This is a genomic window from Candidatus Saccharimonadales bacterium (assembly GCA_040903985.1).
Taxonomy (GTDB): Bacteria; Patescibacteriota; Saccharimonadia; order QS-5-54-17; family QS-5-54-17; genus JBBDUI01.
In genome coordinates this window covers 519,045-634,387 of sequence record JBBDUI010000002.1, presented here as the reverse complement: position 1 = coordinate 634,387, position 115,343 = coordinate 519,045, and the positions used below count along the sequence as shown (strand labels likewise).

Sequence of the window (115,343 nt, the reverse complement as noted above, 5' to 3'; positions counted from 1 at the left end):
TACGACTGCTTGTTTCCTAATTTCACCTTTACCGGTGACCGCTTATTAACCCGCTCGGCGAGCTGTCGCACCAAATGTGAACGGTGCAGGCCTTGCTTGCGTGGGCTGCGGCGCTTCTTGGGCATTCCCATTGCCGACTCCTGTCATGCTTTAATTTATACTTTACATAAAAGTATAACGAAGACCACCCGCCATAACAAGCGAAGTTGCAAGCCTAGGTAGTTGAAGTCCCATCATCTATGACCGGTTCTAGTCCACAGATATCTCGCATAGCTCGTTCTATATCACTCTCAGCTACGATATGAGTCTCGATAATTGGCACCTCATCGCTTGTATAAGCCCAGGCTGGAGTGAACATCTCTTGTTTGTCGCCCTGCCCCAAGCTTAAGATCTCGCTATATTCAAGAGTAAACATGATAGCATCATCGGCCGATCCGATATCGTCGACCACTACCTTAAAGCCATGGTCCTCATCAGTCAGGCCATAACGATAGGGTCCATTCATGACTGTTAGTATCTCTGTATTCGGGGTTGGGGGTATAAAGGGAAAGAACTCCAATATCTCACCGTCTTCCTGGTAACGATAGATGATCGGATTGTAGACAACCAGATAAAAACCTTCAATATCGGGCCAAAAAACACACTGATCCAGGGCTAACTCGAAATCAACCTCTACACCACCTCTAATCTTATCTCTAAGCTCAGTGACGGCTTTCTGTCCTAGAGCTTCAGCACGCTCAGACTGCTGCACTAGCTGTTCAGACTGCTCGAGCGACTGCGAGGATACTTCAGCTGTCTCGCTCGTACAGGCGAGGGTGAGCAGCAAACTGCCAGCTGCCAAGCGGTGAGACATACTACGTCGCTCCTTGGAAGGTAATGTTAACTGATCCTTCTCTGTAGTCTTGGGCATCCTAGCCGATCACGAAGTTTATCAGTCGATCGGACACAACGATAACTTTACTCACCGTCACATCTTCGAGCTGCTTTGAAATCTTCGCATCCTGACGAGCGAGCTCCTCTGTCTCTGTTTGATCGAGCCCGGCGGGCGCACTAATTTGCGCCCGGACTTTACCGTCAATCTGCACTACGATAGTTACCATCTCCTCGGTAAGGTACTCCTCATTCCAGACCGGCCACCCTGCAATATGAATACTCTCCGCACCCCCCAGCTCAGACCACAGCTCCTCGCATACATGAGGAGCAAAAGGTGCCAGTAAGAGTAGTAATGCCTCTATCGCATCCTTCCAGACGGTATTATCAGTCGTTGGTTGAAAAACTTCTTTCTGTTTATAAAGGTAGTTAGTAAACTCCATGAGCGCAGCAATGGCTGTGTTAAAACTCATGTTCTCGATATCATTACTAACTTTAGCTATGGTGCGGTGGGTATGAGTTATGAGAGCTGTCTCAAGCTCGCTCTGGTTGTCAACCTTATCGGTAGCTTCACCATCTTGGTATTCTCCTACTAGTCGCCAGATGCGATTGATGAAACGGTAGGTACCGGCGAGCCCTTCCGTTGTAAATGGCCCACCATCAGTCCAGGGACCGATGAAGAGCATATGAGTTCGAAAAGCATCGGCCCCGTAGCCAGAATCGATTACCTCGTCCGGACTGATGACGTTACCGCGCGACTTACTCATCTTCTGACCGTCAGGACCGAGGATCATTCCCTGATTGCTTAGCTTCTTAAACGGTTCGCTGAACTCTAAACCGGCATGGTCGTATAAAACTTTTGTGATAAAGCGCGAATAGAGCAGGTGCAAAATAGCGTGCTCGATACCGCCCATGTAGTGGTCTACCGGTAGCCACTCACTAACCTCTTCTGGGTCAAACATACCCTCGGTATAATGGGGATTAGGATAACGCAAATAGTACCAGGACGAATCGACAAAAGTATCTATAGTATCGACCTCACGCCGAGCCGGGGCATCACACTTTGGGCAGTTAGTGCTAACGAAGTCCTCCCGGGCAACTAGCGGCGATTTACCGGTCGGCTCAAACTCTACATCCTCAGGTAGTAACACCGGCAGCTGATCTTCTGGAACCGGCACTGTACCACACTTATCGCAATAGATAATCGGAATCGGTGCACCCCAGTAGCGCTGACGGGATATCAGCCAGTCGCGCAGCTTATATTGAGTCGTGGCTTTGCCGGTACCGTCCCGCTGCAGAGCTTTCGTGATGGCTATTCGTGCCTCATTACTTACCATACCGTCATACACACTGGAGTTAATTAGCTGTCCTTCACCGCTAAAAGGCAGGGCGGTGGCCTCGCCTGTAGGTTCTACCACCTGCACGATCGGTAACTCAAACTTAGTGGCGAACTGATAGTCTCGCTCATCATGAGCCGGAACGGCCATGATCGCTCCCGTCCCGTAATCCATTAATACGTAGTCGGCAATCCAGATCGGAATCCTCGCCTCATTCACCGGATTGATGGCGTAAGCTCCAGTAAAGACACCTGTCTTCTCCCCTTCACTCATCCGGTCAACATTACTCAGGCGAGCAGCCTGTGTTTGATACTGCACTACTGCCTTAGCCTGCTCCTGACTCATCAGCGTATCAACTAGCGGGTGTTCTGGAGCTAACACCATATAAGTAGCCCCGAACAGGGTATCAGGACGGGTAGTATATACTTCAACTACTTCTGATGAGTCTGCCACTGCAAAACTAATCTTAGCCCCTTCACTACGGCCGATCCAATTAACCTGCATCGTCTTTACTTTCTCTGGCCAGTCGATTTCATTTAGATCTTCCAGCAAACGATCAGCATAGTCAGTGATTTTGAAAAACCACTGCTCTAACTCTTTCTTAATAACCGGCGTACCGCAGCGTTCACAGTGATGATCATCCCCGACTACCTGTTCATTAGCCAGTACCGTCTGGCAGGAAGGACACCAGTTCTGTAAACCTTCTTTTCGGTAAGCCAGACCTTTTTCATGCAAGAGCAAAAATAGCCTCTGAGTCCACCGATAATACTCTGGACTGGCCGTTGAAAGTTCCTTGTCCCAATCAAAGCTAGCCCCCATCCGGGCCAGCTGTACCTTCATACTGGCGATGTTACTCCGTGTCCACTCGGCGGGAGGGATATTACGTTTAAGGGCGGCATTTTCCGCCGGCAGACCGAAAGCATCCCAACCCATCGGAAACAGTACATTCTTTCCCTGACGACGCTGATAACGAGCCAGCACATCCGGTGCAGTTAGGGCGTACCAGTGACCGGTATGTAGATCCCCGGAAGGGTAGGGAAACATAGTTAAGTTGTAGTAGTAAGGCTTCTTAGGGTTCGAATCGGTCCTATATATCCCAGTATCCGTCCAGACGGCCTGCCATTTGGTTTCAATCGACTTTGGATCATAAAGTTTCATAACAAAGCTGATTATATCAGATAGAACCCGGTCTGTTAGGGGGAATTAGCGAATCTATAAGGCTCTCTACGACGGCTCAGACGTTGTCTAACAGGCGCCCCACCCTTAAAGGCGTCGAATGCACAGACTATACTATGGAGTCTCGGGATTGGTACATATATGGTAGGAGCTGTTGTTGCTGTCAGGATATTCTAGTATGAAATGAATCAAACCTTCGGAAGCCAGACTGTCCAGTACCTGATCCAATAACAGGTGAACCTGTCGATCGTACTGCTCGTAACTACCAAAAGGTACCACTCTCGAGCCAGCGGAAGCAAAGGCCTGAGTGTAAGCCGACTGCTTATCAGGGCGCGGATTGATGGGCGTGTCGCCGAGATAATACCCGCAACCGTCTATGTCAAAGGCGAATCCGCAGCTATGCGGTCCTTTGTCTACTGCCAGCTTGCCCCCCTGAATTAACTTCTGCTGGTACTCCTTGGTGCACGTTAGCATCGAGACCGCCAGTTTTATATCCTCCGAGAGACCCCTCTCTCGCATCAAATCACGCCAGCGTTGGCCGATGATCTGTAGTAATTGGTAAGGCTTTTGCCTTAAGTAGGGAGGATAGTCTCGGATCAACTCCGGATTCCGGTAGCGCATGACGGGACGCAAATTATCATCCTCTGTCACTGGCACCAACTCACCGTCGGCTACCGCCCGATCGATATCTTCATTATTATTGTAAGGTTCAAATCCACTCATCCACTCTAGCTCCTGACGGATGGCATTCTGCACCCGTTCTAACTCCGCCGCGGGTGCTTTCCGTCCCAGCTGTATTACCGAAGTGGTAAGCCCGTTCTGCTGGATTGTTCTGAGTTTTTTTATTATAGGGGCAAACATGTAGCTATTATACTCTAAACTGCTCTCGCTTTTTATCTAACCAGCCCTGGCTTTGTCGCACGAGCTGATCTGCGTCCTTCGGATCAGCTAGTAGTAGTTTAACTGCCTCTTCGGCGAAGACGCCATTCTGTGAGCCTTTAACCAAGACGACATCTCCTGACTGCAATTCGCTAACCATAGCCTCTCCAGCAGCTTGTGGACTAGCGAAGGTCTGTATCTTGTCGCTCTCCACTCCAGCTTTCTCAGCTGCCTCTACCAGATGTTCATTAGCTGGCTGCCCGATAGTCATCAGCCTATCCAAAAAACCACAGTGTCGGCCAACCAATCTATGCCCAGCGGCCTCATACTCACCCAGTTCATTCATCGTGCCCAGTATTGCCAGCTTGCGTCCCGTAAACTGACTCAGTGCATCGAGAGCAGCCACTCCGGAATATGGGCTAGCATTATATGAGTCATCTAGGATGATGCTGCCATTCTTACCCTGCAGCACACGCATCCGGCCTTTCGGCTGCTGGAATTGTGCTAACTGCTCGATGATATCGCGTTTACCGACACCCAGCTTATGAGCTACAGCTGCTGCTGCGACCAAACTATAGACCGCCTGGCGCGCTATGACAGGAACTCTCAATGGCAGCCCCTCGTCACCAAAGAAGAGATCGCCGCCCCAGCCTTTCTCCCCGTCAAACTGCTGCAGATCCATCCAGTAAGTAGCTGGGCTCAACCCATAACCGTACATATGCGACTGTGCCTCGCCATGGTCTCGCAGTCGTTCGTCATCATGATTGTAAAAAACCTGCTTACTCGTCTCGGCTAGCAGCCATTTCTCACGCAGTATCGCCTCAATCGACTTAAACTCCTCAAGATGGACCTTAGCTACGGCTGTTACTACTCCGATGTCGGGGCGGATATAGCTCATAAAGCGTTTGATATCACCCGGACGATCGGCGCCCATTTCTAGCACTACCACATCGTAAGGATAGTCGTCATTCGCTATAGTCTGGCGCATAGTTTTAAACACTCTCAGCCAGCCAATGACGTCGGTAGTTCGCTCGGGTGGCTCCAGCTCGAACAAACTCAAAGGTAGACCAAACTCGGTATTGTAGTTACCCTCATGAGCTAGCACACTGAATTTATAGCTAAGCACCTGAGCGATGGCCTGTTTCGTCGAGGTCTTGCCCACACTACCCGTAATAGCGATTACTTTAGGCTGGTGCTTACCTAGTAGTTTTTCTACGTACGCTTCGAGGCGCTGTAAAACGAGATTCCGTAAAATTTTTCGCATAGGTATAGTGTACCATTCGTATAGCCTTTGGATGATAGGTTCGTAATAGAATTGATTCCTTCTCTATCGCACCGGCCCGCCACGGCGGCGGTCTGGTCGGTTCTCATCATATTTATTCCAAGAAAAAAGCCCCGGCTGACGCCGAGACTCTTTTCTTGGTGGAGCATGTCGGATTCGAACCGACGACCTCTTCACTGCCAGCGAAGCGCTCTAGCCAACTGAGCTAATGCCCCTTGAAAAGTAATGCTTTTAGCCATATCGCTATGGAGACAATGTATAGTATACGAACTATCTAATCTTTGAGCAATTCTAGTAATCCCTGCTCATCTATCTGTTCCGTACCATGATCTTCGGCCTGCTTGACCTTACTAGACCCTGGCTTCTCTCCTGCCACCAAATAACTGGTCTGTGCCGATACACTAGCGGTAACCTTACCTCCAAGTGCACGAATCCGCTCTGCCGCCTCTTCCCGGCTCATCTCCCCTAAGCTACCAGTGATAACAAAAGTCTTACCCTCTAAGGAGCCTCCGGCAGTTAATGCCTGCACTGGCTCCACATTCAACTGTTTAAACTTCTCCAACATGCTCAAATTATCCGCATCACCAAACCATCCCACGATCGACTCAGCTACCACCTGACCCACTCCATCAACTGCACTTAGATCGTCCAGCGTAGCTTGAGACAAGCGCTCTAATGAGCCGAAGTGATTAGCCAGATCGATCGCCGTCTGCGCACCGACATGACGAATGCCTAGAGCATAGATAAAACGGTGCAACGCTGGCCGTTTAGCTCGGTTAACCGCCTGGACTAATTTCTCGGCTGAGATTTCAGCAAATCGCTCCAGCTCCAGTAACTTCTCCTTATCCAACGTGTACACATCGGCTAAGTCTTGTATTAAACCGGCATCTACCAGGGCTATGGCATTCTTCTCGCCCAGACCATCGATATCCAGTGCCCCTTTACTCGCGAAATGACGAAGCGCTCGTTTAAGTAGTAGCGGACCGGTAGCTCCTTTGACTCGCGTCACCACCTCACCGCTTGGTCGCTCAAACTCTAAATCGGGGTGTTGACGAGCTAGTGCAGCGGAAAAATCAAAGGCCTTAGTCCCATTTGGTCGCAGCTCAGGCAGCACACGCTCGACCTGAGGAATGATATCACCGGCCTTATAGATGATTACCGTATCTCCTATACGAACATCTTTGCGGGCGATCTCATCAGCATTATGCAAACTAGCATGTTGCACCGTGGTACCGGCCACTACGACGGGATCAAAAACAGCCACCGGCGTCGCCGCACCGGTCCGACCTATACTGATGACGATATCTTTCACTACCGTAGTAGCCTGCTCAGCCGGATACTTATAAGCTACGGCACCCCGTGGCGCCTTGCCCACCACACCTAATCGATCGAACTGTTCGCGGTCATTCACTTTAATCACTAACCCATCAGTATGGAAAGGTAGATCGAGACGCTTCTCCTGCCACTGTTCAGCAAACTCGAGCAACGCAGCTATATTACTGGCTGGCTGAGCCTGAGTATTAACGTTGAAGCCCAATTCACGTAAATACTCATAACTAGCTGCGCTAGTCGGAACATCGTCCATATCCTCTCGCAGTAAATCGTAAGCATGAAACTGTAACGGTCGCGCTGCTACAAGCGTGGCATCCAGCTGGCGCATAGTTCCAGCCGCTAGATTGCGCGGATTAGCAAACAACGCCTGGCCTTCTACTGCACGCACCCGATTTAACTGCTCGAAGTCGGCTTTATACATAACGATCTCACCCCGTACCTCAGTGTAGCCCTGCAGCAGGTGTCTACTAGCATCCTCTCGCAGACGCAATGGTACTGAATTAATCGTCCGTGCATTCTGAGTGACATCTTCACCGTTCTTGCCATCACCTCGTGTCACCGCTCGCACTAACAGTCCATACTCATAAACTAGTGAACAGGCCAGACCGTCCATTTTGAGATCGATGAAATAGGTTGTCTTCTCTCCCGGTAGTAGCTTTTCTACCCGCTGCTGCCATGACTCTAGCTCACTAGCATCGAAGACATCATTTAAGCTCAGCATGGGCCAGCGGTGTGCTACAGAACTAAACTGTGGCAGTGGCGTGCCGGCCACGCGCTGCGTCGGTGAATCCATGGTGACCAGGTCTGGATAACGCTCTTCCAACTCGGTGAGTTCGTGTTTGAGACTATCGGCCGCCGCCTCGCTCATGATCGAACGATCATTCACGTGGTATTCGTGGCGGTACTCATCGATCAACTGCCGGAGTTTGACTATGCGGGCTTTAGCCTTATCTTTTTCGTTTTGGTTGGACTGGAGGGCCATGTCGTTTGATCTCATAAGTTACAGCTATCAAGTAGGCTAGCGAGAAGGCGATTAGTATAAACCGCGTCAGCAGATTGATGACAAGTACCATCCAATCATTATTTAAAGCCGGCACATAGAGTAGTACTACAGCGAGGATTAATGGAACTGTAGCAATCAGTACGGCCAATCCCACACTGCGAGCCAGCCACCACAAACGTTTGCGGCTGAAGCCCCAGGCGGCCTTGATTGCTGCAACCGGACTCTTATCTGCCACGTAAAGCGGTGCTAACCAAGAACGCAGTAGCCAGTATAGGCTTAGACTGGCTAGTAAGAACCAGACTACGCTAGCTACTACCTGCTCCGGTGTTGAGGCGCCAAACTGATAGCGCATCACCTGCTCCACAAACAACCCACCGACTGCGAACGGTATAAGGTAGAGTATCCAAACTAGTAGCACTAAGAGTTGTTTGATGAAATCGCGTGAACCACTATAGAATGTCTGGCGTAAATTTGGTTGCTGCTTATCTGTAGTTTTAGCAATACGCCAGATAAGTACACTCATGATAATGGCGAACCAGATCTCGCCGGCAAACGTAGCTGTATCGGACGAAGTAACGATAAAGAAATCGACAGCTACCGCCACCAAAGCGACTAAGGTAAGTGAAGTTATAAGCGAGCGCCAGCGCGCAAAACCGACTCTTGCCAGTCGGCGGGCCGTTGGTAAAGGGCGAGTCGCTGCCTGCGCTGTCAAAGCTCAGTTCCCATTTGATTCAGCTGAGCCACACGATCGGCCGTCGGTGGGTGAGTACTGAATAACTTACGTACGAACTGGCCGCGCTTTTCCCGGCCGAAAGGATTGGCCAGAAAGAGGTGAGCCGTAGCGTTGTTGGCCTTACGCATAGGTCGAGCCGAACTTTCAATCTTCTGCAAAGCGCTAGCTAGTCCTTCCGGATAGCGGGTCATTAACGCTCCTGACGCGTCTGCGAGAAATTCTCGCTTCCGGGAGACGGCCAGCTGCAGCATCATCGCGATTAAGGGTGCGATGATGGCCGCTACGATACTGACCAGCAGCATTACTCCCCCCGCCCGCGAGTCTCGATCGCCAAGACCGCCGAACATTCCGATTCTCAGTAACCAATCACTAACGAAAGCGATAATCGTCACGAGAGCGATAACGATACTAGTGACCCGAATGTCATAGTTCTGGACATGACTGAGCTCATGGGCCATCACTCCTTCAAGCTCGCTATCGTCTAATATATCGAGGATGCCAGTCGTAGCAGCTACCACGCCGTGCTCCGGATCTCGCCCGGTGGCAAAGGCATTGGGGGCCGGGTCGTTAACGATATAAATCTTAGGCATCGGCATACCGGCACTAATGCTTAAGTTCTCTACTATCTTATACAGGCGGGGAGCCTCCTGAGCTGTTACCGGTTTGGCCCCAGTCATAGCGATCGCCATCTTCGCACTAGCGAAGTAACTAATCCCAGCGTAAGTAATGGCGAAAATCAACATCGGGATAAAGAAACCCGGGGTATCAAGAGTAACGGAGATTACCCATCCCAGCGCACTCATCAGTAGCACAAAGGCGAAGATGATAAGTACGGTCTTCAGTTTGTTTTTTCGGACTGCGGAATACACCTAGTCACACCTCTTTAGTATTAATTAACTACTCTAATTAGAACTGGACGTCGACCGGCTCACGGACGGTGGCCATGTCTTCAACTTCGAAGAATTCCTTCTCCGTAAAGCCCAACATACCAGCGATTAAATTGGTCGGGAACACCTGAGTCTTAATATTGAGATCACGTACTGCACCGTTGTAGAAACGACGGGCGGCCTGAATCTTATTCTCAGTGTCGACCAGCTCAGTCTGTAACTCACGGAAGTTATCACTAGCCTTAAGGTCCGGATAGGCTTCAGCGACGGCAAATAGACTCTTCAGGGCTCCCTCGAACTGATTCTCAGCTTCAGCGGTCTCTTTTACGCCACTAGCGTTAAGCGCTTGCGCCCGAGCTTGAGTCACCTTCTCAAAGACCTCTTTCTCATGCGAGGCATAGCCTTTAACGGTGTTAACCAGGTTAGGGATGAGGTCTAGACGGCGTTTGAGCTGCACAGTGATATCGCTCCACGCCTCTTCAGTCCGCACATTAGCCCGTACCAGACTGTTATAAATAAATACTATAGCGACCAGTACAACGGCGATAATCGTGATAGCGATCCACATGATTTTATACCTCTTAGTTTGGCCATATTATAGCATCTGTAAGTCCCCATATCCAGCTCTGGTTGGCGCTCGTGTATAGATTGATATACCATTAAGTAGCCGTCAGCTACGGCGCGTTGGCCGAGGAGTTAGGCAAGGGTCTGCAAAACCCTGTACACCGGTGCAAATCCGGTACGCGCCTCCACGTTAGGATAAGCTATCAGTTTACGCGATGCTAAGTACACTTTTCATTGCTCCAACTTTTCGCTATCCTTCCTTAATCAGGCAGAACAGTAACGTTTTGCCTGAGTGTAATTTCATATGCCCGGGTGGTGGAATTGGTTTACACGCGAAACTTAAAATTTCGTGCCTAACCGGCATGTGGGTTCGAGTCCCACCCCGGGCACCATTAGCTAGTTTTCTACAAACGCTATTCTCTGAATCGGCGGTGAAGCAGCCTCTTCTACTTTCAAAAAGTCCTGTGTCACGGAATCTATAAGCATAGGCTTGAGATACCAAGCTCGCATCCCCACTCTCAACCAGCCTGACTCTACGCCCTCAGCCGCTCCCCATCCTGGATCGATGCGTTCACACCCACCCATCACTAACGCTATATCCAAAGTATCCTGGGGTAGAATTGCACATAGGCCTGAAGGTGAACGATTATCTCGCACTTCTCTTAGCACCACTCTGGGATTACCGCCTTCACTAATAGACAAAACACGCATGTAGTACAGGTGGTTTCCATCAGAAAGCTCACTACTAAAGAGCAACTCATAATCCGGCTGTAGGTAAGATAAGTTTAGTTCAGCAACTTCAAGTACTGTTTCTTCGGCGCTTAAGTGCGGATGAAATGATTCTGCGCTTACAGCTGTTACCGACTCGATTGACCTAGAAGTATCTGGATGTGTCATAACTGAGATTAAGAACCTAGGCGCGCTATTCGTCAAGCACAAGCGTAGTATAAAACTGGCTCTCAGCCTAGTTTATCTAACTACTACACTATAAATAAGCATGCCTGAGACTATCTCCTTGAAGTGTCGAACTAGACTATACGAGCAGTAGCCTAAGACAGACGGAAGGGTGGATATTCATCCGTAACTAGGAGAAAGGCGTAAGCATCAACTCGCCACGCCCAGCGAATTACTCCAACCACATAGTCAAACAGCGCTCGCGGATAACGACCTGTAAAGAGAATGGCAAACCAAGCCACGATGGTGGCTAATACCACGCCCACTGCCAGCACGATCAATACTATGTAGTGCGGTAGGGCTAATAGCCACTTCACTAATGGCAACCACCGGTTCAGCTTCTTCTTGACGTTAGGATAGTCAAGATCGAGCTGGACAGATTGTTTATCGACGGTAGACGGGTAGCTATCGGTAAGCAAAAGTAGGTACGCACCTACTCGCGTGCTGAAACGGTTGAGCTCTAGAGCGAAGTTAAACCACCAGCGGGGATAACGCTGCCTAAACAAAATCATGAGCGCAGTCGCTACGAACAAGCCGCTTACGATGCCGCCGCTACTAGTCGCTACCTCTTTACCGGCCTCATTAACTATAGTTTCGTCACCGGTCGCAGTGAGCAATAAAAGAATTACTACAATCGGAATTGCCCACAAGATACGGACGAAAGTAGTAAAACGGTCCAGTTCTTTAGGGTAGTCGATATCTAGTCGAGCCGGGTATGATTTAGTCAGTAGTGCCATGGTGAATCTCCTTGATTATTGAATTGTTACTTTATGAAAAGCTTTATGGCCAGTTAGAGACCTTATAGCTATAGTTATAGGCCGATGAGTAGATGATGTCTACCCATTTAGCTTAGGCGAGATGCTAAACTGTGCAGAATTATAGACCAAACATCTCTGTCAGCTCCCCACAGCTAAAGTCCCCCAGAGAACCATCAGTCCGATTATAATTTTGACTCTTAGTGGAATACGATTATTGAATTTTATTCCTGCAAAAATACTTTTCGCCGGAAAATATATGAGGGATAAAAAGAGATAAAAGACTCCCGGCACAACATGCACCAATATCAAATTCAGTACCCCGATTACCGCGAATACCACGCCAAATATCCAGCTAATCACTTCATTAGACGTTAAAGATCCATTCACTAACGAGATTTTCCTACTTCTACGACCCCGCAAATGGTGAGCCAAAGATACCGACAGCCAGCTCTGCCCAGATTAGAAAGAGCAGTGTTACGAGCACAAGCGCGAGCATCGCTCGCTGAGCCGGAGCTTTCATCTTGCTCGCTAGCAATTCATAGGTGAATCCAGTACCAAGCAGCAGTATGCCGATAATAACGAAATCAAATAGCTTCCAGTCTACTTCATCAGTGAATTGCATCGCGATAAGCGGAATGAGCAGGATGAGTGCAGTTCCCAGCACGATACGGATTATGTTTCTCTTTCCTATAACTTGGGTATTATTCTCCATTATTAAGCCTCTTCTTTCGTTTCATTATTGCGATACTCTAGTATATCTCCCGGTTGGCATCCAAGCGCTTCACAAATTGCCTCCAAGGTCGACAGCCGCACCGCTTTTGCCTTGCCATTCTTTAAAATAGAGATATTCGCCAGAGTGATGCCTACCTTCTCCGCTAGTTCCGTCACGCTCATCTTACGCTTTGCGAGCATGACATCGATGTTAATGATTATCGCCATCATCTACTCCTAGACCGTCAGGTCGTTTTCAGACTTTATATCGATAGCATTCTGAAGTAAGCGCTGGAATAGGCCAGCTGCGGCGGCAATGACGAGGGAAGCACCAATAATGATAAGCCCGATTAGTACTACTCCCGGAGCGTCATCTCGCTCAGCGACGATGAGAACATACGGCATGCCCAGTACATATAGCCCGCTAATTACAATCCCGCAGTACTTTATATTCCCTAGGACTTTAGTCGATGAGTTCGAGAAAGTTTGATTTTTATCGATATAATCTAGCAGCTTAAACCCTTGGTATAAAGCGATAAAAAACGGAATAGCCGGTACATACATACCGAGTAGGATTAATCTATACCCGCCAACGTCCGACATAAGTGCTTGTGGAATCCCGTAGACACAAAGTGCCAGGACTACTAGTCCGATTGTAAGAATAACTAGTCTTAAGAATATGGTTGATCCTCGATTCATCTATTGCACCTTTTCTATAATTATCTTATGACTAGTCTTGCATACTATTTATCGTTTTGCAATAAATTAATATCGTTATTTATACCAGATTCGATTTCGAGGACAGGCGAACGACTGGTGACATTGTCGATCATTACTGCGCATACCACATATGCTAACCCGATCAGAAGTAGGTTGTAATACGAACCTCGCCACGGGCACCTGCTCCGCCCGTTCCAGTCAGCGACCCGCCGCCGCCGCCGCCGGGAATGCCGCCCGCACCGCCCGTTCCGCTGCCAGTCGACCCAACACCACCTGCACCAGCGAACGTCGAAGGCCCACCGGCTGCTCCATTTGTACTACCGCCGCCGCCGCCGTAGACCGAACCAGCCCCAGGGATTGCCGAGCCCGAACTCCGGCCCCCCCCACCACCACCAAAAGCTGCACCGACGGGGGCTCCACCAGAGCTGCCGGCACCTCCGTCGTGCCCGCCACCTTTGCTGTTTCCTGTAGGGTTACGCGATCCTCCCCCGCCGGTGACACTGTAGCCTGCGAAAGCGCTGCTGCCACCATTACCCGCCGATGCACCGGCCGTTGCACCAGCCCCTCCTGAGCCGACCGTGACTATCTCGGTCGCATCAAGTTCATCAGCGGATACAACAATGAGTAGCGACCCGCCCCCACCTCCGCCACCGTCGCCGAACCCATCCTGTTCTGATCCTCCCCCACCGGCAGCAACGACATGAGCAACGACAAGCTTCGCTCCGGTCGGCTTGACCCATGTCCCCGACGCTGTGAACGTGTCTACCTGCGGCGGCCCCGACGTACCATCACCAATCGCCTGATCATGCTCGGTGATGGCTTGTTGGACATCTATCGCTGTAGTGTATGAAAGGCCGGTCGGATCGAACTCAATGCTGGTAGCTGAATGTGCATCTGCTGCTGCCTCATGATCAGTAACAGCTGTGGTAGCGGTACCGGAGGGATCAGCTCCTACATCACTGGCATCGAGTGAAACAATACCGGTGTTACCGTTGACGGACTGAACAGGGGCTTCGGCAGCCGTGATGAAGGTAGCGGAATGGGCTTCATTACCGTGCTCAGTTGGGGTACGAGTAGCACTGGCATCATCAAGGGTGGCGTCACTGAGCTTGGCGTTGAGGGCAGCCAGGGTGGTAGCACTGTGTTCTATACCACCCAGTGAGTGGCCTTTCGGTATTTGAGGGTCGGCTAATTCACCGGAGAGGCCATCGACGTTCAGTTCGTCAGTTCCGCCGGATTGGTGGGTGGTGGTGTGGGATGCTATATCAGCTGTATCTACATAGTTCTTAGTAGCCGCATCAGTAGCGTTGGTGGGGTCGGCTAACCCGATGATACGGTTTCCACCAAGACTGAGATTGCCGCCCATGGTGTCGCCACTACGGTTGAGCTTCTGGGTTAGCTCGGTACCGCGTTTGAGAGAGCCATCACTAGCTAGTTCGACGCTGAGGAACTCGTTGAGGATATCACCCCATGTTCCTTCGTCTGATCCGGGGATTGGTAGGCGGGGCATAGAATGTTTTACTACCGTTTGTTATATCCATACTCTACAGCGGTTATGGTTGATGGCGCAACTGTGCAGTCTAGGGTTATTGTCCATACTCAGCTTCAATAAAGTAGTCAGGGTTTGTTCATAGTTTGATAATTAAGCATTTGGTGCCGGATAGCTGGTGTATTTCTAACCGCTAACCAAGGCAATGTAGACAATTATAAGTTACAGGATTTAGTAAGGCAATTTAATCTGTCGGCAGATTTGATTACTTAGTTAATTGCTCCTCATCTTACTTGGGCTTAATTGTTCAAGACCATTAATAATTACTAATCTTGGGCATTGTTCTTTTTTGCGTAATTTAGAAGCATACATTTTTTTAAGTTCGTTCAACTGTGAATCTTTGTTATCCACACTTGCTTGAGTTACTAATACAACTACATAGAATGCGATAGCCGCTTTCTCTCGTTCCACATACTCTTGTAATTGTAAATTATATCCGTCAATCAGGTTCTTATTGTTTGATTTTTTAATTTCAACGACCGCCTTATTGCTAGAACCTTGACCAATTGTGAAATCCACAGCACCATTACCAACCGCTGGCTCCCTACTTACCAAAATGTCGTTATTTTGACAGATGTGGTCAGCAGCTGTATGGAAAATAATCTGTGCAGCGTCTTCTCTGACTGGCTTCAAATAATCAGGAGATTCACCTTTTCGGTGGTACAGCAAGGTGTTAGCTCCTAGTTTTTCAATATTACGACGAAACTGGTCTATTACTTGTCCGTCAATAAACTCAACCATTTCGTTTGTATTTTTAATAACCGTGTTTGGTGATTGCAGCTTGTCGTTAAGTTGTGCCGCGAATTTGCTTAGACGAACGTATCCAGCGGGGTCTTTTTGTCTATCATATGGTCTTACAACAGCTTCGTCATAGATGGCTATAAGGGTTTTCATTGCTTCAATTGAACCAGTAACAAGTGCTGGGTTCTTCTTAATCTTTTTTGCGTAATTTGCAATATCGGCTCCGACTAAGTCGTTAAAGGCTTGTCTGCATTTTTCGTTTAACTGGGCGGCAACTGCAATTTCTTCCCAACTAGTCGCCAATGGAAGTTCGCTCAATATCACTAATGGAACAAAAATAAGCGGAGTATCTTTTTTGGGGTGTGCAGGTAGGTTATACTTTGCTTCGTTTATTTCAAATACCTTAACCTTTATACCAAGTTCTTTTGAGACTCTTTGGGTATACGCACAAAGTCGGGGATAAATGATGTGTGATATTAAATCACTAATGCTGTCAGCTCCGAATCTGCTTATAAACAGTCCTAGCATTTCCATAACTTCAAGGTCTTCTACACCGATTGAAATCATTTCAGATAATGATTGCAGTGATTTCCTTGCCACACTTTCTGAAATGGAAGTACCACTATCCCTGCTGTTTCCGTAACCGATTGATAGACCTTTTGGTTCTTCAATGGCAATCATCTTTATTGCAATCTGTCTAATACGTTCGGATTTTGCTGCCTGATTATTTACAGATATCAGTTTACGAACATAGGCACGAATGTCCTCTACAACATTATCAAGTTCAGGTATATCAGTAACATTTATCAACTTAGGGTCAATGAATAATTTAGTATCTATGCCGATTATTGCGTTTAGGATACCCAGTTCTTCAAGTTTTTCTACAGGTACACCAATATGCTCATTGAGAGTTATTAGTTGTTTTCCTTTTTGTTGATTTGCAACCATAAGATTATTGTATCGTTGTTTGGTTGATAACTATATTGCTTACGTTTAACTTATAGTTTCTTTAAGTATTCGTAAATCTTAACCATTGCCAAAGTATCTAAACAGCAGTACTTCAAGAGTGCTTCGTAAGTCTTTTGGGCTTGTTCTTCGTCTACTGCACCCATAACGGCGTCATACCACCGTATTGAAGCGACTAATCCGTTCTGTATATCCATTTCCTTGTATGAGAACTCAGGCACAAGGACTGGTAACACATATTTGATTGAGCTACTGCCTTTGAAATCGTGGTGTACATAATGCTGTTTACTGAATATGTCCATTAGATCAAACACTCTATTATTTATGCCCTCAAGGAACTCCGCGTATTCAGGGAATGCTTTACCCATTTCTGTGTTGCGTCCTGTTTCAAAGACTTTATACCAAACAATAACGCTACCTGTATCTCCGATATTGTTCTGTAGGCTTGCGAGTAGCTCTGGCATTGGTGGATTGGTGCTATCACGCCCAAGATACTCATAATGCTCAAGTTCGCCGTCAGGCTCTCTCAGAACGTGTAAAGAATACTGGAACGGTATTTGTTGGAATGGTGTACAGCCATTAAACATTGGTAAGGCCGATGAAACGGTTTCGTAGTCTAGGAAATAAAGAGGAAATTCAAGTTCGCTTAACAATTCTTGAATAGCTGGCCTGTTTATAATCGGCTCTTTACTCCTAGCCACCAGTACTTGATTTTTCTGACCAATAGAAAGTTTTATGTCCTCTGGTACATCATGTACGTTATGAATGTCTCCATCTACAAGTACTGCCAGATTCTTAGCACCTATTCTTGAAATATTAAAAACAGAATACTCAGGAATATCGGGATTAAGATAATTAAATGTCGAGCAGTGTCCTGAACGAGTTTTAAGTCTACAACTACACTTTTTTGGCTCATCGTTTTGTTTTAATACTTCAATAGCGTCATAGGCTTGTTGCCGTATTGTTGGTAGTATTTTTTCAACCTTTTCTGTAACATCGGTTTGCGTTAAAAGTTCAGATGGCTCTACTGCTGTTTTGCGAACGTAAGTTTTATCTAAATGAATGACAATTACCTTACCAATTTTATAGCCAGCGTCTTCAAATGCCACTCGCTGAAAAGCAAGGTCATATATATGTTCTTTTTTAACAGAGTTGGTAGATTTTACTTCGTACAAATCCCAAGATTGCGTGGCTTCATCAAATTCAATAATATCTGCCATTGCCAATAATTCTTTGTCTGTATAAACAGTAGCTTGGAATATTGCTTGCACATCATTACTTACAAGCCTCTCGGTTTCGTTACGAGCCTTCTTACCGTAAGAACCAACCAGAACAGCGTTAGGAAATAAGCCACGAGCAAAACGCTCAACTTCATTACCTTGTTCTAGTCGCTGATTAATTGCTTCCTCATCATCTACGGGTACGACTTCTTTTTTGTATTTCCATAGCCATAGATAACTTGGACAACATTGATATTTTAGGAAGTCAGATTTAGACAGGTACATAATTTACAAATCTACAGTCTTGAAAGTTGATTAATTATTGACTCCGATAAGTCGGTTTTGTGTATGAGATACTGGTCCCATTTATTACTGTCCGATTTTTTCCTACCTGCTACAAATCCATACAAACTACCGCCTTGAAGATTGTTCGCTAGCCGTTTGAAGTCTGGTGCAGGGACAAGCCATACATAGTCCCACATATCGCCAGTTGAAGTATCAAAGTAGCAAAACAAGTAGACCATTGAATAATTTTCTACTACCCCTGAGGCTTTGACAGTAGCGGTGAATATTTCACTTGGGTTACTGCCAAATCGTGACTTGATTTGAATATACAGTGATTTCAATTGCCCCTTAGGCTTTACAATTAAGTCAATTCCTTCGTCATCGGAAATTGGCTTGAAACAAGACACCTCATTATCACCGTAGAGGGTGATAAGTTCGGCAACTCTAGCCTCAGCAATATCGCCTTTCTGCTTTGATGATACGTTTGAGATGACAGCTTCTTTTTTAGCTTCTTCTGCTATTTCTTCTTTTGTTTCAATGGGTTCAGAATTATCGTTCAAATAAAATGTTGAAGGGGCTGTTTTGATAAACTTTGATTTGATACCTTTTTTATTAATATCAACCACTAGCTGAGCGTTCATGGTTGCCTCTGGTGTTTTGCCGTCTGTTACTAGCAATCCTCGTTGGAGTGCTAATTTAGTAATCTCCTTACTGTGGAGTGGGTTACCGGCTTCTTTTAGAATGTCGTATGCGACTTGTTTGAAACTATTTTGCTGCATTATTTATTAAACCAATCTTCTCTAAGAGCATGTTACCCAATGTTGTGGTCTGAGTATATGACACCTTTGGCTTATTAGTGAATGTATCATATTCTGGCACACCAAGGTCTTTGTTCATTTTGATATTATTTTCAATTAAGCCAAGTCGTTCCAGATGTTCTTTGTAGCTTTCCTGAACTGCCCCTCGTTGGCGTTCCTCTTTACTAGACCCTAGTACAACTTGTACGGGTGAAAGAATATTTTTGTGCAATGCTTGAAAATGAGCCTTATCGTTTAGTGTCCGCTCGTGAAAATAACGAAGCCAGATTACTTCATTGTCGTTTATCTCTGATAACAGTCTCAAAAGATATTTTGCGTTATTAACAGTTGAGTCATCATCTGAAATACCATTTTGAACGATATTCAAAATGTATTTGCGTCTTTCTTCTGATATTGAGCGGGCGACCCGAATAATACTCTCCTCAACTAAATCAATAAATTCTTCGTTATTCCTTAATCTCTTTACTACATGTTCAGGGATAGTCTCTAGCTTATTATTAAGTTCTGTAACGTACTCAGCGATTCTTTCGATTCGTTGATTAGGGATTAACGTTCCTACAATCTCCGCTAAAAAACTACCTGCAATAGGGACAGCGCCTAAGCTCGCTTTTGTTACTATAGCCGTCCAGTCTAGCTTATTGTTTTTTAAGTTATCGTTGGCCTTATTCATTTGTTTGCTTATCAATAATTTCAATTTCTTCATTTGTTAAACCGTACAGTGAATAGACAGACTGGTTGATTTCATAATCAGTGTTTTTGATTTCTTGCTCAAGCGCCAGTAACTCTTTGCGATATTTTTCGTAAAGTATCATCAATTCATCTTTTTGTGAAAGCGTGAGGGTTATCTTGAGTGTTTTTACGAAAGTAGCAAAGTCGATTAACCACCATTTATTGAGTTTAGTCGGCCATTTTTCTATTTGATATTCTGACAAAATGACTTTCTCTATACGAGTCAAAACCTGGTCTTGCTTACTGTATAAGCTAAGTATTTTCTTGGTCAATTTCTCTAAAGAGTCCTGCTCACCTTTTAACCCTATTGCTATCGGTAGCTTTTCAAGAAAAGTCTTGGATATATTTACCGTAAGAGTTGATTTGTTAGAGAAGTTAGTTGAATAGTACCAGTTGAGCAGCCTTGAGTTCAGTAGCGCCAGTACATAATGAGCTGAAACGCCACTGTCATCTTTAAGTATGACGTTATTGACTGAGTTGAACGTATAGAACTGTTCTACATCAAGCGTACATCTTAAAGGATTAAGTCCGCCGCTTATTCTTTGTATAATGATTTTGTCTGATGTGAAGATTTCTTCTTTTCTCGCCCTATTCAATTTTGACCTGTCATAGAGAATGTAGTTATTATCAAAATTGATCGTATACCTACCGAATGATTTACCAAATAATAATGGCTTATAATCATCACTCAGCCGTTCTTTACTAACATATTTAGACTTATCACCGTCAATACCTGGCGAAATAAATTTTGCTATATTCCCTAGAACGATATGATTTGATAGTATTTTTGTTGTTAACGTTACTTCTTCCTTTTTTGCGAGTATGTTAAAAACGTAACTGGCGTTGTTCGAGAAGTTATTTTGCTCTAGCCTAGATTTTTCATTTGGATTTTGTATGTCTATAATGATTTCTGTTTCGTAGTTACTAGATATGCCTTCTTTTCTTCCAATGGACAATATGACTGATGAAGCAGTAACTCCACTGAATATACCTGCTCCAAGATTAACTATCTGTTTAATGGCAAAGTTATCGAGTAAATACTTTCGAAACGCCTCATAAGGCGTAGCTCGAAGTATGCTATTCGGGACAATGTATGAAAGTACACCGCCTTTCGTAAGAAGGTCTAAGCCCTTAGCGATAAACACTGCATATAGATTAATTTTGCCTTTTTGGATATTAAGACCGCGGGACTCAGTAGTAATGCTTTTATTTTCTATGTACGCACTTATAAAATCTTTTGAGCCTTGCGTAAAACCACCTTCACGAGTGAACACCCATGGGGGGTTTCCGACAACTATATCAAAGCCACCTTTGGCAAAGATTTCAGGAAATTCTTTTTCCCACACAAACGCCTTATCGCCAGCAACTTCCGAGTCATCAATTAAACTGTTGCCACATTTGATGTTGTTGTCCAGTGTTGTGAGTTTTTTGCCTTTTTGAGCAGATTTAAGCCAAAGCGATAGTTTAGTAATCTCAACCGATTCATCATTGAGGTCAACACCATAAATATTGTTCTGTAGGATTGATTTTATGTAATCCTCACTACTAAACAAGTTATTGCCGAGAATACTTGCTACACGTTTATTTTCTGCAAGTAGATAATCAAAAACATAAACCAAAAATGCACCTGAGCCACAAGCAGGGTCAACGACTTTTACATTCTGTAAAAATTCTTGATACTTACTGTATGCTTGGCGTTCTCTCTTTTCATAATTTTTGTCTGTAATGTCGCCCTTGAGCTTAAACTCAGACTTTAGACGTTCTTCTTCACCTCGCAAGTAAGCACCGAGTGAATTATCAACGATATAACGCACTATGTAGTCAGGAGTATAGAAAATGCCGTCTTTTTTTCTTCGTGACTGCTGAAAAGAATCTAGGCTTTTAGTTTCTTCGACTTTGCTTTTGATTTCTTCTAGGTCACTAATAGACTGTTCAAAGATATGGCCAAGAATCGTAACGCTTAAATCTTCCTCAAAGTTGTAGTTACTGATGTTTGCTACTTTTCGTAGTGGCTCATCACTTACTTTGAGGGCGTTAAGAGTCGGATCATGTGCAAATAAGCCACCGTTGTAGCCGTCTGGTATTTCTAGTTTTTCGCTACCAACATCAATTGCTTCAAAGAACGCTTTGAAGGTTGACCAGAGCGAACCACCAAACGCTGACTTATCGGCAGCTTGAATAACTCGTTGCAAGGTATTGTCTGGAAGCAAGCCTCGGTCCTCTGCGAAACAGGCAAATACTATGCGGTCAATAATCTTTTGGGCTTTTTCTATACCCATATCAATATCTGAACGTACAGTTTGATTGTGCCTGTAAATGTCTCTTAGCAGATCGAGACGAGCTTCTCGGTACATCTTGTAGAATTTCTTTCCGATTTCTTCCTGCTCATAACGTATATCACTGAGCCAGCCCTCTGTCTTGCTTGCTCCCTTTGGTGTTGTGAGGTTATCACTGTGGAGAAGTGTGTAGAAAGTCTTGAACTTGAGATAGTCGTCATCAGGGTCAACTAAGTCATCGAGTGTCCATAGCTCATAATCAAGTTGATTGTCGTGGTATAGCCTGAACTCCCAAAAGTTACTGACAACCACAAATGGACAGTTTCTATACTGAGTCTTGTACTTGAACCCCTGTTGCACAGGACTCATGTTGCCCTCACGCCGTTGTGGTCTGTCTAACTCAATACTTGCACCCTTTAATTCCACTACAGCTGCAATATTCTTGATGTCTTGTGTTACGTCAGTGTGGCTAAGAACAGCGTCAGGGAGTTGACCTTTATCAGTAGTAGCTTTTGGCTCAAAGCTATACGGCACTGTAGGTTTTTCTTTATAACCTAAAATCTTTATGAAAAAGTCATGATTGTAGGCTTGCTCGCGGGAAGTTTCTTTATCTGCTTTTAAGCTACCTTTGTGATAATCATTGTGCCAAGTTTTAACGATTGCAATTTTATCTTCTAAGTCAGAAGTTTGTAGTTTTGTCGCTATATCACGAAGTTTGTTTTTACCAAATAGACTAGCCATATTATGCAACATTGTACGCTATAAACACCTCTGTTTATAGTCCATAGTTATTAATCTGCACTAAACACAGCGTAGAGAGGCTGAGAATAGCTCAGAAAGGCTACTTTACGGCTCGCATTCCTCTAATTTTCTATACAGAATGCGAAGTATGGAAAAGAACATTGAGCAAGCAGTCAAAAACAGAGCTGATATCGCTACTATTCAACACAAATATAGGACGGGCGAAATAGATAGAGAAACTGCCAAACAGCTCGCTCAACCAGTAATATATCGTATTAACGAAGCAACTATCGCCAAAACTAAAGAACTCAACAAAAAATATGGCATGAACCGTAAACCAGCATTACTAGATTTTATTAATGCCATGAGGAACGAATACTAGAATGCGTACATTAAGACTAGAAGAAATGAATTGGGATATAACAAAACTCCATGCAGATATTATCGTGAATGCAGCCAACACTCAGCTCATTCCTGGCGGTGGTGTAGACAGTAAAATCCATTCAATCGCAGGACCCGAACTAGCAAATGCCTGTAAAGAACTTGGTGGCTGTGATTATGGCGAAGCAAAGATTACCGAAGCCTACGACTTACCAGCTCAATACGTCATACACACAGTTGCGCCTATATACGGCTACCATAAAGGTAAAGAGCCAAAGATACTCTATAAGTGCTTTTATACTTCGTTAGAACTTGCAGATGACTATGGTGTAGAGTCCATGGCTTTTCCTGCGTTAGGCTCAGGCTTACACGGCAATCCATACGAAGACGTGATTATGATAGCTCAAAAAGCTGTTGAAGACTTTGCAGACAGACACCCAAACTCATCACTCAAACGAGTGGTTTTCGTACATTACACGACTAGTTTTCATTAGTAATAAAAATTCAAAAACTAAGAGCGGAACAGTGAGGAATGGGATTATAGAGTATAATTTACACTAATGACTGGTCGTGAAAAAATATTAATCGCAATCAACCTGATTGATAGGTTCCTGCAAGAATCATTATCGGGTAACAAGGTATCTTTCAGCTCAGAGGACTTGGACGTTGCGGGTGTACGACTTGAAGACCAGAAATATATTCTAGACGCATTACAAGATGATTATGAATGTATTAAGTACTCCTACACCAAGCCAAATAAAAAGTTAGAAGATGATGGATCTATATCATTGAACAACCCAACGTTTAAGGCAGATATTCTTGACGTAGACTATCACTATCTTTTTGGAAAAATGAAGTCTTTGAGAAATTATAAAGTTAATATTCTGGACAATTTTGAGTCAGTGAGAAACAAAGCTAGAAAGAAAGATTTGGAAAAATACCAGTACCACGACAGCGTCCTTACTGATAAAAAACATAAATCTACCCAAACCAAGAAAAACAGGTCAGAAATTATTTTTATTGATTTACGAAATAACTTAATAACTGTCGGACTTAGGTATGCAAGTATTGATTTAATCGAAGGGGCAAATGTAATACTTGGCAAGCCACTCAGATACGACAGCCCACCGTATAACTTCATGCGTTATATTCTTAAAAATCATGATAGACCGATAAGCATTCACGAGATACAAGAAAAAGTTGAAGGCTGTAAAACGAAAACCGATTTGAGTGAACTTGTTAGAAACTGCCACTTCAATAGAGAGTTAAAGAAGATATTTTTTGAAAGAACTACACAGAAAACAATAAGGTTCACCCCTTGGAAAGAGATAAGCGGAGAACAACTTGAGTGGTTCGAAAAATGGCTAAAATCTAACCGTGACGAAACCGTAACAAACCGAGAAATATTACCAACCTAAGAAGTTAAAACCGACTAAAATCGAGTAATTTAGGAGCTTTATTACAGCTCCTTTTTTAATGTCTAAAGTGGTGTTTGGAACGGCAACGAAGCCACCCAACACCAATAACAACCGTTCCGTTGGGCTGGCTTCATCGCAAAGGAAAATACGATGAAAACCAATAACAAGGAATACGGTTTTTCAGAGAAATGGTCACCTGAAATAGAGGAGTTTAACTTCACTCAGGTACCAAACTTACTGTTAGCTTGCCAGGGTCATCTTGGGCTAACAGACGGTGAGACATTAACACTGATACACTTGCTAACATTTTGGTTCAGCCACAATAGTCGGGTATACCCGTCAATTACTCGGCTATGCAAGTTCTCTCACAAAGGTTATTCAACCGTTCAAAGACGATTGAGAAAACTGGAAGAAAAACAGTTCGTTAAACGCAGACATAAGCGAGGAACTTCTAACACATACGACCTAATACCTTGTGTCATAAAACTGTACGAACACCAAAAAGTTTGTACACAGCTACCTCGAAAACAAGGAGATTACCAGAACAAATTGAGGAGTGTACCTGCTTCAATAGTGACCAGTAAAGAATATGAAGTTCTAAAAAGACCAAAATTAAAAAATACTGAGAATAATATTGCGGATATTTTCTCGACACATTACGGGGGTTTCAAATGGTAACCCCCAAACAACCCAACAATCCATCTACAGAAACTCCTAAAGACTTAAAGAACCTTGCAGGATTTCTAGATGTACTCATTCAAATAGACCTAGCTCAAAAGGCTAAAGCTAAAACGATAGAAAATACTACTAAATAACAATATAATATATTTGTAAAGGATATAATCATGAATGCTACTACCAATAAAAAACCAATTCTATTAATCGCTAGGGTATCGGACGTGCAGCAACGTAAAGCGTTACCCGCACAGAAGCAACGGCTTGAAAACTATGCTAGAACTTTGAACTATAAAGACAAAGAATGGCGATACCATGAGTTCGATGAAAGTGCCTACAAGGACGCCAGGCAAAAATTCGCTTCTTTGATTGAAGATGAAATCCAGTCTTTGAATGAACAGGCGATAATTGTCTTTGATAAAATAGACCGTTTTACTCGTGACGCCTCACAGAGAGAAGTGAGAATAATGGGACAGCTCGTGGAAAAAGATAAAATAGAACTACATTTTCCATCAGACAATTTATTCATATCATCTAGTTCGCCAGCCACAGACTTATTCAGGCTTGGTATAGGAATGCTGCTTGCTAAGTACTATTCCGATTCAAGCCGAGACAATGTAAAGCGTCGTTTTGAACAGATGTTAAATGATGGTATATGGGTTCACAGGGCGCCAATAGGATATCAAAACATATCTATACCTACTAGTAATCCCAACAAGCCATTAAAAGATATTGTGGTCGATGAGCAAAGAGCGCATTACATTGTAAAAGCGTTTGAGCTAAGGGCAATAGGAATGCCGTACAGCCTTATCGCTAAAGAATTAGCAAAAGCTGGTTTTACGAGCAGTAAAACTGGTAAAACTACCCTATCCAAAGGGGCTGTCGAAGCTATAATTAATAATAAGTTTTATTACGGAATGATGACTCAGAAAGGAAAAGATTACCCTCATAATTACGCACCATTAATAGACCGAGCCTTGTTTAATAGGTGTCAGCTCATTAAAGACAAGCGCAAATCAATGAAAACCAAATGGGATAGTCTAAACTTCAATTTTAGCGATATTCTAAGCTGCGGTAAGTGTGGTCGTACTATTTCCCCGTTCCAGTGTAAACGTTGGGTGTACCTCAAGTGTGCAAATTCTAAGTGTAGCAACCCCAACACCGCAGAATCGCTCGTACTAGGCTCTATGGAAGCTCTTGTAAAAAGGATAAATATTCCGGAAAAGCTATTAAACAAAGTTATTAAAGAACTAAAAGATAACCACGACGACCAACAAAAATATTACTCACAGTCGTTACTATCAGTTCGAGAGGAATATGATTCAATCGACAAAAAAATTGAAATGTGGTTTGAAAAACTAGTAGATGAAAAAATATCACCAGAACAACACGATAAAATTGTAGAGACATTAACAAATAGACAGCAACAGCTCAATGATAGGCTAAATGTTCTAACCAGAGGGAATAAGGACTTCTTAGTAACCGCTTCATATCTGTTAGATTTAGTAAGTCGAGTTTCAGAGCTGTTTCAGCTTGCAGATGAGGGGCAGCGTTCCAAGCTCTTAGGATTCCTAGTTTCTAACCTTAAACTGAACGATAAAAACTTGTCATATACCGTGAATTACCCTTTTAACTTGGTAATTGAGGAAAAAGAAAAAGCGCCTGACGGCGCTAAAACTCAACTTTGGTGCGGGTGACGAGACTCAAACTCGTGGCCTCGTCCTTGGCAAGGACGCGCTCTATCAACTGAGCTACACCCGCATAACGCCTATTAATTGTAGTAAATCACCGCGCCTTACGCAACGGACCTGTTTTTAAGGTCTTGAAAGTATCTGCCCTTCTGCAACGGCAGAACGATAACTGATACAAGCTCATCTGGATGTAAGTGTTCGGGATATCTGTATCAGCCGAAGTTAGATTCACTCATATTATTTCCTACTGTAAGTAATCAAAAGGTACGGGAATACATCCTCGCAACTAAAACTAAACTCATCAGCCTCTTTGAGCCCGAGCCCACCTTCGAGCATAGCGACGTACTCATCCTTCGTATACCAGGTCTCAACTTCTCCAGTGCCGTCATTGTCGAGCTTTTTAAATAACCAGTCCACTAGAGGACCGAACATGCGATTACGATTCGATACGCCCAAGAAGGCCGGCTCCAGAATGACAAGTCTTTGCTGAGCGCTACTAAGGGTAAGGCGCAATAAATCCGGCCATTTATCACGAGGTATGTGATGTAGCACGTCCGACATGACAACGACATCCGATGATTCATACGCGGAAGGATAGAAGATATCACCATAACGCATGTCTGTGCCTCGCTTCTGTGCATAGGCAATGAATGTCTTATTAATATCTATCCCTCGGTAGATAACAGAGCTATCCATGGCGCGTCTCATATGGCCAAATCCACCTGCAACATCAAGAACGGTAACGTCAACCCCCACGGCCTGCTTGAAAGCTTCAAGCACATGCTTCCGCTGAGTAAGAGGAATAAAAAGTTTATAGGTCCAAGGCCAACGGTATTGAAACGTCATTTATAGCCAATATATGTAAATCATAATTAGAAGTAAAGTCGATCGAAAAGCTAAATACAGTATCTGCGCGCTGGCTCGCTCCAAAGAATCACCCGGCCTATAGCGGGGCTTCAGATACGAGTCCATAATTTTCAGTCATTCATAAGTATCTCCTTGTCCTCTTCCGATTAAAACAGTAACGTTTTAATCGGAAGAGGAGGACAAACTGAAAGCTGGAAGCAAAAACAGCTTCCGCTGTTTTTGCGGAAGCTGTGGGTTTAGTCTGGCGTGGTGGCGAGACTCGGATTATCGCTTGCGCGATTTCCGCTCAACAGTGCTCGCTGCGAGCAACTGCGCGCTGTATCGCTTCAGCGTACCGCCCCGCCAAGGCGGGGTTTCGGTTCGAATCCATGACTTTTAGTCATCCATAAGTATGAACTGACGCTTCGGTCAGTTCATACTTATGGTGGCGAGACTCGGATTCGAACCGAGGACACGAGGCTCTTCAGGCCACTGCTCTACCAACTGAGCTATCTCGCCCCAAAATAATGGAAAGCACTACCAGCTTACATGAAACTCGTCATACTATACCACCCATAAAGTGTAGATTCCCCTGATGTTTAACGCAAGTTAAGATACTTCCCATGCTACAATCGTAGATAACGATTATGCTTAATATGAAATACGAAGGCAAAGAACGCAAGACGCCGGTTAACGAGCTGGTAGATACCGCTTATCAAGAGAAATTCCTGCACCGCTTTGTACTGCTACTAGTCGCCCTGATAATCGGTCAGAGTGGCTACTTTATCATTATCGACGCCCTGTCTCTGGCCGTCTTTAACTGTCTGGTACTACTAGGCCTGTGGCTGAGTCTCTGGATCCTCAAACGCTACTCATACGATCTAGCTTCTTCGCTAGTCATACTACTCTGCCTGTCGGTCGTGCTCTCCTCTATTCTCTCTAGCGGGTTAAGTAATAGCACTATCTTCTGGTTCTTCATCTTCCCGGTAGTTGCGACCTTCCTTAAGGGTAAGAGGGGGGGCAGTATCTGGCTGTTAATTCTGGTTTTAATCCTCGCGGCTATGTTCCTGGCGGTAGATATCGGCGCTATCGCAGTCTTCACTATCTCCTACGATGCCGGCACATTCCAGCAGTTGATACTTAGTGTTTCCTTGGTGGCCGGCTTCCTCTACTTCTACCAAGATAGCCTGGACCAGAAGGCCAGCCTTTTCCAGGAGCGAGAACAGCAACTGGCCGATATCTACACCCAGCTGCAGGATGAGATCAGGCAGCGTAAAATCATCAGTGAATCATTGAAAAATAACCTAGATACTCTAGAGCGTAAAAAAGCCCGTGACGTTGCCCTGCTCCAAAGCATCGGCGAAGGTGTAATTGCTGTCGACTCTAAAGGACGTATTATTATGGTCAATCCGACAGTGGAGCGGATGTTTAACTACTACGAAAGCAACCTCATCGGTAAAAGCTACTCGGAGATGTTCCGTCTATATAATGAAACGGGCCATGTCATACCGACTAAACACACACCCCTGCTTAAAACCCTGGCCACTCAAACCTCGGAACATGAAGACACCTACTACTATCACAACTACAACGGCCAGCCGGTGCCGGTAGCTATTACCTCAACACCTATCGTGCTAGATAATCAGCACATTGGCGCGATTGAAGTGTTCCACGACATTAGCGAGGAACAGGCTATCGCACGGGCCAAAGACGAGTTCGTCTCTCTAGCTTCCCACCAGCTGCGTACACCTTTAAGCGCGATTAAATGGTACACCGAACGATTACTGAGAAGCACTGATCTCAAGCCCAAAGAACGCGGCTACCTCGAAACTATCCATGAAGATAGCGCTCGCCTCACCGGCCTGCTTAGTGACTACCTAAATGTATCTCGCCTAGAGCTCAAAACGGCTAAACTGCAGCTTGAGACTATCGATCCCAACACTGCCATCGAGGAAGCCCTCAATGATCTCCAGCCACTAATTAAAGAGAAGTCGCTAAAAGTAACTACTAAGCTAGCACCTAAACTAGCCTTGAAATCGGATATGAGGTTATTAGAGATGGTAGTGCAAAACCTCATATCCAACGCCGTGAAATATACCCCATCCGACGGAGAGATCACTCTAACCTCAGTACCGTACTCTGGTAAATCTGAGCATCTGAAAGGTGGTGCCGTCATCAGTATAGAGGATTCAGGTATAGGTATACCTTCCGGTGAGCAGTCGAAGCTCTTTACTAAATTGTTCCGCGCTAAAAATGCCGTAACTGGTAGCGAAGAAGGCACCGGTCTGGGCCTCTACACTGCAAAAGCGGCTATCGATCGGCTGGGCGGAGAGATCTGGTTCGACTCTAAGATTGGCAAAGGCACCCAATTCTCAGTCACTATACCAGACCAGGATAATGATATAATGGCCAAAACAAGTGAGGAATAGCTATGGATAAAAAAATACTGATCGTTGAAGACAATAAATCGCTGCGCAATGTACTGAGTGATACCTTTGAAGATGAAGGGTTTATTGTCAAAGTCGCTGATGACGGCGCGGTAGCGCTTGCAACCATTGAGTCATGGCTACCGGACGTTATATTACTCGATATTCTCATGCCGAATATGGATGGCAAGGAGATGCTGACAAAACTGCGCGCGCTACCCGATGGGGATAAAGTCATAGTCATGGTGCTGACCAACTCTGACACTAGTGATAAAGTGCTGGATTTCTTAAACCTAGGTGTAACCGACTATCTCACCAAGGCCGATTGGGAGCTAGAAGACATCGTGACTAAAGTAAAAGAACGGCTTAACATGAGTGCTTAATCTCAGTAGTTATATAGAACAGACCCAGTGAATGCTTCTTCTGCTACATAACAATACGGGAGCTTTACTGGCCGAGATTTACTTCGCCTTGCCCTAAAACCTGATTTAAGCTACCATAAACATTATAAAATAACGTGGCAGTTAGTCCAAGCAAGGGGCGGCAACACAAACTATGGCTCGACTACCTATACCTGGCTCGGATAAAGGTGTTTGGGGTGATATTCTCAACGAGTTCTTGAGTGTCGAGCTGAATTCAGACGGTAGCCTAAAGCGCAGTAGTGACATCGACAGTAAGCTTGGCTTATCTGGCGGCACTCTAACTGGACCGTTATTACTTAGTAGTAACCGCATTCTCGGACTAGCCGATCCAGAAGACCCCCAAGACGCCGTAACTAAGACCTACGTTGACAGTCTAGTGGGTGCGGCCCAAGCGGCAGCTGAAGCTACAGCTGAGAGCTACACCGATAGTGAACTCTCCGATCATGCAAGTGGCAGTAGCGTACATACTATAGCCGCCGTCTCCGGGCTCCAGAGTGCACTGGATGATAAGGCCCCTCTCTCTGCCACGGTAGATGAAGGGCCTTATGTCTCCCTGCTGAAGCAACACGTTCATGGCCTGCGTCGACAGGGAGCCTCTGCTGTAGCTACAATGAATGACTACGGTCTAGGCTTGGTCTCCTTTGGTCAGCGATGTGAGGGTGGTGGCGTACTTACGCCTGATGGCCGGATCTATATGCTTCCTCGCAATTTCGACAATGTAATCGTTGTGGATTCGACAAACGACACGGCAACTCTCGAAAATTTCGGACTAGATATGTCAGATTCCACAAAATGGATGGGCGGTCAACTAGGCCTGGATGGCAAGGTCTACTCTATGCCCTCTAGCAGTGAGTTCTCCTTGGTGATTAACCCTTCTGATAACACCGCTACTCTTGAGAACTTTGGCCTTGACCTATCGGGCACTGGCAAGTGGTATGGGTCAGCAGTAACAGCTACCGGCAAGATTGTGGGCATCCCGTATAACGCTACCGATATCTTGATTATCGACACTGTGGCAGGGACCGCCAAGCGGTGGGATCCGGGCCTAGATATGCCTGCGTCCTTCAAATATCATGGTGGAGTGCTCGGTCCTGACGGGTTGATCTACTGTGCTCCATATGGTCTGCAAAATACGCTGGACGGCATCTTGGTTATTGATCCCGAGACTGAAGAAGCCTGGCAGACAAACTATGGGCTTGACCGAGCTCAAGGGGAATCGAACCGTCAGTGGGTGGGCGGGTGTGTTGGCCCTGATGGTGCAGTGTATTTGTTTCCCTCTTCTTCAACTGCAGCGACTCTGGGGTATATTCGTATTGACCCGTGGACTCAGACTGCAGAGTTCGTCCATCCCGCCACAACTGCGGTATTCCGATCAGGTGCGCTAGGGCACGATGGACGACTCTACTTCTATCGCAGCGCGGTCCCGGCAGCCTTTGTGGCTTGTGACTTGATTACCGGAGAAGTCGAGGAGATCTATAGCGGCTCTGGGATCAGTAATTCAGGGGCGTGTGCAGCTCCTAACGGCAAGCTGTACTTCACACCCTACTCAACAAGTGTCGTACAACTATCTACAATAACTTTTCCACATTCTCTGCCCGAGGCTCTGCTCCTAGCCCCAGAGGCTAGCCACTATTAGGCCAGGCCTCTACGCCGTAATACCTAGTTGAACCATTGTATCGATCAGTAACTGAAGCTTTCTGCATCTATATACACCCGACACCTGCAGCAAGTAAACAATGTCGAAGGGCAACAGCTGAGAGCTCTTTGGTGTATCTCGAGAAAAATAAGTTTTACCGGCAGGTGGAGGTTCACCCCCTTGTCCCTAAACCATAACCGCGATACAGTTAAGGTGTGCTGCACCTCTTTTAAGAGTATTTCAAAGAAATAAACAAGGATACAAGCACACCATGCCACGATTACCTATCCCGGGCGCCGATGAAGGAACCTGGGGCCATATACTCAATGAGTTTCTTGAAGTAGAGCTTGACTCAGACGGAACCTTGAAGCGAGGGGGTGATATAGATGCCAAACTTAATCTAAGTGGTGGCACTATGAGCGGTAATCTTAACTTAGGTAGTAACCGCATCATTGGACTAGCTAATCCTATCGATAATAGTGATGCAGCTACCAAAGGATACGTCGATAGCCTGGGGGTTAGTGCCCATGCCGCTAGCCACCAGAATGGTGGTAGTGATGAGCTAGTTATTGAGTCACTTGCCGCTACGGAAGTTGATGCTAGCAAAGTACTGCAACCGGATGGAAGCGGCGGAGTAGCTTTTGGGAGTGCTACTCCTCTTACTACATCAGGTGATCTTTTAACTCACAACGGCACAACCACTACCCGACTCCCCATCGGTACAGTGGGTCAAGTGCCGACAGTCAACGGCGCCGGGACTGCCCTAGCTTACGCTGACTTACCCCCCATACCACATATAGAAGCCAAAATTACAGCCGGTTCCGCTCAGAGCGAATCAGTAACCTGGACCACTGCCTTCAATACAGTCCCAGTAGTTACAGTAGCCGCGCATCCCAATAATCAAGACCAGGCATTCGCTCAGGTTTATAGTCGCTCTACCACTGGAGCCAGTGCGTATAATACTTTTTCAGCCGTTCGTAAATCACTTATCGCCATGGAGAGCACCTAATGATAGATTCGACTATTGTCTCTCGACGCGATCCTAATCACCCCACCCCATGGTGCGATTTCGAAGTAACTGATGGATCACTAACAGTTATAATCCAAGAGTTGTCCGGCTTACGCCCGTGCCGCCAGCTCATGGCTGAGCAATCAAACAGCTTACTTCCTGCTACCACTTGTGATCAGCTAGAGGGTAAATGTAGCGCGATGGCTACCACGCACAACCTCACCCTTGATCCTAGCGCAGCTACAGTTAAACACGTCCTAGCGGTAACCCTAGACGGTGATCTAGAGTTCATACCAGAGCATCTGCAACAGCCCATCTACTTCGCACATTTAGCCTCGTATGAGCCCTCAACTGGTGAATGGACTAAGCTTAGATTTGTTGATCCCCTAGATGGTTAACAAGCCCTTACTCATCGGATACATAAAGCCTGAGTGAGATTAGAAAGTGAAGATGAGTATTAAGCTAAAATGCAACAGCTTAAGCCCGTCTCTTCACTTGTGTCTATAAGCGTAGGCAGTTAGAAAATAAACACGGGGGAGACTGCCTATGGCGCGCCTACCAATACCAGGTTCCGATCAAGGAGTATGGGGAGATATCCTTAACGAGTATCTTCTCGTTGAACATAATTCCGATGGAACACTTAAACGCGGTGCTGAGATCGATAATAAACTCGACATCAACGGTGGCACCTTAACCGGCCCACTCATCCTTAATGACGATCCCGCCAATGATCTTCACGCCGCTACTAAGCAGTACGTAGATGATATGGTGAGCGGCGTAAGTAGTGAGGGTAATCTACCCGACCCGACTGAAGCAGCGGATGACATGGTTCCAACAACAGAGGACGGTAACTACACCCTCAAGGCCACGCCGGATCTCACCGATTATTACACTAAAGCCGAAATTGACAACGGAGCCGGAGTAACAAGTTTGGTGGGCCTTACAATTATTGAGACAGCAGCCGGTGTTTGGTCTGCTGACGCACCGGCCAGGTCAGCTGGAATCAATCCGATTGTCTTCGTTGGCCTATCTAATACTTCAGACCCGGCCGATCCCGAAAATGGAATCGCCACTCCTGCTAATATTAACTCTGGCGACCGTCTCGTCAAACCATCAGAATGAGTTTAGATACTTTCTTTGCCGATCCCGATAATAACCGTTGGGTCAATGCTCAAAGTGGTTCTACTGTAGCGTGGGAGCAGAGTGCTGGACCAGGAGATCCTGAGCCCCTCGACCTGGGCCCCGATTTTAGAACCTACGTTGATCAAAGCGGCGGACAGACTATAGTCATACCCAACGGCACCTATAGCGCCGGTCTACTAGCCGATGCCACCCACGACGACTGGTTGATTCTTAAGGCGGAAACACCAGGCAACGTGGTTATCAATGAGAGACTATCCATGGAGGGGTGTTCTCGGATAGTGTTTGTGGGTCTAAAATTTGAACGTGAGCTCCGCCTTCATGCAGGATCGGGCTGGGATAACGGCAACGACCGAATCATCTCTTGGTACTGTCAGCATTCGCAGGCCGTAGGTGCCGGCGGCGGGGGCGAGAACGGTATTTACTGGACCGCAGCTAATGCGCGACTCGCTGCTGTAGGCTGTAATATCTATGATTGCTACCACGATGGTATTAAGCAGTACTCTTCGGACTCAATCGTACAGGGTTGTCGCATCTGGAACGTATACGATCCCCAAAACGATATTGACCCCCAAACCGCTAAGCATAACGATACAATACAAATCGAAACAGGAAATAATATTCAAATTCTTGACTCTACCCTTGGTCTTGACCTGAACGGCGATCCAGTCAAAGAGGGTCATGTCCAGATCGCATCAGAACCCAGTGGAAGTGGTGTGTCTGCCAGTCTGGAAAGAGTTTGGGTCGGTCAATCCGGCTCTTTCGGCATCATGATTGACGGCAAAAACAATGAACTACCATGCCATGTGGATTTAACTGACATTCGTAGCTGGAACAATACCTATGGAGCATACGAGATCCAAAACGGTGCGACTGCAAATACTACTAATGTTCTAGAGACCGCACCTTCCGGTAGTGACGTCGCACCTGATACCACCTGGAGAGAAGCCAATAGTTATGAGAGTTACAACAGCTGGATCGCTGGAGTCTCCTGGTGAGTGCCATCCATGCTTACGAACCATCTTGGGACACCTCGACAAGTGCTACCTCCCTGACGATAGATCTCTCAAATGGCGTCTCTAACGGTGGAGTTTTCATAATAGTTAATCAGAATTCATCCCAAACCGGCTCCGCTCTGTCTCTAGCTGATAGTAGTGGCTGGAATGAACTGGAGACCGGCGGCTGGCAGTACTGTTACTTTGGAATCTGGTATATAGAGGCTGGGAATACCATCCCTAGTTCAGTGACGATTAACTCTACGCACCAAGGTGCCATTGTAGCTATGACTGTTCACTTAACAGCGAACTCCTCTATCGATGCCATTGGAGTCCAGGCTGGTAGTTCATCCGATGTTTCATCCCTTGAAGTGCCCGGAATTACGGCAACTGCAGACGATTCCGACCTGCTCCTGCTATATGTTGGACGAGAGGTCCAAGAAGATTCCACTATCTCTGGGAATATGGAGATGGCGGCCGTTCAAGTAGCGTGGACAGGCGTTATAGGCTCATCAGCTACTACTTTCATCGGCCATGAAACTGTCAACTCTGGCCCGACCGGTTCACGAACTGTTACTCCTCAACGGGTTAAGCCTATGTACGGCTATCTGGTAGCACTATCATCAGCACCGGCAACACCCTACCTCTACATACGGGATAATGATTCCTGGATACCGGGTAGCGAGACTACCCTCTAACATCTAGCTCGAGAGATAAAATTGTAGTTAGATACCATGATTGTCTTCCCCACCCAGTCAAAATGATACTGTTGGACTGGGTGGGGAAAACAATCCTAAAGCTGTAAGCTTAGTCTGGGATGGTTGGGCGATGGAAGACTGTGCTTCGCTCTGCGCGTTCGTTGTGCTCATAACAAGCTCTTGCGCGCAACTCTCTGGCGCCAAAACCTCGTTTGCTTGCGCAAGAGATTTAGTTCTCGTCTTAATTACTCCACCATGAAAGTACCCTGCTTGTGCAGGGTACTTTCATGGTGGGCGATGGAGGACTCGAACCTCCGACCCCCTCGGTGTAAACGAGGTGCTCTAGCCAACTGAGCTAATCGCCCTTACACGAACAGTATCTAGTATAGGATATTTACAGCTAGTCATCCATACTGGGCATATTTTATACAAATTCGAAAACATCTTATGGTGTTTTCGAATTCTAAGGAAAAGCTGGCAGGAACTGCAGCACTCATCATTAAACGTAGTGATGATGAATGTGAAAGTCAAAGCCAAGCTTTGACGTGGTGCCGCGGGAGAGACTCGAACTCTCACAGTCTTGCGACCACAGGCCCCTCAAGCCTGCGCGTCTACCAGTTCCGCCACCGCGGCATACACCTAAACTGCCTGGCTATTCTACACTGAAGCTACCAGTAGCGGCAACCGAGAATACCTACTGATGGGCGTGAGGCATATGATCGTAGAGATGCTTAACGTCGTACTCCCGGCGCATCTGCTTGCGTAGCATGTCTCGTGTCACTCCCAGCTTCACACCAGGATTAAGGATGCCTTGTGGATCAAATAGCTGTTTGACTTCGTTAAACAAGGCATAGATTTCATCGCCATAGAGCTCTTTGAGGTAAGGTGCCCGCAAGCGACCGTCATTATGCTCACCAGAAGTACTACCACCCATCTCCGCGACCATAGCGTAGAACTCATCCATGAGTTTGATTACAGTTTGACGATCACCAGAGTTATCCAAATCTAGAAACGGCTGCATGTGCAGGTTGCCATTACCCGCATGTCCCCATACGGCAATCTCTAGTTTATAGCGGCCAAACAGCTGGTAAGACTTTTCTAGGAATTCAGTCAGTTTGTCGGCCGGTACTACCCCATCTTCAATAATTGGCAATGCCTTTTTCTTGCCTTTGTCCTGCCAGATCAACGCGGCCGCACTACGACGTATTTTCCATAAGTCCTCTTGATCTTCATAGTCGGTACAAACCTTGATCTCTCGCGCTATATCCTGGAGCAGCTTCTGCGCTTTCTTTACCTTGCGCTTCCGCGTAGTAGCCTTCTCATCATCGAATTCGACTAAGAAGACTAGCTTAGGTAATTCACCTTCGACGATACCAGATAGTTGATCCGGTTGATGACGACGGAGGAAGTCGAGCAGATAGTGATCTACCACCTCCATTGCACTGGGAGCTAGCTGAGTCAATAACTCGACCGCTTGGCCGGCCTGGACCACTTCATCGAAGAAGATGGCCATCAAATGCGTGTCAGGGTTGTAAGCTTCAGTCCGAAAAGTAATCTCACTTACCATACCCAGTGTTCCTTGAGAGCCGGCAATTAAACGTGATAGATCCACTCCCCCGTCCGGCTGTCGGACATCCCAGAGGGCATAACCGGCCGAATTCTTACTGACATTGATCCTGGCGGCCTCGATCTGCTCGGCGTTGTCGGCCAGCAGACCGTCGATTTTACGATAAATCTCCCCTTCAAAGTCCGACTGCCCCATCTTACGACTTAACTCCCGCTTACTAAGCGGACGAGTACGGATGACGTCACCGTTAGAGAGGACTACCTCCAGCTCCTGGATGTAGTCAGCGGTTGAGCCATATTTGAGTGATTTCTCTCCTCGAGCATTATTAGCTACCGCACCACCCAGTGTAGAATATTCAATACTTGAAGGATACGGGGGGAGGTAGCGGCGATGACTAAAAAGAGTACGCTGCAAATCTCCGTAGAGCATGCCCGGCTGGACGGTCACACTCTCACGATCGAGATCGATCAATTTATTCATGTGGGCCGGCAGTACCACCATCAAACCATCGCCGATAGCTCCACCGCTCTGGTCGGTACCTTTACCACGAGCAGTAATCGGTAGTTTCTTGCCCCGTTCGGCTAGCTGGGAACTAAACTTAGCGATTTTACGTAAGTCGGTGACGTTACGCGGATAGATGATGGCTCTTGGTTGAACCTTGAAAATACTACTATCAGTCGAGAAGTAGTCGATGGCCGGTTTTGCATCGAGGACTTCCCCTCGCAAGTGTTTGCGTAAATGGTCGGCTAGGTTACTCATTACGACTTATCATAACAGGTTCGGTTTTCAAAATGAATTATTAACAACATATTTCCCTGCACAAATGGTGCCGAAGAGAGGACTTGAACCTCCACGCTCGTAATGAGCACATGCTCCTGAAGCATGCGTGTCTACCAATTCCACCACTTCGGCTCCAGCTATGCAGGTTGTCTATATTAAGCTGCTACTTAGGAGAGTATACCCGGATCACAGGCCTACCACTAGTCTCTAGGACCGAGGCAGCAGGCGGGTTTGGGTCGGCTGAGTGTTAATCGTCCAGTCCGCTACATTATGATAACGGTCGGCAGGTTGAGCTATGTCAGATACACTGAGACCCTGTAGTTCCTCTCGGTTCACATAGTAAGCATGTAGCCGATAAAGCGCTAGCGCCGGGGCATCGGCTCGCCAGCGATTCTGAAAAGTCTCATATTTAGCTGCCCTAAGCTCAGAATCGGTTCGGGTGCGACCATCTTCTAAGCTGGTATCGGCGACCTCAGAATCGTACTGGGAGACATTACGGCCAGGATCTTTAGCTTGCGACGAATGCCAATAGGCGTACACGTCAGGGTCGATATCGAGACCGATACCGATACCGAATAGTAAGATATCGAAGTTACGGGGCCGCAAGTACTCCTCCTGCAGCTCGATACCAGCGACAGCGGTAACTACTACCTCAACACCAGCGGCCTCCCATTGTTGACGCAGATTCTCGGCCGCTGCCGGGTAGCCGTAGCTATCCTGAGTCACTATGCGCAGGCTAAATGGTTCATCGTCACGGTAGAGCCTACCATCACGGTACTCTAGCTCAGCCGCCGCAAATTTAGCCCGGGCAGCCTCCTGGTCAAATCCTAGCTGAGAGGTGCGGTAGCCTAAATGGCTCGGCAGTAGTGGGCTGTCAGCGTAGCGGTAATCGTGACCAAGCGCTCGCCGAGTACCGCGAGTGTTGATACTCTGCGTTAAGGCCTGACGTAGTTCACGACCAATCACCTGGTTATTGTAGAAGGCAAATACCTGGCCACTAACTTCCAGGCGAGACACCGTCGAACGTTGTGGCCGCTGCAAGCCAGCTGGATTAAATGAGCTATCGAGCACCATCCCGCCTAACTCATTACGATTATAGGCCTCGACCATCTCTGCCTCGGTCTCGTATGCGGCGATGATAAAGCGATTTAGCATAGGCGGACCCTTATAGTAGTTACTATTGGCTCGCAGCCGTACTTGTTGATCATTATTAATCTCATCAAACATGAACGGGCCACTCCCGATAGGCTGGTTATTAAAGGAAGATACGCGTAAACGCTCCGGCTCAACCCCCTGCAAAGCGTGCTCTGGCAGAATACCGACGGTAAGCTGACCGATAAACGGAGCGTACGGATTCGGTAGAGTAAAGGCGATCCGTAGTTCGTCGAGCACTTCTACCTCGATGTCTTGCCAGTTTAGCTGTAAGTGTGAACCGACATCAGGGTTTTGAATCAATCCTACCGTGTAGGCCACGTCCGAGGCAGTTAGCTGCTCTCCGTCATGCCAGTAGACGTCATCACGTAAGTTCACCGTATAAACGGTCTGTTCTTCATTAATCTCATAATCATGTGCTATATCGGCTACTACATCGCCACTACCACCGATCTTAAATAGACCGCTAAATACTAGTCGATTAGCTGCTTCTGCAATCTGACCGTCGGGAAAGAGTGGGTTGATTCCACCCACACTACCGACTATCCCTTCTACATACCGCCCGCCGGGGGCTGGGCCGGGTGAGAGATAGTGCTCGTCTAAAGCACCTATCTGTTGTAGTAACAAGATAATGATGAGTGCAAACACTGCTAGCCAGCCGAAGACGAAACGCTCCGTCCGGCGTAAGCTCCGATCCTTGAGGTGGGTAGCGATAAACTTTACATACTGGCTACGTAGTTTGCGCCACCCTGTCTGCGCTTTCTCTAGCACCGCTTTAAACCTATCTTGCTGCAGAGGACTCATCTATGCCGACATTAATCCGAGCACGATAGAGAGCACAAACACTACTGCGAAAAGAATCGTCAACTGGTACATGACCAGCTCGATACCCCGCCGCGAGAAGTAAAAGGCACTATCACCACCGAAAGCTTGACCAAGACCGGTACCGCGGGACTGAGACAGGATGAGCACGATCATCAGGATTCCGGAAATCATAGATACTAGATGAAGAGCTGCTTGCATAGTCTAACTACTCCTTTATTAGGGTGTTGGCGGCAAAGTTAACTACCCAGATTATAACTACAGCTAAGATGGCGGCCCCGAATGTAGCGATCGAAAAGGCTGGGTAGAGCAGTTCGACGAGATACAGCATGAGGCTGTTTACGATTAAGGTGAAGAGACCGAGAGTAACGATAATAGCCGGCAAACTGAGAATGATAAGAATCGGGCGGACAAATGCGTTCACGATCGAGAAAATCAAAGCCGCTACCGCAATCACACGCCAGTCACCGTTAAAACTAATACCGTCGATGAGTTCACCGGCCAACCAAAGTCCGAGGCCGTTAACTGCCCAGCGAATTAAAAACTTTTTCATCATATGGGGTTATTGTAGCATAAAATCGACTCTCAACCTCACACCCTAGCCGAGCGCTAGAGTTGTTCCTTGAGACTTTTAGCTAGCTTAGCGCCGACGGTTGCCGCTAGTTCCGCCTCGCTAGCGGCCTTAACGCCCCGATAAGAGCCAAACTGTCGAATCAACTTCTTCCGGGTGGCCGGACCTACCCCCGGTACCGTCTCTAAGACCGATGCTGTTTGAGCCTTATTCCGCAGTAGTGAATGGTAAGTGACGGCGAAGCGATGGGCCTCATCACGAATATGCATGATCAGTTTCAACAGATGCGAGCTCTGCTGCAGCACGATCTCCTCATAGCGGCACTGCTTACCTGCTCCCTGCGGCATGATGATCCGCTCGAACCGTTTAGCTAGCCCGATGACAGGTACGTGAATCCCTAGTGACTCTAGCGTCTCCACCACTACTCGCACCTGACCTTTACCACCATCGATAATGATCACATCCGGCTGGGGCCAACTATCCCAGTGGCGGGCTCGGCGCTGCAGCACCTCCTGCATGTGAGCGAAATCGTCGTTACCCTGCAGGCGCAGCTTGAATTTGCGGTACTCGCCTCGATTCGGCACGCCGTCGGTGAAGACCACCATACTGGCTACGTTATTCGTACCTTGCAGGTGGCTAATGTCATAACATTCGAGCCGCCGCGGTGGCTTGTCCAGTTTCAGTAGGGATTGGAGATCTAATAGCGCTCGATCGCGACCGAGATCAAACAGCTCTTCTCGACCAAAGAGATGCTGCTTCTGCAGGGCTTGAAGATTATGTAGCTGATCGCGCACTCTTGCTGCTATCTCGAAGTTATGTGCTCTCGACTGCCGCTTCATCTCCCGCTCTAGCTCTTTAGTCACCATGCTCACCTTCCCGGCTAAATAGCGCTTTAACTGCTGAATATTACGGCGATAATCCTCCGGACTGATAGCCTCAATCTCCGGTCCAGGGCAGAGTCCCAAGTGGTAGTGCAGGCAGGCGCGGCGGGGTAGTGTCCGGTGAGTGACATAAGGAAAGCTGCGGCGCAACTGCTTCATGGCCCGGCGGACGGCAAAAGCGCTGGTAAAAGGCCCGAAATAGGTCGCATCATCATCCAACGGTCGCCGGGTAAAGCTGACCCGCGGGTACACATCACCGGATATCTTTACATAGAGGAAATTCTTATCATCGCGCAGTAATATGTTGTACTTCGGCATGTAACGTTTTATCATGGCCGACTCGAGAAATAGCGCTTCGACCTCGCTACCGACCTCAAGCCACTCGATATCGGCGATTTCATTTACTAATGCCTGGGTCTTAAAATCATGTGCTCGGTTCGACTGAAAGTAGCTGCGTACCCGGGTACGCAGACTAGACGCCTTACCGACATAAATGATCTCCCCGCTAGCGTCTTTATGAAAATAGACACCAGGACTCTTCGGTAATTTAGTTAGCTTCGTCTGTACGCGTTTATTCATAATAGGGTTTAATTATAGCAATCGACCGAATCGTGCCTGTTACTGAGCAGAAACAGCTATTTGCTCACAGATCTTAGAACAAGTACTACGTTGATCACAGTCATCGCAAACTAGTACCAGATTATTACAGGCCACGTTAGCGCAGTTAATATGCCGAGATGTGGCACCACTACAATGTATGCACTGGCCAATATCTCGAGCTGCTTCAGAGAAGCCGACGTTCAGCCGCTTATCAAAAACGAAGCACTTGCCATCCCAGTAACCCTCATCCTTAAACTCCTGGCCATATTTAACGATACCGCCCTCGAGATGATAGACCTCATCAAATCCCTTATGCTTCATATAAGCGCTGAGGTACTCACAGCGTACATCCCCAGTACAGTAGGTCAAAACCGGCTGATCTTTAGGTAGTTTGGCTAACTCTTTTTTGATCTCTTTGAACGTCTTGATCTTCGGTTTAATGACATTTTTACCCCGGAAAGCGCCAATATCACTCTCATACTCATTGCGGGCATCAAGAATCACTACATCGGGATTCTGCTCTAAGTATTCATGCCACTGCTGCGGCTTCAACCCTTGGGTCGAGTTGAATACATCGAATTCCTCATCAGGGGCCAGAGTCACCAGTTCAGGCCGCACCTTCACACTCAAACGCGGAAAGTCATCACCCACACCCTCACTCCATTTATATTGGATGCCCTTGAACATAGGATGCTGATTCATCTCCCGTACGTAACGCTTGAGGTCCTCGACATGGCCACCGAGCGTACCGTTGATGCCCTGATCAGCTACGATGATACGCCCTTTTAAGTTGTAGCGCTCGCAAATATTACGCTGCCAGAACTTAACTGTCTCCGGATCAGGTACGGGCACGAATTTGTAATAAAGAATTACTTTCTGCATCGCCACTATTTTATCATCTCCTTTGGGGCAAAATTTACTTGAGCGCCTTCTTAAGGTACTGACCAGTATAGGACTCTTTCACTTGGGCCACTACCTCTGGCGTACCACTCGCAATCACCTGACCGCCACCCGAGCCACCCTCGGGACCGAGATCGATGATCCAATCGGCATTTTTAATCACGTCCAGATTATGCTCAATCACTAACACTGTGTTGCCGCTTGCGACCAGCTCTTGCAAGACATCAAGTAGCTTCTCAACATCGGCGAAGTGTAGTCCAGTGGTCGGTTCGTCTAAGATATAGAAGGTTTTGCCTGTGCTGCGACGCGATAGTTCGCTAGCCAGCTTAATCCGCTGCGCCTCACCCCCACTGAGAGTAGTGGCTGGCTGGCCTAATCGAATATAGCCTAGACCCACTCGCTCTAGCGTCTCCATACGACGCTTAATACTGGGAACGTTAGCGAAAAACTCTGCCGCTTCCTCTACTGTCATATTCAAGACATCAGAGATAGTCTTTCCTTTATAGTGGATCTCTAGTGCCTCACGATTATAGCGCTGGCCTTTGCACTCCTCACAGGTTACGTACACATCGGGCAGAAAGTGCATCTCAATCTTAATCACACCGTCGCCACGGCAGACTTCACAGCGTCCGCCTTTAACGTTAAAACTAAAACGCCCCGGCTTATAACCACGGATACGGGCCTCCGGAGTCTTGGCAAACAGCGTCCGAATATCGGTGAAGACATTAGTATAAGTCGCTGGATTGGAGCGCGGTGTGCGGCCGATCGGGCTCTGGGTGATAGTAATCGCTTTGTCTAGGTGCTCCACGCCTTCGATAACCTCATGCTTACCCGGTACCTCGTTAGCCCGATGCAGACGCATACTCAAATGCTTGGCTAAGATGTCGTTCACTAAGGTCGATTTACCAGAACCGGATACACCAGTGATGGCGATAAAGGTACCTAAAGGCAACTCCACATCGACCGAATCTAGATTGTGCTCACGCGCACCGACTATCCGCAGCTGCTTGCCATTCCCCTTCCGCCGTTTGGCTGGAGAGGGTATCGAGCGTGTACCGCTGAGATACTGGCCGGTCAGGCTGTTTTTATCCGCCGCTACATCCTCCGGTGTGCCGAAGGCTACGATCTCGCCGCCGTGCTCCCCAGCTGCTGGACCGACGTCGACCACGGTATCGGCCACCCGAATCGTTTCTTCATCGTGCTCGACCACGATAACGGTATTGCCCAGATCACGTAGTCGGGTCAGGGTAGCTATCAATCGAGCGTTATCCCGCTGATGTAGCCCGATCGAAGGCTCATCTAGTACATAGAGTACTCCCATCAGGCCGGAGCCGATCTGAGTAGCTAAGCGAATGCGCTGAGCCTCTCCACCACTTAAAGTATTGGCACTACGATCAAGCGTTAGATAGTCCAGCCCGACATCATGCAAGAACTGCAGCCGCTCCTGAATCTCCTTGAACACTTGTTGGCCGATCTGCTGTTGCCGCGACGTCAGTTTAATCTCCGCAAACCACTGTCGAATATCACCGATACTAGCTTGAGTGACGTCGATGATCGATTTGTCGGCCACTGTGACGGCCAGGACTTCGGGCTTTAGCCGCGCTCCGTGACAGACCGGACACTCTCGCTCCCGCATGTACTTCTCGATGTCACGCTTCATAAACTCAGAGTCAGTATCGTGATAGCGGCGTTCGAGATTAGGGATCACTCCTTCGAAAGTAGCACCATACTGCCGCCCGGTACTGGCGATGTCAACCTCGAACCGCTCGTCTTCATTGGCCCCATAGAGCACTATCTCGCGAGCCGCTGGGTCGAGCTCGCGCCAAGGTGTATTAACGTCAAAGCCCTTGCTATCGGCCACTGCCTGCAGTCGTCGCTGATACCAAGCATCCTGGCGACCCCAGGCCCAGGGTCGGATCGCTCCTTCGGCGATCGTCAATCGGTCGTTCGGTACGATTACCTCAGGATCGATCTCTAGCTTCATGCCTAGTCCCATACAGCTAGGGCAGGCGCCGTGCGGGGAGTTGAAGGAAAAGCTCCGTGGCGCCATCTCGACGATCGGCGCTTCTGGATGATTAGGGCAGGCAAACCGGTCACTATAAGTATGTATGATCTCGGAGTCGGCCTCTAGCACCTTGATAGTGCCGTCCGCCAGATCCAAAGCCTGCTCGACCGATTCACTCAAACGACCCTGGATATCATCCCCGATTACCAATCGGTCGACTATAACTTCGATGGTATGCTTGTACTTTTTATCCAGGCTCGGAAACTCGTCAACATCATATGTAACTCCATCGACGCGCACTCGGGCAAACCCGGCCTTCTTTAGTTCGGCCGGTATATGCCGAAACTCGCCTTTGCGATCGACTACTACTGGCGCTAGCAGTAGTAGTCGAGTAGCCCGCGGTAGCTGCAAAACGGCATCGACAATCTGCGTTAACGACTGACGCTCTACCTCTTCGCCACAAATTGGACAATGCGGTATGCCGACCCGAGCGTAGAGTAGGCGTAAGTAGTCGTAAATCTCCGTCACAGTAGCTACCGTCGAGCGCGGGTTGCGACTGGTCGACTTCTGATCGATCGAGATGGCTGGGCTGAGACCTTCGATCTGATCCACGTCGGGTTTTTCCATCATGCCTAAAAACTGGCGAGCATATGAGCTGAGCGATTCAACATAGCGGCGTTGACCTTCGGCATAGATAGTGTCGAAAGCCAGACTGGACTTGCCGGAACCACTCAGACCGGTAATGACGATTAACTCATCCCTCGGGAGGGTTAAGTCTATGTTTTTCAAGTTGTGCTCGCGTGCACCCTTGATCCGTATCTGCTCGCTCATACTGCTTCCTCATCGTATAAATTATTGGCTCTCTCAAAAGAGCCCTAAATCTGTCGTAAACGGTTTGTTATCGCCCGCCCCTACGCTGTAAATTACATCTCAGCGTCAGATTCATCAAAGAGATATATTACTACAAAACCACCCATTTTTCCAGTGGTGTAGCCCGCTATACCAACGGGTCGAAACTAACGACTGCGGGAGCCTCTCGGGTGAGGTCCTTACGAAAGCGCTCGAGCTGTTCTGCATCGGACACTTGATCGAAATGTAGATGTCCTAGCGGGAGCAAGTGGATCGCATCCGGACCATCCATCCGTAAGTTGAAGCCGAAACGGCGAAAGTTAGTAGAGATTAAAAACTGCTCATGCTGAAGGTATTCCGTATTGATCAGTTGGCAGTTCACCGTAGCCCGGGCTGGATCTTCACTTTCGAGATTAAGCCCGACGCCTAACACTACCGCTGCTCCAACTTGACCAGCCGTTCCACTCTCACCCCCAAACACTTGGCACAGCTTCCGTTGCATCCGCTGTTGTTTATCTGGAGTGATGTTACGCTCAGCTCTATAGTCAAACAGCCTGACACCGAGTCGTCCACCATTTAGGCGGACGCTAGCTACCGCCGGTATAAACTCTCTTGAGCGCAATAGCAAAGCTCGAACCGGATTTAAGTCTAAATCGCTAGGGTAGTCTATACCCTGCTCGATGACCAGACGGTTGCCTTCATAAACCTGTATTGGCTCTATCTCGGCCACAGCTAGTAGTGGGGACGCCTCATGTCGTACTTTCATTTCTTTATTAAACAATTAATCGATTGATTTTGCAAATCGAAGGACGACTACCAGTGGAGTGTCTTGCCCCCAATACGAATCTTATCGCCCGGCTGGATGCCACGTCGAGTCAGTTCTCGGTTTACACCGCGCTTTTTCATGATGTCACGCAAGCGATCAACACCTTCACTGTTATTCATATCTGTACGGCGCGCAAAACTTTCCAGCTGTTCGCCATGAATCGTAAACTCTCCGTCCAGCTCCTCGATACTCCAGCTACGGGGATCGTCATCCAAAGTGAGGGTAGGCATATCCTCCGTCGGCTCCAACTCTTCCGTCTCCGCTACCGACTTCACAGTCGTCAGCGCCGCATCTAACACCTCTTTAAGCCCCTGGTGAGCTACACTGGCTATGACATAAACTTCCTCCCCCGTAAGCTCTCGTAGTTGCTCTTGGTGGGCCGTCACTATCTCTTCTGGCACCGCATCGGCCTTAGTTAGGGCCACTAGGCGTGGCTTATGGGATAAATCGATAGCGTAGGAGTTAAGCTCCTTCTCGATCGTCTGGTAAGCAGCTACCACATCGTCTGAACCGGCATCGATCAGATGTAGTAGCACCTTAGTTCGCTCTACATGGCGCAAAAAGTCATCGCCTAAACCTTTGCCTTCACTGGCCCCCTCGATTAAGCCGGGGATGTCAGCTACTATCAGCGCTTCATCATACACCTCGGCCACACCTAGATTAGGCACTAGGGTAGTAAAGGGATAGTCGGCGATCTCGGGCCGAGCGTTACTGATAACAGAGAGCAGCGTCGACTTACCAGCGTTTGGCAGTCCTACTAGCCCGATGTCGGCCACACTCTTCAGCTCCAACCGTAGCTCTTTCTCCTCGCCTGGCTCACCGAGCTCGGCGATGCGTGGTGCTTGCCGCGTGGAGGAGACGAAGTGGGCGTTACCAAAGCCACCCTTACCGCCGTGAGCTAAAATAGCCGTAGCGTCCACCTCGACGAGATCGGCTATCGCTGTATCGCCCTCATAAATAACGGTGCCGACGGGGACGATAATCTCTACGTCCTCTCCGTTTCTGCCGTGGGCTCGACGCTTACGACCCGACTCTCCAGCCTCAGCTTTAATCTGTTTACTGTGGCGAAACTTAGCTAGCGTATTGACATTATTACTGGCCCGAACCACGACATTACCACCGTCACCACCGTCGCCACCGTCCGGACCACCCCGAGAGACGAATTTTTCCGTCCGGAAACTGGCCACACCTGACCCGCCTTTGCCGGCTTGAACTCTAATCGAGGCTTCATCTACAAACATACCTAGTAGTGTAGCCAGCCTGCGCAGCTTTTGCTACCCAGGCCGTATAAAGAGTTTATAAAGTTAAGAGTATTGTTGACCGCAGTTCCCAGCGCTATAGACAGGGAAAAGCCGTAGCAGATGCTACGGCTTGGTCTTCCCTAGTTGGAGTAGTGTTTTCAACTTTAAGCCTTTAGGGTAGCAGGTCGAGTAGAAGTAGAAGGAGTTAAATAGCATCGATTGTCTCCGCTTATCGATATATGTAAGCTGAATAGCTAGATGGCGCAACTATCTCGTCATGGATGTTCCAGACGCCGCTTAGGTTCATCGAACGAACACGAATACGACCATCTTCAAGCAACTCCTCTACTATTCCTACATGTCCTAGACCACCATAACCCCCACCACGCTGGGCAATCGCACCGACACGCGGCTCCGTACTTACAGGAATATTCCGCGCAACAGCACTGTTAGCCCACTGAGAAGCATGACCCCAAGTCTCACCATAGATTCCCTTTCGTTCCGCTACATACCAAGTACACTGACCGCCGAAATGTCGGTTATCACCACCGCTCACTCCATTACTGCGGCCGACGAAAGTAGCGCTACTTGCACCATAGCCGTAGCTCGGTACAAAAGCGTTAGCAAAGTAACTATTGGTAGGATTGAACTGTGGGGCCGGCTTAGTACCGTTAGGGATGACGATCTTCTGACCGCTCTTCAGACCGTCCACTTCGGCATCGTTAAAGCTAATGATCTGCGTCGCATTAGCCTCATACTTCTCGGCTAGCTTATCGGCAGTATCACCACTTTGAACCTCATGCAGCACACCGTTTACCGGCAGAATAGTCAGTTTAGCACCGACATCTACACCGGCACCGGGGTTAATGTCGTTGGCCCAACGGATAGTGTTGGTAGTAATACCAAACTTACGAGCTATATCATCGATGTCTTCACCGCTTTTAACCGTATAGCTACGGATATCACTGCGGCTCACCGAGTCGGTAGCTACAGCACTGGCCTTACGCAGGTAGGCACTGTCGCTTGATAGCAACTGTGACTGAGTGCTCAAGCTCTCACTGTGCTCGCTGACCTGTCCAGCCACGCTAATACCGAGGCCACTGGCTACGTTAGCGGCGATATAGGCTGAAGTAGCCTTATCGACCACTCCACCCTCGCCACTGGTACGAGCTAGGACGTCGTTAGCGTTCTGTTTGGTCTGAGCTACCATCGGACCACTAAGGCCGATGAGTGTGACTATACCAAGCGCTACCGCTATGTGTGACACATGCGGGCTAAGTCGCTTGAGGGTAGCCATTGCAGTTTGCGCACGGTCGTTAAACCGGTTGTGAGTAGCTGCTCGCGTGAGCAGTAACTCTGTCGCCTGCTTGGTACTAATAACAATCTCCTGTCCAATCTGTTACCAGAGAGGTATTACCGTAGCTTTTAGTTACTACACCTACGACCGTTAAGTTATGAGGTGGAAACTGCGGCAAATCACTTACGAACATTAAGATTTAAGGTTAAACTCTTACGCTCAATAAGTAATGTTCTAATCCTAGCAAGCATCCTAGGGGGTGTCAATATAGTGATTATCGCTTAGCTAAGTCTAAATATAATAATTTACAGATGAAATTTCATTGACATTGCGTAAAATATGTTTTGTGGGAGGTTTATGTACCACTTACACCGTGCTGTTGAATGTAGGCGTCATGCTCTCGCTGGGTACGGGAGAAGCGGGTTACCCCGTCCTTACCGGTGACGAAGTAGAGGTAATCCCCAGCACTGGGACTAGCGATCGCCTCGAGTACACTTCGCTCAATTGTTGCGATCGGAGCGGGTGGTAACCCCTCATAGCGGTAGGTATTATAGGGAGAATCGAGACCAGGTGTGGCGTTGACCCCTAACTGACGGGCAGCATAGAGATAGGTCGGGTCGGCCTGTAGCATCATCCCTTGCTCTAGCCGGGTCTGGAATACCTGAGAAACGCGTGCTTGAGTCTCAGAATCGGGAGCCTCTTTCTGCACGATCGAGGCCAGAGTCAGCCCCTCATGGATAGAGAAACCTCGCTGACGCCACGCCCCTACTAAGTCAGCGTCGAGTTGCTGCTGCATATTAACCAGAGCTAGCCGCACTATATCAGCTGCACTACCGTTAGCTTCGACATGATAGGTATCAGGGAACAGATAGCCCTCGAGAGTAGTGCCGGCCGGCTTTTCATCTAGTAGATCTAGATCGTAGTCCTCATTCAGGGCGCTCGCTACATCTGGCGGCTCAAAGCCCGCTTCGATCAGTATCTCCTCTATCTCCGTTAACTCACTTCCACCCGGTATCCGCACCACGATGCTGGCCACCTCTCCAGCGGTAAGGGTGGTTAGAATATCTGTCGCTGACTGATTAGGGGCTAAGCCGTAGAAGCCGGCCTGAATGCTGTGTGAGGCCTGCTCCAGTCTAGCGTGAATTCGAAAGGCTAATACATTACGTATAACCCCTTCGCTATGGAGAGATTCAGCGATAGCGGTCGAGGACATACCTGGCTCGATTGTGATATAACGCAGCTCACTATCATCACTCACTGGTAATAACTGCTGCTGATACCACTGCCGAGTCCACACCCCCACAAGTAAGAGTGCGAGAAAAATTCCGATGATGATAAATAGCTTACGCTGGCGATTCTTGCGAGTAATAGTTAACTGTTTCATAGCGTCTCTAAATAATCCTGTAAGATAACGGCTGCTGCTAAGCTGTCCTTGTCAGCCCTGGGGTAGCGACTACGGAGTTCCTGGCCAGCTTGAGTACTTAATGTTTCGTCCTGCAACAGTACGGGGCACTGTAGTCTATCTGCAAGCTGAGTTGCAAATGCACGAATCTCCTCTGATTGAGCCGTCTCTTCTCCCTCGAGATTACGTGGGAGACCGACGATCACTCTCTCGACCGACTCACTCTCTATTAGCTTCTGGAGATTAACCGATAAATCGGCATCATTTGCCAGTGGCAGGTGTGGGGTGCCAATCCGAGCTACGGTATTACCTAACGCCGTACCTACTTGGCGGCTTCCCCAATCAATTGCTAGTATCGTCGGCATCGGAGCGATCTACCTCAAACTCAATATTAATTCGCTCGGCATCGCTCGGTACGGCCGAGGACCAGAACGGGGTTAAATCAATCTGCACTTGGGTAACATTTGGTATCGCCTCAATATGCGCGATCGCTTCGGTATAGCTCATCCCGGCTACGGCCTGCTTCAACTCAGTGGTACCGATATCGGGGCCTATGACACCGGCACCCTGAATACGGAAAACGGTACTCTCATCAGTAGCTGTGATCTCAACCTCATCCAGACCGGTTTCTACAGCTGCTAGAGAAGTGCTGTCCTCTACCTTATCGAGATACTGAGACTCTAATAGGTCTTCCAGCTCGCTCTGTTCTACGGCCAACATCGTAAACGCCACTTGCAGGATTAGGCGGCCGGTCTCGGCCTCTTCACCAACGTCTGGTTCGGTCGAAGTCTCACTGACGTTAGCAGCGAATGACTCCTCGATTACGTAGAACTCCTCATCGAACTGACGGCGTAGCTCCTCCTTAACGGCGGCCTCTTCACTCTCGAGTAGCTCTCCTCGGGCTTTCTCTACGTCGCTAGCTGAGATTACTGTCACCTCTTCTGAGCTACCCCCAGTCATATTGCCACCTTGCCCGGAGACTGTGTTAGACGAATAGCCTTCTACCGTGTAGGAAGTGGGGCCAATGTTATAAGTCTCGCCGATCTCTACGGCTTGCACCGGTACGGTAGCTTGCCCATCACCGGTACAGGTAAAGCCAGTGCCAGCCGTACTACCGGGCACTACCACTGTAGCAGTAGCCAGATAGTTATTACCGTTAGCTGCAGTCAGGGTATCACCTGACTCAATGGTGATAGAGCCAGGAGCCGGCGACTGGCAGTTTGTCACCGTAACCTGACCAGTAGCCCTATCCCCCACCGTAGCCTCACCGGTAGCCGGGAAAGTGGCGGTCAAGGTCCGACCCACCTGCCTAGACTCGGCCGCTAAGACAGCGGCGGCGATATCGGAGTTCTCTGCACTAGGGTCGAAAGTAGCACTAAAATCTGCACTGACATCTTGAGTTCGACCACTAATCGCAATCTCGGCGCCTGGCATCAGGGCGAAGATAGCCCAGACACCCCCACCGATGAGGAAAATAGCGGCTAGTCCAATCAGGATCCACTTCTTAAACCGATCAAAGTCAGGCACTCGTTTACTCTTCTTCCCTTTACCAGGTAGAGCATCCGATTGCGGCTGCTTTACCTTTTTTGCTGCCTTATCGGCACTGTTAAGATCAGACTCGGTAGGGATAGTGCCATCGATGGTATCGCTCGGTATCTCTTGAGCTGAGGTAGCTGGCTCGGGCACAATCGGTTCGGTCTCAAGATTAGGCGCTGTCAACAGTTTAAGCTGAGCGGCTACATTCAAGATAGCTGGATCGCGCGTAATCAGTACTAGACTGACATCAGCGGCCGCAGCGGCTTTATTGAGTAGCTTGAGATTAACTACGCTCTGCAGTACGGTCGAACGTTTGGGTGGTACTAGAGCCACAGTCTCATCACTCAGCTCTTCTAGTTTTGAGATGATTTCAGTGATTTCGTCATCACTGTCGAGATATATCTGCTTCATTAGCTCTGCATCGCTTGATTAAGTTTATTGATAAATTTCTGGCTCGGTGGCTCGGCCGTGATAGCATCTAAACCGACATTTAACAGGCCCATCGGAGTGATGTAGGCATAATCCGTAACCTTGCCGGTAGTATCTACTACCCGATCAACCTGAGCCGGATCGATGTGCTCCACTACAATATCATGAGCTATCGGCACTTGCTCACGCCAAGCCTTACTCATCAACGCCCGAGGGACATAAGGCAGACCGGAACCACCACCGCAGAGGAGAATCTTGCTCGGCAACTGATCGATGTTGGTAAACTCACTCAGCGCCAGCTCCACCCCGCTCAGCCAGACCTTGACGGTGGGTACTAGGGATTTGCGAACCGATTCGTCTTTCGACTCAGTAGTGAGGTCACACTTGCGCTTCTCCGCAGCCGCAAAATCGATATCTAGAGCCTTTGCTACCGCTGTAGTGAAACTCCTTCCACCGATACCAAACATCTTAGTCCCTTCCACGCCGCCATCGTTAACCAGAGCGATATCGGTCGTACCTCCACCGACATCGATAAAGATGGCGCTAAAGCTCTCGCTCACATCGGCTCCAACCGATTTAGCCACCGCGAACGGTTCGGCTGTCACCCCTATCAGATTGAGGTTGAGGTCTAAGGCTACCCGCTCGATAGCACTGATATGCACCATTGGGGCGAAGGCACAGAAAAGCTGAACTGAGACGTCCTTACCCTGAAAACCGATCGGATTAGTCACTTTGTAGCCGTCGATCGAAACGTTAACTACCGCGGCATTCACCATCGTAATCTCGATATTCTCTACGCCCGATTCCCAAGCCAGTTCAGCCCGGGCTCGCTCTAGGGCTCGCCGTTGTACCTGCTCGATAATCTCTTTCAGTTCACGGTTGTCGATATCTTTCTTCGCATCCGAGCGTCGGTACTTGATCGTCGTAGTGTTGCCTTTGACCAATTCACCGGCGATGCCGACGACGGCATCCTCGACGCTGACCCCAGCCATCTTCTCCGCCTCAGTGAGGGCAGTGTCACAATTACTAACCACGCCGGCAATATCAGCGATAGCTCCAGAGTGCATATCGCTCAAACCCTGGTGTTTACGCCCGACACCGATGATCTCCGCCTTAGTTTCGCCGCTTTCAGCATCGGTTACGACACGGGCAATCAGCGCCTTAACGTACTCGGTACCGATGTCGAGTGCCACAATGTGGCGATCGGTCGGTTTTTTATTAAATCGTTGTTTCAGTTTGGCAAGCATAGCTACGGCTATTTTAGCATAACCACTAGAGTTATGTAGCCGGCCGACATGATAGACTAACTAAAATATGCAGGCAAAAGAATCATTACACAACCAACCACTACCGCCTGAGCGGGAGCCGGGCTGTATTATTTGCGAAGAAGTGCTCGACCAGACCGATGGCTTAATCTGTCGACGAGCTGGGTGGCAAATATTAGTTTCGCGTGACCAAGGCTACTTAGGTCGCTGTCTAGTCATGCCTACTCGACATATAGATAGTGAGGCGGATCTAAGTGAGGCTGAAGTTCTAGCCTTCCACTACCTAAAAGTCGATCTGGAATCGGCTGTGCTTCAGGTCTTCGGAGCTCGAATGTGCAACTGGACCGAACTGGGTAATGACGCCTTCCAGGCGAAAGAGCCCAAGCCACACCTGCACTACCATATGCGTCCGCGCTACGAGCGCAGTGTTGAATTCGCTGGTCATGAATTTGCGGACCCCCAGTTTGGCCACATGTACGATCTAAATCAGCGCTGGAATGTCGACACCGATCCACAGGCCAAAGGGTTTAAAGACCTAGTAGCCGCCGCCCTTCGCTCCCAGCTTGATACTTAGCTTAGTACGGCCTTAATCCGGCGTACACCGGCGGAAGACGACTCTTCCTTAGTAATCTTAAACCGCTTACCACCCTTAGCGAGCTCACTAGTACGATCGACGTGTGGCCCACCACAAATTTCAAAACTATACTTTTCGCCATCTTCATCCTGCATCGAATAAACCTTCACTTTATCCCCATAGGTATCGCCGAAAGCGCCATACGCCCCCTGCCCTAGTGCTTGATCGGTCGGCAACTCTTCCCATGTCACGTTTAGATCCATCTCGATACGCTGGTTAACGATCTCCTCGATGCGCTGCCGCTCATCATCCGTCAGCTTCTCTGGATGAGTGAAGTCGAACCGCAGTCGCTCATCAGTGATGTTCGAGCCTTTCTGTACTACATGATCGCCTAATACTTCACGTAGAGCGCGGTACATCAGGTGGGTAGCGGTGTGGTACTGCTTGTGCATCTCGTCTTCGCCACCTAAGCCACCCTTAAACTGGCCTTTAGTCGCAGTCCGGGACCGCTGGCGTTGCTCCTCGAGACTGGTCTCAAACTCAGCCGACCAATTAGGCGACAACTTAACACCACGCTGCTTGGCTTCCTCGGTTGAGAGCTCAGGTGGAAAGCCATAAGTATCGTAAAGTTTAAAGATTAGTTCGCCATTAAGTGCAGTCGTAGCTAATTTATCAAACTCTCTAATCCCTTTACGCAACGTTTGGCGAAATACTCGTTCTTCATTCATCATTAACTCGATAATCTGCTGTTTGCGCTCAGCTAACTCTGAAAAATCAGCTTCATAAGCAGTGATAATAAGGGGGACCGTTCGAGATATAAGATCATTGTCGATCTCGAGATCGAAAGCGAAGCGAATCGCCCGCCGCATCAGCCGTCGCATCACGTAACCCTGCTCTTTATTGCTCGGTGCCACGCCATCTAAAGCGAGAAAAACCGAGGCTCGCAGGTGATCGGCAATCACACGCATCGCTGTGGTGGCTTCTGTATATTTTTTGCCACTTATCTCTTCTAGACCGGTGATGATGGGTTTAAGCAAACTAATGCTAAAGACGTCGGGATTATCCATGCTAGCAGCAGCAATTCGCTCCAGCCCACCACCGAAATCGACATTGCGTTTCGGTAGTTCAGCAAATCCATCGGCCGTCTTCACATACTGCATAAAGACGGAGTTACCGATCTCTAAAAAGCGCCCACAGTCGCAGTTAGGGTGGCAGTGCTGACCAAAAGTCTCATCATGTTCGATATCAACGAACTCGTAAAACACTTCCGAATCAGGACCGCCCGGCTCACCTTCAGGCATTGAGGCGATATTTCCAGCTCGAGTCCACCAGTTCTTACTGCCATCATAATAGAAAATCCGTTCGCCGGTCTGTATACCGCGCTTAGCCCCGTCGGCCTCAGAACCGATATCTGCTACCTTCGCTTCGATGTCTTTGCTCGCAAAGAGCTGTTGCCAGATCTCAGCTGCCTCAGTATCTCGGGGTATATCATACGTAGTGTCCCCGATAAAGGCAGTAACGTAGAGTCGCTCCGGATCTAGACCGACCACATCCACTAAAAATTCGAAAAACCACGGTAGCTGTTCCGGCTTAAAGTAATCGCCTAAACTCCAATTACCCAACATCTCGAAAAAGGTGGTGTGGCGATTGTCCCCTACCTCCTCGATGTCCTCGGCGCGCAGACAAGTCTGGGAATTGACCAGACGACTGCCCGCCGGATGCTCCGCACCTAATAGATAAGGTAGTAGTGGCTGCATCCCGGAACCGGTGAAAAGCGTAGTGGCATCATCCTGCGGCACTAGATTAGCCCGCGGGATAACGGTGTGCTGGCTAGCAGCAAAAAAATCTAAATATTTACGCCGGATTTCCTGAGTATTCATCCCTGTAATTGTAGCGTTGTTTTACTCCTGGCGCAAAACCACTCGTAGGAAGCTGTATCGTTTATCTCACGATCGTGAGTATAAACGATACAGCACAACTCTCAGCTACTAGGTATTTACTTAGTCGAACTACAGTGAGACGAGACAGAAGGGCTAGCCTACCCCGATAGAGCAGCTATTACTCCGCCGCCGATTACCTTTAGGCCCTGATCTGTTTCAGTATAGATTACAGCTGACTGCCCAGCAGTTAATGCTCGCTCAGGCTCAGACAGCTTAAGTTGAGCCCGTGCTTTGGCTAAATCGGTAAAGTGGGACGGGATTAATTGACCGCGGTGACGGGTACGAACCAGATAGGGATGATCGGGCTGGGGGATAGTGTCGATCCAGTGTAGGTTATCGATTGTTAGTTCATCTTGCATTAGCGCGGTTAGATTCTCCGTCACGTATACGGTGTTACTAGCCATATCCTTGCTCACAACATACAGCGGTAAACCGCCGCCTAGTTTAGCGTCCAGCAGCGCTCCGCCCACATCTAGACCGTGGCGCTGCCCGATAGTGTAGAGCGCGGCTCCTTCGTGCTGACCAAGGACACGCCCATCGATATGTTTAATCGGACCCGGGGTGGTGTCGATGTACTGCTGCAGGAATTCCTTGATACTAACCTCGCCGATAAAACAGATACCCTGAGAGTCCGGCTTCGCCGCTGTCGCCAGCTCTAGCTCCGCCGCCAGGCGGCGTACTTCTGACTTCTGCATCTCGCCTAGAGGGAATAGACTTTGTCTGAGTGCAGCCATACTGACTCGGTAGAGAAAGTAACTCTGGTCCTTACTCTCGTCTACTCCGGCATAGAGCTGACCGTTACGGGTGCGGGCGTAGTGGCCAGTGGCGATGCCGTCGGCTCCCCGCGCGAGAGCCGTCTCCAAGAACAGCTTGAACTTCACCTCTTGATTACACATGATATCCGGATTCGGGGTAAGGCCGGCCTCATACTCGGCCACCATATACTCGACCACCCGCTCGCGATACTCGGTTTCAAAATCGAAAATTTCGAACGGAATGTCGAGACGAGCGGCCACGCTCTGAGCGTCGGATAGATCCTGCTGCCATGAGCACTCGATCCCGCCGACATCCTGAGTCCAGTTCTTCATATAAACACCTGTCACCTCGTACCCGTCGCGCTGCAGCAATGCAGCAGCTACCGAACTGTCCACCCCGCCACTCATACCGACAAATATCTTCTTCATAACGACCTCTATTGTAGCCCTTCCCTACCTCTCAAGCCACCCCACGCCCCACCACACCCCCACAGACTTATCCCCAGGCTTATCCTGGCTACACTCAACTATCTTCAAAAAGTGTCCGATCGGACACTTTTTGAAGACGATTTGGTGATGTTCTGGGCTTCAAGAAGGGGTAAGGAGTTTTACAACGTCATCACAGATTTGCAAGTCTACCTGGCGAGTATACCTCTATCCCTTTTTCCACCAGCACTATTTGAGTCATCTTGCCACTGCCTGCAGGGACACCCATTGTTTAAAAATAGAGTAGGTAGTCTCCACTTCTGAGCCGCTCTAACGCTTTATGGCCGTTGACGATCAGCGACTTTGGGAGAGGGCGTAGAGCACTTTTGGTAGCTCACTAGTAGTGAGATACCAGCCATAAGGAGTGCGCCACCAGAAACGACGACTCCAACGCTCATCCGGTGCCGGATGATTGATAATCTCTACTGTCTCCCCTAGCTGGTTCCGAAATTCGATAAAAGTCCGGCGCTGGTGATACGGAGAGGTTACCAGTATCACCATTTCATCTTCCAACGCTGCAATCAGCCGAGATGACATAATGGCATTCTCGCGAGTATTATCCGAATCTTCTTCTACTAAGATCGCATCTGGTGGCACCTCGGCCTCAATCGCGATTTCCCGCATCTCGGCAGCATTCGAACGGCTACTCGGATCTAGAGCGGCTCCAGAAAAGAGTAATCGCGGCGCCCAGCCGGCATGATAGAGTTTAATCGCCTCGTCGGTCCGAGCCTTAGTATCGCCACCGCTGACCACCACGATTAAGTCGCTCTGACGCAGATCGTCTTTCGGTGAGATGTAGACTCCGACCCCGATAAGTAAACCTAAGAGACAGAGGAAAATTCCTGCTACGTATAAAAGCCAATGCATAAGCCTAAGTATAGCAACCGAACTACCGCTGGCGAAGTTTGGGCACTAGCTCATGCAGTACGGTCAGTAGCGTATTTATGTCTGCCGTAGTTGTGCTGCGGCCGAGGCTAAACCGTAAAGAGCCGGTAAGTCGATCCTTGTCACAACCGAGAGCCATGAGCGTAGCACTGGGTTCGGTGCCACCGGCATTACAGGCAGCACCCGTCGCGGCCAGGATTCCGTGTGTATCGAGATGGTGCACTAACATCTCTCCATTAACCCCGCGGAAGCTGACATTTACATTACCCGGGATACGATGCTTCAGGCTACCATTGACTTCGGTATCTGCAATAGTGCTGAGTCCTTGCAATAACTGTCGCTGTAGGGCCGTCTGCCGCTGCGCTTCCGAGCGCTGCCCGGCCTGGGCAATCTCTAGAGCAGTAGCAAAACCAGCCAGCGCAGCTACACTCTCAGTACCACCCCTTAAGCCTCGTTCCTGGCCGCCGCCGTAGATAAGCGGCGCTAGCTCAATACCGTGCCGCACGTAGAGAATCCCCGACTGCTTAGGTCCGTAGATTTTTCCTCCGTTGAGTGTCAGCAGATCCACTCCAAGTTTTTGTACCTGGATATCGATATACTCTGGTGCCTGAGAGGCATCGCTGTGGAGAAATAACGGTCGAGATACCCCTCGCTGCTGTCGCTCGAGCCGAATATCCTGCAGGAGCGCCGCTATCTTGCTTAACGACTGGATGACCCCGACTTCGCCGTTAACTAGCGCTACACTAATTAGCACTACTTCATCTGTGATACCAGTAGCTATCTCTTCCAACTGCAAGCGGCCGTCACTTCGTACGGGCAGTGCGATCACTTTCTCTGCATAGCCGGTCCCACTCACTCGTACCGCTTTATGCTCGATAGCGCTCACCGCCACCGTAGAGCCTGGATGGGCGCGAGTCGTTCCGGCTACCGCTAGGTTAATACTCTCTGTTGCCCCAGCAGTGAAGATAACCTCACTTGGTTTAGCGCCTAACTGTCCGGCAATTTGGCGCCGGAAACCGTCGACCTCTTCCCGCACCTGTCGGGCAGCCGTATAAATAGCCGACGGGTTAAAGAACCTAGCTTGCTCGAAAGGCTGCATGGCCGCTCGTACCCTGTCGTCCAGTGGAGTGGCGGCGGCATGATCGAGGTAAATCATCGATGTCCCTAGTTAGTGCTGTTATAAATTCGACTGGTCACCAATTTATAGTAAGCGGCAGCAGCTAGATTTAGGCGCACTACCTCTTCGGCTGTAGCGTGACGGTGCTCTGACTCTGGCCACTTAGCCAGTAGACGAACCTCGGCAGCGTTAGCCCCGGAATTAACCTCGTAGTAAACGGTAGTCGGTAACTGATTCGGACTTTGAGCGGCCACCTGCAAGACCCATTCGGCATGACCGGCACCAGCTCGATCATAGAGAAACAATGTGCTGCGCCGATCGGCAAACAACTGGCTGCTAAGCTTAGCCTCTTGACGCATCAGACTAGGTAGGTCAGTCGGGACACCACCCAACCACTGCCAAACGCCTCGAACCGGATTAACGCTCTGCAGGTACTGCTCCCGCTGGTAAGCTACCCAATCTCCACACTCACCGATGTTATTAATCAGCTGTATGGTCTCACTCGTAGTACTGGCTTCTGGCTTAGCTTCAGCCCGAGCGGCCTGCATCGGCCCCACACTGGCTTGGTTGGCATAAATCTCAGCTGCACCTATGCCCCGTTTCACATCCTCTATTGATAAGGCAGCGGCATAATCATTTTCTAAGCTGGCAGCAGTCGCAGCCTCAGGCCGAGGCTGTGACTGATTTGGTATCTGAAATGTACCTGGGTCGATCATAATCTGAAAAGCTCCTTAGCATTCTTGGTAGTTGCGCTAGCTACATCAACTAGCGGCTCGCCACGTAGTTGGCTTAAAAATTCGGCCACTGTCCTCACGTGTCCAGAATGATTTACCGTACCACGATAGGGGTCAGGAGTCAAGAATGGAGCATCTGTTTCCAACACTAAATTAGCCAGTGGTACTGCCTTGGCGGCGGCTAATTGGGGCGCGTCGCGAGTAAAAGTCATGATGCCGTTAAGCCCGATATACAGCCCACGATCTACGCACGCCTTGAGCGTGGCCGGTTCGGCCGTAAATGAGTGCACCACACCTCGGATACGACCTGCTCGATCGGCGTACTCGTCGATTAGCTCAAACAGATCGGTGAAGGCATCTGACGCGGCGGCCTGATCGCTACTACGGCGTACATGAAATATCAGGGGCAGATCGTGTTTATAGGCTAGCTCCAACTGTCCCTGTAGTGCCACCTGCTGCTCAGCAACCGTCGAGTGGGCATAGTAGTAGTCCAGCCCACACTCCCCAATCGCCACTACCTCTGGGCTAGCAGCTAACTCCGCTAGGGGTGAGCGCTGTTCTTCCCACCTGCTAGCCTCATGTGGATGCAGGCCGACACTAGCTCGGGCTGACCTATACTGCCGGGTGAACTCGATCGCCCGCTGAGAATCGGCCGCATCGGTGCCAACACAGATGACCTGCTCCACTCCTGCCGCTTCAGTTAACTGCCAAAACTCCGATGGCGGCAATTTATAGCCGGCCATGTGCGGATGGGTATGGGTGTCGATTAGGGTATGCTGCTCAACCGCCATACTCACCTACTCAGTATCGGTAGGGTGTGATTCAGACTTAGGAAAGAGAGTCCCCTCGATCGGGATTAACTGAGTACCGCCAAACATAGTAGCGATTTTCTCTCCGGTTTCCGGCATGAATGGCTGCAACATCTGCCCCACACGCACTAGATTGCTAGCGAGGTAGGCTAGTATCTCTTGCAGATGCTCCGGGTCCTCACGGGCAACCTGCCACGGCTTTTCTTCTTCGATATAGAGGTTGAGGTCCTTAGTGAAGTTAGCTACCTGCTCCAGTGCCAGGTCGAAACGGAAGTTTTTTATAGCGCTATGATAGGGGCTGGTATCGTGAGCTGGATCGGCCGCCGGACCGATTGTACCCTCTTGATATTTAGTAATCATAGCTGCCACACGACTGACTAGATTACCGAGATCATTAGCTAGGTCACTGTTATAAACGGCCTCAAAACGCTCCATAGTGAAGTCTCCATCTTGACCGAACGGTGTGGAACGCAGCAAAATATAGCGCAGTGCATCCACCCCATAGGTCTCTACTAGCTGCAACGGATCGATAGCATTCCCGAGCGACTTAGAGATCTTCGTCCCACCTATGTTGAGAAATCCATTAGCCATCACAGTTCGAGGCAGAGGCAGCTCAGCACTCATTAGTAAAGCCGGCCAGTAAACACAGTGAAACTTAATGATATCCTTCCCGACTAGGTGCACATCGGCCGGCCAGATGGACTCATAACCTGCCGCTGGATAACCGGTAACAGTCAGATAGTTCATCAAGGCTTCGACCCAGACATAGATCTTATGTGCTGGATCACCGGGGTACGGGATACCCCATTCCTTGCCCTCGCGACTGATACTAAAATCATCCAGCCCGCGCGTGATAAAGGCGACTACTTCGTTACGCCGGCTCTCAGGTTGGATGAACTCCGGATTAGCAGTGATGTGATCAAGCAGTGCTTGCTGGTAACGGCTGAGTTTAAAGAAATAGTTTTCTTCTTCGATCTCCTGCGGGGCGACCTGATGGTCCGGGCAAAGTCCATTCTTTAAATCGCCGGGACGTACGAAGCCCTCGCAACCCTCACAATACAAGCCACGATAAGTATCTTTGTAGATGTCGCCACTAGCTTGCAAGCGCTCGAACATAGCATAAACAGCCGTTTGATGATCCTGCTCCGTGGTGCGGACGAATCGATCGTAGCTGATATTCAGCCGATCCCAGACCAGTTTCCACTGAGCGGCTAGCGCATCCGCATACTCGCCCACCGGTAGACCCTGCTGCTCGGCTGCCTTTACTGTTTTCTGACTATTCTCATCGGTACCGACGCTGAAAAACACCTCGTCATTCTGCTGCCGATAGTAGCGAGCCAGTACATCGGCCGCTACGGTAGTATAGGCGTTCCCGATATGGGCCGGAGCGTTGATGTAATAAATTGGGGTGCTAACGTAAAACTTTGCCATTCTAACCTAAACTATTTAATCTTCACTCTGTCACGTACCAAGCGTACAACCACCATAATATACTTCAGACCACCCTACTGGCAAAGATCGGCCTAGAAACTATGGTGACCCAGACGTCGATGCAAGTACTGCTTACGCCGTAATAAGTGATACCAAACGGCAGCAGCTAGTATGGCTGTGAGGCAGAGGACACCAAAGGGCCACCAGTTGACGCCTGCTTGCGAGCTAAACTCCAGCTCTCCAACCGTAGCGGTTATCGTCTGCGGACTCCAGCCGCCCAGCTGCCAGCTACGTACACTCAAGCTCTGAAGCGGAGCTAGGGAACCAAGTGCGGTATCTTCTAGCGTCACGTCGTCGACTATCCGACCGCTCCTATTCTCGACTCTTTGGGTATCGAACATTAATCCCGGTAAGACCACATAGCGCTCCGCAGATAAGTCGAGTAAATCGGCCGGAGCTGTTTCCTCCAGCGCCGTTTCGGCCGGAGCTATCCGAATCGTATCCGCCAGTGAGTGATACAGCCCAGATTGATCGTCATGGCTTACACTCAAAAAACCGATCCGATCAGAGCTGATGGAGCCGCTGCTGCCAAACAGTCGCGCCCAGATCGGATCCAAGTGCACCCAACCAGCTTCGGGCACATAAGCCTCGACCCAGGTATGAAATTTAGCTTCATCACTTAGGCCCGTACTAGGCAAGACCGGGCCATAGATTAGGCGCGCGGCGATGCCTTGGCTCCGTAGCATGGTCAGTAACGTATCCGCTAAATTCTCGGCATTACCCTCACCGGCCTCCAGTACCTTGTCGGCCGATAAGCGTGCTGTTAACTCCGGGTTATACCGCACTTCATCCTGCACGTAAGTCACTATGCGCAGAATATTATTCCAGGCATTAGTCTCAGTATCGATAAGCTGAGTCGCCTGCTCACCGGCCGTACCCTGAGTCGACCAGTACTTACCCCCTAGCGTATAGTCTCTAAGATCATCTGGAGTAGTCGTGATGTCACCGGCCTTAGTAGTGTCGTAGCGAAGCTGACGGGAGCTGACTTGAGCGCTATAGGAGACCGTCTTTGACTGAAAAGGCCAGAGCCGATAGTAAGCGATAACATTTCCGTCCCCATCAACCCGCATCCGGTTCGGGCGCGGGCTCAGATCCTCCAGCTGCACTGACTGGCTATGCAGATCAAGTGGCAATATCACAGACATTACACGCGGTAGCAGTGAGCGGTTGCTTAGACGCTGGGAGTAGCTGAGCGTATGTAGCATATCCGCTCCGAACGACAGCCCTAGTACATCCCCGGGGTAGTCGCTACCGTTAAAGCGAAACTGGGTGTCTGAGCCCACCGTAGTTATATCCAGCTCCGGCTGGTAGTTGAGTAACGGCCACTCCTGGGGCACATCCACGGTAGCGCTCCATTCCGCCTGCAATCGTCCATCGAGAAACGGCCAAAGTAGGACGCGGCTCTCGCCGTTGATGTGCCGGCCTTCGCTGGTGCTATAGGCCACCGTGAAATTCCAACTTTTATTCAGACCATCATTAGTCCGAGGGAAATCTAACACTAGGCTGGTGTGTTCAAACTCGACACCGCCGGAGCTGGAGCTCTTTAGTACCGAACTGAACGGTATATTAGCTCCGTCGCCATAGCGTACCGTGATGTCACTAGCCACCCCGACCGGTAGAGCGAACTCAACAGTCTCTAGACCAGTCTGGCTCTTATTGTTAACCTCGATATCATGGCGCACGCCGACAGTACTATCACTCACCTCAAACTGATGATTTATACTAAAATCGAAATCCTCACTAGCCGCCACGACTGTAACTGGCGCGGCTAGCCCGACAATAAACACGAGTGCACCGATTAGGGCTGTAAGTTTTATTTTCATCTTATATAGATAATACGCCACTATGCTTGTGGTTTAAAAGTCTAGAGTGATGCTAAGGACAGTTAGCGCAGGTAAGTGATGTAGGAGTGATACAACCGTCCCCAATCGCCCAATGAGAGCTCCTGAGCACGAACGGTCACTGGTAAGCCGGCCGATTCTACCAGTTCTAGACTAGCCGCTTTACTAATCTGTAGTCCACCGGCCAGAGAGTTAATGAGTTTTTTCCGCCGTTCCCCGAAGCCAGCTTTGACCAGACGAAAAAGTATTTTCCGTTCGGCCGGAAAGTATGGTTCAGGATAAGGCTTCACCTGAAGGATGGCCGAGTCGACTTTTGGCACTGGCTCGAATAGCTCTTTCGGTATCTCCCCCATGATAGTTGCGACACCGTAGTACTGCACACTAAAGGCTAAAACCGACATCGCCCCCGGGCTAGCGGTTACACGCTCGGCCACCTCTTTCTGCATCAGTAAAGCTAGTAGCGTAGGGGAGTTATCGGCCTCAATTAGGTACTGCAATATTTTAGAGGTTAGATAATACGGGATGTTAGCCACTGCTTTATAACCAGTTGGTAGCTGGGTCAAATCAAACTGCAGAATATCTGCTCTAACGACCTCTAGGTTGGTAGCCGGGACCCGCGCAGCCAGTCCAGCCGCTAACTCTCGATCCGTCTCGACCGCTACTACTCCAGCGGCCTGACTCACCAATTTAGCCGTTAAAGTGCCGAGCCCAGGGCCAATCTCTAGCACCGTATCTTGAGCCGTAACCTCCCCTGCTGCTACCACTGCGTCTAGCGCTGCATCATCAAACAACCAGTGCTGTCCGAGAGATTTCTTAGGCGGATTCATCGAAATTAATTAGGCTCAGTCCCGTATCTTCATCTAGCTGTCTGGCCCAACTTCCTTCCAAGGACTGCAGTTGTAGCTCGAGGGTGCCACCTACAACCATCTCTCTGATGTGTCCCCCATAAGTGCATAAATCAGTGTCACTAAACACCCCGTGAGCATGGATGAACAGTTCATCATCTTTTAGCGCTACACTGCCGTGCAGACTAGCTATTTCTAGCACCTCATCCAGTTTACGAAATTCGTACTCCTTACGATCGAGATGGTAGTAGCCGATTTCTGCACTTAAGACACCACCTAGGCCGTGGAAGAAGCCCGCCTTAATTCGCTGCTTATGACAAAATTCAGTCATAGTGGCGATGAATGGCTCGCCCTTATTAAAGATTAGAGTCCAACTGTCACCAGATTTATAGTGTTTCATAGTGTTTATCTTAGCATGGTCAACACAATCAGGGGCGTCTAAGTAGTTCGGTTCTCTAATTGTAATCTCTGAGTCGGAATAGTAGAGGAGATACCCGAAGAGGTCCTTATATATCGGCCTAACTTACTAGTACCAGTGCGGGCTTTTGCTTAGCCAAAAGTTGTAAGCGCCACACGGATTGGTATACCGATTAGTAATATAATCGAGACCCCACGCAATTTGAGTTCTAGGGTTAGTGGCCCAGTCGCTACCATGGGATGCCATCTTACTACCCGGTAGAGCTTGGGCGATACCATAGGCGCCCGAACCTTGATAGTTAGAAACCGTATGTCTCCACTCAGATTCACCTCCCCATAACGTGTCTAAGCAAGTCCACTGCGAACCGGTCCACCCCCGCTCAGCCGCCATCAGTCTACCTATCTCACGGTTCTCGCTCGCACTATAGTTAAGCTTATTACCCACAACCACAACTCGCGGTTCAGCATCACGCTCGACAACTCGACGGATCTCCTCACGACCTACCTCTTTGCCATTACGCAGTTCTATCCGGTAGGTGGCGAGTGCCACGCCTAACCTACCTTCTTCTTCGATTTTTTCATAGCCCAACGGTCGGTTGTTATCTCTTACGGTCTTAGTCTCCGGGGCGACTTCGATTTCCTCTGTGACAGTCTCAAACCCCACCTGAGTTAGAGCAACCTCCATACCGGCGGTAATCGCAGTCTCTAGCTTTGGTTGCACTATGTCATGTTCGCTAATCTCAATTCCTGCCTCCGCGAACATCTCTCCGACGGTTGCCCCGTGGGTACGCATAGTAGTAGTCTTATCCCCAATTTGCAGACTGAATGGCACGGCCCGATCAATCGTAACCTTATACCCGACATGACCTTCACTGAGAAAATCCTGAATCAACTCCGCTTCCACCCGGTCTTCTTCATATAAATCTACTACTCCGGAATTCTCTGCCATCAAACGGGGACTACCATAGGCACTCTCGATACGGTGTTGGTTCTCCCCATCTACCAGCAGGACTGGTACAGCCCGGTAGACGTTGATATTAAAGACCTGGTTGGTAATCTCAGCCGTCGGGCTCGGCTCTACCAAGTCGTGCTCATCAACTTTAATCTCGGCCCGTTCTAGTGCCTCGCCAACAGTCTCAGCATCGGTACGGACCACTTGTTTCTCATTATCTACATAAATACTTACTACTGAGTTAGTGCCGGCATTGATCTGACCTGGCATTAATCCTGCAACAATTAGTAGCAGAACGCCGACTGTACTTACAGCTAGCTTAAGCTCAAATTTACTAATGTGATACTTATCAATCACCTTAGTATAGTGTCGCCTTAAAATAAATTTCTCCTGGGGCTCCACCCCTTACTATATGCTATTTACCCACCTCACATGAATAAACAAACAGGACTAATTCTAGCAAGTACTGACGTTAAGTCAAGCTTAATTTTACAGGGGTGTAGGGTCGAATGCAACTTAACTTTTTGTGATGTCGATCACGCGCTTAGCAGTGGGAGAAAGTGGCGTTGGCAGATCGTCCAAGGTAAACCATTCCGCCGCTTGCAGCTCCCACTTACGCCGCCTCAGCTTCCGCATAGTAGCCTCGCCACGAACTAGGACGTTATCGGTCGTAACATACTTGTGGGTAACGCGCATGTGCTCTAGTTCACGCAAATTAGACACCGTCAGCTTTAGTTCCTCCCATACTTCCCGTTCGGCCGCGATGATTGGAGTTTCATTCCGGTGGATACCACCACCAGGTAGAGACCATTCGTTAGCCCCACCCACATGGCGTACTAGCAATATCTCGCCTTGGTAGAAAATAGCGCATCGGACTCGATACAACTGAGGTCGCCGCAAAAAATTATGTAGCAAAAAACCGATCCGTACTAGCCGATGATAGACCCCCATCTACTCTAACTTTTCGAGTGGAGCGTAAGTCAGTGATAACTTCTTATTCCCAATGCGCGCGAAAGCCACTATAACTTCGTCGCCCTCGATTGCCACCACTAGGCCCTCGCCGAATACCGGATGACGAACGCCGACATCGACATCGATATCGGCACTACTCATCTTAGGAGCTGCATCATGAACTACGTTTTCTGCATCGATCTCAGCTAAGAAACGAGCTGGGGGGTTGCTACTGGTCTGACCGAACAGCATCCGCGTACGTGAATGCAGCAAATGTAGTTCCTCCATCGCCCTGGTCATACCGACATACATCAGACGACGCTCCTCCTCCATCTGCTCGGCATCGAAGATGCTACGAGAATGCGGAAAAACACCCTCCTCTAGACCGACGATGAAGACGACAGGGAATTCTAGGCCCTTAGCAGCGTGCAGAGTCATCAGGGTAATACCGCTCCGCTCATCATCAAGGCCATCGATGTCGGCGATTAAGGCCACCTCCTCTAGGAAATGATCGAGATCGGGAAATTCACGGGCCACACTGACTAGCTCTTGCACGTTTTCGATTCGTTCAGCGGCTTGAATAGTATCGTCATTTATATAGTCGATGTAACCACTCTTATTTAATACCAGCTCGATTAGCTCGGCCGGAACTAGCTCAGTCGCCCGTACCACCTCCAATAAATCGCGGAATTTAGCGAAAGCGTTAGCGGCACGCGCGGTCAGGACCTCACACTCATCGATCCGGCTGAGAGCCACCTGAAGTGGGAAGCCCTGCTCACTCTGCCAGGCAAAGAACTGCTCCAGACTGCGAGCACCGATACCGCGAGGCGGCAGATTAATCACACGTTCGAAACTGACCCGATCGTTCGGCTGATAAATCAGTCGCAAATAAGCCAAGATGTCCTTAATCTCTCTCCGTTCATAGAAGCGGACGCCACCGACGATCTGGTATGGTACACCGTAGCGAATACAGACCTCCTCTAACGCACGCGACTGAGCATTAGTGCGATACAAAACGGCGATATCGGATAAAGGACGGGTGGTCGATTTAGCATAGCGCATCACGATTTCAGCCTCAGCCAGTTCGTTAGGTGCCTGCTCCACCTGGACTGGGATCCCACTATTACCTTCGGTCCAAAGCTCTTTCTTCGAGCGGGTCTGGTTCTTAGCGATGACAGCTTGAGCGGCGGTTAGAATCGCCTGAGTTGAACGGTAGTTCTGCTCCAGTTTAACTACTTTGGCCTGTGGATAGTCCCGCTCGAAATCAAGTATGTTGCGAAAATTGGCGCCGCGCCAAGAGTAAATCGATTGCCAATCATCCCCCACTACACATAAGTTATGGTGCTTGTCCGCTAAAAGTTTAGCGAAACGATACTGGGCATGATTAGTGTCCTGGTACTCATCGATCATAATGTAGCGAAACTTCTGCTGCCACCGTTTTAATATCTCTGGCTTAGACTCAAACATCCGTACCGTCCGAGCTAGCAGGTCATCGAAGTCGAGCGCCTCAGCCTCGTTGAGCAGACGCTGATAAATAGGATAGACCTCAGCCGCCACGCTCTGGAGATCGCCTGAGGTAAGCGCCTTGTACTGTTCGCTATCTACTAGCTCATTCTTGGCCGAAGATATTAGTCCGCGAATAGCCCGAGGGTTGTACCGCTTTTCATCAACCTGCCGTTGACGCATCGCCTGCTTCACCGCTTGCAGACTATCTCCGGCGTCGAAGATGACGAACTGGCGCGCCAAACCGATGTTCTCGGCCTCTTCGCGCAGGATACGGACGCAGATACTGTGGAAGGTACCCAAAAAAGGCATGAATGAACGGTTGTTAGGATTTTCACTGCAGAGTCCAGCTACCCGAGCGCGCATCTCGCCCGCTGCCTTATTAGTAAAGGTCACGGCTAGAATCTCCCACTGAGTAGCCGCCTTGGTCTCGATCATATGAGCGATACGGTGCGTCAGGGTCTTAGTCTTGCCACTACCCGCCCCGGCTAGAATTAGCAACGGACCGTCAATGTGCTCCACCGCAGCACGCTGGTTTGGGTTTAAATCGTCAATTAAATTCACATATTTAAGTGTAACCCGTAGCTTGAGCTCAATCTAGCGAGTTATCCACTATCTACTAATAATAGGCGCGATTATAACCCTAAGAAGCCGTCGCTAGAACTACTTTCTAGCTGACCAGTAAAGTTATAACTGGCAGAGAGATCCTCCCATAACGATTCTAATGACTTAGAGTTCTCCGGGATTTCCAGCTCCACGTCATAGGCATAGCCTCGGGTGGTTAGACTGAAGCTGGCTACCTGCTTACCTTTGTCTAATATCTTAACCACTGCCTCATCATAGTCTTGGCCAGTGTAGATATCGTAGCCCAGCTGCATTTGAGCGGCATCGAGCTCATCACTGTCCCCTAGAGTAATGCAGTCGTCACTCGTCACGTCGCGCAGGTCAGCTGCGATGGCTGCAAATACCCTACCGGGAACGATGCCGCTGTAGTGAATAATCTGGTGACCATTACGCTCAATAGGGAGCCAGTTATGCCGGCGGGCATCCTCTAGCTCCACGCGATCGCTCAAATCCTCTGCTGCATAACGTTTTATGGCTGTAGTGTCTGCCACTGAGCAACTACGGCCAGATAGCTCGCTAGTATCCTCAGGTTCAAACTGCCAACTATACCAAGTATCGGCCTCTAGAGTGGGCAGAAAAACCTTAAAAATATCGATCTCGGAACTGCGCAGATACAGATTGTCGGCTATGAGGCGAAAGTCGAGAGCCAAACTAAAAGGCAGCTCCGTAGCCGTCAGCCCGCCATAGAAAGAAAGCTGTGTCTCATCTGTCGTTAGATCGGCAAATTCACCGCTGCCCGTGAGATTAAATTCACCCTCACTCTCACCGACTACTAGCTCCAGCTCGTACTCGGCCGAATTAGCATCCGCCAGGCGCTCAAAGTAGGAGTGCGGTGCCTGTTGAGGGGTGATGTATTGAAGGTAGGCACCAAAAGCGACCACGGCCCCGAATACCGCTGCCAGCAGAATCGAGGCGCCTACCAGCCACCATTTACGGCTGCGCTTTGACTGCACTATAACTTCCGCGGCTTGCTTCGGCTCTTCCTTACTCATTAATGTCCCGCCTTATACCACTTATAAAATCCGCTGGAACCAAGCAGTCCATTCGAAGATGATGCCTGAACCGGCGTTAACCTGTTCCAGCTGGTATAGCATCACTAGGCCGGTCGTAGCTGTCAGTAAGAATATAGCCAAAATAACCCAGAAACGTACCAATGTGAATGGATTGACTCGGGCGCTATCAATTGTTTTCTCTAAGCTAGGCGTCTGGTGTCGCCGCTTCGGATCGAGCTTACTCGTGTAGAAGTCTTCGTCGGAGTCATAGAGGGAGTCGGTCTCGGCTGCATTAGGAGCGGCGGCAGTAGGTTTAGAGAAAACAGTTCCATCTAAAGTCCTAGCCTGCTTTGGCACGGCCTGCTTGGCACTAGTCGGATCGATCTTCTGACCCGGCTTATACATGTCAGCGGTGAAGCCGCCGTCTAGATCTTTCGCGTCGGGATGATGCAGGATGGGATGCGGTGGGCTGACCTTCTTAGCTGTGCTGGCGGCACGGGCGGGAGTGGTGACCGATTTAGCTTTATCAGAAGGGGGAGGTGGCGTTACTGATGACTGCTTACGGAAACTACTGATTTGCGGCGTATTTGCGGCGGCAGTGGTCGAAGACGAACCACCAATCGAGATATTAACTTTGTTAGCTTTATTTGTCATGGCTGGCTTGCTCCACTATGTCATTAAATTCATGTTCATTTAAACTAGCTCCGCCGACTAAAAGACCACTAATCTCTTCTAGTGCCAAGTAGCTGGCGGCGGTGGCGGCGGTCACACTACCGCCATAGAGTATACGGCACTTACTGGCGGCTGCGGCCCCGAACATCTCCTGGATAGCCTGATTAATAGTTCGGGCAGCAGCTGCTACATCCTCCGGCTTAGCATTCTCACCGGTACCAATCGCCCAGACCGGCTCATATGCGATAACTATCTGCTCGATTTCTGCTGCTGTCAGCATGGTTAAGCCGGTAGCAATCTGGTCGTTTAAGACCTGCACCGTCTCACCGTGATCTCGCTCGTAGCCAATCTCGCCGACACAGATAATCGGAGTTAAGTTATGACGCAGACAGGCGGCCGCTTTTCGAGCTACCATCTCATTCAGCTCACCAAAAACGTGACGTCGTTCCGAATGGCCAACGATAACATAGCGAACGAACTCTTTAACTTGGTTGGCCGATACTTCCCCAGTAAATGCTCCTTCATCAGCGAAGTAGATGTTCTGTGCCCCGACCGAGAGCTTCTTAGTTACTGCGGCAACAGCGGGAAGGCAGACGTGGGTAGGACAGACTACTACATCTACCGCCTTAGAATACTTAACAGCAGTTTTCTCGACCCGTTCAGCTAAGCCCCGCGATTGCTCAGCGGTGAGATGCATCTTCCAGTTCCCAGCAATTAACGTCTTACTCATAGTGCTTAACCTTAGTGTACTGCGCCGTGCCCAGGAGAGCAAACGAAACAGATCGAAATATCAGTCGGATAAAGCAGCGATACCGGGTAGTTCCTTGCCGGCCATAAGATCTAGCGCTGCCCCACCTCCGGTTGAGACATGACTAAAGCTACCGCCTGCATCAACGTCCCAGCTGAGGACGAAACCAGCCGTGTCGCCTCCCCCGATGATGCTCTGCAAGTAATCTTTGTGCTCCTTTAAAGTAGTCGCTAACAGATTTGACCCCTCCCTGAACTGACTCAACTCGGTATAACCGACCGGACCATTCCAGACGACCGTACCGGCCGCAGCTAATATTTCCTGATAATGACGGATCGTTTCTGGGCCGAGATCGAGGATATACTCATCCTCCCCTACCGCATCAGTAGTTACGATCCTGCGGCGAGCCGATTCCTCGATAGCCGGAGCAACCGCGACATCGGTCGGTATATCGATGGTGTGTTGAGCCGCCAGTAACTCGTTATGGTCCGTAAGGTCTCGACAAGCACTACAGTCGGTCTCCTCTTTCTCGAGCACCTTATGTAATAACCCCTCAATCATCTCCTCCTGTCCAGGCTCGTAGATGCTCTTACCTATCGGTAAACCAGCATAAGCTAGGAAGGTGTTTGCCATCGCACCGCCAATTAAAATCGAATCGGCACGATCGATAAAACGTTCGATAACCTGAATCTTATCTGAGATTTTTGCTCCGCCAAATATCACCACTAAGGGGCGCTTAGGACTTTCCATCGCATCGGTGATGAAGGCTACTTCTTTATCTAGCAGTAGCCCAGCCACACTAGGTAAATACTGTGCAATCGCAGCCGTTGAGGCATGAGCCCGGTGCACCACGCCAAAACCATCCTGCACGAACACTTCACCCAGTTCGGCCAGCTCCTGTGCAAATCCGACATCATTAGCCTCTTCTCCTGGCCAAAAGCGTAAGTTTTCCAGTAAAGTCACTTGGTTGGCCGCGGTATCGACGTCCGCAGGAGAATCAGCTAAAACCACCGCTCGCTTAAGTAATTGTGCCAAATGAATCGCCACAGGTCGCAAAGAGTATTTATCATTTCGCTGTCCTTCGGGACGCCCTAAGTGGCTAAGGATAACTATCCGGCACTGCTGCTTAAGTAAATACTCTATGGTCGGTAATGACTGCAGCACACGATAGTCGTCGGTAATTTTACCGTTCTCGAGCGGCACGTTGTAGTCGGCCCGTAGCAGAACAGTCTTGCCCTGGAGGTCGATGTCGTGCAAGGTTCTCATTATAACTGCCGCACCTTAATAGTGTCTGTCCCGCCAGTTACACCGGGATGTTCACCATACGTTAATACAGCTACGTCGCCTGGGACGAAGTAACCATGCTGCTTGAAATGTTCGATGGCTCTCTCGCCGGCATTACGAGGACTCTTAAAGAAGTACGACTTGCCACCGTAAACGATAGCTAACTGCTGGGCTACCCGACGGTTGTTAGTAGCCATGATGATCGGCATTTGCGGACGGTGGGCGGCAATGTTTAAGGCCGTCCGACCGGTAGCGGTCTCAGCAATGATTGCTTTGGCCTGAACCTGGTGAGCTAGGGTGATAGCGGCCGAAGCTATAGCGCTACCGCGGGTATGGTCCTCCATATTTATATAGAGCGGCTCAACCGGTGAGTTATCCTCAGCATAGAGGCTAACTCGCTTCATTAACCGAACTGCCTCGACCGGGAAATCACCGGCAGCTGTCTCGTCGCTCAACATCAAACAATCTGCGCCACAGATGACAGCTGTAGCAATATCGGATACTTCAGCTCGAGTCGGTTGCGGGGAAGAAGTCATACTGGCTAGCATTTGAGTAGCTACGATCGCTATCACTCCGTACTGTTGGGCTAGACCGATGATCTGACGTTGAACGATTGGGACTACCTCTGGACCGACCTCGATAGCCAGATCCCCCCGAGCTACCATCACGCCGTCACTAACCGCTACGATTGACTCGATATTCTCGACCGCCGCCTTAGTCTCAACCTTAGCAATTATCTTAATATCACTTTTAAGTTGCTTCAGGTGATCGCGTAAACCTTCGATATCACTAGCGCGCTGCACAAACGACATAGCGATATAGTCGATATCGTTCTCGACCGCAAAGGCGATATCGGCGTAATCTTTAGTAGTTAGGATATCGCCACCGAGATCAGTATCAGGTAGATTAATGCCTTTACGCGAAGTTAAGTGGCCACCAGCTAAAACCTTAGTGTGGATAACCTCTTTTTTCACGGCTGTTACTTCGACCTGAAGATTCCCGTCGAAGAGAAAGATGATCTCGCCCGGCTTTACCTTGCTGCTTAAATCGTACTGGACAGGAATGATGCCACTGGCGCCATAGTCTGCTTGATGAGCAAACGCCACCTCATCGCCAACCTCTAGATCGATGCCGCCGCTAGGTAGTTCTCCGATACGTATCTTCGGTCCCTGCAGATCAGCAATGATAGCGATCGGCTTACCTATCTCTTTAGCTGCATCACGGGCCCGCTTAATGTGTTGACCATGACTTTCGTGAGTACCATGTGAAAAGTTAAGTCGAACGCCGTTGACTCCGGCCTTAAGGAGCCGCTTAACAATCTCTGGCTCATCAGAAGACGGACCGAAACTAGCGATGATTTTGGTGCGTTTGAATTTTACTGCCATTTCTTACCTAGTGTAGCAAGCTATCCGCCCCAGTGTAAGCCTCAGCTTACGGTGTATAAACTCAAATGGTGACCCCGGCGGGATTTGAACCCGCGTTACCAGGATGAAAACCTGGCGTCCTAGACCGGGCTAGACGACGGGGCCTTCATTTGAGCTCGCTCCAACACTACTCATACATTGTACAAATATTTACCGATTGGGCAACAGTTTGACTAACCTACTAACTTCAGCTCATCCCACTCCGTGGTGTAGCGTGGTGAACGTAGAGCGTGTCTGGGCTGCCAGCTTTGATTCCAACCCTCGGCCGCTACTTGTAAGGCATGTGGACCCCAACGTCGGTTGATAGTATCTAGAGCGCTATCTATTTTCTCCCCCGCCTTGATCTCATCTAACGCACTGTCTAGAGCTAGCTGCCGCGCTTCTATCGGTACCAACTCATACGCCATCACACCAGCCTTCTTATAACGCAAACCCGAGCGATAAACCTGCTCGGCCAACTCACCAGCCGCGCGGACTAGCTCACTTGTGCTACTTGTCGGGATGGCTAGATTTAAACTAGCTTTCCGGTAGCCCTCATACGCACCGGTAGCGATGAAGGCAGATAACGTACGGGTGGTCATGTCCTCACGGCGCAGTTTAGCTGCCAGTGTAGCGGCATGGGAGCTGAGCGCTTCTCGTACCTCCGCTAACTCCACAATCGGACTACTGAAGGAGCGGGTGCTAACCATACTCTTAGGTCGAGCGGCTTTATGAGCCGCTGCTGCCTCCCCACGTAACTCTTGAACTGTGCGGCGCACGGATACACTGAGCTGGCTTAGAACACCTTCTGGTAGCTCGCGCAAGCCGTAGGCCGTACGGACCTGATAAGCCTGCAGCGTCCGATTGAGTTTGCGTCCGATGCCCCAGACATCCCCGACCGGTAGGTCGCGCAAATAGTCATCCACCTCCGACTCGGACAAATCAGCGAAACTTAATACCCCACTCCGACGTTTTGATAAAGTAGCCGCCGCCTTAGCCAGTGTTCGGGTGCTAGCTACTCCGACACTGACCGGGATACCAGTATCGCGCCCTACCTTGTCTCTCAGCTCCTGAGCCCACTCTAAATAACCCTGCTCACCCGCTAAAGGCAAAAAGGCCTCGTCGACCGAGTATATCTCTACTTCTGGCGTGTACTCACGCAGAGTAGCCATCACCCGGCGTGACATATCGCTATAAAGCGCGAAGTTGGACGACTTTAGTACCACCCGGTGTCGAACCAGCAGCTCCTTGTACTTAAAAGCCGGTGCGCCCATAGTCACCCCGAGATCCTTCACCTCGTTCGATCGAGCTACGATACAGCCATCGTTACTGGATAGCACCGCTACCGGACGAGACACTAGACCAGGATCGAAGACTCGCTCACAACTCACGAAAAAGTTATTACAGTCAACCAAAGCTATCATCGCAAACCTCGGATAATATAAGTAACCACACCCCATACTTCTACCGCCGGAAACTTCGTCAACCGTAACTCGCTCTCCTCAATAGCGATCACTAAGTCACCTTTAGCCGGCATCAAGCTCCGGTCGACAACCAGCGTATCTCCAGCGCGCACACCGTAGCGGTTGCTGTCGGCCTGCAATAAGAAGGTACTAGCTGGCCGCGGCAATAGCGCCCGGTTCAGATCCAGTGGATACTTCCAGTCCGCTACCGACTCGGCGACTTCGGCTAGTCCGTCTTCGCTACTGGGCATAAAAGGTAGATGGCTCATATGTTCGCTCTTTGTTTGGTATTTTAAATTTAGCACACTGCCACTGTGCTGTACAATATAGTTATGACAAAAACTCGTAAGAAACGTAGCAAATCACGGCCTCAGAATAGCCAGCCCGTCACGGTTCACCGCTACAGCGCTGAAGACGAGGATAGAAAAGACTCTCGTCGCAAGCTGAAAATTCGCGGTATTGCAGCCACGATTGCGGCTGCAATCGCCACCGTAATAGGTATGCTAATCTTTTAGCTTAAAGCGAAAGCCGAAGGTCGAGCCCTTGCCCTCCGTGCTTTCAAAGATCAGCTCCCCATCCTGAGCTTCAATAACCTGCTTGGCCATATAGAGGCCCAGTCCGGTCCCGTCGGGACGGACGTGTTGGGCATTTTCGGCTCGGAAAAACTTCGAAAATAGCCGCTTCTGCGCCTCAACGGAGACACCGATGCCGTTATCCTTAACCCGGAACTCAACTGTCTGGTCGTGCTGCTCGATGTAGATATCAACCTGCCCTTCCGGAGCGTAATAGATGGCATTATCGGTAAAGTTCATAATAACCTGGCGTAACTTGGTCTCATCCAGCCTGACCATAATCGACTTATCTGATTTATGCAGAGTAAGTTTAACGTCTCGAGCTTCGGCCTGACGGCGAAGCTGATCGATCTCGCTACTTACTACCTCCGCTAGATCGAACGTCATAGTATCGATAGTTAAGCGACCAGTGGAGATGCGCGAGACATTCAGCATGTCGGCTATTAGATGCACCATCCTCTCCGAACTGACGAAAGCCAAGTCGATAAAGTCGGTCTGCTTTTTCGTCAGCTTACCGGCATCACCTTCCAGTAGCATTGATAGATAGCCCTTAATCGTAGTTAGTGGTGTCCGCAGCTGGTGCGAAGCCATCGAGATAAACTCGTCCTTAGCCTCATCGAGTTTTATCAGCCGCTGATTAGTCTCGCGGAGCTGGGCAGTCGCCTCGTCCACTTCATTCTTCAGGGTTTCAGAAAAAGCCTGAATCTCCTCGTAACTCTTGGCATTCTGCACGGCCACGGCCAGTTCCTGGGCGAGAATCTCGAGCAAATTAATGTCCTGCTGAGTATAAATAGTGCCGGACTGCTTAGCTCCTAACAGGAGGTAGCCGACAAGATCATTCTGCGTCGTCAGCCTCACTACGGTGTAGGACTTCAAGCTACGCAAGAGCGTCTGTTCATCAGAACTATGTGCTTCATCAAGGATATTTATTTGCTGGGGAAAACGAGAGAGTGTAGCTGCTGTCGTTTCTACTTCGATACCATCACCTGTATGGGCCGTAGCATATATCTCATTATTATCGACCACTATTAAACGACCGGACTCAACCCGGAGAGCAGAAACGATAATCTGTAGTGTATCATCGAGCAGCTCGAAGCTATTACCTTTGGTTACAAAGACTTTACCGAGACGATTCAGTACATCTTCGGAACTGTAACGATTACGATAGAATATTCGATCAGAAACCCGATCGAATAAACGTTTAATCGGCTGGAAAGTTAGAGCGAGAAATACGGCAGCAAGTGTATAGAAAACTTGCTGGAGTCCGGTAGCATTTGAGGAAGGAAACAGCCGTTCTGCCACCCCAAACACGACAAAGCCATACAGTAAGCCCATAGTGATTATCACTAATGAATAAGCTACGGAACGAGCTACTACGAGGCGAATATCGAACATCCGATGACGCACTATGGTATAGGCGATAATTGAGGAGAAAATCAAAACATATACTGCGCTCAACCGGATGAAGAGGGTGGTTTGAAGCACCAAGGTCACCACTAGGTTAGTAACCGGTACGATAGTCCAGAGTAAAGCAACGCCCAAGATAATAAACGCTAATTGAGCTCGAGCCGAGCCGACAGAACGACGGCGACGCTTAACTAGCTGTGCCATACCAATTATTACCGAGCTTACAGCGTGGATTAAAAATATTAATATTCCCGGTCCAGCCTCAGGATATGGTGTACCGTTCACTAAAGTCGTGTCGATAAAAACCAGAGGAGTTAATGTTAAGGCAACAGTAATGAGAGAGAATGCTAGGTAAATATAGAGTCGCCACCCCATTCGTCTAACTCTAGCTATCGGATAGAAGTAGCAGAATAAAGTCAGGAAAGTATTTTGCACTACCACTAAAGCCATCACTGAGCGCATGGCATAAAGCAAGGCATCTCCGACTAGTATGGTAGAGAGGTAGTTAGCGAATGCCCATGCCGCCAGGGAAAACGCCGCGCAAGCAAACAAGACGTGACTACCGTCCTTGTCTTTTTTCGACAATACAAAGGCTACAATCAGACATTGGACGAGTACAGCGGCAATTACGATAGACAGTATCATGATATAAACGCTACCTTTTTGTAACTATACTACCACAGGCAGGCTAAGAGACGACCGGTATATCCTCCAACATTGCCCGATACATAGCCAGATCTCTTCGATACTCTTTGGTATGAATCTCACTATTCATGAGCTTATCGAAGTCCACCATCACCCTCTGGGTCGGTAAATTGCGATCTAGAATAATCTGACGAGTCGCAAAGGCTGCCGCCGTACCGCCAGTAGCAGCAGCATTACCCAGCTGGGGCCAACTAGGTAACGTCTTGCCCACCTCTTGCAGTGATTGAAACATTCTAAGAGGGATGTTCTCCACCCCAACAAAATACTTCCCAATTACTAGACCCAGTTTCTCTCGCGGAAACTCACCACTTATAACTGAGTCGATGATTTCCGCTGGGATACGGCCGTTAAAAGGTTCAATACTCTCCAGATCATAACGTTCGATATCGAGCAAGGCATTATCGCCATCATCCGTAGCCATAACGATCGGCAAACCTTCTTTTTGCGCTACCTTACGAAGTTGAATTTTTATCGGTAAGTTATCGACTTCGTCGATAATGACATCGGGTCGGTGATTAGTAACAACCGTTTCGAGATTTTCAGCTGTTAACCCAGCAGGTAAATGTACCTGCTCGATATAAGGATCAATCATGCTGATGCGCTTAGCCACATAGTCTAGTTTTTTCACACCTACCTGGGTAAAATCGGCCCGAATACGATTTAGGTTTGAGGGCTCGATGGTATCCATGTCCGCGATAATCAATTTGCCGCCAATACCAGACGAGAGCAGCGCCTCAACTACATTACTGCCAACACTCAGGCCGAAAACGGCTACGGTGGCCTCATAAAGTCGCTCCTGTTCGCTGCTCGTAATCAAATTACGATTACGAGAAGTACGGATACGGCGAAGATCTTCCCGCTCCGGATAGCGAACTAGTGCCCGCGACCAAGGGAAAAAGAACCACTCGCCGTACTCCATCCCTTGAGCGGTAATATTCGCGATAAAGTCAGCGTATGTATTTGGATCTTTGCTGTCTTTTTGTTCTGGGTGCGCTAGATCATACAGGTCCTCAGCAATGAGCTGCACCTGATCATGTATATCCACGGTATCACCTGAAGTGATTAGTGCTTGTAGCCGAGTTTTATCCTTCTTATTCTCTAGATTAAACCGGTCGGGTTGACTCCATTTCGATCGCTTCAGTGTCTGAGATATCTGTTCTCCTGCATGGCTAAATGTAAACGCTTTATCACTCATCGATCTTTTATTACCCCTGCAATATTATGTATATTATACTGTATTTTCATATAAATTTCAATACTACGGTTTCGGCTCACGCTTAATCCATTGCTGTTTCGTACCAGACTTAAAGTAAGTGTCATGCTCGTAGTTCCATAACTTAACATGCGGTCGTACATCTGATTTGTAGTGTTTATGGGTCTCCCGATACTCAGAGCTTTCTTCTAGTAGTTGCCTAACAAGTACTTGTTCCAGTGCTCGTCTCAACGCTGTACTAGGACTACGCTCAGCCATGAGTTCGATATGAATAGTTAGCTGCTGACGGCCCTCCTCACTATAGGCCACCTCCATAGTGAACTTTCCTGTAATATCTGACTCAAAAACCTCACTCTGCAGGGCTCGTCTGATAGTCTCTGGATAGATCTGAAAACCGAAGAAACTGACAGAAAAATCGCTCCGCTCATAAACGTACACAAATGGCAGATTCCAGATCGAGTCGGCCGCACCGCTAGTTTGAAGCACCTGCTCAACGCCGAGATCGTAACGCCGAGAGAGGTCGTCAATCTCAGTCAGAGTAAGCAACCCGCCATGATCTTTGAGGTCGTAACGTACTAAAGGTATACCACTATTGGCTGAGCAATAGAGATTGCCGCCCGCTGTTTCAAAATAGAATAGCTCAGGAAGGTACTGAGCCAAAGTCGGGAGCTTAGTAATATCGCCGAAGATATCGTTATAGAGTGTCGAGTTTTCAACAGCACGTCGGCGCATGAGAATCGAGATTGGGGTCTCGTGCGCCATCGTACCTAAATCGACCGTTCCATAGTGATTCAGGCTACCGGTCAAGATATCTATACCGGTTTTTTTAGCAATATAATCGCGAAATGTCTCAGAGATTACCTCGGCGGAAAGGATAAAACCGAGATTATATCGCTTCCAATCTATACCAGCTCGAACACCATCATCAAGAATATCTTTGAGAAATGGGCCATATGAACCGATAATAATTTGATCGAAATCATCAGCTAGGTTTTTAATGGCATTGATTATCTCACCCTTATGAACGCCCGGAGTAATGATGCTCAACTCATAGCCTCTACTCGCCACTATCTGAAGCGCTTGATAGGTAAAGACCCCGCCAATCCATGCACCCATTGGAAAAGCTACGATGTAGAGTGTACTTTTATCCTGCAGCTTAAAGTTCTCGCGCAAATAAAGCTCGGCCATATCAGCATATTGTTTATCCTGCGCATACTGTCGCGGAAAATAGAACGGCTGGCCAGTCGAACCTGATGTCGAGGATATAACCCAGTTCTCTTCCTTAAACCTACCGTCCCAACACAACAGAGCGCGATCATACTGCCGCAGATAGTTATCCTTATCAACTGGAGTTACTTCTGATAGATCCGCCGCCTGTTTCACTTTCCGCGGATCAATATTATTCTTAGCTAAGAAATCTTTATAAGCTGGAACCCGCTTTGCCATTGCCTGGAAAAGCTCTAATGCCATCCTCTCCCCCCTGCGCATCCAGTAGGCTTCTGGCTTAGTTTTAAGTCGACGCTGGAGTTTTGGTACATCGATATCGATGCCTGAGTTTTGGGACGAAAACATATTTATTTATTAAATTTTCATTATGGCAAAATTATGATCTATTACTACCGATGATACCAAAAATACCATCTAACGTCGACAGCTACTAACCCCTAACTGAATACCATTAATAATTGATGATATAATCAGTAACAGCTTTAAGTAAGGATAAGCATCGATGGCAAAAACTAAAATAGCACTTATCGAAGATGACTTAGCTATAGTCCAAATGTATCGTATGAAGTTCGAAGCCGAAGGCTTCGATGTTGCCTATGCCGGTGATGGCGAACAGGGGCTCGAGATGGTACGCGAGTTCAAGCCAGATATAGTACTCCTCGATCTCATGATGCCGGTGATGGATGGGGCTGAGATGTTAGCTAAAATGCGCGCTGAGTCCTGGGGCAAGGATGTCAAGGTGATCATCCTAACCAACATGGGTGAAGCCGAAGCACCGAAAGCCATCCGGGAGCTCGGTGTCGATTCTTTCATCGTCAAGGCCGACCTCACCCCTAAGCAGGTGGCGGAGCGGGTTAGCCGCGCCCTTGCCGCTTAAACGCCTCAATCACGTTTGCAAACAGTGCCGCCACCGTCAACGGTCCCACTCCACCCGGAACAGGACTGATTTTTAAGTCGCTACGCTCATACAACGATGAGTCGACATCGCCCACCAAACTACCGTCCTCACTACTAGTGCCGGCATCGATGATAACCTGTCCACTGTGGACCATATCAGGTGTAATCAGCCCGGGCCGCCCGGTAGCGGTAATGACAACATCACATTCCCTCATCAGCTCAGCCACATCTCCTGTTTCTTTATCAGCAATTAAGGGTTCATGACCTGATGCCTTTAGTATGCGTACTAGAGGTGCTCCTACCAGTCGACCGTGACCAATCACGCCGATAGTTTTACTATCTAGCTCGACATTACCCTCACTCAATAGCCATAGAATCGCCGTCGGAGTGGCCGGATCAAACGCACTTTCTGCACCGAGTCCATCAACATCTTTTACCGAGTCTATCCGGTTCAACACTTCTCCGGTATCAATACTCTCAGGGAGCGGTAGCTGCACGATGATACCGTGAATGCTATCCGTGCCGTTTAAGCGTTGAATCGTATCCACAAGGTTGCTGGTATCCGTATCGTATCGCTCTACTTCAACGCCGATATCTTGGCCATAAGCTTGCTTCAACCGCACGTAAGTATCACTCACTACCATAGTACCCGCCTGAACGATAGCGAGCTTAGGCTTGATACCGGTATGCTGCAGGCTACGCACGGCTTGAACCTGCTGAGCTTTAATATAATCCGCTAGTTCAGAACTTTTGAGTAACATGCTCTTACTGTATCAGACTATCCACCTCTCGCCGCAGGGCATTTGAACTGCACAGGAAGTCAACAGCTTTTTGAGTATTAAACCGATGCCCGCTCCTAGTCTCATCCATAACACCACTTTGGGCATCCCAGCTGATAGAAGCTGGTTGTGTATTATCTAGACTTGCGTACCGTCTAAGTAGTGGTAGTAATAGATCATGTACGCTACCTGCGTGCAAACCACCCGCCACACCGACACTGATACCTTTCCGAGCAAATGCATCGATATAGGGGATAAGGACATCTACGTCTAGCTCTTTACCGCAGCCGCCGGACCCATCCAGCCATACACCATCGATCACCCCATGTTTTGTTACTTCCTCGACCAGCAATTCAGGACCGGCCGCATAGAAACGGTCGGGTTGGTGTCGATACTTGCGTAACATATAGTTATCAATCTGCACGATAACATCTAACTTCGGCCGAGCAGCCTTCAGGAATTCAAGATTTCCGTAATGCTCAGGTTGCAAGCCGTTGACCTGCACAGCCGCAATCGTCTCATGTCGGTGCAGTGCAGCCACTAACTGTTGTCCCGCTTGATCGGGTCGGTCAGTGTTGTAATGAATGATTAGTGGCACCGCTGGCACTCCGTATTCATGCTGAGCCGCTACAATTTCATCGACCTCATCAAATAATGGGTACGTGAGGCCATGACGATTAGATATGTTCTCTAGTCCTGTCTTCTCGCTCATCAGTATCCCGACTGCAATCTCACCTAAACGTCGGTCGACATCGGCATGTGCAATTTCGAGGTATTGACCCCGATTCTCAACTCCTACGGTGGCGGTAAATGGTTGCCTCATACCTACCACTATGCCGATTGCTCACGAAAAAAACTAGTCAATTTATGTTGACCTGCGTTACTGCGAACAACTTGAATCGTTGCTACACTTAAGTAGAGAAGGAGTCAGACGTGAAGCAATTGCCAGATCGCATTATTCTCGCACCCGAAGATCACTACACCCTAACAGCGAAAGAGTTTGGCATGGAGGGGCTGATAGCCATCGAATCAGTCGGGCCCTTCACCCACATACAATACGTCGGACCCATCATCACTGTTCACGACTCAGTTATCTATGCCGGCCAGGGCATCGGCCACCACCCGCACCGTTACAACGAACGGTTATTTTATTCCGAGAAAGGCACTTTCGACCACGATGACGCCTTGAATGGCATTAAGGGTCATATACCCGAAGGCGCCATGGCTCGCTTTACCGAAGGTCAGCGCGGCATGATTCATAAAGAGTGGAATAACGGTGATGTCGATAGCGAACTATTCATCCTCGTCGCTACCACCGATCCAGTTCCAGAAGATACTAGCTTCGAAGTGCTTGAGCAAAAAGATATGCCTATTACTAAAGAGGCACCTGGGGTTAGTACGCGACATATGGTCGGTGGCGACGCCCCTCTTCCTATTCACTGCGATATCCGTAGCTTCAACGATACAAGCTTTGACGCAAACACGACGCTAAATTGGACTATACCGGCCGGCGAGGGTGGTCTACTCTCAGTTAGAGAGGGCGTGATAACACTCGATGATGAGAAGCTAGTACGTAAATCGACAGCTATATTCCCACCGCTCGATGTGGAGAGGACTATCAAGCTCATAGCTCCAGACACTGCTCGTATCATTCGAACTACGTTTGGAGCTGGCTTAGGATTGTTAACCCGCTAGTTGCTTGAACTGCGCACTCTAGGCATGCGATCTTGTCGTAATGCACCGATGATCATAAATAAGAATCCAGCTGCGGCGACCACATACATTCCGATGATAAAAGGATCTTCCGTACTATAACTGACAGACTGCCTAACAATATCAGCTCCAAATAGATTTCGAATATCGACAACCAGACTCCCAACCAGCAAATACACCAGCGGGTTAGCCAAAATGAACATTGCTAGTCCGATTCTCGAAATCTTATTACTAAAGCTAAATCTTTTCATGCGATTAGTATAGCATTAGAGATTCCACCTCCATACAAATACCCCGGCTTTTGTGTCGGGGTATTTGTATGGAGGGCCATCCGGGACTCGAACCCGGGACACTCTGCTTAAGAGGCAGATGCTCTAACCAACTGAGCTAATGGCCCGTGTAACCCGCTACTATCTTACAGAGGTAGAATATAATTGTAAAACAGTTAAGCTAACCACTCCGCAATAGCGAATTATATGGTGCACCCGGTAGGATTCGAACCTACGACACCTGGTTCCGAAGACCAGTGCTCTAATCCACTGAGCTACGGGTGCACGAATACAGAGGCAATTATATCAGATTAGCCCGAAGCGAGCCCACGCTACATAGGGACATTACCCTACTCTACAGTGAGCGTGCCGCGATGTGTCTCCCTAAAATGATTATGAAAACCCCACCGGCCGATTTCTTCAACTGTGATAGTCACTGATTCGCCTGGCTGAATAGCTCTAGCATTCAACTCCCTATTATCAGTATGAGCAGGATGCGGATCAGAGCTAAACTGCAAGCTAATAGATGACTCGTTACGTATCAGAAGCTCTGTTCCTGTCGATGCACTGAGCTGAGCGGGCGAGAAGCCCTCATTCCTATAGACAATTGGCGCTACAGCTCCCTCCTCTGGCTCCGCCGCTGCATCGGCCGCTCCTTCAGTGGGCTGAGTGGTCTCTTCGCTACTGCGGTTCTCTTGAGTTTCAGTCTCAACTGACTCCCGGGATACGATATACCAACCTGTCCCTATAACTGCGATTAATATGATAAGTCCGATAACTATAAATGAACGATTAGCTCTCATCCTTGCCTCCTTTGCCTATTATGTGTCAAATCATCTGTCTTGTCATTCCGGGTACTCTCCCGTTTCTCTTTTACGAGTCCCCTGTATCGATACCCCAGTGCTGCGATAAGCGTTATGGCATACATTATCCATACCATTCGATACCAGCCACTTTGAAGATGCCGACCGAGCTGCCAGCCATGGTATAAGACCGCTAGCATCGCACCATCAGACAAATACTGTATCCACCTCCACCAGCCGATAGTCTGAAATATACGTCGCAGCTCATAAAGTAAGAAAGCCGCTAGGCTGAGTGTTCCGAGAATGACCACCCCCCGCAAAGTCGGCGCAACGTAGCTCTCTAGCACACTACCTGGGGGTAAACCGAAACCATCCCGCCATAGCTGCCACACAAGTAGTCCCGGATGGAGTAGTAGAGCTATAAGTGCTAGCCAGCTGGTAATTTCGAAATAGGTCTTAAGTACCTCCGTCTCTGCTCGCATAATCTGGCGTACAGCGCTCATAATATAGTGCGCCCACATGATACTAAAAGCGAGAATGCCGAGCAGAGGGAAAAGGGTATATGAATTGATGCTTGCTAGTCCATTGTTCAGCCCCTGCCACCACACTATCAGTGCCAATAGACATGCTCCACTAGTCACGCTCCAAGCCATAAGTGGCAGTTTACTGAGGCTGATACTCATGGGCTAAGTATACACGGACAAGAGGCATTGCACCTTGGGTAGAATAAGGCACCTAGGCTAGGATTACGACCAAAAATGTACAATAATCCAGCCGATGGCATCTGCCGTACTATCAGATCCGCGGCGCAGCAGCCACCAGCCGAAGATAGCTACCATTAAGCTACCTACGATACCTGTCGTCTTAACCCCACCTGCAAAATTATTAACTAAAAGAAAAACAACCACCCCCGCGATACCTAGAATGAAAAGTAAAGCTCCGAAAGCAATATAGAGTGATTCCTTTAATGTCTTCATGTTGCCATAATAACATGAGAAGAGATGGTTATATAATTAAGAGCACCTGGCTATCCACCCGAACGAAACGTTACCCACGCACCTTTTCTTGACGCTACGCAACCTAGTTATAGCCTGCTCCGCTCAGGAAAAGAGCGGGGCAGGCTGTTAACCAGCTAAAACGATACTGTTTTAGCTGGAAAAGGAAGACAAACCGGAAGCTGAAAGTAAAACAGCTTCCGCTGTTTTAGAGGAAGCTGTAGGTTTAGTCTGACGTGGTGCCCCCGACAGGATTCGAACCTATGGCCTTCAGTTCCGGAAACTGACGCTCTATCCAGCTGAGCTACGGGGGCATACAGGCACTACCTACTCTACCAGCAAAGCAAATGAGCATAAAGCCAGATAGCTTGGTACAATCAAGACTATGCAGGCACTCAAAATTACCGGCGGTAAACCACTCCATGGAGAGGTCACGATCAGTGGTGCTAAAAATGCTGCTACTAAAATGATGATTGCGGCTCTCCTGACTGACGAGCCGGTTGTTCTCTATAACATTCCTAAAATCTCGGAAATCGACATCACAACTGACATCATCAAGGCAACTGGCGCTAGCGTTGAGCGCGAGGATCACACCATCCGTATCCATGCCGAGAGTCTTACCGGTGCGGGCGTGAAGCAGCTGTCGCGCAAAAACCGCATCTCGATTCTCGCCCTCAGCCCTCTGCTCCACCGACTCGGTGAAGCCGAAGTACCTGTCGTAGATGGCGACCACATCGGCCCTCGACCGGTGAATTTTCACATCCAAGCCCTAGAACAAATGGGGGCTCAGATATCAGCCGATGCCACCGGCTATCATGCCCGGGCTTCTCGCCTGCAAGGCACCACTATCCGCTTGCCCTATCCCAGTGTTGGAGCTACTGAGAACATCCTACTAGCAGCCGTACTAGCCGAAGGGCGCACCAGCATCTACAACGCTGCGACCGAGCCAGAGATATTAGATCTGATTAAGCTCCTCCAGCAAATGGGGGCTATCATCGAGTTTCGTGCTAACCGTGTCATCATCATCGACGGGGTAGAGCGTTTACATGGCGCATCCTACCGCGTCATGCCCGATCGGCTCGAAGCCGCCTCCTACGCCGCAGCCGCCATCGCTACGAACGGCAAAATCACCGTAAAAGGAGCCTATCAGGGCGATCTCAGCACTTTCCTCAACACTATTCGCAGAATCGGTGGGGACTACCAGGTAAATGACAGCGACATCACTTTTAAGCGCGGGCCGGAGGGTCTACGCGGGGCCGAGCTAGAGACCGATACCTGGCCCGGCTTCAGTACTGACTGGCAGCAGCCGCTCATCGTAGTCCTTACTCAAGCTGACGGACTCTCCGTAGTACACGAAACGGTCTATGAAGATCGCTTCGGCTATACCGAGGTACTAAATCAAATGGGGGCAAATATCGCCGTCTTCACTAAATGCTTAGGCGAGCTAGAATGCCGTTTCAAAGGTGAATCGCATAAACACAGCGCTATTATCCAAGGACCGAGCCGCTTACGTGGAGCTAAAATCGAGATTCCCGACATTCGTGCTGGCATGGCTCACGTAATAGCCGCGCTGGTCGCAGACGGCACCTCGACCTTGACGGGTGTAGAGCACCTACTGCGTGGTTACGACCAGTTCTTAGACAAACTTGAGAGTATCGGCGCTAAGTTCAAAACTAACTAGCCGCGCCGCAGTATGCTTTTGGCTTGACGCAACAACGGAGCTAGGCGTGGCAGGACTGACTCCCCCAAGGCATACATCACTGGATGCAGCGGCAAATCATATGTACCAACATACTCTACCTGCTCTTGAGCAAACTTAGTTTTAAATGAGCCTACTCCATCGTTGATGTGACCATTCAAATCATAATATTCGACGCCCGCTTGCTTGTAGTAGCGAATGACCTCCCATTGCAACAGATAGTTAGCCAGCTGCTTCCGACCCAGTTCATTTGAGCCACCGTAGAGGTATACAGCCACATTGTTAACGTGAGCCGTCCAGGCAAACCCGGCCGGTTTGCCTTCGTGATACGCCAACCAAACCTTAGTATGCTCACCGAGATAGGTAAAAACTTTTTTATAGTAATCGAAACTGTAGAGATTAAAACCGGCGCGATCCGAAGTGCTTTGATACACCTCCCACATCACCGCTATTTCTTCGACCGACTTAACCTCCCTGATCTCAACACCGTTACGAGTAGCGCGGCGAATCGAATAGCGAGCATCCTTATGAAAGGAGTTTAAAATCTCTTCCTCTGAACTGGACTTAAGCTGGATCACCGATGTCTTAGGGTGCAGAATCTGGCGCTTTGCAACTCGCCAACCGACAGGTAGATCGAGCTGCTGTAGAGCCGGTTCGATCTTAAGTAGCGTCGCCCCGTGCGCTCGAGCAATCTCACCTAAGCTATTCAGTAAGTCGGACTCTGAGACCGATTTATCGGTAGCAAATAGTGGACCGCGGGGGATGTAGGCAATGGTATAGCCGATGACCGGCGCCTTCAGGAGCAAAATCTGAGCTCCAGCCACGATAGAGCCGCCATTTACTACCCCCACCCGGACACTCTCCCAACCATTACGCTGCTTTAACTTGGCCCAGGCCGAAAGCTGCTGGGGGTGACCGAAGGGACTACTATCGACGAACTTATCCCACTCTTTAGTGCTCTTGATAACCGTTAATTCAGGCTGATTCATGATCTAAACTATACAGGCCTAAGGTAATAATGAGCAATTAGCACCACTACATTCAAAACGTCTGAGTAGATCCCAAGAAAAATGCCCCCGCTTGCACGAGGACACTTTTCTTGGGGCGAGTGATGGGACTTGAACCCACGGCCTCCTAGACCACAACCAGGCGCTCTAACCAACTGAGCTACACCCGCCATACCGCTACAAAGTATAGAGTATAAAGTATCTGCCATAAAGCCTAAAGCTCAAGCTATGAGGAGCAAGCTGCACCACGGTCACGGCAAATTCACTAACTGAGCGATATGGGGACTACTGAGCGTCCGTACCTGCGTTAATATCGGCCTCGATGCTGTTCGGAGTTGTAGTCTCCGGAGTTGTGTCTTCAGTGGTATCGAACATACCCACTACTAACCAGATAAGCAAAGATAAAACTATCAAGCCGACGATGAGTGCGATGATTCCGCCCGGACCCCCACCTTCCCGTTTGTCCAGTACTACCGTCTCTCGGTCTAGGGTCTCTTCCGGTACCTCGCGTACGACTTCACGTTTAGCCATAAATATCCCTCCCTGCCTTACTTACATACTATCTTTTATTATAACATCCGCTTGATTTTATAAAGCTCGATTTTACCTATACAATAAGATAAGTGATTAGTTATAAATGAATGGAGGGAACAATGGACATGAACGATTATGGACCGCAACCATACGTGATAGACATCGAAGAACTGACTAAAGAAAACGAGCTTTTCCGCGTCGCTAAGTGGACTGGAGCTAACCTACAGATGACCGTGATGGCGATTCCAGCTGGTGGTGAGGTTGGTTTAGAAGTGCACAACGACCACGACCAGTTTCTCCGCATTGAAGAAGGTGAAGCTAAGGTCGTAATGGGACCAAGCGAAGACAACCTTGATCAAGAGTGGGCAGTCGAGGACGACTTCGCTATCTTCGTTCCGGCCGGTACCTGGCACAACATCATCAATACTGGTGATATCCCGCTCAAACTCTACTCAATCTACGCTCCTGGCGAACATGCACACGGTACGATCCATAACACTTTCGCTGAAGCCGAAGCGGCCGAAGCTGAGCATCACGGAGCGTAACCTCACAAGCGGCTGACCGGCTTAACACGTCTGCATCGATCATATCTAGTGCCAGTCTCAGATATCGTACCGACCCAACTATCTTCAAAAAGTGTCCGATCGGACACTTTTTGAAGATTTTGTGCAATTACCACTAGTACGCGCTCAACCGCACTAAAACTAGACGGTAATAGTACGCAACAACGACCCGCTATAATATCAAGCATGATTCAAACACCCATACCTCGGACCGAAATCTACGACCTCTACTGGTACTATGCTGCCGAGCGTCAAGCTATCTTCCAGCGGCGCGCCCGCGGAGAACCCGGTCCCTGGACCGATGACCCTATCCTAGCTACCTATAAGTTCTGCAACGTCTTCCGAGCCAGCGACCGCGTGTCGCAATATCTAATTCGTAATATAGCCTACATAGACCCGCAGGCGGACCCATCAGATGTACTGTTTCGAGTGATAGCTTTTCGGTTCTTTAGCCGACCCGAGACTTGGGATGAGATCACAAACTACCTTGGTCGTCAGCCGCTCATTACCGACCTAGAAGATGATATTCTCACCCGAGCGCTAGCCCACGTTAAAGAGATAAACGGTAAACTCTATACTGGCGCTTTTATCCTCTGCGCTAATACGGCCTACGGGCATAGCGAAAAGTATCTGAATCATATCGCTCTCTTCAGGCACATGTTCATTCTCGATCATCTAGATAAGAAACTTCTTGCTGCTATTAGCTTAGGGGACGTCTACCAGCTCTTGCGCAGCTACCCTTTAATCGGAGATTTCATGGCCTATCAGCTCACAATAGATCTCAACTATACGCCTTACATTAATTTCAGCGAAAACTCATTTACACGAGCCGGGCCTGGCGCACTACGGGGAATTAACAAAGCATTCAAGTCTCGTGGCGACCTCTCGCCAGAAGAAATCATTCTGCAAATGGTAGAGAGACAGGACGATGAGTTTAGTCGACTCGGACTTGAATTTGATGGCCTTCATGGTCGGAAGCTCCATGCCATAGACTGCCAGGGACTATTTTGTGAGCTAGACAAATACTGCCGCGAAGCAGTCCCCAAATTATCCAGTAACAGAATTCGGATTAAAGCGCGCCACAAGCCTAATGCCGAACCTATCGACTATTTTTACCCACCGAAGTGGGAGCTAAGAACCACATAAATTAAACAACCTATTGGTGCCCCGGGTAGGATTCGAACCTACGACCTATGGGTTAGAACTCCATTGCTCTATCCAGCTGAGCTACCGGGGCACATGGTAATTAGTATTACGTATTCAGTATAAAGTATAAAGCCGCACCCCCAAACGAAACGTTACTGTTTCGTTTGGATAAGGAAGACAAACCGTAAGCTGAAAGTAAAACAGCTTCCGCTGTTTTACGGAAGCTGAAGGTTTAGTCTGACGTGGTGCGGGTAGAGAGAGTCGAACTCTCGTCTCCAGCTTGGAAGGCTGGCATACTAGCCACTGTACTATACCCGCATCCGCCCTATTATAGCAGAGGTAACTGTTATAATAGAACGGTAATGCGAGAGGAGAAAGCATGAAGCTTTCTAGCCCAGTTTTTAACGATGGCGAGACTATCGATAAGCTCTACACCTGTGAAGGTAGCAATCATAATCCTCCCCTTCAAATTAGCGATGCGCCTACTGAAGCGCAAAGTCTGGTACTAATCTGTGATGACCCTGATGCCGCTACCGATCCAAATGGACCAGGGCACACCTTCGATCATTGGGTAGTTTGGAACATCCCACCAACAACCACTGAAATTGCCGAGGGTTCCGTTCCGCCGTTCGCCGTCCAAGGTCTAAATGGCCGAGGCGAGAAAGCCTACACCGGTCCCTGCCCGCCAACTGGTGAACATCGCTATTTCTTCCGTCTGTATGCACTAGACTCAAAACTCGACTTGCCCGAAGATGCAGACAAAGAAGATGTCGAAGATGCACTAAGTGGTCACGTATTAACTCGAACCGAGCTAGTGGGTACTTATCAAAAAGCATAGTTCTGACCCATGTTTATATGGAGGGCCTGGTGGGATTCGTGTGTTATTATGCTCGCTCGAAATACGTTTCTCGCTCGGCCAAGCAATGTATCCATAAACTACCACTGGTAGTTTATGCCCTTTCGGGTTCGAATCCCGGCATCAAACTCATTCCATACAAATACCCCGGCACGATGGCCGAGGTATTTATATGGAGGGCCTGGTGGGATTCGAACCCACGACACGCGGCTTAAAAGGCCGCTGCTCTAACCGACTGAGCTACAGGCCCCTAAAAAATAGTTAGAACATTGTCTATTCTAAACTGTAAAGTTAGCGATAGCAACGCTCATATGAGGCTACTATTCGGGCAAAGGACCGAAGTGAGTCTCGAGAACATCGGCCAACTCCGAGACATATGACGGGGTCGTCCTACCCTCTCCGGACTGACCCTTACTCTGCACATGAGTATCTACTGAAACTCCCAATACGGCAGCTCTAACATCGTTTTCCTCGATAGGGCGAGCACCGGCCCAAACTGGGCGGCTGAGGATTCGACCACTATGTGATCGCAGTGCGAATACTTGAGTATACATAGGATAGCGCATATCTTCAGTCACGTAGAGGCGCGCCTCGTTACTGCCTACTTGTTGAGCAAAAGTTACGATCGCATCACCCCGTAGTTCGGTAAGCCTAACTCCGTGGTGGGCATTATCGATGGGCACCACAGGCCTATCATCGATGAGCCATTTTTTATAAGCTATCACCCTTTGAAGCGCAGCTATCTCACACTCCCATAACTCTTGGTTACGTATAACCCATCGGTTCTTTACCTCTTCTGCTGCGGCAGCTAACTCCGCTTCAGGCCGTACCCTGTAAGGTTCGCACACCTCAACAGCCATTCGCTGCACTAACCTTTTCGCTGGGGTAAAACTCACAATCTGCATCTTGCTAAATTGTAGTATTTATACTAAAACATAGCAACTGCTAGCGGCTGGATTTGAGCTTCGACTTACGTTTTTTAGCTTTTTCGGCATAACTGCGATGCTGGATGCTATCTATGAGAATCAAAATGGCGGCGGCAAAAGTAAACCATACGTAGTTATCTAAGATCTGCCAACCGATAATCGAACGGTCCATAATCGCCTGCTGAGTCTCAGGAGGCAACACCTGGACCACGCTCGAGAGAAAGAAAAGAGTAAACACCAGTATAAACACTATCTTCCAAACCACACTGCCCTTTTTACGCTTGTCCACACTGTGGTTAACCCCTAATATCAAAGCTGGCACTACTAAGAGCACAGCCGCTACGGCGCTCTCTACCAACTCAGACTCGAAGCGCCCTTCGAGGGAGACGATCTGCAGTAAGGCCAAACCGATAAACACACCCATAGCGACGAACTTAACGTGACTTTTGAAATGTAGTGCTAAAGCACTGATACCGATTACGGCGGCGGCGATGAGAAAGTCGACATTCATGATGTGCTTATCATAGCACTTATGTTTTGCGGCGCGCCACTACAGCCCAGCTATTGTGGCCTGACTACCGAGACTAATACCATGCTGCGCGGCAAAGCCGGAGTGCACTTCCAGCACATACTTAGCCGGGGTGATAGGTTTAAAGGATTCAGGGTAGGTTTCAGGTGTGATGCCAGCAGCGATATCGACTACTTTGAGCTCTTCATCCAGCCAGATGATATCTAGAGCAAAGTTCATATCTAGCATGTGGAAAGAAACCTTATTCGGTTCGTTAAATACAAACAGCATCCCCTCGTCTTCATCTAAAGCCTCACTGCCAGATAGGCCTTGTTGACGCAGTTCTGGCGTATCGGCTACATCGACCGCTACGGATACGGCGTCGAAATCAACTCGTACTCTGTCATCCGCCTCAATACGGGTCAGGATTAATGCGAGTAGTGCGATGCACCCGAGAATAAGTAGCGGAATAGTGAAGCGCCGCCACATCAGCCCTATGCTCCGACCTTATCTTTCTTCGGTTTGCGGCCGGCATTTATCTCAACATACTTGATGATCTTACTCGCTATATCCCGTTCGGTAGCACCTTCGATTCCTTCCAGTCCCGGGGAGGAGTTAACTTCGATAACGAGAGGTCCACGCGCAGACTGTAGAATATCCACACCGGCGATATCGAGGCCGAGCTTCTTAGCGGATTTAACGGCAATTTTCTTCTCGGCATCGGTCAGAAGAACTTTTTCGCCAGTACCACCGAGGTGTAGATTCGAACGAAATTCTTCATCTAGGCCTTGGCGCTTCATCGCTCCGACCACGCGTCCACCGACAACAAAGGCGCGAATATCGGCTCCGCCGGCTTCTTCAATAAATTCTTGGACTAAGATTGGCTGACCGATACTGTAGAAGGCCTGCACGATCGATTTAGCTTCCTTTTTGGTGGGAGCCAGCACTACTCCTTCGCCATGGGTACTCTCAATCAGCTTCACAATCAAGGGCGCTCCACCTACTAATTCGATCAGATCGGCGATATCGGTAGTCTGAGAGGCAAAAGCAGTCTTCGGGATGTCGATATCAGATCGTCCCAGCAGCTGCAAACTGCGTAGCTTATCGCGAGAACGCACGATCGCAATCGATTTTGCAGTGGTGTAGACGTTCATCATCTCGAACTGTCGCACTACAGCCGAGCCATATCCGGTATGCGAGTGACCGATACGCGGTATGATGGCGTCGATTTTGCCCAGGCGCTCACCGTTAAAGTGGACACTGGGACGATTCTGCTGCACCTCCATGTAACATTTCAAGTAGTCGAGCACCACGGCTTCATGGCCGGCTTTCTCAGCGGCACTTACCAGGACTCGAGTAGAATAGTTCGCGGCGCCCCGCGACAGGATTGCAATACGCACTATGGTATCTCCTTACAGTGTTGGTTATACGGTTAATTCAGAGTTACTCTTCTTCAGTTGGGTCATCGAGTGATACATCTACCACAAAGGACTCCTTGAGGAACTTCCTTCCTAAGAGTATCGGGAATTTCATATCTTGTCTATTAGTTAAGGTAAATTCCGTCACATACTCTCGTCCACCGAGCTCCACCGGGAGTAGTACTACCGGTCGCCTTTGTACCTCACCGTTTGAGCTACGTACCGCCACAATACCTTCTTGCTTCAGTGCTACCGGGTGGTCACCAATTGGTGCACCTCTCATATCAGTAGTCTGGATAGCAAGGAAAATCTCGCCATTACGCTCAAACTCCTCGATAAATTCACAGTGCAAACTACTCCGGTAGGCACCGGTATCAACTTTAGCTCGTACGTTTTCTAAATCCAGGGCCGGGAGATCTATAAATACCCAGCGGCCGATTGTGACTTTATCCATGTCAGTGACCGAGACGTTTATGCGTCTCTTTTGTAGCCCCTCTTATCTGAATGCCTATTTTAAACATTAGCGAATAAAAGTCAATGCTCAGGTCGGTATGACTTTAGGCACTGTAGCAGATGTTCTATATGAGAGCTGACATCATATCCAGCATTTAATAAAGCGCCTATATCGCCTAGAAAACCTGTACAGCCGCTGACGAATATGAATTCTGTATCGAGTTTACAGTCAGTAATGTCTTCATAGGTATTTGTCATATGTCGAAGCATCTCAGGCGGCATATCCCACATGAATTCCATCTGGTGCTCGGGAGGGGCTATAGTCGCTTCTGACCAGTCTATAACGGCATATGGACGCTTATGCGCATCGACTAACCAGTTGCCGAAGCCTAAATCTCCATGTAATGTCACACTGCGCTTCTTAGCTAAGGCTTTATAGCTCTCACCATACTTATCTAGAATCACGCCGATGATAGGGGTGAACTCACTGTCTAGTAAATCGCTATTTAGTACTACTTTTGCCAGCTTGACTCTTGGGTTGACTCCGTCAAACGCTCTCAATCCGAGGCGCTCAGCGTCTTCCAGAGTAATAATCTGCTCAATGACGGTAGCTACCCTCACCCATAGATCTAGTATCTCGGGATACTGCTCCGAACTCTTAAAAAGTTCGGGGTAGTCTTTCAGTGAACTGCCTGGAATATGCCGGTAACCAAAGTAGCCGTAGTGCTCTGGAACAAGTAATGGCTCTGGCGTCTTCACCGGCAGGCGGTTGAATACATGCTTCAATAGTCCAATCTCTGATTTATTGCCCCGTTGACGCGCAGGATCACCTAACGCATTGTCCGCTTTAGGCAAACGAAAGACTATCTCCTCATTCACTAGATAGACTAAGCTATCCCAGCCTTCGCCTATGTTTTTGATGCTTGCTATATCAAGATCAGGAAGGTCCCTTGAAAGAATAGCCGAAGCAGACTCTAAGCTATTCATGGCAACTCAGACAACATCCCACTCTTGGCTGCCCTCTTGACTGGCACGAGGGATGTCTATGTTCTCGTCAGCATACTCTTTCAGCTCACGAATCCGGTCACGTATCTGTGCCGCCCGCTCGAACTCCTCCTTACCTGCCACTTGCGCCATCTCTTTACGCAGATTAGCTATCATTTTATCCACTTCTTCCTTAGGAAGCTTGGGGATATCTTGATCAGTCCGTTGGCGTATATCCTCATCTTCCTGCCTTGCCATCTCGTCTACCTTGCCGCTACGCTGCCAGTCAAATGCGGTGAAGATTATTTTATGGTAGAGCGCCTCTGCCTTAGATATATCTGCATCCTTTACCTCGGGCGCCATCTTGGCAGCTTCGTAAAGGTTCTTTGCTGCACGCTCCATCATCTCGATACTCCACCATGGCCGCGCACTCGCCCACCAAAACTGATCTGACTGCAGCGCCCGATCAAGTGCGTCTTCTTTTACAGGGGTTTGGTCTATGTGTACAGGCTCATACAATTTAATGAGATGATTGGTTAACTCCCATTGAATATCATGTATCTCATTATCTGGGTCTTTCCAGCGCGAAAAGGGCACCTTACGTTCAAGGTCCTTCTCCATGAGTGCCCACGTAGAAGCTTGTGGAACCACCTTCTTGGTATCGGGGAAGTAGTCTTTTAGGTCAGAAAGTAATACGGTCTGGAGCTCATCAGCTTGGTTAAGGTCAAATATAAGACTCTGAAGCCCTGGGCGATGGTGGCCAAATGTCTCCCCATCCATAGCAGTCAAGAGGTAGGAGCCGTCAGCTGTCCTGGCACCAAGCATTTTACGGAGCAGGTCTGGCGTCCCGATCTGACCTGAGAGGATATTCCAGCTACTACTTCGTTCACGAAAATAAATATCTAAACCATCCACTCCCTCAACACTATACCTCTGCTTGTGATCGGGCTGAGCCTGGCCTGGGAATGATAGTTCGTCGACGATAATCCATTCAAAGCCACACTCTTTGGCGGTTTTGGCCACATCCATATCGAAAGCCATTTCAGGGGGAAAGAAGCCACGCGGCTGATAGTAATCACCGAAATATTTACGTAGAGACACGTCATTAAGCTCTATCTGTCGACGTCGTTCATAATCTGGTGTATAGACCATTAACGGATGGAATTTAGCACTGCCGGTCAGTTCTATCTGTCCTCGCTTTAACAGCTCATGGATAGCTTCTATCACATCCTGGTGACCGTTCTCTTCCAGTAACTCGACTAGAACAGAGTTTATATTGATAGTGCTCTTGAGGTCGGGGTTTTTCAGAAACCCTTGAAAGAGCGGTCTATAGCTCTCTTCCGTCACCCTGTTCACCCAGTACGGTTTCTGGGTCAACGGTTGGTATATGTGCATGAAATTTACCCACAGCATAAACAGGATTATAACAGAACCAGCTACATGGGGCTTAATAAATTGGTCTTAGAGGTTATTCGATCTTCTGCTGATAAGCCATTGGTGGATTAGGCTGGAGAGCCTCCTGGCGATAGTCGTAAGTACGCTCATAGAGATCGGCGTATTTTGTCGCTACCTTATCCCAAGAGAAGTCTTGGAGCATCACTCGCTTTACTAGCTCATCCCACGCTTCTTTGTCCTTGTAGGATTCCAGCGCACGCACGAGAGCGACGAGGAAGCTCTGACTAGAGAAGTCTCGAAAGCTAAAACCCGTACCTTCCTTAGTCTGGGTGTTATAGTTCTTCACAATGTCAGCCAGCCCGCCGGTAGCACGCACTAAGGGAACCGCTCCATAGCGCATAGCTTCAATGGCTACGATACCGCCTGGTTCATAGAAGCTCGGCATCATCATAATGTCGGACCCAGCAAAGATCTTCCGCGGCAAGATAAAGTCCGGCAGCAAATGTGTCCCGACCCGATCGGGATACTTACGCTCAAGCTCTTCGAAGTACTCGATATAACGATTATCGCCCGAACCTAGAACAATAAACTGAACGTCGAGTTCTTTAAGAACAAAATCCATAGTCTCTAAAATCAGATTGAGCCCCTTCTGTCCATCAAGTCGACCAGATATCGCAATAATCGGTACATGTGGATCTTGCTCTAAGCCAAACTCTTTCTGCAAGTCAAGCTTATTGTTCACTCGACGGTTGATGCTGCGATGGGTGAAATTCTCAGCAATAATCTTATCAGTAGCTGGATCGAAATCATTATAGTCCAACCCATTTAAGACACCCGACATCTTGCCTCGTAGCTCCCGAAAGAGCTTATGCATCCCAGCTCCATACTGCTCTAGGAGTAGCTCACGAGCATAGGTCTCAGATACCGTATTCATCCTATCAGCTCGCATAACACCGCGTTTTAGGGCATTCTGTTTGATGAAACGGTCTGAGTAAAACGGGGCTAGAGGACTTTTGCCGTCATCATAATCCATCTCACTAGCCCGGCCGAAATTAAAATTACCCTGATAAGTGTTGTGGATAGAAAGCAGACTGGCAATATCTTTCAGATCCTCATCCTCTTGTCGCACGTAGTAGAGATCATTTACGAGATAGCCCGTATGCCAGTCGTTACAGTGAACCACATCAGGCACGAATTCTTTTTGGATAATGAATTCCAGTGCCCCTCGGCTAAGTAGTCCGAAGCGGATATGGTCATCACTATAACCGTAAACATTAGCCCGCTTCTCAAAATACTCTTCGTTTTCTAGAAAATAAACCGGTGGTTCAAAGGGGTCCTCTGGCTCTTCATATAGCTTTACGTTACATGAGAGCTTTGACACTTGCTCACTCTTTTCCTCATGTCCCGTAGGTATCTCTAGACCTGATATAACTTCCTTGAGATGGTACTTCTCATCTATGATCTTGCCATACTTGGGAGTGAAGATCCGCACATCGACACCAAGCTTACGTAGGGATCGAGGTAGAAAGTAGGCTACTTGACTTAAGCCACCCTGCTTAGAGAAAGGGGCTACCTCGGCCGTCACGAATAACACCTTTAAGTCGCGCCGTGACTTAGCCATTTACCCCTCCTCATCTGCCGAATATATTAACCCAAGTATAGCATAAGCGGCTTCGCTCAGCCTAGCCGGTAGAGCTGCTGTTTATACTCCTCCAGCATACGCGTGGTGGTGTAGTCTTTCTCGATAACTTTGATCGTTTGCTCCATCAATTTACACCACGCTTCCGGTATTCCTGATTCATTACGTTCGTAAAATAACGATGCGATCTCGTGCTCAATGTGCCCGTAAATCGCATCGGCCGCGTTTACATCCGGTAGTTTCCAACCGATCATCTCCAGCTTAACCTCGTCTACCCATCCGTCGCTAACCGAACATTGCAGGACGCCGTTACTACCGGCTTTCATACCGCTAGTACCACTGGCTTCGTAGCCACGATCCGGGGTGTTTAACCAAACATCGGCTCCCTGAACTAAGTAGCGGGCGATCTCTAAATCATAACTCTGCAAATAAACCAGCTTACCCTGGAAGTCAGTATTCAGAGCGTGCTCGCCCAAACGGCGGGCCATGTCGACACCAGCTTCATCTTCACTATTAGGCTTGCCGGCGATGATGATCTGCACCGGTCGCTCGGTTGAGTTCATCAGGTGCTGCAAGGCGTTGATGTCGTTAAAAAGTTCGAGCGGACGCTTGTAAGCGGTGATGCGCCGTGCCCAGACCACAGTTAATACCTCAGGATCAAGCTGGCTTTTAGTCCGGTCGTTAACAAAATCTATCAGACGCCGACGAGCAGCCGAGTGGGCCTGCCACAGAGCATCCGGGGTATCGGCTTGAGCAATAGCCTCGTCCTGCCAACGAGGCAGATGGATGCCATTAGTTATGGAGCTGATGGTATAAGGACTGTTCGGATGATTCTTCTTCTCATAGACCGCGTGCAAGCGACTGACGGCATTAACATCCCGGCTCAGCTCCAGCATCAACCTAGTAGTGGAGAACTCATCTTTACGCAAAGGATCCTGGGCGATAGCAAACACCTCCTCCAGCGGTAGCTCAGCCTCAGCTAGATAGGTAGAGAAAATCTGCAGGAATAGATTATGCGTGATATACAGTCCGGCAGCGGAAAGAACGGTATGCTTCGTAGCGACCACACTCTCCTGTACCCCCTGACAAAGTTCTTGCAGGGTAGCATGCTTCTTCTGTCGCCGGTGCAGCTTCAACAGCGCTAATATAGCCAGCGCACTGTGGCCTTCATTTAGATGGTATAGCTGGGGTGTGATACCTAATCTATCGAGTAGTTCAACCCCGCCTAAGCCCAGCAAGGCATCCTGCACTACTTTCTGCTCAAAATCTGCGGCGTATAAGTGATTAGTCAGCGCTTTCACGTTATCTGGGTTATCAGCTAGATCACAATCGATTAGATATACCCGGGAATTGCCAAACGACTTAGTCCAAGCCTGAAAGGCTATTTTCTCAGCATTAATGGTAACGACTGCTCGCAGCGGCTCATCATTTTGCGTGACTAGCTCCCAGCCTGAACGCAAAGGATCGAGTTTAGCGGACTCTGATCCGTCGGCATTCTCAAATCCATAATGATAGAACAGCCCGATCATCACAAATGGCTGTGTATCCTCGGCTACACGCATAAGATAGTCGGTCGCCAGTACCCCTAACCCTCCGGCAAATATGGGTAGGTCATCAAAGGCGTATTCGGCTGAGAAGTAGGCGATCGGCTGCATTATTTTTTACTATAGCACAAGCGCCTTAGCCAAAAGTGCGATGGGGGCCTATTTAAACCAACCCTTTTTACTGGATTTATTAAACTCTTCCAGCATCGAACGTTGCTTGGTTGTTAGTTTCTTCGGAATCATAACCGTGACATCTACTAAATGGTTACCACGGGTTGAACCACTACCGTAAGGCACACCTTTACCACTGAGTTTAAAGGTCTGACCGCTCTGAGTGCCGGCCGGAATCTTCATCTTGGTCTTGCCATCCACGGTATTAACCTCGATCTCAGTCCCTAGGGCTGCATCGATCATGTCGATAGTGGCAGCGGAGACGATATCGTGACCGTGACGCTCGAACTCGCGGCTCGGACGCACCTGCACATGGACGTAGAGGTCGCCCTTAGCGCCGCCGCCGATCGCTTCGCCCCTCTCGCGCAAACGAATGGTATTACCATCGCTGACACCGCTAGGAATCTTAACCTTGATCTGCTGTTTGGCCCGCTTCGTGCCTTTGCCTCCACACTCAATGCAGGGCTTCTCCGGCACCTTACCTGCCCCATGACAGGTCGGACAGGTTGTGGCCCGCTGGATACTACCGAGAATGGTATTCTGCACCTGCACCACCTGACCTTGGCCTTTGCAAGTGTCACAGGTCTTTAAACTACTGCCTGGCTCCGCCATCTTACCCTTACAGTGGGTGCAAATATCTTCAAGATCGAGCTCGATCGTTTTCTCAGTACCAAATACCGCCTCTTTGAACTCTAGGGTTACTCGCGTTTCAACATCACGACCGCGTCGCGCTTGCGCTCCGGCTCGTTGTCGGCCACCGCCAAAGAAACTACCAAATATATCGCCCAGATCAAGATCACCTAGGTCCACCTCAAATCCACCCTGTCCACCGCCAAAGGGACCGTGGGCCCCGCCGCCACCGAAACCTTGCTGCGCCCCGGCATGGCCAAACTGATCATACTGTTTGCGTTTGGTCGAATCTTTTAGCACCTCATAAGCCTCTGCGGCTTCCTTAAACTTAGCCTCATCTCCACCTTCTTTATCCGGATGATGTTTGACGGCTTGTTTGCGGTAGGCGCGTTTAATCTCCTCGCCCGAGGCATTCTTATCCACTCCTAAAATTTCGTAATAATCTCGTTTTGCCATCTACAACTTCACTGCTCCATTTATAATTGCCGCCGCTAGCTGTCTCACATTTTGAGAGAACTCTGCACCGGTAATATCACTAACTGCAAAGTAGGCGATCTTATCGTGCTTCTCCTCACGAGGCAGCGGGCTACCCGTGACTCTACCCACTGTAAACCATGCATACTCATAAGCAACACCGTTTTCCCGAAAAGTAGTAGTGCCGACCGAGTGAAGATCGGTGGCTATAATCCCGAGCTCCTCCTCTACCTCACGCTGGGCGGCAGCGGCCTCGGTTTCGTCAGTCTCCACTTTACCGCCGGGTAGCTCCCACTGGGTTAAGTCGGGTGTATTACGATGAATGAGCAGAATCTCTCCTTCATCGTTACGTATAATACACCCGGCCAGCCGCATAGTTACGCCTGTTTATCTTCGTCGACGACTTCACCCTCAACTGGCTCATCGTCTTTGCCAGCATCTATCTCGCTCTCGGCTTTTTCCGCTTCCTCTGCCGCTTCGGCCGCCACATTCTCGTGTAGCTTAGTGCCGATCGGCTGAATCTTCTCTAGTAGCTCGGTAGCGGCCTTCTCCAGCTCTTCCCGATCGTCAGACTCGATCTTCTCTTTTGCGGCTTTAACCGCTTCTTCGACCGTCTGCTTGTCCTCATCCTCGAGTTTATCGGCGTTATCTTTCACCATCTTCTCAGCAGTGTAGATAGCTGTATCGAGCTGGTTCTTGGCTTCGGCCCGAGCCCGCTTCTGCTTGTCCTCATCGGCATGGACTTCGGCATCTTTCTGCATCTGCTCGACCTCTTTTTCATCGAGGTTACCGCTGTTCTGAATAGTAATCGACTGCTCCTTGCCGCTGGCCTTATCTTGCGCCTTAACGTTTAGGATCCCGTTAGCATCAAGGTTAAAGGTGACCTCAACCTGTGGAATACCGCGTGGAGCTGGGGGAATACCGTCTAGGATGAAGCGGCCGAGTGACTTATTGTCAGCTGCCATCTCCCGTTCACCCTGCAGTACGTTAATCTCAACCGATGGTTGATTATCGGCCGCGGTAGAGAAGGTCTGGGTCTTACTAGTCGGGATGGTGGTGTTACGCTCAATCAACTTAGTGGTGATACCACCCTCAGTCTCAAGTCCGAGCGACAGCGGAGTCACATCTAGCAGTAGCACGTCCTTAACGTCACCGGCGAGCACACCACCCTGGATGGCGGCTCCGAGTGCTACAACTTCATCCGGATTGACGCCCTTGAGCGCATCCTTACCGAATATCTCTTTCACCTTAGCCGCTACGGCCGGCATCCGAGTCATACCACCGACGAGAATAACTTCATCGATATCGGAGGCCGATAGTCCGGCGTCCTTCAGGGCCGACTTACACGGACCCTCTGTCTTATTGATGAGATCACTCACTAGTTGGTCTAGCTTAGCCCGAGTAAGTTTGTACTCGAAGTGCTTCGGGCCCTCAGCATCAGCCGTAATGAAGGGGAGGTTGATGTCGGTCTCATTAGTAGTAGAGAGCTCGATCTTGGCCTTCTCCGCTGCCTCACGCAGGCGCTGCACGGCCGCTTTGTCCTTAGACAGATCGACGCCCTCCTGGCTCTTAAACTCGCTCACCAAGTGATTAACGATGACTAGGTCAAAGTCCTCTCCACCGAGGTGAGTATCACCGTTAGTCGATTTCACCTCAAACACACCATCACCAAGCTCCAGGATGGAGACGTCGAAAGTACCACCACCTAGATCGTAAACAGCAATCTTCTCTTCTTTCTTCTTATCCAACCCATAGGCTAACGCCGCCGCGGTCGGCTCGTTAATGATGCGCTTGACCTCGAGACCGGCGATCTTGCCGGCATCCTTAGTGGCCTGGCGCTGCGAGTCGTCGAAGTAAGCCGGCACCGTAATCACAGCTTCGGTGATCTTCTCTCCGGTATACTCCTCCGCATCGGCCTTGAGCTTACTCAAGATCATCGCCGATACTTCTTCTGGACTGTGCTCTTTATCTCCCATCACAACTTTTACGCCATTTTTAGCCTGCTTAATCTCGTACGGCATCAGCTTAATGTCACGCTGCACTTCTACATCATCAAACTTACGACCGATCAGTCGCTTGACTCCGTGAATTGTGTTGGCGGAGTTGACCACGGCCTGTCGCTTGGCTACCTGACCGACTAAGCGTTCACCGTTCTTATTGACCGCTACTATACTCGGTGTAGTGCGATTACCCTCCGAGTTAGCTACGATAGTGGCGTTACCGCCCTCCATAATAGCCATCGCTGAGTTAGTAGTTCCTAAATCGATTCCTAAAATCTTTCCCATTGTTATGCTCCTTCCTTAATTTGCTTATCGTTATCTACTTCATCCGGCGTATCTGCCTTGCCGACCTTAACCATACTGGGGCGGAGAACCGCTTCTCCCAGCCGATAGCCGGGCCGCAACTCCTCGGTCACGACGTCGTCCGCACCCTCTCCGTCTTCGAACCCGACGGCCTCATGCAGACCGGGATCAAAAGGCTGACCGACACAGTTAATCCGATTCACCCCGAGCTCACCCAGTTTAGCCTGAACCTGACGGTGAATCTGGCTCACCCCTTTCGCCCAAGGATGTTCAGCTAAGTCCCGAGGCACAGCGGCTAAAGCCCGCTCGAGATCATCAAATAGTGGCAGTAGCTGGCCAACTACCTGTTCCGTGGCCACCTGCATGATCTGTAGCCGATCTAGCTCGCTACGCCGCTTATAGTTCATAAAATCGGCCCGCTCTCGCTTTACGTCACTACTTAATGTAGCCACTTCCTGCTCGAGATCATTGATCCGGCGAGCCAACTTCTTATCCCCTCGCGGACTCGATTTAACCGAACGTGCTGTTCGAGTCGATTTATCCGCTGCGGACTGACGCTGATTATCTACCGTACCTTTACTCACTTAATACCTCCTGTAATGTGTTAGCTGTATACTCTACGACCCGCATGACCTGGCCGTAACTTTGCCGCGTCGGACCGATGACACCGATATAGCTCTCTTCAGAAAAGGGTGAATCGTACCGAGCAACTATGACAGAGCAGCCACTCGATTTACCGATAGCGTTCTCCTCACCGATATAGGTCGCTATCCCTTCCTCGATATTGGTCTCACTTAACCACAACTCGAGATTATCGAGCAGCCCGGCGATATCGGCTGCATTCTCGTCGAACTCAGGGCGTGCAAAGAGCTGTGAGAAGCCCTTAGTATAGATAGCGACCCCCATGGTCGCAAAGGCGATATTGTGTGTAGTCTGAGTGAGAGAATCGACAGCTATCTTGATTGCGGCTTGGGGAGAGCCGGCACTCTTAACCCGACGTTCAATTGCCCGGCGCAAGCGACTAGTGCTGTCAAGTTTCTGGCTGGGTCGAGCCAGTGATTCTACATAGTGCCGATAGCCGGCATCAGTAGGAATCCGCCCAGCACTGGTGTGAGGGTGCGTAATGAGGTCGAGTCGCTCCAGTTCGGCCATCTCAGCTCGAATCGTGGCTGAGGAGACACTAAACTGTTGCGCCAGCGATTTAGAGCCAACCGGGTTAGCGGTCTGGACATAATACTCGACAATAGTCTTGAGAACTTCGGCTTGGCGCGTTGTCACGATAGGTACCTCTTTGGCACTCGCTAATGATTAGTGCTGATACTCTCATCATACGAATTTAGCACTCGGTAGTCAAGAGTGCTAGAGTGCAGTAATTATCGCTTCTATCTCTGCTACCGCCCTCTCGAGCTTATCGTTAACGACACAGTGATCATATTTAACTCGGCCGATCTCAATCTCCCGGGTGGCTTCATGCAGCCGAGCATTAATAGCTGCTACATCATCCTCTCCGCGTGTAAGTAATCGACGTTTTAGTTCCTCCAGTGAGGGCGGCAAAAGAAAGATGAGTTGGGCGCTCGGATAGTGGGCCTTAACTTGCCCGCCACCGTGGACATCGATGACGAGCAGTGCCTGCTTGCCCGCATTGATCACGGCATCGATGGCCGCTCTAGGTGTGCCGTAGAAATCTTGACCATACACTTCGGCATGCTCAAGAAAATCGCCGCTAGCGACGTGGCGCCTAAACTCAGCCTCTGAAACAAAGAAATAGTCGGATTCATCTACCTCACTCGGGCGTGGCTGCTTAGTCGTCATAGTTACTACCCGCTCGAGAGTCGGTATCTGCTCGAGCAGTGCTAACGCCACTGTCGTCTTGCCCACCCCCCCAGGACCGGAAAGTACAAATAGCTGTCCTTTCACGTTTTTAACGCCACTAATTTAGAGTGATGTGTCGTCATTTTAATCGAGAAGGCTGGCGATTCAGTGCGGGTAGTAGGATACATGCTTTCACTATACCAAGGTTATTGTCGAGACAGCCAACTTAGATAACCGGCTCCAGCATAGAGACTGATCATTTGCGCCTGATTAAATATATTATGAAAGCTGTACTCCTGATAATAACCATCATCCGGCCTCGAGCTACCTTCTGGTCCGAGACAGGTGCAGTCACCTAAAGTAATCAAACAGAAGCTGGCGCGCTGATTAATAGCTGCCCCGAACGACATATGATCATAACCCATCACGGGAATAACCGAATCGTCTGGCACTAAGAAAGTGTAAACTTCGCCTATCAAGCTGGCGGTATCTCTTTCAACTGCCCCCTTTCTTGACTCATCTGCACTCAATTCTCTCAGCCAGGCATGCAGTGGTGGCAACACCACTACGTTTCCGAAAGTATCTAAGACTAAGTGCTCGTCCGCCTTTTCGGGATCTGACCTCACTTCACTAGCTAAGGTTAAATCGAGATCAGGACTACGAGTGAAACCGTCCAGAGGTATACTTACTGGCGTTCCGCTGCCGACTATAAACTGCATCGCCTCAGGATCGAACTGCATCGGCTGGCAATAATCGATCACTATCTCTCGCTTGTATTGATCGATCGCCTCGAGCTCTTCGGCCATGTCTACTCCTTACTCAACAGTACAGTAAAGGCCTCGGCCGGAATCTCGACCTGACCCATCATCTTCATACGCTTCTTGCCTGCCTTCTGCTTCTTAAGTAGCTTCTGCTTACGAGTTACATCACCGCCGTAGAGCTTGGCCGTCACATTCTTCCCCATCGGCTTAATGTTCTCCCGGGCGATAATCTTGCCGCCGATAGCGGCCTGCAAACTTACCTCATACAGCTGACGCGGGATGACGTCTTTAAGTTTATCGACGATCAATTTACCGACCCGATATGATTCGCTGCGATGAACGATCTGACTCAGCGAGTCGACCAGCTCACCACCAATCAGGAGGTCGATCCGGACTAAGTTCTCCACTCGATAGCCAATCGGCTCATAGCTGAAAGAGCCGTAACCACTAGTCGTGCTCTTCAGTCGATCGTAAAAGTCGGTTAGAACGTTAGCTAATGGTGCCTCGAAACGGATTAGAGCCGTGTCGGTCTCTGGGTAACTGAGATGCTTCTGTTCACCACGAATATCATTAATTAAACCGATAACATTACCCAGGTACTCTTTCTTGACCACCACCTCGCCCCCAATCCAAGGCTCGGCGATACTGGCCACCCGCGAAGGGTCGGGCAGGGCGATAGCGGTCCGGATCATCAACTCCTCTCCATTGTTTAGCTTCACCTGATAGTCGGTCGAAGGATTAGTGATGATGAGATCGAGATCATACTCCCGTTCTAGGCGCTCTTTAACTATCTCTAGATGTAATAAACCTAAGAAGCCGATGCGAAAGCCGAAGCCCAGCACTTGCGAATTCTCCGGATCATACTGCAGTGCGGCATCATTGAGCTGCAGCCGATCGAGGGCATCCTTTAGCTGAGCATGCTGATCACCGGAGCTGGGGAATACACCAGCGAAGACAAATGGCTTGATAGTCTTATACCCGGGCAAGGCCTTGGCTCGAGAACCTTTCGCTAAGGTAAGCGTATCTCCCACTCGGGCTTCCCGAACCGACTTGTAGCTAGTAGTGACATAGCCGATCTCACCACTAGACAGCTGGTCACGGGCTACCGGTGCCGGCATGAAAGCACCGACCTCGATCGCCTCACTAGCCTTACCGCTGCCAAGCAGAGCGATCGAAGCACCGGAACTAAGCGTACCGTCGACTATCCGAACATAGAGAATGACACCACGATACTCATCATAGATTGAATCGAAAATTAGGGCACGTAAATCACCATCGCTATCGCCCTGCGGGGGCGGTACGCTCGCGACTAGCTTATCTAAGACTTCTGCCACCCCTTCACCGGTCTTAGCCGATACCCGCAGCACGTCTTCCGGCTGGCAGCCGAGTAGATTACTGACCTCACGGGCTACCTTATCTGGCTGGGCCGCCGGTAGGTCGATCTTATTTAGTACCGGCACTATCTCTAGGCCTGCCTCGATGGCCAGGTAGACGTTAGCCAGCGTCTGAGCCTCGATACCTTGAGCTGCATCTACCACTAGAATTGCTCCCTCCACGGCGGCCAGGCTACGCGACACCTCATAACTAAAGTCGACGTGTCCAGGGGTATCGATTAAGTTAAGTTCGCAATCCTTCCACTCCATTCGCACCGGCTGGAGTTTAATCGTAATCCCTTTCTCTCGCTCCAGATCCATCTGATCCAGCAACTGTGCCCGCATATTGCGCTGCTCGACCGTCCCGGTAATCTCCAGCATCCGATCAGCTAAGGTAGATTTGCCGTGATCGATGTGCGCTATGATACAGAAGTTGCGGATGTTAGGTCCTGCGCCACTCGCCATCTAAGCTGCCTTTCTAAAAAATATTAGCTCGTATCTCTGTTCACCCACTTTATATCAATCAGGTAAGGTGTGAAAGGTGCGCGAGTCTCAGCCGACTAACCGAGCGGTACGCGACGGTGGACGAAGCTGCGCACCCGTTTGGCTACTGCCTGCGCTTCTGGCAGCTTCAGCTGGATACCGCAGAGAATGTAGACGACAAAACTGAGGATACTAATGGTCGCAAACTTCGGCACTAGCGAGAAGAAGCCGGTCTCTCCCGCTAGTAGTGGAAAGACGTAACGGACCAGTCCGTAAGTCGCACTACCCATTACGGTCGAAGCTGCTATGATACCGCTCAACTGTCGCATAAATTTACGGGTAATGAAGCTGCCGAGGCGGCGGGAGAGGATTGTCATCAGAATTATCACCTCGACAATGGCGACAATCGACTGGGCCATGGCTAATCCGCTAACACCGTAGATGTTGGCTAGATAGATAGCTAGGCTAACGTTCAAGATGATGGCCACCACACTGACGTAAAGCGGAGTTTTAGTATCCTGTTGAGCGTAAAAGACTCGGTTGACCAGCCGCAGTAGCGACTGGAAGATGATGGCCACAGCAAACCAACCTAGCACGTTGGCAACCGTCATATCCCCAAAGCCGATAAGCAGACGCACGATGTAGCCACGCATGAAGACCACAACCACTGCAGCCGGGACTGCAAACCAGAGAATCGCTCGCAATACACCTAAGATCTCCTTCTTTAGCAGGTCGGTCCGATTACTCAGGGCTCGCTCGGAAATCTTCGGGAAGGCCGCCGTCGCGATAGCGGTACCGATTAGCGTGATCGGATAGTTCTTCAAGTTAAAGGCAATCTGGTAAGCTGCAATGGCACCGACCGCCAGTCCAGAAGCGATGGCCCGCTCGATCACAGCGATCAAATACTCAAAGCCTTCATCGATTGAGCGGGGAATGATGAGGCGTAGTACCTTTCGAAAACCTTTATTCTTCCAGAAAATCTGTGGTTTGTAGGTGAACCCCAGCCCGGCCACCCCAAGAATCTGAATCCCTAACTGAGCGATAGCACCGATGACAACACCAAAGGCTACACCGTAGATACCGTAACTGTCGGTCAAATAAAGGATACCGAAGATGATACCGAGGTTATAAATTACCGGCGCTAGAGAGAAGAAAAAGAACCGGCCATAAGCCTGCTGAATGGTACCGAAAACGCTGGAGAGGGAGAAGAAGAAGGGGTTAAGAGCTAAAATACGCATGATGTTAGCCGCCACCTCCTGCTGCGCGGCATCGAAGCCCGGTGCTACTAGCCCCATCAGCTGATTAGCAAAGGCAAAGATGATGACGCTAGCAACTAAGGTTAATAGCCCCAGGAGGTTAGTGATGCTAGATGATATCTCCCAGGCCGACTTCTTATTCCCGCCAGCGAACCGCTCGTTTAACACTGGGAGTAAAGTGACAGTTAAGGCACCGGAGACGAGAATGAAAAACATTAAATCAGGTAATGAGAAGGCGGCGAAATAAGCATCGAGCTCGCCCTCGAGACCGAAACGCGCTGCCAGCAGACGATCCCTAAGTAAGCCGAAGAGTCCGCTTAAGAAGTAGCTGCCCGCTAAAAGCGAGGCAGCTACACCGATAGTTAGTGATTTATTAGCACGTTTGAGTACGCTGTTTGCCATGTCTATTCCTCTGAGAATAGATTATGTCAGCTTGGACCCATTTGGACAAATAGATTTAAGGCTCGACTATTTAGGGGCGAGAGCGTCTTTGAGGATTTCACGAACCTCGTCTTCGTTCAGAGTCTCCTGCTCGAGCAGTGCTGCGGCCAGTGCATCAAGCGCTTTGCGGTTGCCTTCGATTACCTTACGGGCGCGCTCGGTAGCATCCTGGAGGAGGCGGGTGATCTCAGCATCGATTAACTCGGCCGTAGCGTCGGAATACTCCTTGGTCTGAGATAGTTCACGATCGAGGATGATTGAATGATCGGAAGAGTCGAAATACTGGTTGGCCAGCTTATCACTCATGCCATACTTCACTACCATACTACGAGCCGTACCGGTGGCGTTCTGCAGGTCACTGCTAGCGCCGGTCGTCACCTTATCTGGTCCAAAGACTAGCTCTTCGGCCACTCGACCACCCATCGCCATTGCCATAGAATCTCTAAACTCGGCGATAGTGCGGTAGTTACGGTCCTCAGTCGGCAAACTCCAGGTCACTCCACCAGCGCCACCGCGACTGACAATAGTTACTTTGTGAATCGGATCGGCATTAGCCAATAAGTGCCCCACGATGGCGTGTCCACCTTCGTGGTAGGCGGTCAGCTTCTTCTCCTCATCGCTCATGACCTTGCTCTTGCGCTCCGGCCCGATAGCGACCTTCTCAAATGCATCGTCTAGGTCTTGGTTAATGATTTTCTTCCGGTTGTTACGAGCAGCCAAGATAGCAGCTTCATTAACGACGTTAGCTAGATCGGCACCACTCATACCGGCCGTCTTACCAGCTAGGGAGTCGATCTGCAGATCATCGCCCTTCGGCTTCTTCTCCAGGTGCACATCTAAGATAGCGGCACGATCTTTGCGATCGGGTAGGTCCATACGTACCTGACGGTCGAAACGGCCGGGGCGTAGCAGCGCTGGATCTAGTACGTCGGGCCGGTTAGTAGCCGCAATCACGATCACGTTAGTTCCCTGCTCGAAGCCATCCATTTCGACTAATATCTGGTTCAGTGTCTGCTCTCGCTCATCGTGCCCACCGCCAAGACCAGAGCCCCGCCGGCGACCGACTGCATCGATCTCGTCGACGAAGATGATGCAAGGCGCATTCTTCTTGGCCTTCATAAATAGATCGCGTACCCGGGAAGCACCGACACCGACAAACATCTCGACGAACTCACTTCCAGAGATACTGAAAAACGGCACCCCGGCCTCACCGGCAACGGCTCGAGCTAACATCGTCTTTCCGGTTCCTGGAGCTCCGATTAGCAGCACGCCTTTAGGGATGCGAGCACCGACATCGGCAAACTTCTTTGGCGTTTTGAGAAACTCGACGATTTCTTCCAGTTCCTCTTTCGATTCCTCCGCTCCAGCCACCTCACCGAACGTCACCTTCTCTTTGTCGTTTCCGTATACTTTAGCCTTACTCTTGCCAAAGCCCATGGCTTGGTTATTCTGGCCCTGAGCCTGCCGCATCATAAAGTAGAAGAAGCCAACCAGGATCATAATAGGCAAGAACGAGATGAGGAAGATATCGAGAAAACGTCCAGCACCAGCATCTGGGTCACTAGTAGTTATATCTACCTCGGTCGGATTGATGCCGTACTCAGTGATGCTAACCCCCGGATCCTCCCGAAATGTCACTAAGCGAGGGGCATTCTCATCGTTCGGTACAGCTGTAATCTGGCTGCCTTCAACGATAATCTCCTCGATATTACCCTCCTCGACCTGACGCACCACTTCGGACAGTGAAACCTGCTCGGTGTTCTCAGTCGTATTAGATAGCGCCCAGACTATCATGACGAAGACTATAACTACGGCCAGAAAACCGAAGTTGCGATTCTGTTTCTTCATATTTACTCGTTGTGGTTTCATAAAATTAGCACCTAATCATTACATTATTTAAGTATACAGGACGTAGAGATAACGATACCATTGCGCTTAGCACAGGCACAAATAGTCCCGCTAAGCGGCAACTGCTTATCTACTCGCGCTGTCTTGATAAAGTGCTCTAGGCGCAAAATCTGCGCTCTCGACACTTCAAGCTCGGGATAACGGCGCAGTACCCAAAGTAACACGTCTCGCGCGGCTGTCGTACTCAAACATAAAAATTTACTACGATTTATAAATACCTCTTCCCCGCCACACTGTGCCACTTCAGATGTGATACGTTCTAGCTCGACCTCGCGCAGCTGGCGCTGTTTGTCATTACGCTCCAGCTCTCGCTTTAGCTGTAGTTTACGTTCAGGGTGCTTAGCCAGTTCAGCTCGGAGATGATTGCGTGGCGTGTTAAGCGTTAGATTAGTACTATCTTCTCGCCAGCGCAGATTGTGCTGCCGGGCATACTCATATAGCTCTTCTTTCCAAATATTAAGCAAAGGACGCTTAATCAGTCCGGTCTCCTGGAGCGGCGCTAAGCCCTGCCAGTCCGCCCCCCGCTGCTGATTCAGCAACATAGTCTCGATCCGATCGTCAAGATGATGCGCAGTGATGATAGCCACGGCGCTATACTCCTCACGAACTTGCTCGAGCAGCCGGTAGCGAGCCGCCCGAGCCATAGCTTCACTAGCCAACTCACCGAGGTGGTGCGACTCACCGATGAACTCCAGTCCTAGCTCGACTATTACTTCATGTACCATTTCCATATCTTGAAACGAATCCATCCGCATACCGTGATCCAAGTGCGCCACGATAAGATCATAACCGCCATGCTTAACCATAATATCCAGTAAGCTCATCGAGTCCACCCCACCACTCACAGCCAGGACATATCGCCCCGGTGCAGGAAATTTGACTTTGTCTAGTAAACGATTTGCCATACAATGATTGTACCAATCATGAGCAAACCGGATATCACTCGAATCTTAGAGTTTCAAAAGTTCCTCCTCACCTTTCGCGGCGTGAAACGGACGCTCTACATCCCGGGCACTGATGAAGCTGAGAACGATGTTGACCACTCCTACTTCTTAGCTCTGCTCGCCTGGTTTATCGCTCCGCAAATCGATACTGAGCTCGACACTAATAAGATCATCAAATACGCCCTCATTCATGATTTAGTCGAAACTTACGCCGGTGATACCTTTGCTTTTGATGTAGCGGCACAAGCGGACAAAAAAGAGCGGGAGCACCAGTCGCTAATAAAGATTAAGGAGAATTTTAGTGACTTTCCCGGCATGATTGAGGCGATTGAGGCCTATGAACAACGCCAAGACCGGGAGAGCAAATTCGTCTACGCTCTAGATAAGATGACCCCGGCCTTCCTCTCCAGTCTCGATGGCGGGCGCTGCTGGATTGAGAATGAAATCACCTTTGAGGCAGCTGGAGCTTATGATGCGCCTAAGGTAGCCATCTCCGGTGACGTTATGCCTTACTATGAGGCCCTCCAAGAATACTTAAGCTCCCACCCTGAGTTCTATCATCCTAGCTAATGCTCTAAACGGTTCAGGCCAGACACCTCAGTAGCTATAGAAATACCAAGCTAGATTGTACCCAAACGAAACGCACTGTTTCGTTTGGAGAAGAAAGACAAACCGAAAGCTGAAAGTAAAACACCTTCCGCTATTTTGCGGAAGCTGAAGGTTTAGTCTGACGTGGTGGCAGTGGGTGGATTTGAACCACCGACCAACAGCTTATGAGTCTGCTGCTCTACCGCTGAGCTACACTGCCATGTAGTAGACCCTATTGATTATACGAACTACAGATGTAAATACCAAATTACTCTTCGGTCTCGTCTAACACTTCCGTCAGGTCGATTAGCTTGTTGTGTACTTGAGCATCATTCCAGGCATCATAGGCAAACGCAGCGGCGATAAGTAGTCCCGCTGCCATGATCGTCATAAAGTTAGGGTCCTGGATCAGAGCCTCTATATCGGATCGACTCATGGTCGTAGCATCTTCGGCTGGGGGTGCTAGCAGC

At 49.0% G+C, this 115,343-nt stretch carries 108 protein-coding genes and 17 tRNA genes (2 of these 125 cut by a window edge); 23 read left to right on the top strand and 102 right to left on the bottom strand.

From position 1 onward, the window contains the following. The 10 genes from WD467_03430 to WD467_03385 form a co-directional block, all read right to left on the bottom strand. Nucleotides 1-125, bottom strand: the 5' portion of a protein-coding gene (locus WD467_03430) for a hypothetical protein (protein ID MEX2452925.1). The gene continues 1 nt to the left of window position 1, outside the view; the window shows 125 of its 126 coding nt (coding positions 1-125); the start codon lies at nt 123-125; only part of the stop codon is in view: it crosses the left edge, with 2 bases visible at nt 1-2. Between the two features lie 89 nt (nt 126-214). Next, the gene (locus WD467_03425) at nt 215-910 is read right to left on the bottom strand and encodes a hypothetical protein (GenBank protein ID MEX2452924.1); all 696 of its coding nucleotides are present in this window, start codon (nt 908-910) and stop codon (nt 215-217) included. 1 nt (nt 911) lies between these two features. After that, nucleotides 912-3,365 (bottom strand): leucine--tRNA ligase, encoded by a 2,454-nt coding sequence (gene leuS / locus WD467_03420; GenBank protein MEX2452923.1) that lies wholly within the window; start codon nt 3,363-3,365, stop codon nt 912-914. A gap of 132 nt (nt 3,366-3,497) precedes the next feature. Then, nucleotides 3,498-4,244, bottom strand: a complete 747-nt coding sequence (locus WD467_03415; protein MEX2452922.1) for a DUF5715 family protein — start codon at nt 4,242-4,244, stop codon at nt 3,498-3,500. A 7-nt stretch (nt 4,245-4,251) separates the two neighbouring features. Then, entirely contained in the window at nt 4,252-5,526 is a 1,275-nt protein-coding gene (gene murF / locus WD467_03410) for a UDP-N-acetylmuramoyl-tripeptide--D-alanyl-D-alanine ligase (protein MEX2452921.1), read from the bottom strand. A 156-nt stretch (nt 5,527-5,682) separates the two neighbouring features. After that, a tRNA-Ala gene (locus WD467_03405) sits at nt 5,683-5,759 on the bottom strand. 59 nt (nt 5,760-5,818) lie between these two features. Next, on the bottom strand, nt 5,819-7,873 hold the full coding sequence (gene ligA, locus WD467_03400) for an NAD-dependent DNA ligase LigA (GenBank protein ID MEX2452920.1): 2,055 nt from the start codon (nt 7,871-7,873) through the stop codon (nt 5,819-5,821). Continuing rightward, nucleotides 7,824-8,591: a hypothetical protein gene (locus WD467_03395; GenBank protein MEX2452919.1), complete on the bottom strand. Its 768-nt coding sequence runs from the start codon at nt 8,589-8,591 to the stop codon at nt 7,824-7,826. The genes ligA and WD467_03395 overlap by 50 nt, the downstream gene beginning before the upstream one ends. After that, on the bottom strand, nt 8,588-9,481 hold the full coding sequence (locus WD467_03390) for a M48 family metallopeptidase (GenBank protein ID MEX2452918.1): 894 nt from the start codon (nt 9,479-9,481) through the stop codon (nt 8,588-8,590). The genes WD467_03395 and WD467_03390 overlap by 4 nt, the downstream gene beginning before the upstream one ends. A gap of 37 nt (nt 9,482-9,518) precedes the next feature. Further along, entirely contained in the window at nt 9,519-10,067 is a 549-nt protein-coding gene (locus WD467_03385; protein MEX2452917.1) for a LemA family protein, read from the bottom strand. A gap of 110 nt (nt 10,068-10,177) precedes the next feature. Between WD467_03385 and WD467_03380 the strand changes: the two genes are divergently transcribed. Further along, nucleotides 10,178-10,251, top strand: a tRNA-Cys gene (locus WD467_03380). A 118-nt stretch (nt 10,252-10,369) separates the two neighbouring features. After that, nucleotides 10,370-10,455 (top strand) — tRNA-Leu (locus WD467_03375). Between the two features lie 4 nt (nt 10,456-10,459). Here WD467_03375 and WD467_03370 read toward each other — a convergent pair. The 11 genes from WD467_03370 to WD467_03320 form a co-directional block, all read right to left on the bottom strand. Beyond that, complete coding sequence (locus tag WD467_03370; protein MEX2452916.1) at nt 10,460-10,960, bottom strand: hypothetical protein; 501 nt, start codon at nt 10,958-10,960, stop codon at nt 10,460-10,462. Between the two features lie 152 nt (nt 10,961-11,112). Then, nucleotides 11,113-11,754 carry a DUF4389 domain-containing protein gene (locus tag WD467_03365; GenBank protein MEX2452915.1) on the bottom strand — a complete coding sequence of 214 codons (642 nt, stop codon included), beginning with the start codon at nt 11,752-11,754 and terminating at the stop codon, nt 11,113-11,115. Nucleotides 11,755-12,181: 427 nt separating this feature from the next. Beyond that, nucleotides 12,182-12,487, bottom strand: coding sequence for a hypothetical protein (locus tag WD467_03360; protein MEX2452914.1), 306 nt, complete (start codon nt 12,485-12,487; stop codon nt 12,182-12,184). A 2-nt stretch (nt 12,488-12,489) separates the two neighbouring features. Then, nucleotides 12,490-12,717: a helix-turn-helix transcriptional regulator gene (locus WD467_03355; GenBank protein MEX2452913.1), complete on the bottom strand. Its 228-nt coding sequence runs from the start codon at nt 12,715-12,717 to the stop codon at nt 12,490-12,492. A gap of 6 nt (nt 12,718-12,723) precedes the next feature. Next, nucleotides 12,724-13,185, bottom strand: coding sequence for a DUF2975 domain-containing protein (locus WD467_03350; protein ID MEX2452912.1), 462 nt, complete (start codon nt 13,183-13,185; stop codon nt 12,724-12,726). A gap of 163 nt (nt 13,186-13,348) precedes the next feature. Then, nucleotides 13,349-14,716 (bottom strand): hypothetical protein, encoded by a 1,368-nt coding sequence (locus tag WD467_03345; GenBank protein ID MEX2452911.1) that lies wholly within the window; start codon nt 14,714-14,716, stop codon nt 13,349-13,351. A gap of 252 nt (nt 14,717-14,968) precedes the next feature. Continuing rightward, the gene (locus tag WD467_03340) at nt 14,969-16,444 is read right to left on the bottom strand and encodes a hypothetical protein (protein MEX2452910.1); all 1,476 of its coding nucleotides are present in this window, start codon (nt 16,442-16,444) and stop codon (nt 14,969-14,971) included. Between the two features lie 50 nt (nt 16,445-16,494). Beyond that, on the bottom strand, nt 16,495-17,967 hold the full coding sequence (locus WD467_03335; GenBank protein ID MEX2452909.1) for a DUF2779 domain-containing protein: 1,473 nt from the start codon (nt 17,965-17,967) through the stop codon (nt 16,495-16,497). A gap of 11 nt (nt 17,968-17,978) precedes the next feature. After that, nucleotides 17,979-18,746, bottom strand: a complete 768-nt coding sequence (locus WD467_03330; protein MEX2452908.1) for an HTH domain-containing protein — start codon at nt 18,744-18,746, stop codon at nt 17,979-17,981. Beyond that, a complete protein-coding gene (locus tag WD467_03325) occupies nt 18,733-19,455 on the bottom strand; it encodes a hypothetical protein (GenBank protein MEX2452907.1) in 723 nt (240 codons plus the stop codon). Before WD467_03325 ends, WD467_03330 begins: the two co-directional genes overlap by 14 nt. Continuing rightward, on the bottom strand, nt 19,448-22,531 hold the full coding sequence (locus WD467_03320; GenBank protein ID MEX2452906.1) for a TaqI-like C-terminal specificity domain-containing protein: 3,084 nt from the start codon (nt 22,529-22,531) through the stop codon (nt 19,448-19,450). Before WD467_03320 ends, WD467_03325 begins: the two co-directional genes overlap by 8 nt. 148 nt (nt 22,532-22,679) lie before the next feature. Between WD467_03320 and WD467_03315 the strand changes: the two genes are divergently transcribed. The 4 genes from WD467_03315 to WD467_03300 all read left to right on the top strand — a co-directional run bounded on the left by WD467_03315 (nt 22,680) and on the right by WD467_03300 (nt 26,702). Next, nucleotides 22,680-22,913 (top strand): hypothetical protein, encoded by a 234-nt coding sequence (locus WD467_03315; GenBank protein MEX2452905.1) that lies wholly within the window; start codon nt 22,680-22,682, stop codon nt 22,911-22,913. 1 nt (nt 22,914) lies between these two features. After that, the gene (locus tag WD467_03310; GenBank protein ID MEX2452904.1) at nt 22,915-23,406 is read left to right on the top strand and encodes a macro domain-containing protein; all 492 of its coding nucleotides are present in this window, start codon (nt 22,915-22,917) and stop codon (nt 23,404-23,406) included. 66 nt (nt 23,407-23,472) lie between these two features. Then, on the top strand, nt 23,473-24,330 hold the full coding sequence (locus WD467_03305) for a hypothetical protein (protein MEX2452903.1): 858 nt from the start codon (nt 23,473-23,475) through the stop codon (nt 24,328-24,330). Between the two features lie 845 nt (nt 24,331-25,175). Further along, nucleotides 25,176-26,702, top strand: a complete 1,527-nt coding sequence (locus tag WD467_03300) for a recombinase family protein (GenBank protein ID MEX2452902.1) — start codon at nt 25,176-25,178, stop codon at nt 26,700-26,702. On the opposite strand, the gene WD467_03295 is transcribed toward WD467_03300, so the two are convergent. From WD467_03295 to WD467_03285, 3 genes are all read right to left on the bottom strand, one after another. Then, nucleotides 26,691-26,766 (bottom strand) — tRNA-Gly (locus WD467_03295). The genes WD467_03300 and WD467_03295 overlap by 12 nt on opposite strands. A gap of 167 nt (nt 26,767-26,933) precedes the next feature. Continuing rightward, on the bottom strand, nt 26,934-27,542 hold the full coding sequence (locus tag WD467_03290; protein MEX2452901.1) for a class I SAM-dependent methyltransferase: 609 nt from the start codon (nt 27,540-27,542) through the stop codon (nt 26,934-26,936). 443 nt (nt 27,543-27,985) lie between these two features. Further along, a tRNA-Phe gene (locus WD467_03285) sits at nt 27,986-28,061 on the bottom strand. Nucleotides 28,062-28,189: 128 nt separating this feature from the next. On the opposite strand from WD467_03285, the gene WD467_03280 reads away from it, so the two are divergent. From WD467_03280 to WD467_03245, 8 genes are all read left to right on the top strand, one after another. Further along, the gene (locus tag WD467_03280) at nt 28,190-29,971 is read left to right on the top strand and encodes an ATP-binding protein (protein ID MEX2452900.1); all 1,782 of its coding nucleotides are present in this window, start codon (nt 28,190-28,192) and stop codon (nt 29,969-29,971) included. Between the two features lie 2 nt (nt 29,972-29,973). Then, nucleotides 29,974-30,351 carry a response regulator gene (locus WD467_03275; GenBank protein ID MEX2452899.1) on the top strand — a complete coding sequence of 126 codons (378 nt, stop codon included), beginning with the start codon at nt 29,974-29,976 and terminating at the stop codon, nt 30,349-30,351. A 172-nt stretch (nt 30,352-30,523) separates the two neighbouring features. Then, nucleotides 30,524-32,026, top strand: coding sequence for a hypothetical protein (locus WD467_03270; GenBank protein MEX2452898.1), 1,503 nt, complete (start codon nt 30,524-30,526; stop codon nt 32,024-32,026). Nucleotides 32,027-32,297: 271 nt separating this feature from the next. Continuing rightward, the gene (locus WD467_03265; protein MEX2452897.1) at nt 32,298-33,035 is read left to right on the top strand and encodes a hypothetical protein; all 738 of its coding nucleotides are present in this window, start codon (nt 32,298-32,300) and stop codon (nt 33,033-33,035) included. Beyond that, the gene (locus WD467_03260; protein MEX2452896.1) at nt 33,035-33,433 is read left to right on the top strand and encodes a hypothetical protein; all 399 of its coding nucleotides are present in this window, start codon (nt 33,035-33,037) and stop codon (nt 33,431-33,433) included. The genes WD467_03265 and WD467_03260 overlap by 1 nt, the downstream gene beginning before the upstream one ends. 148 nt (nt 33,434-33,581) lie before the next feature. Beyond that, a complete protein-coding gene (locus WD467_03255) occupies nt 33,582-34,157 on the top strand; it encodes a hypothetical protein (protein ID MEX2452895.1) in 576 nt (191 codons plus the stop codon). After that, a complete protein-coding gene (locus WD467_03250) occupies nt 34,154-35,173 on the top strand; it encodes a hypothetical protein (GenBank protein MEX2452894.1) in 1,020 nt (339 codons plus the stop codon). The genes WD467_03255 and WD467_03250 overlap by 4 nt, the downstream gene beginning before the upstream one ends. Continuing rightward, nucleotides 35,170-35,868, top strand: coding sequence for a hypothetical protein (locus WD467_03245; protein MEX2452893.1), 699 nt, complete (start codon nt 35,170-35,172; stop codon nt 35,866-35,868). Before WD467_03250 ends, WD467_03245 begins: the two co-directional genes overlap by 4 nt. A gap of 288 nt (nt 35,869-36,156) precedes the next feature. Here the strand turns inward: WD467_03245 and WD467_03240 are convergent. The 17 genes from WD467_03240 to WD467_03160 all read right to left on the bottom strand — a co-directional run bounded on the left by WD467_03240 (nt 36,157) and on the right by WD467_03160 (nt 53,973). Beyond that, nucleotides 36,157-36,233: transfer RNA gene (locus WD467_03240), tRNA-Val, on the bottom strand. Nucleotides 36,234-36,414: 181 nt separating this feature from the next. Next, a tRNA-Leu gene (locus tag WD467_03235) sits at nt 36,415-36,501 on the bottom strand. A 61-nt stretch (nt 36,502-36,562) separates the two neighbouring features. Beyond that, entirely contained in the window at nt 36,563-38,194 is a 1,632-nt protein-coding gene (locus WD467_03230; protein ID MEX2452892.1) for an FAD-binding oxidoreductase, read from the bottom strand. A gap of 65 nt (nt 38,195-38,259) precedes the next feature. After that, nucleotides 38,260-38,347: transfer RNA gene (locus tag WD467_03225), tRNA-Leu, on the bottom strand. A gap of 75 nt (nt 38,348-38,422) precedes the next feature. Beyond that, nucleotides 38,423-40,171 (bottom strand): ABC transporter substrate-binding protein, encoded by a 1,749-nt coding sequence (locus WD467_03220; protein MEX2452891.1) that lies wholly within the window; start codon nt 40,169-40,171, stop codon nt 38,423-38,425. Further along, the gene (secG, locus tag WD467_03215) at nt 40,172-40,390 is read right to left on the bottom strand and encodes a preprotein translocase subunit SecG (GenBank protein MEX2452890.1); all 219 of its coding nucleotides are present in this window, start codon (nt 40,388-40,390) and stop codon (nt 40,172-40,174) included. Nucleotides 40,391-40,397: 7 nt separating this feature from the next. Beyond that, nucleotides 40,398-40,745 carry a phage holin family protein gene (locus WD467_03210; protein MEX2452889.1) on the bottom strand — a complete coding sequence of 116 codons (348 nt, stop codon included), beginning with the start codon at nt 40,743-40,745 and terminating at the stop codon, nt 40,398-40,400. 53 nt (nt 40,746-40,798) lie between these two features. Then, entirely contained in the window at nt 40,799-42,220 is a 1,422-nt protein-coding gene (locus tag WD467_03205; protein ID MEX2452888.1) for an excinuclease ABC subunit UvrC, read from the bottom strand. Between the two features lie 39 nt (nt 42,221-42,259). Continuing rightward, the gene (locus tag WD467_03200) at nt 42,260-43,123 is read right to left on the bottom strand and encodes a rhodanese-related sulfurtransferase (protein ID MEX2452887.1); all 864 of its coding nucleotides are present in this window, start codon (nt 43,121-43,123) and stop codon (nt 42,260-42,262) included. A gap of 34 nt (nt 43,124-43,157) precedes the next feature. Continuing rightward, entirely contained in the window at nt 43,158-45,977 is a 2,820-nt protein-coding gene (gene uvrA / locus WD467_03195) for an excinuclease ABC subunit UvrA (GenBank protein ID MEX2452886.1), read from the bottom strand. A 166-nt stretch (nt 45,978-46,143) separates the two neighbouring features. Further along, nucleotides 46,144-46,761 (bottom strand): hypothetical protein, encoded by a 618-nt coding sequence (locus WD467_03190; GenBank protein MEX2452885.1) that lies wholly within the window; start codon nt 46,759-46,761, stop codon nt 46,144-46,146. 47 nt (nt 46,762-46,808) lie between these two features. Further along, nucleotides 46,809-48,062, bottom strand: a complete 1,254-nt coding sequence (gene obgE, locus WD467_03185) for a GTPase ObgE (GenBank protein ID MEX2452884.1) — start codon at nt 48,060-48,062, stop codon at nt 46,809-46,811. A gap of 229 nt (nt 48,063-48,291) precedes the next feature. Continuing rightward, entirely contained in the window at nt 48,292-49,359 is a 1,068-nt protein-coding gene (locus tag WD467_03180) for a LysM peptidoglycan-binding domain-containing protein (GenBank protein ID MEX2452883.1), read from the bottom strand. A gap of 355 nt (nt 49,360-49,714) precedes the next feature. Beyond that, entirely contained in the window at nt 49,715-50,743 is a 1,029-nt protein-coding gene (mltG, locus tag WD467_03175) for an endolytic transglycosylase MltG (GenBank protein MEX2452882.1), read from the bottom strand. Then, a complete protein-coding gene (gene ruvX, locus WD467_03170) occupies nt 50,740-51,126 on the bottom strand; it encodes a Holliday junction resolvase RuvX (GenBank protein ID MEX2452881.1) in 387 nt (128 codons plus the stop codon). Before ruvX ends, mltG begins: the two co-directional genes overlap by 4 nt. Next, nucleotides 51,104-52,708, bottom strand: coding sequence for a hypothetical protein (locus WD467_03165; protein ID MEX2452880.1), 1,605 nt, complete (start codon nt 52,706-52,708; stop codon nt 51,104-51,106). Before WD467_03165 ends, ruvX begins: the two co-directional genes overlap by 23 nt. Next, nucleotides 52,708-53,973, bottom strand: coding sequence for a cell division FtsA domain-containing protein (locus WD467_03160; GenBank protein MEX2452879.1), 1,266 nt, complete (start codon nt 53,971-53,973; stop codon nt 52,708-52,710). Before WD467_03160 ends, WD467_03165 begins: the two co-directional genes overlap by 1 nt. A 67-nt stretch (nt 53,974-54,040) precedes the next feature. Here WD467_03160 and WD467_03155 point away from each other — a divergent pair, with 67 nt between their 5' ends. Then, nucleotides 54,041-54,565, top strand: coding sequence for a hypothetical protein (locus WD467_03155; protein ID MEX2452878.1), 525 nt, complete (start codon nt 54,041-54,043; stop codon nt 54,563-54,565). On the opposite strand, the gene WD467_03150 is transcribed toward WD467_03155, so the two are convergent. The 21 genes from WD467_03150 to WD467_03050 form a co-directional block, all read right to left on the bottom strand. Further along, nucleotides 54,562-56,445 carry an alanine--tRNA ligase gene (locus tag WD467_03150; protein MEX2452877.1) on the bottom strand — a complete coding sequence of 628 codons (1,884 nt, stop codon included), beginning with the start codon at nt 56,443-56,445 and terminating at the stop codon, nt 54,562-54,564. The two genes, WD467_03155 and WD467_03150, sit on opposite strands and share 4 nt — an antisense overlap. A gap of 158 nt (nt 56,446-56,603) precedes the next feature. Then, the gene (mnmA, locus tag WD467_03145; GenBank protein ID MEX2452876.1) at nt 56,604-57,689 is read right to left on the bottom strand and encodes a tRNA 2-thiouridine(34) synthase MnmA; all 1,086 of its coding nucleotides are present in this window, start codon (nt 57,687-57,689) and stop codon (nt 56,604-56,606) included. A gap of 351 nt (nt 57,690-58,040) precedes the next feature. Further along, nucleotides 58,041-58,613, bottom strand: coding sequence for a YdcF family protein (locus tag WD467_03140; GenBank protein MEX2452875.1), 573 nt, complete (start codon nt 58,611-58,613; stop codon nt 58,041-58,043). Between the two features lie 22 nt (nt 58,614-58,635). Continuing rightward, a complete protein-coding gene (locus WD467_03135) occupies nt 58,636-59,787 on the bottom strand; it encodes a cysteine desulfurase family protein (protein MEX2452874.1) in 1,152 nt (383 codons plus the stop codon). 8 nt (nt 59,788-59,795) lie between these two features. Next, complete coding sequence (locus WD467_03130; protein MEX2452873.1) at nt 59,796-60,464, bottom strand: hypothetical protein; 669 nt, start codon at nt 60,462-60,464, stop codon at nt 59,796-59,798. After that, nucleotides 60,461-61,273: a TatD family hydrolase gene (locus tag WD467_03125; GenBank protein ID MEX2452872.1), complete on the bottom strand. Its 813-nt coding sequence runs from the start codon at nt 61,271-61,273 to the stop codon at nt 60,461-60,463. Before WD467_03125 ends, WD467_03130 begins: the two co-directional genes overlap by 4 nt. Before the next feature lie 6 nt (nt 61,274-61,279). Beyond that, the gene (gene metG, locus WD467_03120) at nt 61,280-62,722 is read right to left on the bottom strand and encodes a methionine--tRNA ligase (protein MEX2452871.1); all 1,443 of its coding nucleotides are present in this window, start codon (nt 62,720-62,722) and stop codon (nt 61,280-61,282) included. 92 nt (nt 62,723-62,814) lie between these two features. After that, nucleotides 62,815-64,605 carry a transglutaminase-like domain-containing protein gene (locus tag WD467_03115; GenBank protein MEX2452870.1) on the bottom strand — a complete coding sequence of 597 codons (1,791 nt, stop codon included), beginning with the start codon at nt 64,603-64,605 and terminating at the stop codon, nt 62,815-62,817. A gap of 62 nt (nt 64,606-64,667) precedes the next feature. Next, nucleotides 64,668-65,450, bottom strand: coding sequence for a 16S rRNA (adenine(1518)-N(6)/adenine(1519)-N(6))-dimethyltransferase RsmA (gene rsmA / locus WD467_03110; GenBank protein ID MEX2452869.1), 783 nt, complete (start codon nt 65,448-65,450; stop codon nt 64,668-64,670). Continuing rightward, nucleotides 65,437-65,868 (bottom strand): PPC domain-containing DNA-binding protein, encoded by a 432-nt coding sequence (locus WD467_03105; protein MEX2452868.1) that lies wholly within the window; start codon nt 65,866-65,868, stop codon nt 65,437-65,439. Before WD467_03105 ends, rsmA begins: the two co-directional genes overlap by 14 nt. Nucleotides 65,869-65,994: 126 nt before the next feature. Then, on the bottom strand, nt 65,995-67,194 hold the full coding sequence (locus tag WD467_03100; GenBank protein ID MEX2452867.1) for a ubiquitin-like domain-containing protein: 1,200 nt from the start codon (nt 67,192-67,194) through the stop codon (nt 65,995-65,997). Between the two features lie 159 nt (nt 67,195-67,353). After that, nucleotides 67,354-67,788: an NUDIX domain-containing protein gene (locus tag WD467_03095; GenBank protein MEX2452866.1), complete on the bottom strand. Its 435-nt coding sequence runs from the start codon at nt 67,786-67,788 to the stop codon at nt 67,354-67,356. Further along, a complete protein-coding gene (locus WD467_03090; GenBank protein MEX2452865.1) occupies nt 67,789-69,855 on the bottom strand; it encodes a UvrD-helicase domain-containing protein in 2,067 nt (688 codons plus the stop codon). It abuts the gene before it with no gap. 71 nt (nt 69,856-69,926) lie between these two features. Then, nucleotides 69,927-70,907, bottom strand: a complete 981-nt coding sequence (locus tag WD467_03085) for a hypothetical protein (GenBank protein MEX2452864.1) — start codon at nt 70,905-70,907, stop codon at nt 69,927-69,929. Between the two features lie 21 nt (nt 70,908-70,928). Further along, a complete protein-coding gene (locus tag WD467_03080; protein ID MEX2452863.1) occupies nt 70,929-71,561 on the bottom strand; it encodes a hypothetical protein in 633 nt (210 codons plus the stop codon). After that, nucleotides 71,551-72,309, bottom strand: coding sequence for a triose-phosphate isomerase (tpiA, locus tag WD467_03075; GenBank protein MEX2452862.1), 759 nt, complete (start codon nt 72,307-72,309; stop codon nt 71,551-71,553). The genes WD467_03080 and tpiA overlap by 11 nt, the downstream gene beginning before the upstream one ends. A gap of 60 nt (nt 72,310-72,369) precedes the next feature. Then, the gene (locus tag WD467_03070) at nt 72,370-73,593 is read right to left on the bottom strand and encodes a phosphoglycerate kinase (protein ID MEX2452861.1); all 1,224 of its coding nucleotides are present in this window, start codon (nt 73,591-73,593) and stop codon (nt 72,370-72,372) included. Then, a complete protein-coding gene (pyk, locus tag WD467_03065; GenBank protein MEX2452860.1) occupies nt 73,593-74,996 on the bottom strand; it encodes a pyruvate kinase in 1,404 nt (467 codons plus the stop codon). The genes WD467_03070 and pyk overlap by 1 nt, the downstream gene beginning before the upstream one ends. Nucleotides 74,997-75,062: 66 nt before the next feature. Continuing rightward, nucleotides 75,063-75,140 (bottom strand) — tRNA-Glu (locus WD467_03060). A 68-nt stretch (nt 75,141-75,208) separates the two neighbouring features. Continuing rightward, on the bottom strand, nt 75,209-76,438 hold the full coding sequence (locus tag WD467_03055; GenBank protein ID MEX2452859.1) for a Y-family DNA polymerase: 1,230 nt from the start codon (nt 76,436-76,438) through the stop codon (nt 75,209-75,211). Then, nucleotides 76,435-76,746: a hypothetical protein gene (locus WD467_03050; GenBank protein ID MEX2452858.1), complete on the bottom strand. Its 312-nt coding sequence runs from the start codon at nt 76,744-76,746 to the stop codon at nt 76,435-76,437. Before WD467_03050 ends, WD467_03055 begins: the two co-directional genes overlap by 4 nt. Before the next feature lie 63 nt (nt 76,747-76,809). Between WD467_03050 and WD467_03045 the strand changes: the two genes are divergently transcribed. Next, nucleotides 76,810-76,992 carry a hypothetical protein gene (locus WD467_03045; protein MEX2452857.1) on the top strand — a complete coding sequence of 61 codons (183 nt, stop codon included), beginning with the start codon at nt 76,810-76,812 and terminating at the stop codon, nt 76,990-76,992. Here WD467_03045 and WD467_03040 read toward each other — a convergent pair. The 3 genes from WD467_03040 to WD467_03030 all read right to left on the bottom strand — a co-directional run bounded on the left by WD467_03040 (nt 76,981) and on the right by WD467_03030 (nt 81,946). Beyond that, nucleotides 76,981-79,101, bottom strand: a complete 2,121-nt coding sequence (locus WD467_03040; GenBank protein MEX2452856.1) for an ATP-binding protein — start codon at nt 79,099-79,101, stop codon at nt 76,981-76,983. The two genes, WD467_03045 and WD467_03040, sit on opposite strands and share 12 nt — an antisense overlap. A 43-nt stretch (nt 79,102-79,144) precedes the next feature. Beyond that, nucleotides 79,145-80,356, bottom strand: coding sequence for a ThiF family adenylyltransferase (locus WD467_03035; GenBank protein MEX2452855.1), 1,212 nt, complete (start codon nt 80,354-80,356; stop codon nt 79,145-79,147). 63 nt (nt 80,357-80,419) lie between these two features. Next, complete coding sequence (locus WD467_03030; protein ID MEX2452854.1) at nt 80,420-81,946, bottom strand: hypothetical protein; 1,527 nt, start codon at nt 81,944-81,946, stop codon at nt 80,420-80,422. Between the two features lie 157 nt (nt 81,947-82,103). Here WD467_03030 and WD467_03025 point away from each other — a divergent pair, with 157 nt between their 5' ends. Then, nucleotides 82,104-82,478, top strand: coding sequence for a response regulator (locus WD467_03025; protein MEX2452853.1), 375 nt, complete (start codon nt 82,104-82,106; stop codon nt 82,476-82,478). On the opposite strand, the gene WD467_03020 is transcribed toward WD467_03025, so the two are convergent. Both WD467_03020 and WD467_03015 read right to left on the bottom strand, forming a co-directional pair. Further along, on the bottom strand, nt 82,456-83,259 hold the full coding sequence (locus tag WD467_03020; GenBank protein ID MEX2452852.1) for a bifunctional 5,10-methylenetetrahydrofolate dehydrogenase/5,10-methenyltetrahydrofolate cyclohydrolase: 804 nt from the start codon (nt 83,257-83,259) through the stop codon (nt 82,456-82,458). The genes WD467_03025 and WD467_03020 overlap by 23 nt on opposite strands. A 4-nt stretch (nt 83,260-83,263) precedes the next feature. Continuing rightward, nucleotides 83,264-84,100: a hypothetical protein gene (locus WD467_03015; GenBank protein ID MEX2452851.1), complete on the bottom strand. Its 837-nt coding sequence runs from the start codon at nt 84,098-84,100 to the stop codon at nt 83,264-83,266. A gap of 110 nt (nt 84,101-84,210) precedes the next feature. Here WD467_03015 and WD467_03010 point away from each other — a divergent pair, with 110 nt between their 5' ends. Then, nucleotides 84,211-84,972, top strand: coding sequence for a pirin family protein (locus WD467_03010; GenBank protein ID MEX2452850.1), 762 nt, complete (start codon nt 84,211-84,213; stop codon nt 84,970-84,972). Here WD467_03010 and WD467_03005 read toward each other — a convergent pair. From WD467_03005 to WD467_02975, 7 genes are all read right to left on the bottom strand, one after another. Then, nucleotides 84,969-85,241 (bottom strand): hypothetical protein, encoded by a 273-nt coding sequence (locus WD467_03005; protein MEX2452849.1) that lies wholly within the window; start codon nt 85,239-85,241, stop codon nt 84,969-84,971. The two genes, WD467_03010 and WD467_03005, sit on opposite strands and share 4 nt — an antisense overlap. A 69-nt stretch (nt 85,242-85,310) precedes the next feature. Next, nucleotides 85,311-85,387: transfer RNA gene (locus WD467_03000), tRNA-Lys, on the bottom strand. Nucleotides 85,388-85,467: 80 nt separating this feature from the next. Further along, a tRNA-Arg gene (locus tag WD467_02995) sits at nt 85,468-85,544 on the bottom strand. Between the two features lie 65 nt (nt 85,545-85,609). Continuing rightward, the gene (locus tag WD467_02990) at nt 85,610-86,062 is read right to left on the bottom strand and encodes a cupredoxin domain-containing protein (protein MEX2452848.1); all 453 of its coding nucleotides are present in this window, start codon (nt 86,060-86,062) and stop codon (nt 85,610-85,612) included. Beyond that, nucleotides 86,059-86,745, bottom strand: coding sequence for a hypothetical protein (locus WD467_02985; protein MEX2452847.1), 687 nt, complete (start codon nt 86,743-86,745; stop codon nt 86,059-86,061). Before WD467_02985 ends, WD467_02990 begins: the two co-directional genes overlap by 4 nt. A 63-nt stretch (nt 86,746-86,808) precedes the next feature. After that, nucleotides 86,809-87,039, bottom strand: a complete 231-nt coding sequence (locus WD467_02980; protein MEX2452846.1) for a hypothetical protein — start codon at nt 87,037-87,039, stop codon at nt 86,809-86,811. A gap of 255 nt (nt 87,040-87,294) precedes the next feature. After that, nucleotides 87,295-87,371, bottom strand: a tRNA-Arg gene (locus WD467_02975). A 71-nt stretch (nt 87,372-87,442) separates the two neighbouring features. On the opposite strand from WD467_02975, the gene murA reads away from it, so the two are divergent. Next, nucleotides 87,443-88,738, top strand: coding sequence for a UDP-N-acetylglucosamine 1-carboxyvinyltransferase (murA, locus tag WD467_02970; GenBank protein MEX2452845.1), 1,296 nt, complete (start codon nt 87,443-87,445; stop codon nt 88,736-88,738). Here murA and WD467_02965 read toward each other — a convergent pair. The 3 genes from WD467_02965 to WD467_02955 all read right to left on the bottom strand — a co-directional run bounded on the left by WD467_02965 (nt 88,735) and on the right by WD467_02955 (nt 90,294). Further along, nucleotides 88,735-89,745, bottom strand: coding sequence for a peptidoglycan bridge formation glycyltransferase FemA/FemB family protein (locus tag WD467_02965; protein MEX2452844.1), 1,011 nt, complete (start codon nt 89,743-89,745; stop codon nt 88,735-88,737). The genes murA and WD467_02965 overlap by 4 nt on opposite strands. A gap of 111 nt (nt 89,746-89,856) precedes the next feature. Next, nucleotides 89,857-89,933: transfer RNA gene (locus WD467_02960), tRNA-His, on the bottom strand. Nucleotides 89,934-90,048: 115 nt separating this feature from the next. Then, on the bottom strand, nt 90,049-90,294 hold the full coding sequence (locus WD467_02955; GenBank protein ID MEX2452843.1) for a hypothetical protein: 246 nt from the start codon (nt 90,292-90,294) through the stop codon (nt 90,049-90,051). A gap of 110 nt (nt 90,295-90,404) precedes the next feature. Between WD467_02955 and WD467_02950 the strand changes: the two genes are divergently transcribed. Together WD467_02950 and WD467_02945 are read left to right on the top strand one after the other, a co-directional pair. Continuing rightward, on the top strand, nt 90,405-90,842 hold the full coding sequence (locus tag WD467_02950; GenBank protein MEX2452842.1) for a cupin domain-containing protein: 438 nt from the start codon (nt 90,405-90,407) through the stop codon (nt 90,840-90,842). Between the two features lie 204 nt (nt 90,843-91,046). Further along, nucleotides 91,047-92,006, top strand: a complete 960-nt coding sequence (locus WD467_02945) for a nucleotide kinase domain-containing protein (protein ID MEX2452841.1) — start codon at nt 91,047-91,049, stop codon at nt 92,004-92,006. Between the two features lie 14 nt (nt 92,007-92,020). On the opposite strand, the gene WD467_02940 is transcribed toward WD467_02945, so the two are convergent. Both WD467_02940 and WD467_02935 read right to left on the bottom strand, forming a co-directional pair. After that, nucleotides 92,021-92,097: transfer RNA gene (locus tag WD467_02940), tRNA-Arg, on the bottom strand. A 152-nt stretch (nt 92,098-92,249) separates the two neighbouring features. Continuing rightward, nucleotides 92,250-92,324 (bottom strand) — tRNA-Gly (locus WD467_02935). A gap of 61 nt (nt 92,325-92,385) precedes the next feature. Between WD467_02935 and WD467_02930 the strand changes: the two genes are divergently transcribed. Continuing rightward, entirely contained in the window at nt 92,386-92,844 is a 459-nt protein-coding gene (locus WD467_02930) for a YbhB/YbcL family Raf kinase inhibitor-like protein (protein MEX2452840.1), read from the top strand. Between the two features lie 191 nt (nt 92,845-93,035). On the opposite strand, the gene WD467_02925 is transcribed toward WD467_02930, so the two are convergent. From WD467_02925 to tilS, 21 genes are all read right to left on the bottom strand, one after another. After that, a tRNA-Lys gene (locus tag WD467_02925) sits at nt 93,036-93,112 on the bottom strand. 70 nt (nt 93,113-93,182) lie between these two features. Next, complete coding sequence (locus WD467_02920; GenBank protein ID MEX2452839.1) at nt 93,183-93,767, bottom strand: hypothetical protein; 585 nt, start codon at nt 93,765-93,767, stop codon at nt 93,183-93,185. Between the two features lie 40 nt (nt 93,768-93,807). Then, nucleotides 93,808-94,299, bottom strand: a complete 492-nt coding sequence (locus WD467_02915) for a hypothetical protein (GenBank protein ID MEX2452838.1) — start codon at nt 94,297-94,299, stop codon at nt 93,808-93,810. 39 nt (nt 94,300-94,338) lie between these two features. Further along, nucleotides 94,339-94,785 (bottom strand): DUF192 domain-containing protein, encoded by a 447-nt coding sequence (locus tag WD467_02910; protein MEX2452837.1) that lies wholly within the window; start codon nt 94,783-94,785, stop codon nt 94,339-94,341. Between the two features lie 5 nt (nt 94,786-94,790). Then, the gene (gene rimK / locus WD467_02905) at nt 94,791-95,696 is read right to left on the bottom strand and encodes a 30S ribosomal protein S6--L-glutamate ligase (GenBank protein MEX2452836.1); all 906 of its coding nucleotides are present in this window, start codon (nt 95,694-95,696) and stop codon (nt 94,791-94,793) included. Nucleotides 95,697-95,739: 43 nt separating this feature from the next. Beyond that, on the bottom strand, nt 95,740-96,168 hold the full coding sequence (locus WD467_02900) for a RimK/LysX family protein (protein ID MEX2452835.1): 429 nt from the start codon (nt 96,166-96,168) through the stop codon (nt 95,740-95,742). A gap of 80 nt (nt 96,169-96,248) precedes the next feature. Then, complete coding sequence (locus WD467_02895; GenBank protein ID MEX2452834.1) at nt 96,249-97,154, bottom strand: aminoglycoside phosphotransferase family protein; 906 nt, start codon at nt 97,152-97,154, stop codon at nt 96,249-96,251. Nucleotides 97,155-97,160: 6 nt separating this feature from the next. Next, the gene (locus tag WD467_02890; GenBank protein MEX2452833.1) at nt 97,161-98,564 is read right to left on the bottom strand and encodes a UvrB/UvrC motif-containing protein; all 1,404 of its coding nucleotides are present in this window, start codon (nt 98,562-98,564) and stop codon (nt 97,161-97,163) included. Between the two features lie 55 nt (nt 98,565-98,619). Next, a complete protein-coding gene (locus tag WD467_02885; protein MEX2452832.1) occupies nt 98,620-100,167 on the bottom strand; it encodes a glycogen/starch synthase in 1,548 nt (515 codons plus the stop codon). A 56-nt stretch (nt 100,168-100,223) separates the two neighbouring features. Then, nucleotides 100,224-101,840 (bottom strand): alpha-glucan family phosphorylase, encoded by a 1,617-nt coding sequence (gene glgP, locus WD467_02880; GenBank protein ID MEX2452831.1) that lies wholly within the window; start codon nt 101,838-101,840, stop codon nt 100,224-100,226. Nucleotides 101,841-101,888: 48 nt separating this feature from the next. Next, nucleotides 101,889-102,986: a molecular chaperone DnaJ gene (gene dnaJ / locus WD467_02875; GenBank protein MEX2452830.1), complete on the bottom strand. Its 1,098-nt coding sequence runs from the start codon at nt 102,984-102,986 to the stop codon at nt 101,889-101,891. Further along, nucleotides 102,987-103,379: an NUDIX hydrolase gene (locus WD467_02870; GenBank protein ID MEX2452829.1), complete on the bottom strand. Its 393-nt coding sequence runs from the start codon at nt 103,377-103,379 to the stop codon at nt 102,987-102,989. 2 nt (nt 103,380-103,381) lie between these two features. After that, complete coding sequence (gene dnaK, locus WD467_02865) at nt 103,382-105,289, bottom strand: molecular chaperone DnaK (GenBank protein ID MEX2452828.1); 1,908 nt, start codon at nt 105,287-105,289, stop codon at nt 103,382-103,384. Between the two features lie 2 nt (nt 105,290-105,291). Next, entirely contained in the window at nt 105,292-105,891 is a 600-nt protein-coding gene (locus tag WD467_02860) for a nucleotide exchange factor GrpE (GenBank protein MEX2452827.1), read from the bottom strand. Further along, nucleotides 105,884-106,585 carry an HTH domain-containing protein gene (locus WD467_02855; GenBank protein MEX2452826.1) on the bottom strand — a complete coding sequence of 234 codons (702 nt, stop codon included), beginning with the start codon at nt 106,583-106,585 and terminating at the stop codon, nt 105,884-105,886. Before WD467_02855 ends, WD467_02860 begins: the two co-directional genes overlap by 8 nt. A gap of 81 nt (nt 106,586-106,666) precedes the next feature. Continuing rightward, on the bottom strand, nt 106,667-107,224 hold the full coding sequence (gene gmk / locus WD467_02850; GenBank protein MEX2452825.1) for a guanylate kinase: 558 nt from the start codon (nt 107,222-107,224) through the stop codon (nt 106,667-106,669). Between the two features lie 101 nt (nt 107,225-107,325). Continuing rightward, nucleotides 107,326-107,925 carry a hypothetical protein gene (locus WD467_02845; protein ID MEX2452824.1) on the bottom strand — a complete coding sequence of 200 codons (600 nt, stop codon included), beginning with the start codon at nt 107,923-107,925 and terminating at the stop codon, nt 107,326-107,328. A gap of 2 nt (nt 107,926-107,927) precedes the next feature. After that, complete coding sequence (lepA, locus tag WD467_02840) at nt 107,928-109,718, bottom strand: translation elongation factor 4 (protein MEX2452823.1); 1,791 nt, start codon at nt 109,716-109,718, stop codon at nt 107,928-107,930. A gap of 95 nt (nt 109,719-109,813) precedes the next feature. Continuing rightward, nucleotides 109,814-111,394 carry a murein biosynthesis integral membrane protein MurJ gene (gene murJ, locus WD467_02835; GenBank protein MEX2452822.1) on the bottom strand — a complete coding sequence of 527 codons (1,581 nt, stop codon included), beginning with the start codon at nt 111,392-111,394 and terminating at the stop codon, nt 109,814-109,816. 66 nt (nt 111,395-111,460) lie between these two features. Next, nucleotides 111,461-113,302, bottom strand: a complete 1,842-nt coding sequence (gene ftsH / locus WD467_02830; protein MEX2452821.1) for an ATP-dependent zinc metalloprotease FtsH — start codon at nt 113,300-113,302, stop codon at nt 111,461-111,463. A 23-nt stretch (nt 113,303-113,325) separates the two neighbouring features. Further along, nucleotides 113,326-114,246 (bottom strand): tRNA lysidine(34) synthetase TilS, encoded by a 921-nt coding sequence (gene tilS / locus WD467_02825; protein ID MEX2452820.1) that lies wholly within the window; start codon nt 114,244-114,246, stop codon nt 113,326-113,328. Between the two features lie 18 nt (nt 114,247-114,264). Between tilS and WD467_02820 the strand changes: the two genes are divergently transcribed. Continuing rightward, nucleotides 114,265-114,855, top strand: coding sequence for an HD domain-containing protein (locus WD467_02820; GenBank protein ID MEX2452819.1), 591 nt, complete (start codon nt 114,265-114,267; stop codon nt 114,853-114,855). Between the two features lie 163 nt (nt 114,856-115,018). Here the strand turns inward: WD467_02820 and WD467_02815 are convergent. Continuing rightward, nucleotides 115,019-115,093: transfer RNA gene (locus WD467_02815), tRNA-Met, on the bottom strand. A gap of 48 nt (nt 115,094-115,141) precedes the next feature. Next, on the bottom strand, nt 115,142-115,343 hold the 3' portion of the coding sequence (locus WD467_02810; GenBank protein ID MEX2452818.1) for a hypothetical protein. Its footprint extends 125 nt past the window's final position; 202 of the gene's 327 nt are visible here — the last part of the coding sequence; its start codon lies beyond the right edge, outside the window; its stop codon occupies nt 115,142-115,144.

What these genes read in the sequence shown, in the direction of transcription:
- WD467_03425 (MEX2452924.1), bottom strand. Translation starts at nt 910, where the DNA reads ATGCCCAAGACTACAGAGAAGGATCAGTTAACATTACCTTCCAAGGAG.
- leuS (MEX2452923.1), bottom strand. Translation starts at nt 3,365, where the DNA reads ATGAAACTTTATGATCCAAAGTCGATTGAAACCAAATGGCAGGCCGTC.
- WD467_03415 (MEX2452922.1), bottom strand. Translation starts at nt 4,244, where the DNA reads ATGTTTGCCCCTATAATAAAAAAACTCAGAACAATCCAGCAGAACGGG.
- murF (MEX2452921.1), bottom strand. Translation starts at nt 5,526, where the DNA reads ATGCGAAAAATTTTACGGAATCTCGTTTTACAGCGCCTCGAAGCGTAC.
- ligA (MEX2452920.1), bottom strand. Translation starts at nt 7,873, where the DNA reads ATGAGATCAAACGACATGGCCCTCCAGTCCAACCAAAACGAAAAAGAT.
- WD467_03385 (MEX2452917.1), bottom strand. Translation starts at nt 10,067, where the DNA reads ATGTGGATCGCTATCACGATTATCGCCGTTGTACTGGTCGCTATAGTA.
- WD467_03370 (MEX2452916.1), bottom strand. Translation starts at nt 10,960, where the DNA reads ATGACACATCCAGATACTTCTAGGTCAATCGAGTCGGTAACAGCTGTA.
- WD467_03365 (MEX2452915.1), bottom strand. Translation starts at nt 11,754, where the DNA reads ATGGCACTACTGACTAAATCATACCCGGCTCGACTAGATATCGACTAC.
- WD467_03360 (MEX2452914.1), bottom strand. Translation starts at nt 12,487, where the DNA reads ATGGAGAATAATACCCAAGTTATAGGAAAGAGAAACATAATCCGTATC.
- WD467_03355 (MEX2452913.1), bottom strand. Translation starts at nt 12,717, where the DNA reads ATGATGGCGATAATCATTAACATCGATGTCATGCTCGCAAAGCGTAAG.
- WD467_03350 (MEX2452912.1), bottom strand. Translation starts at nt 13,185, where the DNA reads ATGAATCGAGGATCAACCATATTCTTAAGACTAGTTATTCTTACAATC.
- WD467_03345 (MEX2452911.1), bottom strand. Translation starts at nt 14,716, where the DNA reads ATGCCCCGCCTACCAATCCCCGGATCAGACGAAGGAACATGGGGTGAT.
- WD467_03340 (MEX2452910.1), bottom strand. Translation starts at nt 16,444, where the DNA reads ATGGTTGCAAATCAACAAAAAGGAAAACAACTAATAACTCTCAATGAG.
- WD467_03335 (MEX2452909.1), bottom strand. Translation starts at nt 17,967, where the DNA reads ATGTACCTGTCTAAATCTGACTTCCTAAAATATCAATGTTGTCCAAGT.
- WD467_03330 (MEX2452908.1), bottom strand. Translation starts at nt 18,746, where the DNA reads ATGCAGCAAAATAGTTTCAAACAAGTCGCATACGACATTCTAAAAGAA.
- WD467_03325 (MEX2452907.1), bottom strand. Translation starts at nt 19,455, where the DNA reads ATGAATAAGGCCAACGATAACTTAAAAAACAATAAGCTAGACTGGACG.
- WD467_03320 (MEX2452906.1), bottom strand. Translation starts at nt 22,531, where the DNA reads ATGGCTAGTCTATTTGGTAAAAACAAACTTCGTGATATAGCGACAAAA.
- WD467_03315 (MEX2452905.1), top strand. Translation starts at nt 22,680, where the DNA reads ATGGAAAAGAACATTGAGCAAGCAGTCAAAAACAGAGCTGATATCGCT.
- WD467_03310 (MEX2452904.1), top strand. Translation starts at nt 22,915, where the DNA reads ATGCGTACATTAAGACTAGAAGAAATGAATTGGGATATAACAAAACTC.
- WD467_03305 (MEX2452903.1), top strand. Translation starts at nt 23,473, where the DNA reads ATGACTGGTCGTGAAAAAATATTAATCGCAATCAACCTGATTGATAGG.
- WD467_03300 (MEX2452902.1), top strand. Translation starts at nt 25,176, where the DNA reads ATGAATGCTACTACCAATAAAAAACCAATTCTATTAATCGCTAGGGTA.
- WD467_03290 (MEX2452901.1), bottom strand. Translation starts at nt 27,542, where the DNA reads ATGACGTTTCAATACCGTTGGCCTTGGACCTATAAACTTTTTATTCCT.
- WD467_03280 (MEX2452900.1), top strand. Translation starts at nt 28,190, where the DNA reads ATGCTTAATATGAAATACGAAGGCAAAGAACGCAAGACGCCGGTTAAC.
- WD467_03275 (MEX2452899.1), top strand. Translation starts at nt 29,974, where the DNA reads ATGGATAAAAAAATACTGATCGTTGAAGACAATAAATCGCTGCGCAAT.
- WD467_03270 (MEX2452898.1), top strand. Translation starts at nt 30,524, where the DNA reads ATGGCTCGACTACCTATACCTGGCTCGGATAAAGGTGTTTGGGGTGAT.
- WD467_03265 (MEX2452897.1), top strand. Translation starts at nt 32,298, where the DNA reads ATGCCACGATTACCTATCCCGGGCGCCGATGAAGGAACCTGGGGCCAT.
- WD467_03260 (MEX2452896.1), top strand. Translation starts at nt 33,035, where the DNA reads ATGATAGATTCGACTATTGTCTCTCGACGCGATCCTAATCACCCCACC.
- WD467_03255 (MEX2452895.1), top strand. Translation starts at nt 33,582, where the DNA reads ATGGCGCGCCTACCAATACCAGGTTCCGATCAAGGAGTATGGGGAGAT.
- WD467_03250 (MEX2452894.1), top strand. Translation starts at nt 34,154, where the DNA reads ATGAGTTTAGATACTTTCTTTGCCGATCCCGATAATAACCGTTGGGTC.
- WD467_03230 (MEX2452892.1), bottom strand. Translation starts at nt 38,194, where the DNA reads ATGAGTAACCTAGCCGACCATTTACGCAAACACTTGCGAGGGGAAGTC.
- WD467_03220 (MEX2452891.1), bottom strand. Translation starts at nt 40,171, where the DNA reads ATGAGTCCTCTGCAGCAAGATAGGTTTAAAGCGGTGCTAGAGAAAGCG.
- secG (MEX2452890.1), bottom strand. Translation starts at nt 40,390, where the DNA reads ATGCAAGCAGCTCTTCATCTAGTATCTATGATTTCCGGAATCCTGATG.
- WD467_03210 (MEX2452889.1), bottom strand. Translation starts at nt 40,745, where the DNA reads ATGATGAAAAAGTTTTTAATTCGCTGGGCAGTTAACGGCCTCGGACTT.
- WD467_03205 (MEX2452888.1), bottom strand. Translation starts at nt 42,220, where the DNA reads ATGAATAAACGCGTACAGACGAAGCTAACTAAATTACCGAAGAGTCCT.
- WD467_03200 (MEX2452887.1), bottom strand. Translation starts at nt 43,123, where the DNA reads ATGCAGAAAGTAATTCTTTATTACAAATTCGTGCCCGTACCTGATCCG.
- uvrA (MEX2452886.1), bottom strand. Translation starts at nt 45,977, where the DNA reads ATGAGCGAGCAGATACGGATCAAGGGTGCACGCGAGCACAACTTGAAA.
- WD467_03190 (MEX2452885.1), bottom strand. Translation starts at nt 46,761, where the DNA reads ATGAAAGTACGACATGAGGCGTCCCCACTACTAGCTGTGGCCGAGATA.
- obgE (MEX2452884.1), bottom strand. Translation starts at nt 48,062, where the DNA reads ATGTTTGTAGATGAAGCCTCGATTAGAGTTCAAGCCGGCAAAGGCGGG.
- WD467_03180 (MEX2452883.1), bottom strand. Translation starts at nt 49,359, where the DNA reads ATGGCTACCCTCAAGCGACTTAGCCCGCATGTGTCACACATAGCGGTA.
- mltG (MEX2452882.1), bottom strand. Translation starts at nt 50,743, where the DNA reads ATGAAACAGTTAACTATTACTCGCAAGAATCGCCAGCGTAAGCTATTT.
- ruvX (MEX2452881.1), bottom strand. Translation starts at nt 51,126, where the DNA reads ATGCCGACGATACTAGCAATTGATTGGGGAAGCCGCCAAGTAGGTACG.
- WD467_03165 (MEX2452880.1), bottom strand. Translation starts at nt 52,708, where the DNA reads ATGAAGCAGATATATCTCGACAGTGATGACGAAATCACTGAAATCATC.
- WD467_03160 (MEX2452879.1), bottom strand. Translation starts at nt 53,973, where the DNA reads ATGCTTGCCAAACTGAAACAACGATTTAATAAAAAACCGACCGATCGC.
- WD467_03155 (MEX2452878.1), top strand. Translation starts at nt 54,041, where the DNA reads ATGCAGGCAAAAGAATCATTACACAACCAACCACTACCGCCTGAGCGG.
- WD467_03150 (MEX2452877.1), bottom strand. Translation starts at nt 56,445, where the DNA reads ATGAATACTCAGGAAATCCGGCGTAAATATTTAGATTTTTTTGCTGCT.
- mnmA (MEX2452876.1), bottom strand. Translation starts at nt 57,689, where the DNA reads ATGAAGAAGATATTTGTCGGTATGAGTGGCGGGGTGGACAGTTCGGTA.
- WD467_03140 (MEX2452875.1), bottom strand. Translation starts at nt 58,613, where the DNA reads ATGCATTGGCTTTTATACGTAGCAGGAATTTTCCTCTGTCTCTTAGGT.
- WD467_03135 (MEX2452874.1), bottom strand. Translation starts at nt 59,787, where the DNA reads ATGATTTACCTCGATCATGCCGCCGCCACTCCACTGGACGACAGGGTA.
- WD467_03130 (MEX2452873.1), bottom strand. Translation starts at nt 60,464, where the DNA reads ATGATCGACCCAGGTACATTTCAGATACCAAATCAGTCACAGCCTCGG.
- WD467_03125 (MEX2452872.1), bottom strand. Translation starts at nt 61,273, where the DNA reads ATGGCGGTTGAGCAGCATACCCTAATCGACACCCATACCCATCCGCAC.
- metG (MEX2452871.1), bottom strand. Translation starts at nt 62,722, where the DNA reads ATGGCAAAGTTTTACGTTAGCACCCCAATTTATTACATCAACGCTCCG.
- WD467_03115 (MEX2452870.1), bottom strand. Translation starts at nt 64,605, where the DNA reads ATGAAAATAAAACTTACAGCCCTAATCGGTGCACTCGTGTTTATTGTC.
- rsmA (MEX2452869.1), bottom strand. Translation starts at nt 65,450, where the DNA reads ATGAATCCGCCTAAGAAATCTCTCGGACAGCACTGGTTGTTTGATGAT.
- WD467_03105 (MEX2452868.1), bottom strand. Translation starts at nt 65,868, where the DNA reads ATGAAACACTATAAATCTGGTGACAGTTGGACTCTAATCTTTAATAAG.
- WD467_03095 (MEX2452866.1), bottom strand. Translation starts at nt 67,788, where the DNA reads ATGGGGGTCTATCATCGGCTAGTACGGATCGGTTTTTTGCTACATAAT.
- WD467_03085 (MEX2452864.1), bottom strand. Translation starts at nt 70,907, where the DNA reads ATGAGTAAGGAAGAGCCGAAGCAAGCCGCGGAAGTTATAGTGCAGTCA.
- WD467_03080 (MEX2452863.1), bottom strand. Translation starts at nt 71,561, where the DNA reads ATGACAAATAAAGCTAACAAAGTTAATATCTCGATTGGTGGTTCGTCT.
- tpiA (MEX2452862.1), bottom strand. Translation starts at nt 72,309, where the DNA reads ATGAGTAAGACGTTAATTGCTGGGAACTGGAAGATGCATCTCACCGCT.
- WD467_03070 (MEX2452861.1), bottom strand. Translation starts at nt 73,593, where the DNA reads ATGAGAACCTTGCACGACATCGACCTCCAGGGCAAGACTGTTCTGCTA.
- pyk (MEX2452860.1), bottom strand. Translation starts at nt 74,996, where the DNA reads ATGGCAGTAAAATTCAAACGCACCAAAATCATCGCTAGTTTCGGTCCG.
- WD467_03055 (MEX2452859.1), bottom strand. Translation starts at nt 76,438, where the DNA reads ATGATAGCTTTGGTTGACTGTAATAACTTTTTCGTGAGTTGTGAGCGA.
- WD467_03050 (MEX2452858.1), bottom strand. Translation starts at nt 76,746, where the DNA reads ATGAGCCATCTACCTTTTATGCCCAGTAGCGAAGACGGACTAGCCGAA.
- WD467_03045 (MEX2452857.1), top strand. Translation starts at nt 76,810, where the DNA reads ATGACAAAAACTCGTAAGAAACGTAGCAAATCACGGCCTCAGAATAGC.
- WD467_03040 (MEX2452856.1), bottom strand. Translation starts at nt 79,101, where the DNA reads ATGATACTGTCTATCGTAATTGCCGCTGTACTCGTCCAATGTCTGATT.
- WD467_03035 (MEX2452855.1), bottom strand. Translation starts at nt 80,356, where the DNA reads ATGAGTGATAAAGCGTTTACATTTAGCCATGCAGGAGAACAGATATCT.
- WD467_03030 (MEX2452854.1), bottom strand. Translation starts at nt 81,946, where the DNA reads ATGTTTTCGTCCCAAAACTCAGGCATCGATATCGATGTACCAAAACTC.
- WD467_03025 (MEX2452853.1), top strand. Translation starts at nt 82,104, where the DNA reads ATGGCAAAAACTAAAATAGCACTTATCGAAGATGACTTAGCTATAGTC.
- WD467_03020 (MEX2452852.1), bottom strand. Translation starts at nt 83,259, where the DNA reads ATGTTACTCAAAAGTTCTGAACTAGCGGATTATATTAAAGCTCAGCAG.
- WD467_03015 (MEX2452851.1), bottom strand. Translation starts at nt 84,100, where the DNA reads ATGAGGCAACCATTTACCGCCACCGTAGGAGTTGAGAATCGGGGTCAA.
- WD467_03005 (MEX2452849.1), bottom strand. Translation starts at nt 85,241, where the DNA reads ATGAAAAGATTTAGCTTTAGTAATAAGATTTCGAGAATCGGACTAGCA.
- WD467_02990 (MEX2452848.1), bottom strand. Translation starts at nt 86,062, where the DNA reads ATGAGAGCTAATCGTTCATTTATAGTTATCGGACTTATCATATTAATC.
- WD467_02985 (MEX2452847.1), bottom strand. Translation starts at nt 86,745, where the DNA reads ATGAGTATCAGCCTCAGTAAACTGCCACTTATGGCTTGGAGCGTGACT.
- WD467_02980 (MEX2452846.1), bottom strand. Translation starts at nt 87,039, where the DNA reads ATGAAGACATTAAAGGAATCACTCTATATTGCTTTCGGAGCTTTACTT.
- murA (MEX2452845.1), top strand. Translation starts at nt 87,443, where the DNA reads ATGCAGGCACTCAAAATTACCGGCGGTAAACCACTCCATGGAGAGGTC.
- WD467_02965 (MEX2452844.1), bottom strand. Translation starts at nt 89,745, where the DNA reads ATGAATCAGCCTGAATTAACGGTTATCAAGAGCACTAAAGAGTGGGAT.
- WD467_02955 (MEX2452843.1), bottom strand. Translation starts at nt 90,294, where the DNA reads ATGGCTAAACGTGAAGTCGTACGCGAGGTACCGGAAGAGACCCTAGAC.
- WD467_02950 (MEX2452842.1), top strand. Translation starts at nt 90,405, where the DNA reads ATGGAGGGAACAATGGACATGAACGATTATGGACCGCAACCATACGTG.
- WD467_02945 (MEX2452841.1), top strand. Translation starts at nt 91,047, where the DNA reads ATGATTCAAACACCCATACCTCGGACCGAAATCTACGACCTCTACTGG.
- WD467_02930 (MEX2452840.1), top strand. Translation starts at nt 92,386, where the DNA reads ATGAAGCTTTCTAGCCCAGTTTTTAACGATGGCGAGACTATCGATAAG.
- WD467_02920 (MEX2452839.1), bottom strand. Translation starts at nt 93,767, where the DNA reads ATGCAGATTGTGAGTTTTACCCCAGCGAAAAGGTTAGTGCAGCGAATG.
- WD467_02915 (MEX2452838.1), bottom strand. Translation starts at nt 94,299, where the DNA reads ATGAATGTCGACTTTCTCATCGCCGCCGCCGTAATCGGTATCAGTGCT.
- WD467_02910 (MEX2452837.1), bottom strand. Translation starts at nt 94,785, where the DNA reads ATGTGGCGGCGCTTCACTATTCCGCTACTTATTCTCGGGTGCATCGCA.
- WD467_02900 (MEX2452835.1), bottom strand. Translation starts at nt 96,168, where the DNA reads ATGGATAAAGTCACAATCGGCCGCTGGGTATTTATAGATCTCCCGGCC.
- WD467_02895 (MEX2452834.1), bottom strand. Translation starts at nt 97,154, where the DNA reads ATGAATAGCTTAGAGTCTGCTTCGGCTATTCTTTCAAGGGACCTTCCT.
- WD467_02890 (MEX2452833.1), bottom strand. Translation starts at nt 98,564, where the DNA reads ATGCTGTGGGTAAATTTCATGCACATATACCAACCGTTGACCCAGAAA.
- WD467_02885 (MEX2452832.1), bottom strand. Translation starts at nt 100,167, where the DNA reads ATGGCTAAGTCACGGCGCGACTTAAAGGTGTTATTCGTGACGGCCGAG.
- glgP (MEX2452831.1), bottom strand. Translation starts at nt 101,840, where the DNA reads ATGCAGCCGATCGCCTACTTCTCAGCCGAATACGCCTTTGATGACCTA.
- dnaJ (MEX2452830.1), bottom strand. Translation starts at nt 102,986, where the DNA reads ATGGCAAAACGAGATTATTACGAAATTTTAGGAGTGGATAAGAATGCC.
- WD467_02870 (MEX2452829.1), bottom strand. Translation starts at nt 103,379, where the DNA reads ATGCGGCTGGCCGGGTGTATTATACGTAACGATGAAGGAGAGATTCTG.
- dnaK (MEX2452828.1), bottom strand. Translation starts at nt 105,289, where the DNA reads ATGGGAAAGATTTTAGGAATCGATTTAGGAACTACTAACTCAGCGATG.
- WD467_02845 (MEX2452824.1), bottom strand. Translation starts at nt 107,925, where the DNA reads ATGGCCGAAGAGCTCGAGGCGATCGATCAATACAAGCGAGAGATAGTG.
- lepA (MEX2452823.1), bottom strand. Translation starts at nt 109,718, where the DNA reads ATGGCGAGTGGCGCAGGACCTAACATCCGCAACTTCTGTATCATAGCG.
- murJ (MEX2452822.1), bottom strand. Translation starts at nt 111,394, where the DNA reads ATGGCAAACAGCGTACTCAAACGTGCTAATAAATCACTAACTATCGGT.
- ftsH (MEX2452821.1), bottom strand. Translation starts at nt 113,302, where the DNA reads ATGAAACCACAACGAGTAAATATGAAGAAACAGAATCGCAACTTCGGT.
- tilS (MEX2452820.1), bottom strand. Translation starts at nt 114,246, where the DNA reads ATGGCAAATCGTTTACTAGACAAAGTCAAATTTCCTGCACCGGGGCGA.
- WD467_02820 (MEX2452819.1), top strand. Translation starts at nt 114,265, where the DNA reads ATGAGCAAACCGGATATCACTCGAATCTTAGAGTTTCAAAAGTTCCTC.